A 96,555-nucleotide genomic window follows, 5' to 3' on the forward strand; every position below is an offset into this window, starting at 1 on the left:
GCGGGCGTTCTCCTCTTCAAGTGACTTAAGCCGCTTTACCTCAGGGACTTCCATGCCGCCAAACCTATTGCGCCAGGCATAGAAAGTAGCGTCTGAAATAGCATGCTTGCGGCAGAGTTCCCGGGCAGAAACCCCGGCTTCGGCCTCGCGGAGGATACTGATAATCTGTTCGTCGGAAAAACGCTTCTTCATGGGGGTGTCCTCATGTGGCTTATGAAGACATTACTAACATCACGGTGTATTAATCAACGGGGAGCAGGTCACGGAAACGCCCAGACGGTCAGATACTTCGGCGACGGAATAACCGCTGACGGACGGCTTCTTCCTTAAATTCAGGTGTAAATCGCGGTGTGCCCATACGCTCCTCCTTGTATCTCGAAAGTGGATTACTATGAACTGGCTTAGATTTGGCAAGGTCTGTGTAGTCCGATTCCTCCCGGGGTTATTGAAGCCCGCAGCATAGCGATTGACGCACAGGCTGAGCCGTTCATCTGAAGCCCGAACAGTTGTCCGAACTTCAAATCGTATTGGCAAGGAGGGGTATAGATGAGCGTGTCAAATCAACGTTGTGCAGGCATAGATGTTTCAAAAGGTACTCTGGATATTGCAATCAGCAATATTGCCAGCCAGTTCACTGTACCAAATGGAACTGATGGTTTTACTCAAGTTCTCAGGGAGTTAAAGAGAAATGAAACAAGGTTGATCCTCATGGAAGCGACAGGGGGGCTGGAGTCAGGTGTGGCTTGTTATCTTCAATCAGAAGGCTTTGACGTTGTCGTCATTAATCCCGCCAGGCTCGAGATTTTGCCCGTGCAATGGGCTATCTGGCGAAGACTGATCGTATAGATGCCAGAGTATTGCTTCAGATGTCGGAAGTTATTAACCAGCACCCGGAACGGGAAAAATACATTCGTCCCATGCCTGATGCCCACAGGCAGATTCTGGCTGCGATGGTGGCCAGACGCAGACAGCTAACAGCCATGCTTACAGCCGAACGAAACCGATTACATCCCTCGCATCCTCTGAGCCATGCAAGCATTAGATCAATTATTTCGGCCCTGAAGGGCGAGTTGGCGCGTATTGAAGGTGAAATGGCGATTCACATCAAGAAGCATTTCAGTGAATTATCCGAGCTTCTGAACGCAGTTAAAGGCGTTGGAACTGCGACAGTCGCCGTGCTACTGGCAGAAGTTCCGGAACTTGGCTCACTGTCACGACGAGAAATTAGCGCCCTTATTGGGGTTGCTCCAGTAAACAGGGATTCCGGTACGATGCGCGGTCGCCGAACAGTATTCGGAGGGCGAGCTTCAGTCCGTACAGCGCTCTATATGTCAGCCCTGGTTGGGACGAGGCACAACCCGATAATTAAAGAGTTCTATACACGCCTGGTTGCCGCAGGAAAACCCAAAAAAGTTGCACTGACGGCCTGCATAAGAAAATTGTTGACCATACTGAACGCAATGCTGAAAAAGAATGAAGCATGGGATCCAATGTATCACCAACATGCTTCGTAAACGGGCGCTAAAGACAGTTGCTATGCTCAAACTATAGGGCAGGATTGTCTACCGTGGCGGGGTCAGTCCAACTCACCTTAGTCGCGTGTCCACTAATGATGGGTAGGATCAGAGATCCTCATTGGCAGTGGTACTAAAAACTGAAGGGACTACACATCAAGTTAAAGATAAATTCTCTCTTATTTCCAATAAAATATGCGAAAAATCCTTGTAATTTAAAGCGAGTGAAATATAACCATCTATTACTATCTTTGACGCCTTATATAGTTTTTATAACTAAGTCGATGATTAATATCATAGCGATTATTCATTGATGAACTCTCCAATTAGTTTTTTGTCGGTGTTATTTAGTTTAATCCGGTACGGAAAATATTTGTAGCAGGCTTCTTCATGGTCTGCAACTATAATGGTTCTGCCATCTTTCGAAAGATTTATAAAAAAAGTGGCTAAAGTATGTATTTCTAGAGTATTCAAACCTCGGAAGGGTTCATCTATACCATATACAAGGGCTTTTGATTTTAAAGATTTTAGTATTTTTATCCGTACATTTTCACCACCAGACAAAGTAGCTATAGCTTGGCCTAGAATCAAATGTCCCAGTAAGATTTTTTTAGCATCAAGTAATATTTGACAAATATTATCGTCAAAGTCAAAATAAAAAATAGCTTCATCTAAAGTCATGTTCCATATATCAATAACACTTCTTTCCTTTATTCTAAATGTGCTTAACCTTTTATTGAACCCTGTACCATGACATTCCTTACATTCTATCTTTGAAATGGATTGAAAATCATTCCCGTGTGAAATATATCCAGAGCCATGACAATTTTGACAAACACCCTCATTACCTGTATGGTTTGAAAAGAAATTTTTATTTTTTTTGAATTTTTTTGAAAATAAATAAAAGATTTTATCTGAAAGTCCTAATGTTGTTGCTACATTTGAATTAGAGTTTCCGACTAGGGGTTTTTGGTTTATGTATATATAGTTTTTAAAATAATAAGGCAAATACTCTCTTAATAGAGTTGACTTGCCAACTCCTGAAATACCAATAACTAAATTTAGGTCTCGTTCATGAATTTTTATATCTACTCCATGATAATTATATATATCGCTATTTATCTTGATGTCAACGATGCTAGTATATTTTGGAATGTCTGATTTAAAAAAAACAGATTGTGATTTAGTGTACTCCTTGAAATCTACTCTTTCCCCTCCATATTTACCTCCACCCCACCCGAGAACAATAATATTATTTTCAGAGTTGTAAAACATGTCATGGTGATCGATCAAAATAAGTGTGTGATTTTTGGATAAAGAAATTATCTTGTCATACATAATTTCTTTTTCCTTTGTGGAAAGTCCAGCTAGAGGCTCATCGAGTACAATCAATAAATCCATTAATTGAGTATTAAAAACCTGAACTAACTTTATTCTTTGAAACTCTCCTCCTGACAAAGATGGTATCGTTCTGTTAAAAAATAAATATCCTAAATTTAATGATAAAGCCGTATTGGAAAAATCTAATAATCTTTGAAGAGAAAAAGTTAGCTTTTCACTTTCCGATGATGCCTTTACATCTTTCAACCATGGAACAATTTCGCAAAATGGAGTACACATTAACTCCCCGATGGATATGCCACTAATTTTAAAATCATGGTGTTTGTGCGAATATTTACGCCCATAACATTCAGAACATATTACTTCAGAAAAAAAACCACTACTAATTGATGCTGTTGGAAGCATTAATTTTCCGGTCATAATGCCAAAGTATCTAGTTGTCCTGCTTGATAATGAGTTTGTTTTCTTGAATCGAATGGTGTACTTATTATCACTTTCTCCATAGAGAATCGATTGTTGCTCATTTTTAGTTAATTGGAAGAATTTTTTATTGTAATCAATTCCAACATCCGAGCAATATTTTATTAATATATCAGAATAGAAATCTTTATATTTGCTCCAGCATCTGATTGGGATGTCTTTAATCTTTGAATTAAAATCAATTAATTTGAATAAATCTAATTTTTTTTCATATCCAATACCTAGGCATTTGGGACATGCATTTTCCTCTTTGTTAAGTATAAAAAATTCGTATGGCATATTTAAGAGAATAGAAAAAATTAATGCTATATGATGGTTTATATTGAAGTATGTTCCTATTGTGGAGCGTATATTATTATTTGTGTTGATTTGCTTAATAGGTACAGTCACACTCATATTTGAGTAGGACTTGACGCGGAAGTTGGGTTCAAATATTACATCAGAATACATTGAATTAAATTCATATAATCCAATTTGGGATATTGTATCATATGCAAGAGATGACTTACCGCTTCCAGATGGACCGGTAATAAGATTAACTGCCTTTTTTTTAATAATAACGTCTATGTTTTTTAAATTGTTAGTCTCAATTCCCTCAATCTTGATATATTCTGGTTTCATTATATTAATTGCTCTTTTTAATTATTCTATATAAATCCTCAATAAGAAAATTAAGTGTTTTCTTTGAATGTATACAGAACCTTTCATCTAGTGAGTTGATAGTATTCCCATTCTGGCAATGTGATGCATTAATAGGACATCCACCACCACATATGCCTAATGCCTCACATGATAAACATTCATCTTTATTTAAAGGTGTCAATTGTGACCATTCAATGAATAGCGGGTCAATATTTGCATTAAAAAATTCATCTTTAATCGAAGTCTTAAAATACTTTCTTTCGGCAATACAGCCATGACAGACTCCAACACTTCCATCAGGTGTAATCACAATTTGAGATCCAGCCGTTGCTGCGCAATCTGAGAAATAGACTTTCGATTTGGAAAAAGCTTTAAGCTTTCGCATCATGCGATCTTCATAAATGCCAGCGGCTCGCAGATCATGAAATATATCAATAATAAAATCAGAGGCTTTGTTATTATATTCATCACTAACAATATATGACTCATCTGACATTAAAATATTAAACCCAAACCCTTTTATTTCATAATCAGATATTAATTTTAGTATCTTCTCCTTATCTTTAATCGTTTCTTCCGTTAATGTAACTGAAAGAGAGATGGCTACATCAAATTTCTTAGCCAAGTCCAGTATTTCTATAACTTTGGAATAAGTTTCCCTTCCCGCAACATCTATACGTTGTGCATTTGCTTCTTCAGAGCATCCATCAATAGAAATAGCGATAGACACCCCTAACTCCTTGAGACGCTTTAATCGATGCTCATTAAGTAAAAGACCATTTGTAATAACAGATAACTCGACATTTTTAAGAGCTGGCTCTATAAGAGTCAATTCTTTTACCCGTAACGCTACATATTCTAAAACAGAGAAATTGAGGAGTGGTTCACCTCCATAAAATATTATGGCAGGTTTATTGTCCGGATTGACGTTGCCAGATAACTGTATTTGTCTAATAAAAAAAGACAGTGACTGTTCAGCCATTTCTTTGGTCATTCTGTTGGATGAGAATTTTTCTCTCCTTTCTGGAACATTGTTACCTAAGAAACAATATTTACATGCTAAATTGCACTGTTCAGTTAAAATAAAATAACAAACATTAACTGATGGGGCTGGTATTCGTGACCGAACAAATTTTAAAACATTGTCATCTTCAGCATCACTTTGCGTGATTATTTTATATTTATCAAGTTCTTCAATTAGAGGTAATAAAGATGATGGGGCGGAATTTAAAGAAATAGAAGATTGATCATTCAAAAAAACCAGCAATTCTTTATACTGTTTTTTTGACAGATAAACAGGTTTCATTCGCAATGAATGGTATAATGCAACAGCATCATTAAGTTCAAAGCAATGAGTAAAACGAGATAAAGAAATCAATTTATTCAACCCACTCCATATCATCGTCGTCTAGATAGCCCCTACAGCTACATGCACAAGTACATGAATTGCATGCCACACACGCACACCTTGCCATTGTTGTTACATCAGCTAAAATAGAACCATATAATTCATTGAATTGATTTTCAGTAGCAACCATAATCAAAAACTCTCCCACTCGAAACCAGAAATAGTACTTCCAGTACAGGAACAGCGACAATTACACATACAGCCTGTACATTGCCCAATACATTGCGCAGCAAGTTCAATAGAGTCAAAATCAGGAATTTCACCATACATTTCAGAGTATGCGGCAAGACTATATTCAATCATATATCATTCATCCTATGAAAAAATTAAAACAGGAAAGTCAATTAGCATTTTAAACATACACTTTTTACATGGTTAATCAAGTTTGTTTAATACTATGATTTTTATGGATTTTAGCCGAACTGGAGATGGTTATAATTACCATACTCATGTAATTTATTGATTTTATTATTTTTATATGCCTATATCCTTCGTTTTAGTCATTAATAAAATCAGCTAATACCTGATACAGATCAAATCTATGATCCTGATCTTACCCACCATTAGTGGACACGCGACTAAGTGAGTAAACTCTCAGCCAGCGGTGATTACTCATGACAAAACCAGCATCGACCAGCAAAACGGCCCGTAAATAGTACACACCTGAATTTCTCGATGAAGCCCTGAAACTAGCTGAGCATATTGGTATCGCTGCCGCTGCCCGTGAACTCAGCCTGTATGAATCCCTGCTCTATACCTGGCGCAGTAAACAACAGCAACAGATGACCTCGTCAGAGCGCGAGAATGAACTGGCTGCCGAAAATGCGCGCCTGAAGTGCCAACTGGTGAAGCGTGATGAAGAACTAGCTATTCTCTAAAAGGCCGCGACATACTTCGCGAAGCGCCTGAAATTAAGCATATCTTCATCGAAAACATCAGGCTGAGTTCCGTGTCAAAGCCATGTGACGGGCACTTTTTCTGGGAATTTTTCAGCACGTACGTGGGGGCGCTTAGAATGCTAACAAACGACTGCTTTCCGTCGCCTTCCAATTGCACGTTTTCACACTGTGGAAAATTAGCCTTGGTTTTTCTGGCAGACCATCCCAATGTTGGTCTCGTTTTCTGGCAGAGGTCAGATGTGGCGATAGCAATGGCGACTTTTGTCCACGGACATGTTCCAACAACGCAGCAGGATCATACAAGTGATGCATGATATTACCCGGTCTGCAAAATGCCTTTTTCTGGCTTGCTTCTTTTCGGCGTTTCCAGGTATAGTTTTCCCGCAGCCGCAAAATCGGCAGCCGGGCGTAGGAACCCGAGCGAAACAAAGGCGACACCAGACGCGCCATGCGTCTTTTTTGTGTCTGTGCTCTCGTGCACCCATTATTTGCGCACTGTTTTTTAGCCGTTGCAGCATCTTCATAATGGTGGCTCGGGCAGGGCAGCCTTCGGGCTGGCCGGTTTCCTTTGTTGCCGGTATTCCTACCCCCGTCCGGGCTACCACCCATGAGCGTAGGAACTCCGGTGGTAGCTGTATTCAGCTAACAAAGGAGGTTGCCCTTATGGCTACGACCCTCACCCTTGACGATCTCAGACATCTTGAACACCTGCGCAATATCGGCCATCTGGTCAGTGAACTGGCAGCGGAACAGGACAAGGCGACCGCCCGCCGCGATCCGGCTGAGCGTCTGCAACTTCTTTCCCTGATTTACCTGATGACGGATCAACTCGATGCCGTGATCGAGCGCTGCAATCAGCGCTGGCTCGACGGGGAGGAACAGGAATGAAGCAGCCGTTACCGCCCGTACCGCGCCCTGCGCTTCACCGACCGCAGCGGCGGTGTCTCCCGTCGCCGGGTTATCCTGCACTTCCCCGAACAGATTGCACCGGAGGAGCGCGATCCGCACCTGAAGGATAACTTCGCCTAGAACACGCTCAGCCTCAGCATGTTCGACAAGACTTGTCGAACATGCTGAAGGAGTATGGCCTGAACTATGAAAAGCGCCGGACAAATAAGGGGATGCAGACTAACCTGATGCTGAAAGAGGAAAGCAACGGCGACTGGTGAGAGTGCGCAGTACACCGCCTGGTCGCGCAATGGCCGAACAACTGAAATCAGAGGGGAAAACGCTCAACGAGTTAGTCGCTAAAAAAGCTAAATCCCTGTTTGGCTCCCAGGCAAACTTTAATAGCCTCACTGAAGTACAAAAAAATCAAATATATGCGGGTATTGTGGAATCCGCGGGCAAGTCCAACCCGCAAGTGAACATGAAAATGATGCAGCTCTCACGTTTAGGAAAAGGGCTCGTCGTTCTCTCGATTGCAATTTCTGTTTATGAAATTTATACCGCTGACGATAAGGTCTCAGAATCGGGGCGGCAAATAGCGATAAACAGCGCAGGTATTGCCGATGCTGCCGCAGGCGGCGCGATGGCGGGATTGATGTGTGGGCCAGGTGCACCTGTTTGCGTACTTATCGGCGGCTTTGTCGGCGGAGCTCTTGCCGCATGGGAAATGGGGCGTTTGTGGAATTGATTATGCAACAGGTTAATTCAATATCGCTGGTGAAGGTTCACGAAGCGACTGATTTATCTCAGGCTCAGTCTGACGTTGTGCTCAGTGGCAATAACACAGGCATTATTGTACCAGGGCAAATACTGGAAGCGGCAGTGCAGGTAAATGATCAGCGTTATATCCTTTTTCTGACGGATGACGTTATTTTTGAGGAATCACTGACAATTGCCCTTATCGATATTAACGATGGCGTTAAAGAGATCGTCCGTTTGGGTAATGAGTACGCGACAGGAAGTTTTGAGGGATTATCCGTTACAGCGGATAGCATCAATTTCAGGTTTATTGGTGATTCTCTCTGGACAATCAAAACCGTTGACTCACCACGCTTGAGGCTTCCTTTTGGTTCAGATCCGAAGGGTGTGAAACGAGAAGCTGGACTGAAAAAATACATGATCATTTCGGCCACTCCTGCACCTGAGAAAATTCGCTGACGCTATTTTCACCAAAGCGCGGAGCGTTCTAAAGGGTACTGACATTGATCTAATGTGAAGAGTCTACTATTCACTCTTCACTTACTCATCACTACTTATCTATTTGATAAATAAATAATAGAAGTCACAGTGAACAGTGTGCATAGCTAAACGAAAAAAAAGAATTTTCCCCTACCTGCTGCGTGACCGGCAACATCCTGAGATGGTCAAAAATTGGCAAATACATTATGTGACATTCGGTATGACATTCCATAATGGGTACACGTTTAGGTACACCGTATACTGTGCTCCATTAAACGTGTACCCATTATGGAATGGCTCCAGACATGGCGAGCATCACACGCCCCCTCACTAACAACGAAATCCTAAACCATCCCAAAAGCATCTACACAATTTTTAACGATAGATTAATGGTCTTTATTTATTCGCAGAAACTCATTCAATCGACTTCCTACTGCAATACACTTAGCCTCTACCATGCTGATATAATAATATGAAGGATTTGGCATATGCTCCATCATCCAGGGAAGTTCTTCTGAATATTCATTATCAGAGGTAGAGATCATCCATACAGGTTCACCACATAGTGTCATAGGACTGGCTTCGTGGTAACGCTCATCCCAGCCTCGCCCGTTTTGTTCGGCATAATCTTTTGCTATCTGTATTGCTTTCTCCTGCGTAATCATTACTGAGCTCCATACCAGACACTGTACATAATCCCCCCGACCGTCACGGGCCCCAGGAGCATTCCTGCGGCCTCCTGTCGTAGAAGGGAAAAAGTTATCTCATAGGTATTCCCCAAGGGAAATTTAAAACCCTGAACAATATATTCTGCACTCATTCCCCTTGCTCTTAGCAAACCAATAGTTTCGGCCAGGGCTTCTTCAAGATAGCGTAATATGTAAGACTTTGAATAAGCGGATTGTCTCATAAAGACCCGTAACTCACGCAGCAGATAGAACTTAGGGGCAATCGCCATATGGACTTGCTCGTGATAAAGCGTGGTGAGCATTTTAAGGTAGGCTTCATCTTTTGACATAGCTCCCGGATAGAAGTTACGACCAACCACAGCATCACCCCAGGGTTTTGTTGCCCCCTGTATGACATCCTTGTATTTGGTAATTTTTATTTTTGGTGTATAACGCCATCCACCATTCCGGGGTAGATTCATGCGCGAAGCAATCTCTCCACTATAACGGGGCATAACGACACCCCTTAGAGGTTTTTTAAAAGTATCACCAGGTTTCTTTCTGAACAGCAGTACCAGGACAGTATTAACACCGATGAGGGTGATAGCTTCTGCCAAATCTTTAGCAGCATCATCTAGGTCTGCCTCTGTTCTGGCATTGTTAGTTTTGATAGCAAAGTCATACAGCTTTTTCCCGGCTTCCAAAGCAACACCACCTATCGCAACCCACCCTACTACCAGCAGTATGACATCAGCGATCTCGCCAATACCAAAGAAGTGAGCACCAGCCCATATCACGACCACACTAGCCATGGTCGCCAGCGCTTGTGGAGTGATCATAGCCAGAAGCTGTTCCCCGACATCAGCTGGTAACAACGATGCTGCTTTGGTAAGAACTACCTGCAATTTTGACTGCAAATCCATCCGGATAACGTCCATTGATATTCCTCATGGCAAGCAATGCAATCGATTATAAGACCGTCAGAAAGTAAGGTCTTAGGGTTTTATCTGATTATGCTTCGTTGGTAATCCCCCCATTTTTAACAGTGCTGATAAGTAGAATCAGTTAGGTGCTGAATATGCCGCATCGGCATGAAGCCATTCAGTACCATATTCGGTCACTCCTGGTTATAGAACCATTGATCCTACCCGCCAATAGTTAACCCGCGTTCTTCGTTTCATGGCAACGCCCCCCTTGATTAAGGATAGCGTTACATCACCCCGTTGGATTCACAACTTTAATCGAAAGTTTTTCAATTTATTGTTGGGAGCGGCAAAAATGCCGCCCCGAGTTATATGCGAAAATCAGAGTGATACTAAGGATTAGCATACTCTAAAATTTCTTCCCCCATGAGAGTACAGTCATTGAGAAAGATTAATCTCATCCGATATTTTCCTTTATAGATATAACCCCAGGTCTGCAATACATCAAAATATTGCGATTTATTTTCCGGATTTTGCATCTTCGCTAATGCAGTTACATCTTTATCAACCTCAGCCCTGTCATCGTTGTCCCGATAAAAAGCCAGCAGTTTATTTGCTTCTGTTATTGCCTGAGCTTTACAAGTTAACGCAGACTGTTTCGCAGCAGCCAAAGACGGAAAAGTTATAGAACACAATAATAATGTTAGAATGCCAGTTGATACTTTCATATTATTCCAAGCTCTCTCTTCGCTCTTATCAACGCCCCTTTCCTTTCTTCGAGACCGTTGTAGCCACCGTTCACGAGAAGGGTTACTTTATTTACGTCATCCCTGTCTGCTACCGCATTCACATGCCTGAGATCCCAATAATAACACGCTGCCTTAACGGCAACATATGGGTTCCTTGCAACGATAGTGGGATCGGTTACATAATCTTTCTCAAACTGGCTTCCGAAATTCGTATAATTTTCTCTACCTGTCAGATGTAATAACCCACGACCTATAAATTTTGGACCATCACCTACTTCTGTATTACCTAAATTACGTCCTATCCGCGTTCCTGCATCATATTCTCTGCCACCATCTCTTGGAAACTTCGGTTAATATGGAAAAGTTTGCAGTTTCAACACAAGCTTGCGCTATAAAATGAGCGGCTCTTAATTCTGTATTTATTCCATAAACGGTAAACCATTGGTTCAAATGTGGTGCTATGGCATGAACATTGTAATGCTGTGAATTTAGCAGGCTTTCTATATGCCGATAATGCCTGGCTATATTCCAAAGCATCTCTGCTGTGATATCAACCATTTGCCTTTCCCTTTTCTTATATCCCATAATCATTTTAACTACCGCGATTGAGCATTTGGCAGGCATTTTTTGCTTTCGTTTGTAATCCAGGAAAATTCTTATTCTCTTCTTTTTCAGCGCCAGGAGGAACTAACATGCAACTGACTGATGACGATCAAGCAAACCACATCACTGTCTGGCACGCCTTATCAGAACTTTTCACCGGTCGGGAACGCCAGGCTATGACTATCGATGGATGGCTCAGGTTTTAAAGGAATCCGGGCTTAGCCGGGAGGAGATCTTTGTGATTCTGGATAATTAACTCGCGCCCGTTCAATTAACGCCTCTCCTAAATCGCATCCTGCCACATAACTGAAATAGTCTTTAAGGCGAATGCTGGAGACTCCGTTACCACAACCAATATCCAGTGCGGCATTAGTTGCGGGAGCCCGTTCTGCAAGATAACGGTACAGAGCCTGTGGATAGGTAATCTTGCTCCTGATTTTATCGTAAGCATTTGCATTCTTGTTGAACTGTTTCACGAGATATTCTCCAGTTACCCTCTTCACACCGCTTTGCCAGTATATCCCGTACCGGGAGATAACGTTCCCATGCCGGATATAACTGGCAAAAGGCCGCGCTATTGGCAATATAACGCTTCCGACAGCCTACGCTGAATACCCCCGCTTCATGCCCGAAGTGAACCGATAATACGGTTATTTTTTCAGATTCTTTCTGTGCGCCCGTAAATCATTTTTAGATGACAATCAACATGAATGCAAAGGTGCCAATAAAATATAATCAGCACGCAGATGCATTAGTTTTATACATAAACGTTGTGCCGTGTAAGGTATTTTCGGTCGACTTCGCATAACAGGGTATGACTCCGGCTATCTGCCACCCCTGGGAAAGATATAAATCGCTGGCTACATCTCCAGTGCGCGTATCCAGCACCAGTAAAGAGATGCCTTTTTTCCAGGCCATATCTTCAGCCCGATTCATTAATTCTCTGGCAATACCCTGACGACGAGCCTGTGGATGCACGAGGAGTTTGGATATTTCAGCACGATGGCGGCCATTGGGAATGCCGCAATAGTTAATGATGACGGTTGCCGCTAAAAAACCCTTATCGCGGGCGATTAATAACGCGCAATCGTGACTGGCAAGACTGTAAATTTTATCTTTCCAGAAACGGTCAATAGCCTCGCGATCATCGGGATCGGTAAAACCCACACTGGCTCCATCTTTTACACAAGACTGCAACACGTCACCTAATTCTGGTAAGCATTGATGTGCCTGTATGGCGCTGAGAAGTTCATATTCAATCATGATTTACATATCACCAAAATATAATGTGCACCGAGGCTCTGATGAGCGCTGAATGATGAAGAACCTGATAAATGAAAGCGCAAACTGTCGCCTTCTTTCAAATTCCATTTTTCAGTATTCATCGTAATCGTTAATTCACCTGCATATAACCATATATATTGCTCAAGCCCCTGAACGGGAGGGCTGGAATATTCAATGAAAGCGCCAGGGCGCAACTTTCCCTCAATCATCTCGCATCTGAACTGATTAGAAGGCGGTAATAACATGCGTCGCTCAAATCCATTAAGCTCATCCAGCCACAGGGGCTGTTGTTCTGCTCTGAAAAGATTATCTGCTGCCTGTTCAATCTCGCTAATCAACCGGGACATTGTCATACCGTATACAATACAGAGCTGGTTGAGCGCCTCCGCTGTCGGGCTGACTTCACCCCGTTCAATCCGTGATAAGGATGCCCTGCTGATGCCTGATGCAGAGGAAAGCGCGTCAAGTGACCAATTATGCTGTAAGCGCAGCGCAGCCAGACGTGCTGCCAATCTTGCCCTGTAATCCTGGTTGTTCATGTCATTTCTCTTATTTGAGATATTATTCCCATAAAAGAGAGATTACTGATTACTGAAACCCTGTCAAGCGCTATGGCAAAGCGTGAGTTTTTACTACTATGCAGGCGTGACAACCGCAAAGCGCCAGCCGCAGGCCGGGGGAATCCAGGTTCTGGCCTGTCTGAACGAACATCAGTGCGATAAGACGCTGGCGACAGCGGCTCAGGCCGCAGGGCCTGGTGTCAGGGCGCTCAGTGAATGGGATGCAGGCACACGGCTGAATCACATTACGCGTTCGCCTGGTCGCCGATCATCCCCCTCTGCGCAGCCCTTTCAGTAATGCCTGTGTCGCAGCAGACGATTTTCCGCATGGCGAACAAACCAGACCAAATTCACGCTGAACAGCAGGTGTCACCGGCACCACGCACAAACCGCGTAATTCAACCAGCAGGGCAGATTCAGGGACCAGCGCGACGCCCATACCTTCCCGTACCAGCAGGCAGGCGCTGCTCCAGTCGCGCACTTTCACACGTACGTCAGAGAGCTGCAAACCTGCCTGCTCCATCAGACTTTTTCCATTGACAACACATCCGCCGGTGGCGAGAACAAAGGGTTGGTCTGCCAGTTTTTCCAGCGTTATGCCGCTCGTACCGGCATGACGTCCCAGCGGATGACCGGCTGGCATTACTGCTACCCATACATCCTGCCCTAATATGACGTCGGCTCGTCCTGGTTGCGGGTTCATTACCACGCCCAGCTCAACGGTGTCTGCGGCAAGCCACTCCTCGACTTCCTCGTCCGTACCTTCCAGCACCACCACTTCCATGCCCGGGTGCAGGCGCTTAAAGTCGCGCAGCAGTCCAGGCAACAATGTCGATGTCACGGAAGGAAAGCTGGCAAGGCGAATGCGGCCGCCCTGTAAACCCCGGCTCTCATCCGCCAATACGCGGATCGCATTAAGCCGCGCCAGCATGCTCCTTGCATGCTCGACAACCTGTTCCCCCAGCGCGGTGACAGCGATATATCGACGCTCACGCGTAAATACCGCGAACCCAAGTGAAGCCTCTAACTGCGCGATAGCCTGGCTGGCACCGGACTGGGTCATTCCAACCTCCTCAGCGGCACGCGAGATATTGCTGGCATCTGCCACTGCGACCAGTAAGCGCCAGTGCAAAAGATTCATCATAAGTATCAGTAGTTCAGCTAATAGCTAATTTATGAAACATTAATTTTACAGCGCGAGACGCTTTAATCACAGTGTATTGAGGATCGCGCTGAATGTTACGCGACAGCTTTTCAATTTACCGGAGAGAGAGCATGAAATTGTATTACGCCCCGAACACCTGTTCGCTTTCACCACACATTGTGCTGCGTGAACTCGGGCTGGCGTTTGAACTGGTCAAAGTGGATAACAGGAGCAAACTCACTGCGGACGGACACGATTTCCGGACCATTAACCCTAAAGGCTATGTCGCTGCACTGGAACTGGATAACGGTCAGATACTCACCGAAGGCCCGGCCATTGTGCAGTACCTCGCCGACATAAAACCGGAAAGCGGGCTGGCGCCGCGAGCGGGCAGCTGGGCGCGGGTGCGTCTGCAGGAGTGGCTGAACTTTATCACCAGTGAAATACACGCAGGCTCAGCACCGCTGTTCAACACCACGCTACCGGAAGAGGTCAGAACGGTTTTTCGTGAGAAGCTCTTCCGGCGCTTCGATTTCCTTGAGTATACACTCAACGATAAACCCTATCTGACCGGTTCGTCGTTCAGCGTCGCTGATGCCTACCTTTTCACCGTGCTGGGCTGGTGTAAATTCTTCTCCTTCGAACTGAATCGCTGGCCCGCCCTGTTAGCGTATAAGAGAAAGATCAATGCGCGTCCTGCTGTACAGGCAGCATTACTTGCAGAAGCGTCGCAATAAGTTCGCAGAGACTTACGGTGAGCGCATGCGTTGTATCCTTAGCGAACCTTCATGACCAGTTTGCCGGTGACGTGCCCTTCTGCGCTCACCCGATGTGCTTCTGCCGTCTGTTCCAGAGGGTATACTCCCTGAACAGGAAGTTGAAAAAGGCCATGCGCGCAGAGATGGGCAACTTCTGCAAAGGCAATTTCCGGTTGCTCTGGCGGGCCATGGGAAAACTTTGCGCCATATTGCTCTGCTGAAAAATCCGCGACGGAAAGGACATGGGAGGGATCGCCCACGATGGCAATCAACTCAGCGATAATTCCGGATCCCGCAACGTCAATAGCAGCATCGACGCCCATGGGGGCTAACTGAGTTATTCGTGCCTTCAAGCCCGGAGCGTAAGTCGCAGGCACTGCACCTAATGAAGCGAGATAAACATGCTTAGGAGAACTTGCGGTGCCAATAACGTTAATGCCGCGCAGACGTGCCAGCTGAACTATCGCTGTGCCTACGCCCCCTGCCGCCCCGCTGACCAGCAGAGTCTGCCCTGCTTCGATGTTCACTTCATCCAGTGCCCGGGTAGCGGTATCAACAATAACAGGCAAGCCGGCCGCCACTTCAAAAGAGACGGCCGCGGGTTTGACCGCCCAGTGGGTAAGGATGGCTTTCTCCGCGACGGTACCATCGCCAAAGCCAAATACCGCAGTGCCAATAGCAACGTCACAAACGCCGTCGCCAATCTCATCCACAATGCCGCTGGCTTCCACACCGACCGTGAGCGGAAACGTAATATCTTCGAATGCCCGATACAGACCTTCTCTTCGTTTCCAGTCAGAGGGGTTCACACCCGCACAATGCACCATAATGCGGATCTCCCCGGGTCCAGGATGTGGAACCGCTATTTCCTCGACTTTCAATTCGTCAGGCCCGCCGAAAGCGTGATAACGGATTGCCTTCATCGTGTGACTGTCGCCGGAGCGCAAAGGATGAGAAAAACCCGGACGTGAACTGACAGATAAAGCGGGTGTAGAACTTGAGTTTGACATAGATGCGCTCCGTTTATCGTATCGCTACGCAAGGGTAACGATAAGTGCTCCCGCCATTTCATGGCAGTAAAGCCGTTGATTTCGAAGACGCTGGTCAAACTGTGAGGGCACAGACTCGACGTATGCGCGATCACTCCAGAATCAGAAATGATCGTTTTTCGCGACGTTGCGTAAGCCTATTCAGGCGAAAGTTTGCTGTCAAGTGTACCTGCGCGGCGGCGCTTTTCTATCGTCAATCGGAGCCATCGTTGGTAAGTCCTGACGTTTGCACTTCGCTGATAGTAACGGCCTATTTGTGTGCTGATTCTGACAACTGCCAGCGGTTCCGCGACCAGCCGGAGAAACAGGCGGGCCGCCGCAGGAAGGAACCATCAGCACAAAGATATTAATTTCCAGCTTTCAGTAAACTGCGAAGCACCTCTTCCAGTCGCGTGTCGCCGATAACCCGCACATCTTCAGCCCCTTCGAAGCAAATCCAGCCTTCGTTAAAGCCATTGATCATCTGCATACGAGGCGAAGGAAATTGGTGCCCCTGCTCACGAAATAACGTTTCCCAGGCGTGACGCGCAACGGCTTCGGCAACAACCGGGCGGCCTAAAATTTGCGAGAAAGTGCTGGCAATATCATTTGGCGAGACGCGACATGGCCCCTCCAATTCAACGACGCGTTTTCCAGTCCAGTTCTGCTGTAATAACGAGGCAGCTAACTTACCAACATCGGCTGTGGCTACCATCGGAATGGCTTTATCCAGGGGTTGTAAAAAACTTTGAATTACGCCTTTCTCGCTGGCAGAGACAACATCCAGGGCACAGTTCTCCATAAACCATCCAGGACGAAGAAACGCGACCGGCAACTCCAGGCCGTTCAGCGCCTTTTCCATCAGCGTGCGCTGAGTTAGCAGGTTAATCTGTGATGCCTGCGCGCCGATGGTAGAAAGGCAGACCACCTTCTCGGGTTCAGCGCTACGAATAGCCCGAACAAGAGCATCAATGATACGACATGCAATCGGGAACCCCGGCGCCGGGTCAAAATCTGAAGGAGGAAGGATGAACACCCCTTTCGCTCCTTTAAATGCTTCAGCCAAAGCGCCAGCATCATCCATCTCTGCAATCGCGACTTCACACCCAAGCGCCCGCCATTCTCCGGCTTTGTCGGCGTTACGCATGACGCCGCGAACAGAAAGATTCTTGCTCAGTAGCGTGCGTGCAACAACGCCGCCAACTTTGCCGGTAATTCCAGTGATAACATACATTTATTAGTTTCCTTTTTCTGAAAGAACACAGGTCAAACGTTTGCCAGTGAGCGCGAGTATAAGGAAGATAAGTTGTTGACAGAATGCTCAAACATTCACCACATTAGTGACATAAAGTCATCTATTAACCATCAGGAGAAATGATCATGAGCGTTGACGGGCGGCAATTGTCGAATATCAGCGTACTGGCGGCGATTGTGCACAGCGGTAGCTTTGCCCGGGCAGCAGAATCTCTCAACATGTCTGCTTCAGGCGTAAGCAGGGCAGTAACCAGACTGGAAACCAGTATTGGTGTAAGGCTTTTTGACAGAACCACTCGTGCAGTGAAGCTGACTGATGAAGGCAGAAGGTTGTATGAAGAGATAAGCCCGCTGCTGGCGGGTATCAGTGATGCTATCAGTCTGACTTCCGGAGCGTCTACCGCCGTTACCGGGCGCCTGCGCGTGAATGTTGATCCTTTTTTTTCACGACACACTCTGGCTCCGACTATTAATGCGTTTATGAAATCCTATCCGGGTATTTCAGTGGAAATTGTTGCACGCGATCAGCTCGGGGATCTGGTCTCAGAAGGATTTGATATTGCTGTACGGTTTGGTAACCCGCCAGTGTCTTCTTTGATCGCCCGCAGGTTGCTTGAAGTGCCCACTAAAACTGTGGCGTCTCCGGAATATATTCAACTGCATGGCAAGCCTGAAACACCGGCGGATTTAATTCACCATTCCTGCATTCAGGTCAGAAGTTCAATGACCGGGCAGCCATTAGAATGGGAATATGCATTAAATGGAAACGTTATTCCTGTCAAAATATCCAGTCGCCTGATGGTGAATGACTCCGGAACGCTAATCGCAGCCTGTGTGGCGGGCGCAGGAATTGCACGAATTAAAGCCAGCGGCATTGAAGATCTGCTGGCCGAGGGGCGTCTGGTCGAGTTGCTTACTGGCTGGGAAGGAGAAAGATTTCCGCTTTATGCGTTATATCCATCCCGGCGCCTTCCCCCCGCTAAAGTGAGAGCGTTTGTAGATTTTGTAAGTAGAGTCTTAGAGCGCGGTGTATAAGCTCAGGAACGGCTGCGACGCGCTACTCTCCATTCAGCTTCAGGATGATATGTGGCATCGGCTCGCTCCTCATGCCGCTGCGCAACATACAGAGGGCTGGCTGCGCACTGCTCGCCAGCCTTTTAAAACCATTTTCAGATGAACGTCGGCTTTGTGCTGTTTCCTGCACCTGGGTGCGTTAATCACAGCACCACGGCTAAGTGCCTGAAGAACGCCAACAGTGAATAGCGCATTATGCAGGCTGTTTTCCCGAAAGAGATGAAGTGGCACCAGCCACAGCAGCGTCCTGAAGTTGTGTTAAAGGACTCTCCCGGCGATGAAAACCATGGAACAACTGGCCCGGGCATTACTGCCTGGGTTTACCGGAGAGTGGGTTGGCAGTTCATTGCAGGAAGCGGCATTATCAGCGGCACGTTATTCACGGTTTTCTTTGTTCCTGTATTTTTTATCGTGGTAACAACTTTTTTGGCAGGCGTTTAAGGTTGTTAAAGGGACGAAAAGAGTAATGTATAAACAACCCAGCCCAGTCTGATAAGTGTTTGTTTAAAAGCCCCGGAAGGGGCTGAACAAACGTTAACTATGGTGCCGGGGGAACTGGCGGTGTGGGCACGGGCGCCAGCTCCCTCACTTCCAGCCGGACTTCATAACGCTTCCCATTTTCCAGCGCAGGAAGATTTTTAACCACATTGTTTAACGCATCGACCGGGGTGGTGGTTTGCTGGACAACACCATACACGAGTGGCGCAGGGCCCTGCATGGGCGGGCTATCCCTTTGTAAAGGCGGCGGTTTTATATCGCCCTCTGTTGCAGCATTAACGGAAAAAGTGCAAACCATAAAGGCAGTGGCAAAGAATGTCTTCGTTAATTCTCTCATGCTGTTCTCCACGTTTTGGTTAAAAAAGCTTCACCAGAGGGAAAATAGCCCGCCAATAAGAAGGGAATGTGAACGAGTTTCGCAAGAAAGGAAAATAGCCAGACAGCATCGCGATGTAATTGCCAAAAGCGGCGTTTGGCAGGCGTTGTATCACCTGCGTCACGCTTTTGGCTTCCCAAACGGTGGTGAGCGTCACATAGAGGCCGTAGTAGCTTGTTTCCGATGCGTTAATCAGCGCGTACTAATCAACGGGGAGCATGTCACAAGCCTGAAAATTACCTTTTAGCCACAATTCGCATTTCCACAAGCGCATTTTCTGGAATGAATTCTGATACACCAATGGCGGACCACGCCGGGTATGGTGCCTTTATATACTCATCTTTTACTTTAGAAAAAACGTCTATATGTTTTTTTAGATCAACATGAAAAGTGGTCATCTCAAGTATATTTTCATAGTCCAAACCGGCCGCCTTCAAATAAACACCCAGCTTATAAAACGCATCATGGAATTGTTCTTCAGGATGTTTACTTATCGGTTTGTCCTTGCGTGCTGCGGTAACACCTGAAAGATATACTGTGCCATCTGCTTCGATGATGGGAGAGAAATGCCAGTCATTGAAATAATGCTGAAACTCTTCAGGAACTATCGATTTTTTCATGTTTTTCTCAAATGGATGACTGAATAAATGCCAGCATGTACCAAACCATTATGCCTGGCCAGGACCACAGACTTACCAGATAGTTTGACATAATAAAGTGCCTGATCTCACCTGTCAGCATATCGCACATACCAGCCCTTTATACTGGCTGCGTCGTACCAAAGCGGATGGAGAAATTTATGCTTTGCAGAATGCAACAGGGTCTGGCTTATCGGCCATCAGCACATTTCTGTTCTCCGTGGCAGTAACTGCTTTATCACTTCCACAACGCTTCTTACCCGTTGAGGTATAAAACGGGTATCCCCCACAGGACATTGACCATCGATGATGAAAGCCCTTTGCCGGCTGGTGTGACAAAGGGTGACTGAAACGCTCTGCCCAGAACGCCGCTGATAACATGGGGCACGGCGTTCATAAGAAACATCCTCCAGCCAGCAGGGACAGATAATGTTACAGGTTCATTTATTCTTCCTGTTTTCCAGTTCGCTGAGGATATCGGCTGACAGGGCAGTTTCGCCAAGCCGGGGAAAGATAGTCTGTACACTCCAGTTAGCAATCGACTGCTTCATGTCAGAAGTAGACCTTGTCGCTTCTGGAAATTTCAGTGGATGTGCTTTGGCTCTTTAAAAAAGCGCTAAAAACAGCGATACCGAAAGTGATGACACGACGTCGATGGCGGGCAGTTTGTTGTTGATTGTCGCGGGCTGACAGGAAGGGTGAGTATTGAGCCAGAAACCGTGTGGCACGTGTCTAAATGCGCGATAAATCAACAAAACGGGAGGCACTGAAGCCTCCCGGCGATTTAAAAGTCGTATTGCAGGCTTAAACGGTTCTGCCAGAAATGCGAATCATACAGCGGTGATGTCTGCACCCCGGCGAAATCAGTCAGGCTCAATCCTTTCAACACGCCACTGAAACTCCAGGTGAAATACACCAGATATTCCGACTGATTAATGCTGGCCGAAGACGGGGACGGTTTCAGATCCATAAACGAATACCGCGTCCCCAGTGACAGGTTTTCATTCATCACGTAATTCAGGTTGGTCATATAAGCGTTGCCGCTTCCCAGATCCTGGGTACTGGTGAAGAACGGTTGCGCAAAATAAGGACCCGATGACGTGTTGTGCGCGTAAGGCGTCACCAGAGAACCGTTGCCCCAGCTATTGCCGCTGGCGGCGATGTGGTCATAGCCCAGTTTCCAGCTCAGGTCCGGGGTAAAGGTCAGCGCCAGTTGGGTGCCATAAGAGGTACTGTTCACTTCACCAGCCAGCGCTTTGCCCAGACTGGTGCCGCGAATAAATTGCACGCCCAAATCCGGCTGGAACAGCGTATCCTGCCATTGTAAATGGCTCTCGCCATACACCAGGCGGGTATAATCAGCATACTCCTGATACCACAACTGGCCGGTGAGTTTTTTGCCGTCCCACTGCGTACCGCGCCCCCCACCCAACGCCCACATGCCGTTAGTGCGTTCATCCACATCCGTGTAGGCCGTGGTATTCAGGAATTGATCGTCGCCCCACGGTTTATAACGCCAGACTTTGGTGGCATGCAGATAATTAGTGCTGTCGCCGTAATTCGCATCGACACCACGGAATAAAATAGGCGTAATACGCCAGTCGTAATCCCCGACGAAAGGAATATTAATTCGTTGATCGCCGGCTGTAATTTTAAAATCATCCCATTGCCAGCTTAAATAAGCCTCACCAACGTTAGTTTGATTATCACCAATATCACCGATAGTATGTGCTTCATCCGGATGATCAATTCCGCGCAGGAAAATACCGCTGACACCGGCACGGAAACCATAAAACGGCGCAGTTTCATATTTTATACTGCCACCGTAACTCACGGTATCCTGATTAAAACCTTTAGAAAAATACGCGTTGTGCGTTGAATAATACAGCGTGCGCAAACTGCCGCTCACAGTACCGCAGGTAAAAATATCGGTGAAACTATTTACACCACTCGCATCGTACTGACAATCGCTGATATTGCTCTGTGTCGCCGCCAGTGCAACGGGAGTAAACGGGAAAAACAGCGCAGCAAGACACGCAACACTTAGTGCTTTTAATTGCATAATCCCAAGCCTCGTCACTATTGAAAAGAGCAAAGCAATGCCACCCGCACAATAAATGAACGGTCGGTGGCATGCTTTACTGTAAAAAAATTTATTATGGATTAATTATTTATGCCGGTTATTTTCACATCCGCCAATGTATCGCGTATTTCCCAGCCGCGTAATTTACCAGGATTCAGTAAATTATCCGGATCGCAGGCACGTTTCATCGCCACAACATCTGCCCGCACAACGCCTTGTTTACCATCTTCAATATGAATAACGTGCGGGTTATTAATTTTCACCCCATTATCACGATAAATATTCATAATAGCGTTCAGGCGATCTTCATCGCTATATCGCACCAGCGGCAAGCCGCTACAGGTCAGGGTGCCATTAACATCGCGCAGAAACTCAATATGCGACATCACTTCATCTGACAATTGCGCTTCCATCGCCAGCACCTGCTGGTGATAATTTTCCGGCGCATAGGCCGTTTGCAGATAGGTCAGCGTTTTATCGACCTTCAGTGCCTGCAACGTGGTGTGGTTCCAGCAATATTCAATCAAAGAATGCCCGTGATTCTCACCCTCGGCAAAATGCAGCGCGCTTCGGCCATCATGCTGTGCCAGCAACGATGGCATCAGTGGGTCGCTCTCCACCCCGACCACCGAAATCACGCCATGCTGGCCCGTCGTACCCGCATCGGCAAGATCGGTGAAATAATCCAGCACCGGTGCCGCCATCACCGCCACCTCACGCTTCACCAGCCCCGGCGATTTCGCCAGCGCATCGGCAAACGCCATTGCGGCCGGGAAACTGGCAAAAGTGTCGAGACGTTCAATCCAGTCGTGGCGCGGAGCCAGCGCCAGTTCGATCTCCAGCACAATGCCGTTGCTGCCGTAAGCATGATGCAGCAGTAAGGCGTCAGGTGCCTGGAGCATCAGAATGCGTGGCGTCTTTTCCATCGTCATCAGCTTCACGGACAACACATTGCCGGGGGATGCCAGCGGGCCATAGTTGATGGAACCCACGCCACCAAAACCCCCACCAAACAGGCCGCCGAGCGTCGCCAGCTTCCAGGTGGAGGGAATGCAACGCAGCTCCCAGCCGAGTGGTCGGGTATGGGCTTCGAGGTCACTGAGACGAATCCCGGCTTGCGCGCGCACCGTACCTTGCCCCATGCTCACCACCGCGTTCAGTCTGGTCATATCGACCATTACCCCGCCCTCCAGCGGGATCAACTGACCGTAGTTGCCGGTGCCACCCCCACGCAGATTGAGCGGGATGCGACGTTCCGCACAGGCCGCCACCACTGACGCCAGTTCCTGTTCATCACGGGGGCGCACTGCCAGCTCGGCAAATTTCTCTTCCAGTTGAGGTTTCAACACCGGGCTGAACCAATGAAAATCGCGCGACAGGCGTTTAACCTTAGGCGCATCTTTAATCCAGTCCAGTTCAGGCAACGCTGCGACCAGCGCCGCCAGTGCAGACTGACGATCGGAATCAGACATCTTTCTTTCCTGTAGTTGAGGTATCAGTTCGGGCTGAGTTCACTTTCATGCCAGGCAGCCAGTACGCGGCGCGTCAGCCACGACATCAGGGCAAAGAGCAGGAACCCCGCAAGGGAAATCAGTAACAGCGCGGCAAACATTAGCGGAATATTGAGCTGATAACCGGCCTGTAAAATCTGGTAGGCCAGCCCGGTGTCGGTACCGCCGGTACCGGCGACAAACTCCGCCACCACGGCGCCAATCAGCGACAAGCCGCTGGAGATACGCAGCGCACCGAAAAAGTACGGCAATGCCGAAGGAATGCGCAGGCGCAGTAAAATCTGCAACCGCGATGCATGGTTAAGCTTGAAGTAACTCAACAGGCCCGGCGAGACGCTGCGAAGCCCCTGAGTGGTGTTGGATATGATGGGAAATACCGCCATTAGCGTGGCACACACCACCAGCGACATAGTGGTGTCTTTCACCCAGATGATGATTAGCGGGGCAATCGCCACAATTGGCGTCACCTGCAAAAACACGATGTAGGGGAACAATGCGCTTTCGATAAAGCGGTTCTGCACCAGCAAAAACGCCACGATCGAGCCAATCACGATCGCCAATACAAAGGAGATCACGGTAATTTTCAGGGTGTAGAGCAGCGACATAAACAGCGTCGGGAAGTTCTGCACCAGGCTTTGCATCATCACCAGCGGCGACGGCACCAGGAAGGCGGGCACCTTCAGCGTCGTCACCAGGAACTGCCACAGCAAGAGCAGCACAATGGCAAACAGCGCCGGGAAAAACCACTGCTGAAATTTACGCTGTGCGGCTAAGGGCTTTTTCATCATTTGCTCTCCTGACTGGCGGCAAACAAACCGCGCTGCAACTGCTGGGCATACTGGGTAAATTGCTGGCTGACGCGAAACTCATCATCCCGCGGAAACGGCGCATCAATGCTGATGTCATCCACCACGCGGCCCGGTCGTGCCGCCATCATGATCACGCGCTGCGACAGGAATACTGCTTCCTGAATCGAGTGGGTGACAAACACCACCGTCAGATTCTGCTCCTGCCACAGTTTCAGCAGATCGCTATCCAGCTTGTTGCGGGTGATCTCATCCAGTGCACCGAAGGGTTCATCCATCAACAACACTTTCGGGCGTGTCACCAGGCCGCGAGCAATCGACACACGCATCTGCATCCCCCCGGACAGCTCACGCGGCAGCACATGACCAAACTGCCCCAGGCCGACCAGTTCGAGTATTTCACGCACACGGGTATCGGCTTCAGCGCGCGGCACACCGGCCAGGTCGAGGGGCAGGCGCACATTTTTATGCACGCTGCTCCATGGCATCAGCGTCGCCTCCTGAAAAACGAACGATAACGACAGATCGTGCTGTTTTTCCCGCCTATCGCGACGGAACAGCATCAGTTTGCCATCGCTCGACTCGATCAATCCGGCGATCATTTTTAACAAGGTACTTTTGCCACAGCCGGACGGACCGAGCAGCGAGACAAATTCGCCCTGGCGAATCGTCAGGTCCACCGGCAGCAACGCACGCGTACCATTCGGGTAAATTTTCTCGGCTGAGAGCACTTCAATCGCCGGGGGTGCCACATGCCGTGGCACCACTTGCACATCATTGCTCATCAGGGTCAGTCGGCTGGTGGCATTCATGGCATGACCTTCACATCTTGAATGAATTTCAGGGTGTAGCTGCCCTCAAACGGGACTTTCGCCGGATCGATCAGCTTGTTATCCACCAGCAGTTGCCAGGTCTGCTTCAGACGCGGAACGGTCATGATGCCGATACCGCCAGTCTGCGCATCGCCACCGGTCAGCATCTGATACTTCTTCATCTGGGCGATACCGAAGGCGATCTGTTCGTCGGTCATCTGCGGGTTTTCTTTCTTAATCAGCGCATTGCCCGGTGCCGGATTCGCCAGGTAATTTTTCCAGCCCTGCATTGAAGCTTTAACAAAAGCCTCGACCGCCTGCGGACGTTTCTCGATGGTCGATTTCATGCACACAATGCTGTTGCCGTAGGGCGGGTAGCCCCAGTCGCTGATCGGATAGACATTGGCTTGCGCTCCGGCTTTCTGCACCGCAAAAGGTTCGGAGGTCACGTAGCCCTGCTGTACCAGGTTTTTATCCGCGAGGAACGGCTGCACGCTGAAGGTATACGGGCGCACGCGGGCATTTTTCAGGTTGAGCGCACTTTTCGCCCACGGCCAGTAGGAGGTATAGGCTTCGGCGGCTAACAAGAAAGTTTTACCCTGCAAATCGGCCTGGTTTTTAACATCCGGGTGGGTGATAAACACAATCGCTGAATGCTGGAAGGTGGTGGCTACCGGTACCGCTTCCACACCCTGCTGCCAGGATTCCAGCGCCTGCATGTTATCGCTGATGATGCAGTCAGCCTGCCCTGCCGCCATCAGTTGCATAGTGTTCACCTGTGGCCCGCCCATTTTGATGGTGACGTCCAGACCGGCATCACGGTACAGATTCTGTGCCTGGGCTTGATAAAAACCGCCATGCTCAGCCTGAGCATACCAGTTGGTCATAAAGGTAAATTTCTCGGCAGCCATTCCCTGGGCCGACAGTGCCACGGAAAACGCAGCGACAATGCTCAATGTTTTTTTCATAGCCGATCCCCGAATTAGCGCGGTGGTAATAATGATGCTGCGTCGTTTTGGTCTACTACTTTGCCCTGCCACTGCCCGGTGCCCCACGCCGGTTCGGCGCGTGTTACCCATTCCATTTGATGTACTTCGGTAATCACCTGCGCCCAACTGGTCGCCAGTGAATCCAGAATCGCATCACCCTGCGCTTTGGTTGCAGGACGCGGATCGCCGATCACGCCACTCGGACCAAAGTCATATGACGCCCAGGCCGCCATCGGGCGGGTGCGGGAGAGCGTCGGGCACGGGAACGCCGGTGGATAGTTGGCGACGGCTTTGTCCATCTGCACGGTATCCGGTGCCAGCGCCAGCATCAGCGCGGTTTCGGCATGACCGGCGTGCATCGCCATCTGGCGTTCCTGCTCGTCCATAAAACTTTCGGCGCAATTCGGCACTTTGAAGGTGTCCTGCATGATGATGATCATGTCGCCGTGACGCAGGCGCAGTTCGCGCGCAGCCATCTGCAACGGCTGCGGCTGACCACCGTGGCCATTAACCATCAGGAACTTGCGGAAACCGGCGCGGTACAGCGATTCGCCAATCTCCAGAATAGTGTGCAGCAGCGTTTCACCGGTCAGCGTCAGGGTGCCGGGGAAATGCAGATGCTCGTCCGATTTACCATAGGTGATGGGCGGAATGGCGTAAGCCGGGATCGTTGCCGGTAAACGTGCCAGCGCATGGCCGACCACCCCGGAGGAAATCACGCTATCCACCGCACATGGCAGATGCGGGCCATGCTGTTCAATCGCCCCGGTCGGCAACACAATCACCGTGTTGGCTTTGTCGTCCAACGTGGCGATATCGGTCCAGCTCAGATACGGCAAAAAGCGGTTTGCCGGAATATAACCATGTAACATCTTGCTTCCTCGTGTTATTGCGGCAACCACGCCGTCGCTTCAACTTCAATTAAGACATCCGGGCTGGGCAGCATTTCGCTTACCTGAACCACGGTAGAAACCGGTGGCGTACCCGGGTAAAACAACTTGCGCACCCGGCTGTAATGCGGAAAGTGATCCAGATTGCGGAAGTACTGCACCAGTTTGATCACGTCGCTCATCTGGCCACCCGCGCTCTCAATGGTGGTGCGGATGCTCTCCAGCACATACCAACTTTGTGCCAGGATCGGCCCTTCTTTGATATCGGTGGAGAACTCGCCGGTGCGCCCCAGCAGTTGCTGCGCCCCGGCAGGGATATCGTCGTAACCACGCACAATCAGCGCGGTTTGTGGGTTCACCGGGATAATGCCGGAAAGAAAGATAAAATCGCCCGCGCGTCGCCACGCGGCATACTTCGCCAGCGGTTTACCCGCCCCTGCTTCAAGCGTCATTGCTGAATTCCCCGTAACAGATCCCCTGTTTCAACCGATAGCGACTGCGGCTACGCAGTGGCCAGCTTGCCGCCTCGGCAGCAGGGAAAATGACAAAATCGTTAGCCAAAAGATTTGCGCCGTCATGCAACGCCGTGCGCTGACAAATCAGTACCGATGCCTCATCAAAAGCCATACCCAGTTGCGCACTCAGCAGGCCGCTGAACAGCGTGTCGAGCGGGTCGTAGCTGCCAACCGGACAGAACGCGTCCTGCACGTTATCTGCCCCTAACAGCAAGGGGATACCGTATGCCTGCGCCTCTTTAATCAGCGTTAATCCGCGCTGACGCGGGGTGCGTCCCGGCACTGCGTCCTGTAACAGCAGGTTGGTAAGCGGCAGCGCAATCAGGGTGACGCGATGTTGCGCCAGCACCTCAAGGATCGTCGCAAAGTCCTCCTGCTGCGCCAGGGCACACGCGTGGCTACAGGTAATGCGTCCGTTAAACGGATGTTGCTGTAAATAGTTCGCCAGCCAGCGCAAACCCTGCGCATCGTGGCTCAGTTCTTCGTCGATATGCAGATCGATATCCAGTTGCCAGCGTTCCGCCGCCTGCAATAAATGGGTAAACGCCCGGGCATCCCAGTTGCTGCTATGAATAAATCCCCCAAGCAGCGCGCCACTGGCGGCGACCTGGGCGGCGATATGATCCGCCTGAGCGGCATCGGCAAAAAAGGTCACCGGGGCCAGCGCCACACGTTCAATGGTGCACAGCGGATGCTGCAACTCCCCCACGATCTGCCATGCCAGCGGAGCATCGGCGGTAAACCAGTCGATATGGGTGCGCAGCAAACCCACACCGGCCTCCACCGCCCAGTTAAGCGCCTGGCTGGCACGCTGCCGCAGATCATCAGTACTCCAGCACGCCCGGTCTTTATGCATGGCGGCGATGGCGGCCAACAGGCCGGGCTGTTGAGCCGGGCTGCGCTGCACGGTGAAGGTTTTATCGAGATGCGCATGGGGTTCAATCAGCGCTGGCAGCACCAGCGCACTGTTGAGCGCAAGATAGCCGCTAACATGCCGATGCGGCTCGATCAGCGTGCCCTGTTCACGAAAATGCAGGGTTGCCAGCGCCGGTTGATCGCCATGCATCGGCCAGTCCTGCGGCAGCAACCAGCGGGGTAAACGTGCGCCTGTCGCGCCCGAATACACGTTCACAGGTCGAGTACCAGGAGAGGGGAACGCGCGCGCGAACAACACAGCACAATACAGTCATTGGCAGCGCGCTCTTTCTGGCTCAATACTTCATCGCGATGATCCGGCTCACCCTCCAGCACACCAGTAATGCAGGCCCCGCACATTCCCTGTTCGCAGGAGAGTTCGATGTCGATCCCGGCACGCGACAGCACCTCCGCAATGCTTTCATCGGCATTGACGGTGTAACGCGCCCCGCTGGAGGCGATTTCAACCGCGAAGGTGTCACCAGCAACCGATTGCGTAACAACACTGGCTTTGAATTTTTCACTGTGCAATTGATCAGCCCGCCAGCCGTATTGCAGCGCTAATTGATGCAGATGATCCATAAAACCCGCCGGGCCACAGCTCACCAGTGCACTGTCGTGCGGCCGTTTGAGATCGTCCGGTACACGCTGACGCAGGCTGTCACCTTCGCTGCTGTAATGCAGCACCACGCGCGCGCCAAGTTGCTCCAGCCGTGCGCTGAATGGCAGTTCATCATGGCGTTTAAGAAACAGATGCAGCGTGAAATCGGCATCCTGCGCCGCCAGTTGTTCCGCCATGACCAGTAGCGGCGTCAGGCCGATACCGGCCGCGAACAGCAGCGTGCGCGGTGCCTGCGGCAGTGGAAAATGGTTGCGTGGCGCGGAGATGGTTAAGCTCGCCCCGGTTTGCACCTGATGATGCAGCCAGCGCGAGCCGCCACCCGATCCCTCATCGAGACGGACGCAAATTTGGTAATGCGCTTCACCGGCGACGGAACACAGCGAATACTGCCGCTTGCCGCAATCGGGAATGGTCACATCAATATGGGCACCGGGAGTGAACGCCGGTAGTGGATGGCCGCTGGCAGACGCCAGGGTCAGTAATACATTGCCAGCACCGTTGAACTGCTTTGCGATGACGGTGACAGCGAGATTCTCTGCCTGCTTCATGATAATCCTGCATACCACGGACACGTCATCAGCCGGAAGGCCGCGCGTCGTCTCGTTTTTATCGTAATTGCGATTATTATGTTGCCAATGTGTAAACGTCCATCCGTTTAATTCGCACAAAGTGTTGCAAAAAAGAGAACGCCGGTGATGTTCCGCTGCTCGCAAAATCGGCTCTCTTTCACCGGCGTGGCCCGCCAGGGTTCACTGCGCAAGGCTTGTAGGACGATGCATATGTCAACGTCCTCTATTGACCAACGGTTTTAGGGGTGGAAAAGCGGCTGGATATACTGCTGTTTGAACGTCATCCATCAGGATTACGTATGACGGCGACGGGCGAAATCCCGCTGGACGCGGCGAAGTGCGCCTCATTGATTCGGTTCAATTTGTAATCCAGGAATATTCCTGGCCCCGATGCAGCCATATACGACGGCCTGAACGGTTCCAAACAGTTCCACATGCAGGTAGACTGCCTTGTATAAAATCTTTCGGCTAGGACAGGTAGGATGGGGAAAAAAAATATTACTGAAAAAGATCTGCTTGATAACGGTTTTACAGAAAAAAATATATCCCGTTTGAAAGAGGTTCTGTCCCGTCAGGAAAACACCGACGAATCGTTTACCACATTGATAAAAGATTTGAGTAAGCGATTCTACGCCGGGGTAATTTGTTTAATCTTATTGTTTGTCCTTTTTGCTGTCGCTTTCATCTTCTATCCAGCACCTGTGATTTTAAGTTACATTCCGGTTGTAATCATTGGCATGGCTATCGTTTATTACATAATACCATTGAACCTTTCATGGAAGGCCTGGAAGCTCATGAAAGGTTCAAAGTAAGCACAACTTAATTTTGGCTGTGCTGGATTTCATAAATGTTATTGCCTATCTGAAGCCCTTTCAACCCTGCACCAGTACCTTTAATCACAAGGGCTGCGCGACTCATAGTCGAAACCTTTCGGTAAAAATCAGGGGTGGTATAACGATAAAGGCGCCACACATCCGGCTTTAACGTAAATTTGAAAATACCATAATAAGAGGTCGTTAAATCAACAAGCTGGTATGCCAGAAGGCCAACCCGACGATCAAAACCGAGAAATTGTGCTGAGTTTTCATAGGTATCCCGCATCAGATTTGAAGGGTTATCTGAACCAGATAGCTTCTGGATTCCTTCTGCAACTGATGAGGTACCGTTCAGAAATAAAGTTGCGCCTGCAATCATACCGACAACATTTCCTGTAGGGAGTGAAGAGGCAAATACTCCTGCCCCAGCGGCCATTTGCAGACCGGCAACCACGACGCCAATCCCATCGATAACATAGCCAGCAATTTTACCATTCTCTTGATATATCTGAACTGATGCGGCAATTACAGACTCACCCGTTCTTAACATGCGATCCTGTATTCTGAGGTTTTCCGTTTCTTCCCTGATATTCCGAATACAACGCTGACATTCTTCATCGCTGGCGCTATTTTTGATTGCTGCAATCTGACGACGTGCAAAATCACGCACTTCATCCTGAAACCGTATACGTATGAGTGCATCACCAAGGTGAAAAGCAGATACCGCCATCGCTGTATTCATCAGACTATTAGTCTCCGCCATAGCCATGGTCGTGAAATAATTTGAGAAACGATTATTGCCAATGTATATATCCAACTCTTTCCCTCGAAGCGTTTTCTGGACGTTTTATATACGTTAGCATGATTGTTTATAATCGTGTAGGAGTAAGCTGACTGACTAAATGATGTGGATCTATCATCTTCCTCGCATTAATCGCCACGGGTTTAAAGACATCTCAGCGTCATTTATGGACAAGTGAACATCCCGCTCGCGCCATTCCCTTCCAGAGAAAAACCTACCGACAGATTCGGGTAAAACAAAACCAACACCGTCTAAATTACCCTCACTGAAAAACTCATCAAACCACCCGCGGCGAATATTCCATTTATCGAGCCTTCCCGATAAACGCCACTTCCAGCCTTGCTTCTGCTCGATGTTTGCACGTATAGTTTCCCGGCTGTCGCAAAATCGGCAGCCGGGATTTGCAGCCCGCCTAACTTCAAGGCGACACATCACGCGCTGAGCGTGTTTTTTTATGTCGCGGCTCTGGCACACCTGTTTTCTGGTTGTGGTGTTTCACCACTCCCTTTTCAGATAATGGTGGCCCGGGCGGGGCAGCCTTCGGGCTGGCCGGTTTCCTTGAAGTCCGGTACTGCAAACCCTGTCCGGGCTACCACCCATGAGATTTGCAGCTCCAGTGGTAGCATTAACCGTTACTTCAAGGAGGTTGCCACTATGGCTACGACCCTCACCCTGTCACACCCGCAATTTGCCGTTGTCTTCACCGCGCTTTATCGCGCCGGGCGCGCGCCGCGTATCCATATGCTTCGCACCATCGCCAATGATGAACGAACCGCCCTCCGCGCTCTGGTGACAAAATACATCCTTTCTCTGGCGGCGCGTCTGCCGGTTGCGGAGGTACAGATATGAAACAACCCACCATCTCCATCGACGATCTCAACTATCTGGCGCACCTGCGCAACATGGGTCATCTGTTCAGCGAACTGGCCGCAGAAAACACCACCACAATGCACTGCGGGCCGGTTCAATACTCACAGCTTATTTCTTTACTGAGCGTGATAACGGATCAGCTTGATGCCATCATTGAACGCTGCCATCAGCGCGGGCAATGCGGGGAGGAATAGCGATAAATCAACGACTGACCTGCCGCAGCGATAAAACCCATTAGCGCCAGAATGGCGTTGGGCAGATTTCGTAAACTCGCCGCCAATATAAAAACCCCGCCCGATCTTCACCCGGCGGGGTTGTTATTTCACAGCCATACACGCACAACGTCATGCCACTTTCGCGCTATTCACCCCCATAAACTGGCGGATGCGTTGCAGCTCTGGTGTCGCTTCGCCGTGGCGGATATTTTCCGGCGTGGTATCGGCCTGAATAGTGCCTTTATCCATCAGCACCACGCGGTCGGAAATCGCCAGCGCAAAATCCATTTCGTGGGTCACAATTACCATAGTCATCCCTTCCCGCGCGAGGTCGCTTATCACTTTCAGCACTTCGCCGACGCGTTCCGGATCCAGCGCCGAAGTCGGTTCATCAAACAGCATGATGTCAGGAGACAACGCCAGCGCACGGGCAATCGCGACCCGCTGCTGCTGCCCGCCGGAAAGCTGATGTGGATATTTGTTCATATGCGCCAGCAGACCCACTTTATCCAGCAGCCATAGCGCCTGAGCACGCCGTGCAGATTCCTGTTCCGGCTGCTGATGATAACGCTGCGCCAGCATCACATTCTGCAAAATGGTGTAATGGGGGAACAGGTTAAAGCCCTGAAAAACCATGCCGATGCGGCGAATGCCCTGCTTACGTAAGCGGGAGTGGCGATTGTCGCCAGCCTGAATAAAGCTCTCACCAAACAGCACAATTTCACCGCTGTCCAGCGTTTCCAGCCCGTTGATACTGCGGATAAGCGTCGTTTTCCCGGAGCCGGAAGGCCCGATCACACTGACCACTTCGCCGGGCGCAACCCGCAAATCAATATCCTTAAACACCTGGTTTTGCCCCCAGGTTTTCTGGATCTGTTTCATCAACAGTGCGTCTGGCGCGCCGTGCTGTTCGCCAGCATGACGTTTAGCCAACGGTACAGCCTGCTGGCGCAGCGCATCAAGCTGGCTATCATGCAGGGTTTGCGGGGTTTTCACCTGCACGTTCGCCCAGCGCTCCAGCACCTGGAACAGCAAACTGAAAACGGAAACGATCAACACGTAATAGACTGCCACTGCCGCCAGTGTTTCCATCACCAGAAAGTTTTCCGCGTAGAGCCCCTGGCCGGTCATCAACAGTTCCGGCAGAGAAATCACCGACACCAGCGAGGTCTGTTTAACAATGGTAATAAACTCATTCACCAGCGCCGGTAACGCAATGCGCAGCGCCTGCGGGATAACGACCTTCCGTTGAATGCCGAGGTAACTGAAACCCAGCGCGTGACCAGCTTCGTGCTGGCCCTTCGCCACCGAGATCAGGCCGCCACGGTGGATCTCCGCCATATAGGCCACTTCAACCAGAATGGTGGCAAGAAGCCCGGCAAAAAAAGCATTGCCGAGCACCACACCGCTGGCCGGGAACATTTGCGGCAGGTTATAAACAAACACCACCAGCACCAGCAACGGCACACTGCGAAACAACCAGATGTAGACCTGGCAAAGGCTTTTCAGCCAGAGAGGGCCGGATAACCTGGCGCTGGCAACCACAAACCCCAGCACCAGTCCCGCGCACCAAGCAAGCACGCTGAGTTCCACTACGGTGACGCTGGCCTGCCAGAAAGCCGCCATCGAAAACAGTGAAAAGAAATAGTCCCAGTTAAATGTCATGCTTGCCGCTCCCTTATCTGGTGAGCCCAGGCGCTATCAGCGCATCTGGGTTTCGGTGATGCCATAACGGGCGTATTTCTGCAGCAGCGCAGCGTATTTGCCGTTTTCACGCAGTGCGTTCAGCGCGGCGGTAATTTCGGTTTTCAGCGCGGTGTTGCCTTTCTTCACATAAATCCCCAGCGTCTGCGGATAAATCGTCTTCGGCGAGGTGATTTTGACCCGGCCATTACTGCGTTCGGCGAACATACTCACCGCGCCAGCAATATCCACCTGCGCCTGCACATTGCCGGAAAGCAGAGCCTGCAACGTCTCCGGCGCGGTCGGGAACTCTTTCACGGTGATACGTTCTTTACCGTTCGCTTTGCAGTAACTTTCCGACAAATCACGCAGTTTGGTTACCCAGGACGTCCCCTGCTGCAAACCCACCGTTAAGCCACACAGATCCTGCTCGGTTTTTGGCTCGACCTTGCTGTCACTGCGCACCATAATGTAGGCCCCGGTATCGGCATAAGGTATGGCGTCAGCCTGCGCGGTGCGCCCGTCGGTGATGTACAGCGCAGAAATCACCGTATCGTGACGATTGGCCCCCAGCCCGAGGATCAACCCGGCGAATTTGGTATCGACCAGTTGCAGTTTCAGACCCATTTGCTCGCTAAGGAGCTGCGCAAGCTCAGCATCAAAACCGACAATTTTATTATCCTGCCAGGATTCAAACGGAGGATAGGCCACTTCCACACCGACTTTCAGCTCACCGGGCGTCAGAATACCGTCTGCGGCGCTGGCCGCCGACATGCCTGCTATCAGTGCCGCTGCGGCGCAAAGTCCACGTAACATTTTCATTTTTTTCATTCCCCTGCTCCTGTAGAAAGCCGCCGCTGATGATGCGCATCAGCAAGCTGGCAAAGTAGTTCAAACATCATGGTGGCACCGGTCAGGCTGGTCAGATTGCCCTGATCGAATGGCGGTGAGACTTCAACCACATCGGCTCCCACCAGATTTAACCCCTGTAATAAACGGATCCCTTGCTGCCCCTGTAGCGAGGTCAGCCCGCCGATTTCCGGCGTTCCGGTTCCCGGCGCGTAAACCGGATCCAGCACATCAATATCAAAACTCACATAGGTCGGTTGCTGGCCCACGATGGCTCTGGCCCGCGCCATGACAGCCGCCATCCCCTCTTCGGCCACCTGCTCCATGCGGATCACCGTGATGCCGTTGGCCTCAGCCCAGCCATGATCCTTTTCACTGAACAACGCGCCGCGAATGCCAATCTGCACGGTACGTTTCGGATCCAGCACGCCCTCTTCTACCGCACGGCGAAACGGTGTGCCGTGGGTAAAACGCTCGCCGCCGAAATAGGTGTCATTGGTATCGGAATGTGCATCAAAATGGATCATTCCCAGCGGCTGCTCACGCCCCAGTGCCCGCAAAATGGGTAACGTTGTCAGGTGATCGCCACCGGCAGTCAACGGCATCACCTTTGACTCATGCAGCGCACGGTACCAGGCCTCGATCAGCGCCAGCGTGTCCTGCACATCCACTGGGTTGACCGGCACATCCCCCAAATCACCAACACGGGCCAGGTCATACGGCGACTGAAAGGTCACCGGGTGCATCCGGCGCACCAGGCTGGAGGCATTGCGTAATTCACGCGGTCCATGTCGGGTTCCCGCCCGGTTGGTGGTACCGCCATCCCACGGCACGCCGACCACACCGATATCGAGTGATGCAATTTGCGCGCCAAAGGGCAGGCGAAAAAAGGTCGGTAGGCCGCTGTAGCGCGGAATTTCGCCGCTTTGCGGTTGCGGGTAATCCCCTTGTATTGAATGATTCACAGATGTTTTTCCCCCTGATAATGAACACCGGGCAATACACACAACATTTCGTACAGCAGATTGGCGCCAAGCTGCGCCGTGATCCCGCTAATATCGTAAGGCGGAGAAACCTCCACCAAATCGCCGCCAATCAGGTTCAACCCCCGGCAGCCACGGACGATCTCCAGCGCCTGAATCGCGCTCAGGCCGCCGACTTCCGGCGTGCCGGTACCCGGTGCCCAGGCAGGATCGATGCTGTCAATGTCATAGGAGAGGTAGACCGGCCCGTCGCCGAGCATGTCGCGGATCTCCGCCATCAGCGGCGTCAGGCTTTTATGCCAGCACGCTTCCACCGGGATCAGGCGGAATCCCTGATCCACACCCCACTGAAAATCGCCGCTGGCATAGCCCTGCGCGCGCTGACCAATCTGCACCACACGTTTACAGTCCAGCAGCCCCTCTTCCACCGCCCGGCGGAAGGTCGTGCCGTGGGCAATCTTCTCGCCAAACATCTCGTCGTTGGTGTCGGTGTGGGCATCCACATGGATCAGCCCAACCGGGCCATGCTTTTTGGCGAGCGCGCGAAGGATCGGCAACGTCAGCGTGTGATCGCCGCCGAGCGTCAGCGGGATCACCGGCCACGCATTGAGTTCGCTATAAAATGCTTCGATAAGATCGACAGACTTCAACAGGCTGTAGGTATTGATCGGCACATCGCCAATATCGCCCACCTGTAACGACTCAAACGGCGCTGCGCCGGTCGCCATGTTGTACGGACGAATCATCACCGATTCGCTGCGGATGTGGCGTGGGCCATAACGGGTACCGGCCCGCTGGGACGTACCAACATCCAGCGGAATGCCGACAAACGCCACATCCAGCCCGGCCGGCGTATCGCAGTACGGCAAACGCATCATGGTGCTGCGCCCGGCGAAACGTGGCATCTCGTTACCGCTCTGCGGCTGGTGAAAAAGGGTTTCCATGCTGATTCGCTCCTCGCAATACAGGTGTGTTGCGGAGATAGTGCACCAGGGAGAAACGGCGAAAAAATAGCAAAATACAAAAAATTAGTTTAGAAAAGTGAAAACTAATGATGCGCTAAAAAGAGGGCAATCGACTGTCATGGCTGTAAAATTCCCCAATTTGCGGTTAATGCATATTTTCGTCACCGTAGCGAAACATCAGGGCTTTGCCAGCGCGCAACAGGATCTCAACCTGACGGTATCGGCCATCAGTAATTACATGAGTGAGCTGGAAGAGAAGCTGGGTTTTGTGCTTTGCCGCCGGGGCCGGGGAGGTTTTGCACTAACGCCGAAAGGCGAAGCCTATTTACAGCAAAGCATGACGTTACTGAATACGCTGGAAAACTTTGAGCGCTACACCGCCTCGCTGCGCGGTGAACAGGGTGGAACGCTCAACCTTGGCGTCATCGACTCGACCATTACCGACCCAATGCTGCCGATCACCGATGCGATTGGACAATTCAGCGATCTCTTTCCTCTTGTGCACCTGAATTTGCAAATCAAAAACCCGAACGCCCTGCTGCATGGCATTTTAAATAACGAACTGGATATCGCCGTCGGCACCTTTTCATTACAGGGAAACAGTGTGGTTTCGCACCCGCTGTACCGCGAGCAGCACTGGTTATATTGCAGCGATCAGCACGAATTATTCGGCGTGCGCCATCCGACCGTCGCGCATATTTCGCAGATGCGCATGGTGACCCGCAGTTACTGGAGCGCGGCAGATTTAGGTAAAAAAGGCTTTAAACAGAGCGTGGCCAGTGTGGAGAGTATGGAAGCACAGTTGATGCTGATCCTGTCCGGAAAATACATTGGTTATTTACCGGAGCACTACGCGCTGCCGTGGGTGCAGCAGCAACGCCTGCGCGCCCTGCTGCCGACCGATTACGGCTACCAGGCGCCGTTTTCACTGATCTTCCGTCGCGGGCGCAGCAAAGAGATCCTGATCCGCACGCTACGCGATTTACTGCGCAGCGCATCGAAATCCTGGAAAACGCGGCGTTAACGCCCGCAGCGGAACTGCGGGCCGGTGGTTCAGACGAGCCAGCTTAACAACACGGTTGCAAAAATGACCGTCGAGGCACCACCAATGCGGGTGGCGATTTGTGCGAAGGGCATCAATCCCATTCTGTTGGATGCTGAGAGGATAGCCACATCCCCCGTTCCCCCCAGGCCACTATGACAACTGGTCACGATAGCCGCCTCGACCGGATACATATTTAACCTTGTGGCAACGAAATAACCGCTGAGCGCCATGGCAATGACGACAGCGCCGCACACTATAACGTAGCCGACAGAGAACACCGCAACCACACTTTCCAGCGGAACATAAAGCATGCCGAGCCCAATCATCAGTGGCCAGACTAATGCCGCAGAGACAAATTTATAACAGCTGTGCGCGCCGAGCTCCATGCTGGAGGGGATCACCCTGGCGTACTTACAGAGTACGGCAAAGAGGATCATCAGAACGGGGCCCGGAATATGAACCACTTTTTCCAGTAACCCACCCACAATGAAGAAAGCGCAGATCAGGAGTAACCCGGCTCCCATCAGCTGGAAATCGGTCTGCTGCGAACCATGGGACTGGGCAAAAATATGATTATCCTGATCGCTACGAATCAGCATCCCGTTCCCGGTTAATGAGGGACGATAGAGGCCAATACGCGCCAGTACACCCGCGCAGATAATGGCAAAAATATTTCCCACCACGGCAGCAGGCACCAACTGCGCGACGTAAATATCCGGGGTTTGCCCAAGAATAGCGGAATAGGCCAGCGATAAAGGTAAAATGCCTTCGCCAATACCGCCGCCAATGATCGGCACAATGATAAAGAAAAAGGTGTGATACGGTGAGTAGCCAAATAATGCGCCGACCAACAGTCCGGTGAGTACCGCGGCTACTGTGCCGGCCACCAAGGGGACGAACATGCGGATCATGCCCTGGATCAGGATCACCCGGTTCATGCCGAGAATGCTGCCAACAACCAGACAGGCAATGACGAAATAAAGCAGGTTGGCTTCCTTCATCAGCAAATGGACGGTGGCTAACGTATGCGCTTCAAACAGGCCAAAATAAACCAGTGCTGAGGGCACCATCAGGCACAATATTGCTGGCCCACCGATGTCCTTTAGCACCGGTAATACACGGCCAATTTTGGCAAAAGCAAAACCCAGCGTCATGATCACCGCCAGGCCGCCAATCATGTTTTTCGGCAATAAACCGGCGATGGCTGAAATGGCGACAATCGAAGCAATGCCGATAAATAGCAGCAAGGGTACGGCGCCGACTTCAAGTCCGTGCAGGCGCGAAAGTTGTGCACCCGCAGGGGATGCGTTAACAGAGGAAGAGAGAGAATTATCTTTCATTATTTCACCTGATTCGCTATTAATAATTAACAGTGGGTCAGGAATAACCGTGGGTTATTCGTAATAGGATAAAATGCTTAAAAAAATAAAGCCAATAAAATAAATATTGCCACCAGCAAGTTATGATTGAATAAATATCATAATCTTCGACCTGTAAAGTGCCCCATGGTTACTGCTTATTAAATTTGTGAGTGCCGTAGTAATTCACATTTAAATAACTTAAACAGGCCATTCGTAAATAAAATAACCACACAAATACATGCATTGGATACTTCCATAAAAAATATAAACTTAGCACGCCAACCTTGCCATTTAATTAAAGTATTCTTTTTGAAACTAATTAAAACGTAAGAAGTGTGATTTTTATCACCTTTGAAAGTAAATACGATAGATAAAGTTCTGCCTGAAAACTATTTCAATTAAAACAAAGACAGGACATTTTATGCCTTCACTACTCTTACAATCTTTATTTCCTTTAGTATTTATTATGTTACTAGGGTGGCTAAGTGGAAAATTAGGCTATACGCACCGTAAGGATGCCACTGTATTAGCAACGGTGGTGATTCGCTTTGCCTTGCCCTTTCATCTTTTTATCGGAGCACTGAACACCAACCCGGACAAAATCAAAAACTTCTCGTTTATGGCTGTGCTGGTGATTGGCCTTATGGGCTCATACTTACTGACGCTGATCCTGTCGCGTTACGTTTTTCGTCATGATATCAAGACCAGTGCAATACAGTCTTTGGTTTGCGCTTTTCCTGATATGGCCTATTTTGGCGCGCCGGTACTGTCCGTGCTGATTGGGCCGGAAGGCTTTTTAGGTGTGCTCATTGGCAACTTAGTCACCAGCGTATTAATGATTCCGTTGACCATTATCTTAATCCGCATGGGCGATAAAGGTACCGACCTTGAAACGCTACATCCGGGCAAACTGATTATGCAGAATTTACTGCGGGCGGTGCGTAACCCGATTGTCTGGATCCCCGTATCCGGCGTAGTGCTGAGTCTGGCCGGTGTGCAGTTACCGCATCTGCTGAGTTCGCCGATTGAGATGGTGGGTAAAATTGCCGGTGGTCTGTCGCTGTTTGCCCTCGGTCTGCTGTTTTACGGTGAGCGCCCATCGCTGAATATCCAGACGTTTACCAATATCAGCATCAAAAATCTGATCCAACCCGCCATGATGGCCGTCGCCGGGCTGACATTTGGCCTGAGCCACACGTTAATGCAGCAGGTCGTGATTATCGGTGCGACACCGTCTGCTATCGCTGCGGGCATGTTCGCCCTGCGCAGCGACACGTATATCGAATCCGCATCCTCTTCCATTCTTATTGGCACTGCAATCGGCGTATTAACTGAAGGCGTGATGATCTATTTGATTTCATGAGCCTCTTTTCTGTTATCCCCGATACATCGGCAGCCGTGCCGTTATTATTTAGTCAGGAGCAGCAATAATGTTACGCAAAGAAACGCTTTATACGCCTTATAATGGTGCCGTATTACTGGAGAACCCGTTACTGAATAAAGGGCTGGCATTCACTGACGATGAACGTCTGGCCTTTAATCTGCATGGGCTATTGCCGCATAACGTCGAAACCATTGAAGAGCAAACAGAACGCGCATGGCAACAATTTTGTCATTTTAAAAAAGATATCTCCCGCCATGTTTATTTACGCAATATTCAGGACACCAACGAGACACTTTTTTATAATCTTCTGCGTTGTCATATGCAGGAAACCTTGCCGATTATCTACACGCCAACAGTTGGCGAAGCCTGTGAGCATTTTTCCGAGATTTATCGCCGCGCCAGAGGGTTATTTATCTCATGGCCGGACCGGCACCGCATTGATGAAATGCTGCAAAGTTTTTCACGGAATGATATTCGCGTCATTGTCGTTACCGATGGAGAACGCATTCTCGGTCTCGGCGACCAGGGCATCGGTGGGATGGGGATCCCGATTGGAAAACTGTCGTTATATACCGCTTGCGGCGGAATTGACCCGGCATCGACGCTGCCTATCATGCTGGATGTGGGCACCAATAACAGCAAACACCTTGAAAACCCGCTGTATATGGGGTGGCGTCATCCGCGAATCAGTGACGACGACTATATCGAATTTATGGATATGTTCATTGATGCCATCAAAGCGCGTTGGCCCAATGTTCTCCTGCAATTTGAAGATTTTGCCCAGAAAAATGCGACCAAACTTCTGAACCGTTACCGCCACCAACTGTGCTGTTTTAACGATGATATTCAGGGAACAGCAGCGGTCACGACCGGTACACTGATTGCCGCCTCACAGGCTGCGGGAATACGCTTACGCGATCTCCGCGTAGTCTTCCTTGGCAGCGGCTCCGCAGGATGTGGCATCGCGGAGAAAATCATTGCCCTGATGGTCGAAGACGGTCTGACCCCGGATGAAGCACACAACAACATTTTCATGATCGATCGTTTTGGCCTGTTGACAGATGACATGCCTAATTTGCTGGATTTCCAGCAAAAACTTGTCACGCCACGTCACCTTATCGCCGACTGGGATACCTATTCAGAGAATATTTCTCTGCTGGACGTGGTGCGTAATGTCCATCCCAACGTACTGATTGGCGTTTCCGGACAACCCGGTCTTTTCAGTGAAGAAATCGTGAAAGAGATGCATCGTCACTGTTCCCGTCCCATTATCATGCCGTTGTCGAACCCGACTTCGCGCGCTGAAGCCCAGCCCCGTGACGTGATTGAATGGACGCAGGGAGCCGCGCTCATTGCAACGGGAAGCCCTTTTGAGCCGGTTTTTTATCAGAACGAATCGTACGAAATAGCCCAATGCAACAATGCGTATATTTTCCCGGGGCTGGGCCTGGGCATACTGGCGGGCAAGTTAACTCGCGTCACGGACGCCATGCTGAGCGTGGCCAGCAAAACCCTTGCAGCATTCTCCCCGCTGGCGAATACAGAGAAAGGAGGGTTGCTGCCACCTGTCGATATCATTGAAAGCGTATCGAAAGCCATCGCCCTGCAGGTAGCCCACGCGGGTCAGCAGGAGGGTGTCGGCCCGGTGATGAGTGAAGAGGAATTAAAAACACGTCTCGACAATATCTACTGGGATGCGCGCTATAAAGCGTACAAACGCGCATCGTTCTGAGCATCAGCACGGCAGAGTCAGTAATATTCTGCCGTGCTTTAAGCAAGGCCTGTCCGAGATTAACTAAAACAGATGCGTTGAGGAGATAAAGCCATTACGCCCGGCATATTTTGCATGATAAAGCGCATCATCAGCGTATTCGATTAGCATTTTCTCTTTGCCTTTCACTGCCAGACCAGGGCCAGAAGCAATACCAATGCTGACGGTCACTATTCCAAACGGGCTATATTCATGAGGAATATTTTCCTGACAAATATTTTGAATTATTTTTTTAGCGTTCTTCTCTGCTGCGATCAAATCTGTTGCAGGAAGAATCACAACAAACTCTTCGCCACCATATCGGGCCACCAGTGCAGAGCCACCTTTTACTGTTTTTTTAATGGATGTTGCGACTTGTCGTAAACAGTCATCGCCAGCTAAGTGCCCGTAATTATCGTTATATGTTTTAAAGTAATCTATATCAATAAGCATCAAGGATATTGAGTGGTTATTTACGACGCATTGTAATACTTCGCGGGGCAATACCTCATCGAATTTTCGACGATTAGCCAGCCCGGTTAAACTATCTTCAGCCGCCATCGCCGTTAATTTCTTGTTCGCTGTCATAAGTGATGCCGTAGTTTTTGACAACTCACGATTGCTGTATACCCTCCGGTGAATGTCCCGCAAAATAAAATAAGCAGAAGTTATCACTCCCCCCATCAGGAAAATGACAATCACGCTCAACATTTCTGATTGTTTTTTCCAGGACGACAATCCTTCATCGACACTTATGGCGACAGTCGTCACGAAGCCATATCGTTTATTTTTTTGAAATGCATATATCCGTTGTATATTGTCAAAGCGAGAGAGGCTTCTTGCGGTACCGGAATCACTATGTTTCAGGTATGTTGTAAAAAGCGGTGAATCCGAAATAACCCGACCTATATATTTTTCATCAAAAGGATAACGTACCAGCAATATTCCGGACTCGCTTGTTAATCCAATAGCACCAGAATGCCCAATGTTAATATTGCCAAACGTTTCAAGGAAATTTTCAATGTTGAGGGTGAGAAGGGCGACACCGGCAAACCTGCCCAGATGATCATCCAGCCGGCGACTGATGGTTATCACCCATTTCCCGTTCGTCCGGCTTACTACGGGAGGACCAATAAAAATTTTTTTAGATGTATTGTTCTGATGGTAGATGAAGAAAAAACGGTCTGCACTATTGACGCGACCATTAAACTTTTCATGTAATGCGATGAGCTTATTTCCATTAACATCATAAATAACAACATTATTGATCTGCTCGAGAAATTCATTCTGCCCAGCAAGAATTTTCTTTATATTGGCAAGTTTATTTTTGTCTTCACCATAAATTTCGGTTATGTCAGAAAGATTATCTATAAACATCTCACCCTGGCGGATGACACCCTCGGAATAAAGATTGAGAGTATGGCTCAAGTTCGAAACATTGGTATTAAGATCGTTGATGGTCTGTACACGGGTAATCCAGATATTGATGGACAAAATGATCGATATCATGAAGAAGACAACAGTAAGAATTGTCAACCCAATAAAAATCTGTTTCTTCATCATGGTTTACCATTGGCCCAAATCACGTCTTAAATACCTTCATTACCGTGAACCTTTACCATTAAAAATATCACGCCTGGTAGAAATCATTGTAATCAACAAGCAAATATATTTTTCATTAAACTTTAGGCATTAACACATGAAGCATAGCCGTGCTTTGGCTAATAATAAAGTGTTATATGAAAGATTAATAAGTTCTTGTGATTGCGATTAATAGCAAGAATCAGAATAATTTCGCAAGGACATCAGGCAGAGACGTGACTGACAAGCTTGTCGCAGTGCTGACGGGCACTGATGACGCTGCGACCGGTTGCGCCAGGCATACCAGCCGCTACGGGCCACATGCAGCACCCGGCACATGGTTTTGATACTGAACTCAGCCTGATGCTTTTCAATGAAGACATACTTCATTTCAGGCGCTTCGCGAAGTATGTCGCGGCCCTCTGGAGAATGGCCGTTGTTCATCCCGTTCAGCCAGTTGCCGCTTAAGGTGGGCGATTTCAACAGACATTTCCTGCCCACGTTCGGAAGAGGAATGGGCATTCTTTAGCTTGCTGCGCCAGGCATAGAGCTGCGATTCATACAGACTGAGTTCACAAGCAGCGGCAGCGACGCCAATACGTTCTGCCAGTTTCAGGGCCTCATCGCGGAATTCAGGTGTGTACTGTTTACGGGCTGTTTTGCTGTTTGATACTGGTTTTGTCATGTGAGCTACCTCTAGTTGAGAGTTTACTCACTTAAACTTTCCAACTTCATTTATGGTATAGATCGTAACGATCTACAAATTAATTTGTGTTGCCATCAGCCTGGTCTATTAATTTAAAGTGTACGCCGAAATTGCATGTAAATTATTTTATCTCACCACACACTCAAAACCATTTTCAGCAATGAAAAGTAAATGAATAAAGTAAAATATATTATACATTCTTAATCTGAAAAAACGACACCAATTTAATCCAATAAACGAGGTCTATATTCATGAGCACACAACTTAAATTCAACCTGACAAACCATAGTGAACACCTGCAGGATTTTTACTTTTTCCAGCAACCTGCTGTATATACTGGTGGTAGTAAAGTTTATTCGAACAGTATCCAGTCTATTCCACTTGCCCCTTATTCCTACAGCGCGAGCACCTTTACTTTACTGATTAATATGCAATTTTTTGCAGGAGCACAACAGAGCTTCACACCTCCTGTAGTAGGTCAGCAATCGGGCTATTTGTCAGCTATTCGTGCCGTTGATCTGACTCCAGCTGATACCAGTGCCGCACAGAATAACTCCACGACGTTGTCGGTGAATCCATTCGGGCTGGCTGTGCCGGTAGCAGACCCGCATGCTCAGCCTGGTTCGTTCCGTTTCGTATCTCCCGTATTTGACCCGACACTGAACAACATTAATGCCGGCTCCGCATTACAACTGGCTGATGGCTCTGTCATCCTGTCTAACTTTACAACGTTACTTCCCAACCAGAACCTGGATTGCCAGCCGATCCTCAAATTTTACATCCAGACGGGGTCATATGAAGCCGGGACGGTTATGAATTTCACCAGTTCATCAATCACTGCAGCTCTTTGTGATGCAACAGAAGGTGAGAATACTTTTGACGTTACCTATAATGCCGACGGTACGTGGATTGTTGTTCCCAGCTGATCTGTTTTCCAGGAGTCAGTCATTTTAAGGTTATTTATGGTGTATTCAACACAACGTGTTTGTCATCAATTCTGGCACAGCCTTTCTGAGTCAGAATTCTTTCGGTGATTTTCCGAAAAAAAATAATGGCAAAACGTAAAGTATCGGTCATTACTATCTGGCGAGGTTACATAGTATGAATACATACAAGTCCCTTTTCTTTTTAATTATATCGACATTCTTTCTGTTTACATTCTCAGGCCAGTCAATGGCAAGAGTTTTTGTCTGTACCCAAATGGACTGTGACAATGATCATTGGGCCCCCATTACTGTGGCTCAACAACAATTGCAGTCTCCGGGCGGTGTTTACCATGTCACTGTTGCGCAGGCGCTGGCAGGATCAGAGGCCGCAATCATCCGGAATAATACTGGTAACGGTACGGCATCGGATCTCTATCTGAAAGTTGATTTGTGGCACAATGGGGGAGCAACTCCTCCTGGGGCTGGTACGAATATGCATCTGACAGCCTATGTCTATAGCGCGGCAAATAATACAATACATCAGGCAAGTTGCCATATTTTCCCGGCTGTCAGAGCCGGGCGTTATATCACCTCGTGTTAAAAATAAACACAGGAACCCGGCGGGACCGGGCGCGTTCAGTTCTGTGCTTTTTGTATCGCGGAAAGGATCTGCTGCGGTGAGGCCAGCCCGGCGAATACCGTGATGTTTTTCGGTGTCGCGTTCTGTGCTGGCATCACAATCAGGCCGGGTGTCCCGCTCAGCCCCAGCGCCTGTGCCAGTGCATCATTTTTTTCCAGCACTGCCGTGTAATTGACGGGTTTCAGCTCCGTGACACCGGCTGCTCTGGCCGCCGATTCAATATCCGCCGTGGTCAGCTCCCCTTCGGTATGGCCGGTGTGGTAGACAGCATTGTGGTATTTCAGGTACCCCTCAGCGCCTTTCTGTTTCCAGACATCGATTCCGCGCTGGGCGGCCGTTGAAGACGCTTCCCATTTTGAAGCAAAAATCGGCCACTCTTTAAAGATGTAACGGACATCCGGGCGGGATTTCATCACCTGCTCCAGTCCCGGTGCCAGCCGGCTGCAGTAAATACACTGGTAGTCAAAGAACTCGATGACCGCAACCTTTGCCTTCGCCGGTCCGACCGACGGTGTGTCCGCATCCTGCAGCAGAGCGGCCTGATTTTCCACGACGCTTGCCGTCAGAGCCGCCTGCTGGCGCTCCTGTTGTTGCTGTTGCAGTTTCTGGCTGACCTCCACCAGAATTTCTGGGTGCTGAACCAGGTAATCGGCGGCTATTTTGCCGATTTGCGCTTCCTGCTCTGGCGTGAATACCGGCGCAGGGGCGGCATGGAGAGGGCTTAACGCGGTTAAAAGGTAGGTTGTGACTACCAAAGACCATATTCTGTTCAGTTTCATGCATGTGCTCTCTGATTAACGTTCTTTCTGAATGGTACGTGTATCTGCGGGTTTCCTCCGCTGACAGTGGCTCGTTTTGTATGACATACGAGATCGGTATGAACAATCACGTTTTTCGCTACAGTACGCCACAGGCCAGTTGTGCTGTCATTCATGGTACCATCGACCAGCCAATCATCGCCCGTGACTACAGGGTCAATCAAGACAGTCAGTAAAGCCAGCCTTTCGTCCAAACGCACTCACCTGGCTTCACGCCTCCACGCCTCCTGGGTAAGAGAGTAAAGCAGGCTCGGTGGCACATTTTCAACATCATGAATTTCTTTGATATATTTCAGTCCCGTTTTCTGGAGTACCTTTTGCGAGGCCAAATGATTTTTTCTCACAACGGCCGAAATCTCCGCCAGTTTAATCTCCTCAAATCCATATTTGACGGCGCGTTGAGCAAATTCAGTCGCCAGACCGTTCCCCCATGCGACAGTGGAAAAACGATACCCTAAATTATTCATCGTGATATCGGCATAGCTGCGAATACTCAGCCCGCCAAAACCGATGATCTGTTCAGGTTGGCTAAGAAGCGATATTGCCCACTGGCCAAATCCGTGCATCTCCCGGTGCGCAATCCAGCGTTCGAGAACCGTTTCTGCATAGTGAACGTCCGGATAAGGCCCTGCCGGATTAAATCTATTTGTCGCCGGATCGCCGTAGATGTTGAACAGCGCGGCAACATCGGAGGCGATAACCGGACGAAGATACAGACGGTGCGTTTCAATGGGCAAATGTGCCTCCAGAAAAAAGGGATTGATTACCTGTTGTGGGCGCGCCCCTGGTTCACAAGGGCGCAGCACCTTATTTAAACAGTTTCTGTACAAACTCCGCATACGCCGGACGCCAGACATCCATTTCATGGTTCAGGCCGGGGTACACTTTGTAGTCAAACTTTATACCCTGTTTTTCCAGCTCGCTCTTCAGCCCGGCGATGTCTTTCCCGGTGACGGAGTCTTTTCCGCCAACAACGACGGTGAAATTATGCAGTTGCTTGTTAATTAACGCAGGTTTGCTGAACTGCGCGCTAACGCCCGCATCAGGTACCGTTGTGGTGGTAACACCGCTGAAGGTCGCCAGCCAGCCGAAGCTATCCAGATGGTTCATCCCGGAAACCAGCGCCTGATATCCCCCTTGCGACAATCCTGCCAGCGCGCGTCCGCTTGCGTCTTTGCGTACGTTAAACCGCGTATCGACCAGCGGAATAATATCGTGCATCAGTTCGCGGTCTGCCGCTTTCGCATTGAGGGAATAAAATGATTTGCGACGGTCTTTCGGTGGAAAATTTTCCGGGATCACCTGCGCGATGTCGGTTTCAGTATCCGGAACCACGACCAGTATCGGTTTGATTTTTCCTTCGGCCAGCAGGTTATCCATGATCTGCGGCAGACGTCCCTGATCGATTGCAGAAAGGCCGGTATCGCCAAAACCATGGTAGAAATAGAGCACCGGCAGCGGCTCACCTTTTCCGTTATAACCTGGCGGTGTCCAGATATAGACCCGCCGCTCGGAGCCCAGTTCTTTCGAGTGATAAGTCACCGTCAACAGATCGCCATGCGGAACGGCGCGATCGTCAAGAATACTGCCCGGAACCAGAATCAGACTGGTATTCACCTGGCGTTGAGGTTTCTGAAAACGGCTTCCCGTATCCACCGAGCGGAACCCATCGACATCGAAATAGTACTCATAGAGGTTCGGTGCCAGCGCCCCGCTCTTCCAGGACCAGACGCCACTGGCGTCTTTGCTCATATCATGCGAAACATAGCTATCCGGGGTAGAGCCCGTGATCACCGAGACCCGTTTAGCGCCCGGCGCGAAAAGGCGAAAGGTGATGCTTTTATCGGCGTTAACCTGCGTCACATATTGGCTGACCGGCACCGATAAATCAGGCGTCACCGGAAAGGGTGCAGCAAAAGCCGGAGCAGCCGCACAGCCCAGCAGGGCGGCGATGGACAGCGTCAGACAAGCGATGTTTCTCTTCATATCACTCCCTCGTTTTTCACAGTTATGCGATTTATCGACCGGGTATGACCGCCAGACCTTAGCCTGCATACCGGCGGTAAATGTTTTTTTCTCATCAGCGCCGCTGAGATTACCCTGTTCGCTGCCGGGTGCATGAATGCCGGTATCACAAAAAAACATTTCCGCATGGAATTCAGTTATCCAGCGTAAAAACGCCGCGCTGTTAACCGGAACAGCTTGTGAAATAAAACCGCAGGAAGCATGAGATGAATAAGTAAACCCCGGGTGCAGCGCAACATGTGCGGAGAAAATTTTCTGCCCGGCGAAACTTTTCCCCCGGAACCAGCGAACTGTCTACGAGCGTTAACGATCTTCACACTAATGGAGCGCAACATGACCCCGATAAAAAAACTCGTGCTTAGCCTTACTGCAGCTGCACTGCTTAACATCGCCAATGCCCACGCCGCCCTGCCCGTCGGCGCACAAGCCCCGGATTTTCAACTGCAAGGTGCGCTGGCCGGGAAACCGCTGACCTTCTCCTTGCAGCAGGCGCTGAAAAAAGGACCGGTGGTGCTTTACTTCTTCCCGGCGGCGTTCAGTAAAGGCTGCACCATTGAAGCTCATGACTTTGCCGAAGCCACTGACGATTTCAAAAAGCTCGGTGCCACGGTAATTGGCGTCACCGCCGGGAATACCGATCAAGTGGATGCGTTCTCAAAGCTGGAGTGCCGCGATAAATTTACCGTCACCGCCGATCCGGGTGCCAAAGTGGCCGCCCAGTACGACACGCTGATGCAGATGAAAGGCAAAACCCTTTCCGACCGTACCTCGTTTGTCATCGCACCGGATGGCAAGATCCTGCTGAGCTACACTGATAGAAATCCGGAAACACACATTCAGAAAACAATGGAAGCGGTGAAACAGTACGCCAACGCGCATTCCTGATGCGCTGTAACCCTCCGACTTGCAGAGAATCATCGCTATGTTGACCGCTATGCTCGCCGCCTTCGCAGGCGGCATTATTCTCAACTTTATGCCCTGCGTGTTTCCGATAATCTCGCTGAAAGCGCTGGGCTTAGTCCGTCACGCCGAGGGCCCGGCGCGAATCCGAAAGGAGGGTTTCGGCTTTCTGCTCGGCACCGTGGTAACGATGATGATACTGGCCGGGATTCTGCTTGCATTACGCGCGGGCGGAACGGCGGTTGGCTGGGGGTTTCAACTTCAGTCGCCGCTGGTGATCGCCTTTCTGGCGCTGGTGATCCTCGGCGCGGCGCTTAATTTGCTCGGCGTATTTGAGGTGGGTCTCAGCCTGCAACGCGCCGGAGAGATCGAGGTGAAACGCGGCGCATTTATCCGCGCAGCGCTAACCGGCGCGCTGGCGATCATTGTCGCCACCCCTTGTGCTGCACCGTTTATGGCGGGCGCGATTGGTTACGCATTAGTGCAGCCACCCGCCGTTGCGCTGGCGGTATTTTTCGCGCTGGCGCTCGGGTTCGCTGCGCCGTTCAGCGTGATCTCACTGTTTCCGTCGCTCGGCAAATGGCTGCCGCGCCCCGGCGCATGGATGAATACCCTCAAGCGCGGGCTGGCGTTTCCGATGTTCGGCGCTTTCGGCTGGCTGGTGTGGGTGTTGGCACAGCAGTCAGGGATGACCGCGCTGGCGGCGATCCTTGCCGCATCGGTGGTGGTGAGCTTTGCCGCCTGGCTGTACGGTATGGCGCAACAGCGCCGCTTTGCCGGACGCGGGCATAAGGTGTTGTTTGCCACCACGGCGGTACTGCTGCTTGCCGCGATTGTGCCACTGCCCTCGGTCGTGAAAAGCGGTAGCACCTTGCCTGCTGCGCACATTACCGAGGTGAAATGGTCACCGCAGGCGGTGGCGGAGAATCGCGGACATGGCAAAGCCATCTTTGTCGATTTCACCGCCTCGTGGTGCATCACCTGTCAGGTTAATGAGCGCACGTCGCTCTCCACTCAGGCCGTGAAAACCGCGCTGGCGCAGACCGGGACACTCTATATGGTGGCCGACTCCACGAAATTTAATGCGGATATTGATGACGCGCTCAATGAACTGGGCCAGGGCAGCCTGCCGCTCTATGTGGTCTACCCGGCAGACGGCAGTGCGCCGAAGATCCTGCCACAAGTACTGACACCCTCAATCGTAGTAAATGCGCTGAATCAGGCGAGTGGGAAAAAAACCTAAAGGCAGATTATGCAAAAAAGTGAGGCAGCGCGTGACGAATGGCCACGCCTGATGGCGCTTGCGCAGGCTGGCGACCAGCAGGCTTACACGCGGCTGCTGAAAGCGCTGGTGCCAGTGATCCGCACGCTTGCTCACAAGCAGATCGCCGACGAGGTGCTGGTGGATGATGTGATTCAGGATGTGCTGCTCACCGTGCACCGGGTGCGTCATACCTACGATCCCAGCGCCCCTTTCCTGCCATGGTTGATGGCAATTGCCCATGCCCGCACCGTCGATGCGCTGCGCAAGCGCGGTCGCCACTGGCAACGGGAGGTGGAAAGTGAGGAGGCATCACTGCTGATTGCCAACAGCGAGCCGTCTCAGGCACCGGAAGAGCTGTCGGCACTGCTGAATCAGCTACCGGACCGCCAGCGGCAAGTGATTGAGCATGTTCATCTGCGGGAGATGAGCCTTGCGGAAACCGCGACGCACAATAACCTGACGGTTTCCGCCGTGAAGTCATTGCTGCACCGCGCCCTGAATAATCTTCGTCGGTTGGGAGCACATCATGGCCGATCATGACCTGTTAATTGAGAAATTAAGCCGCTCCATCGCGCCGGTAAAACGCCCCTGGCAACCCGGCTGGCGCGTGATGGCCTGGCTGGCGACGGCGTTACCGTGCGGTATTGCCGCCAGTTTATTGCTGAACAGAACCCTGACCGACTGGTCGCAGAGCGGCGCGGCGTGGGTTATCGTGCAGTTGCCGCTGACCTTTGTCGCCGGAACGCTGGCGATTCGTAATGCTTTTTTGCTGAGTATTGCCGGGCAGCAGCCGCTTAGCTGGAAGTGGTTTGCGCCACTGTTCAGCATCTGGTTCGCCAGCACGCTGGTTAACCTGCATCTGCACCACTCGCTGGAACCTGCCGGTAGCGTTGAAGGGCCGAATTGCTATCTGTTTATGGTGGTGGTCAGCGCCCCAATGATGGCGATTGTGATTGGTTACCTGCACCGCACCCGCTCGCTGTTCCCGGCGCGTAGCCTGGCGGCGGCGGGCACGGGCGTGGCCTGTATGGCGCTGACGCTGTTGGCGCTTTGCCATCCGGTGCACCTCAGCGCACCGGATCTGTTAATGCATATCGCCGCTATCTTCACCATAATCACTGGCACCATTGCGCTGGGTTACCGCTGGGTGGCGTTATCCTGGTGAACCGCTTTTAGGGAAGATCCATAGCTGTTCGGCAGGCAGCACTAGGCGATAATTTTGCTCGCTGCGCGGCTGAGTACCGTAAACACGCAGCACAAAATCATCCCCTTGTGTGCGGAACAGATATTCCCAACGATCACCAAGATACATACTGGTCAGCATCGGCAACTCCATCGCGTTGTCCTGCGGTTGATCGCTTAACCGCAGGCTTTCCACGCGGATCACTGCCGTCGCCGGTTGGCCCACGGCGACGCCCGGCCCGGCGACGCCCCACAGCGCCCAGCTCGCACCCTCAATACGCGCTTTCCCATTCACCACCTCAGTGACATTGCCATGCAGGCGGTTATTGCTGCCCATAAATTCAGCAGTAAACAGCGTCGATGGCGTGCTGTACATCTCCTGCGGTGTGCCCTGCTGTTCGATAACACCGTTGTTCAGCAGCAGGATGCGGTCAGAAATCGCCATCGCTTCATTTTGATCGTGCGTTACCATTAGCGCCGATAAACCGAGTTTGACAATCAGCTCGCGCAGGAAGACCCGCGCCTCCTCGCGCAGCTTGGCGTCGAGGTTTGACAGCGGCTCATCCAGCAAAATGACCGGTGGGTTATAGACCAGCGCCCGGCCAATCGCCACACGCTGCTGCTGGCCACCGGAGAGTTGATGTGGATGGCGTTTACCCAGCCTTCCCAGCCCAAGTTGATCCAGTACCGCTTGCACCCTCTGGGCGATCTCCGCCGACGCGACTTTGCGCAGTTTCAGCGGATAAGCCACATTCTCGAATACCGTTTTATGCGGCCACAAGGCGTAAGACTGGAACACCAGCCCCAGATTGCGCTCTTCGGCGGGCACTTCACTGCGCGGATTTCCGTCGTACACCACATTGCTGCCAATGGTGATGCGCCCCTGGCTCGGTTTTTCCAGCCCGGCGACGGCACGCAGCAGCGTGGTTTTACCGCTACCGGAGGGGCCAAGCAGCGAAACAACTTCGCCCCGTTTCAGTTGCATGGAGACGCCTTTCAATACCGGATTGTCGCCATAGGTCAGATGCAGATTATCGACAGCCAGCTCAATCATGTAATTTCACTCCAAAGCGCAGGGCCACGCCAAGACCGATGACCACCAGCAGAATATTGATAAACGACAGCGCAGCGACGATATCGATCGCGCCCGCCGCCCACAGCGACACCAGCATCGAGCCGATGGTTTCCGTCCCCGGAGAAAGCAGGTAAACACCGGTTGAGTATTCACGCTCAAAAATCAGGAACATCAACAACCAGGAGCCGATCAAACCGTAGCGCGACAGCGGCACCGTGACATGACGGGTTACCTGTCCGCGCGACGCGCCGGTACTGCGTGCAGCCTCTTCCAGCTCTGGCCCAACCTGCAACAGCGTGGAGGAGATCAAACGCAGCCCGTACGCCATCCATACCACGGTGTAGGCCAGCCAGACGCTGAAGATGGTAGTACGCAACGAACGCAGCCAGACGATCAGGTTGTCGCGCAGCCACTGCGCCACCGGCAGCCCGGAGAGCCAGCCGTTTTTTAGCGACTGATCCAGCCACATCGGCAGAAAAAGGAACACCCATAAGAACGCCAGCCCCGCCAGCAACCCAGGCACGGCACGTGGCACCAGCACGCTATAGTCGAGAAAGCGTGTAACATTATCCTGCTTGCGGTGCATCGCAATACCGACGAACAGATAGCAGACCACCGCCAGCGCACCGCCAATCACGCCAATGGCCATCGAGTTGACGATAGCGCGTAGCAGGTTCGGCTGCTGCCAGATATTGCGGAACGTGGAGAGCGAAAACTCGTCCCACAGCGAAACGCCGACACCCCAGTTGGCGATAAACGCCCGCAGCACCACGCCGATCAAGGGCACGCCGATGGTAACGGTAAGCCACGCCACCACCACCATTCCCGCCACCCACCGCCATTTGCCAAGCGGCAGCGCACGTGCCTGCGAGGCTTTGCCCTTCATGGTGACGAAACGGCTGGCGGTGCGCATCAGCCTGCGCTGCAACATCACCAGCGGAATGGTGATGCAAATCAGCACCACCGCCACCGCCGCCATCAGGTGATACGACGGCGTACCCAGTTTGTTGGTCAACTTATACAGATACGTTGCCAGCACCATGTTGCCTTCAGGATCGCCAAGCACCAGCATCAGGCCGAACACTTCCAGACCGAGGAAAAAGAGCAGTACGCAGGCATACAGAATCGAGGGACGAACCATCGGCAGGCTGACGGCAGTCATCACCTGAAGCGGTGATGCGCCGACGGTACGCGCCGCCTCTTCAACGTCCGAACCGACGCTACGCAATGCCGATGAGATATAAAGATAGGCATGAGGAACATGGGTTAAACCGGCAATCACCACAATGCTGAACATTGAGTAGATGTTCCACGGCACAAAACCGATGAGCGCCTCCGCCCAACGCGAGAAAAAGCCCACCGGCCCGGCGGCGACCACATAGCCAAAACCGAGCACCATCGGCGAGACGAAAATCGGTACCAGAATCAACGGCTCAATAAACCGGCGGCCCGGCAAATCAGTGCGAACCATCAGAAAGGCAAGGATGCCACCGAGTGGAATCGCAATAATCACCAGCCCGAAAGCCAGAATGAAGCCGGATTTCAGCGCCAGATAAAAATCAGGATCGGTAAAAATAAAGGCAAAGGCTTCAAGGCTGAACGCTTTACTACGGGCGAAAAAGGGTGCGGAGAGGAAACTCTGCACCACAATAAATAACAGCGGGATATAAATAACCAGTGCGGTAATTAATACGGTTACACCACGCGGCAACCCCTGCCATTTTCTGCGCACGATATTCATAAATCATCCCTTTACGCTCTGTCATGCCAGGCAAAACGTTGTGCATCGCAGCGACACACAACAGTAATGGAGGTTATTTGGCAGCGGCTTCGCGCCACTGTTTAATAAATTCCAGACGTTTTTTCGGCTCCAGATATTCCAGCAGTGATTCATCTACCGGGATCGGCTTCAGCGCCTGCCCCAGCAATTTGGTCATGCCATCAATGTCGTTTTTGCCTTCAATATCCTGGCGCAAGGAAGGAATATCCGCCTGGTTGGCGAGAATGCTCTGCCCTTTTTCTGACAGCACATAGTCAAACCACAGTTTCGCCGCGTTGCTATGTTCCGCTTCCGCACTGATAAACGACACGCGCGATAGCACCAGCACATAATCTTTCGGATAAGCGATCCCCAGCGATTTATCCCCTTTAATGCGCGCTTCCGCGTACGAGCCAAGGATGTTGTAACCAATCAGGTTTTCACCCGACGAGACGCGCTCCATCATGGTACCGGTGGAGGACTGCACCGTCAGACCGCCTTTGGCGATATCAGCCAGATGTGCGAAATAATCTTTGTCGCTTTTGCTGTCCTGAACAGCGAGCATAAAACCGAGGCCGGACTTTTCAATATCGTAGGTGGTGACTTTATTTTTGAATTTATCGCTCTGCGCGGCGATTAATTTCGCCAACGCACTGTGGGAGTCGGGAACCTCATTTGCGGGAATCAGCCGTTTATTATAAATAAACACCACCGGTTCATAGGTGGTGCCATAGGCTTTTTGTTGCCATACCGCCCACGTTGGTAATTTCTCTTTTTCCGGTGAAACATATTCGGCTGCATAATCCGTCGCCAACTTCAGCGCGGTATCCATCGATGAACTCCAGACCACATCGCCACTGCCACCACCAGAGGCTTGCTCGCTGAGATAGCGGTTATACAGCTCGGTGCTGTTCATATCGTTATATTCAACTTTGATTCCAGGATATTGTTCCTCAAAGCCTTTAATCAGCGGGCCTGCGGCTTTGGTGTCCGTTGTCGAATAGATAACGACTTTGCCCTCTTTCGTCCCGGCATCCACAATCTTCTGGTATTCCGCTGGATAGCCCGCAGGCACTGCCGCCAGCGCAGAGCCAGCAAATACGGTGGCCAGAACAGCAGCCAACGTTGCGATCTTCCCGTTCATACAACCCCCCGGCATCATTTTTGAAACACAAAGTTAACATATAGACCGTGCGCCCACTGATGCAATAAAGTTGCTTGTTTTTTCTGACTTTTGTGACGGTGGCGTGGTTTAAAAATAGGTTGTTTCTGCGCAAAAAATAGCAGGCAGAGAAACCGTAAACATCCGCTTAATATCATGCTCTGGCTGCCATCTCGTGCAGAAAAATAGCCAGAAAGTAGAAAGCAGTGTCGTGGGAAATAACATAAAAATAATGCATTTTGCGGCTTATATCGCCCCATCAATAAGCCGATACAAGCGTATGCTGGCCGCAAATTTTCAGGAGATCATAACGCAATGGCAGCAGTGGCAACAGACGTTATCAGCGGCGCAATCATTTCCGGGATTGAGAAAGCGCATGAGGATTACCGGAAAATGTCAGGGGGATACTGGGTGTGGACAGCCGCGGAATACATGCTGACTACCTATATCGCCAAAGAGTTGAGCGAAATGGAGGGGGCGAAATTCGTTACTATCGAGAGTAATGGCAGCAGTTCGATGGAACATGCGCAGGCTATCGCGCCAGGCCCCAAGCCCCTTAAAGCGCGGCTAAATGGGCGTTTTGATATTCTGCTGTGGTGGGGAAAATACCAGCCGCGTGCGGTTATTGAAGTGAAAAACCAGCCCGGCGGTCCCTCCACCTGGTATCACGATATCGAGCGTATTACCTCGGTGCTGAAAATCAGCCGCGAAACCTCTTCCATTAAATTTGGCGTTTTCGCCTATTATTATTCCGCCGCTGACGGTGAATTACTCAGCGGTGCGGAAAAGGTGTCGCAGAAATTTGCGCGCGTGGAGGACTACGTACAAAAACAGATCGCTGACCGTTATCACGTTTATCAGGTCACTTCAGAAATTCATGACGAAGGGACAGAAGGCGCCTGGGGCGCAGCGTGTCTGATTATCCGCATGATGTAAACATCTCCTCGGTTCCCTGCCACCGCAGCCTGCGGTGGCCAGCCCAATCTTAAACGAACTTAAACGAAACCTTCGCGTTCATTATTTGTTCGCCTGTTCGTCATAAAACGATCATCTGTTGTGCCGTTAATGGACGCCAGTTGAATGACAAAAACCGGAACACTTATGAACAGCGCATTGGCAGAACTTTCTGAATACCCCAATTCGTATCAGCATCCATTAAACACCGTGCCGAAACAAAAGGTGCTGAGCGTCAGGAATTTGCGCAAATCGTATAATGAGCACCAGACCGTGCTGGAGGATATCAGTTTCGATCTGCACAGCGGGGAGATGGTCGGCGTAATTGGCCGTTCCGGCGCGGGTAAATCAACGTTATTACATGTACTGAATGGCACGCACAGCGCCAGCGCGGGCGAAATCTTAAGTTTCGCCGATGATGAAAGCGAGCCGCGTGATGTATCACGCCTGAAAGGCCGTGCACTCAATCAGTGGCGCAGCCAGTGCGGCATGATTTTCCAGGACTTCTGCCTCGTTCCACGCCTGGATGTGCTGACCAACGTGCTGCTCGGCCGTCTGAGCCAGACATCAACACTAAAATCGCTGTTTAAAGTCTTCACCGACGAAGACCGCGCCAAAGCCATCGCCCTGCTCGAATGGCTGAACATGCTGCCACATGCATTACAGCGTGCAGAAACGCTCTCCGGTGGGCAAATGCAGCGCGTGGCGATTTGCCGGGCGCTGATCCAGAACCCCTCGTTATTACTGGCGGACGAACCTGTCGCCTCGCTGGACCCCAAAAATACCCAGCGCATCATGGATGTACTGCGCGAAGTCAGCCAGCAGGGCATCAGCGTGATGGTCAACCTGCACTCTGTTGAGCTGGTGAAAGAGTACTGCACACGGGTTATCGGTGTGGCGCAGGGACGCATTATTTTTGACGACCACCCTTCCCGGCTGACACAGGATGTTCTGCACGTACTGTACGGCGATGAAATCAGCCAATTGCATTAATTATTCCTCCCAATGAGACAACACAGGCAATGACAATGAAAAACCCTATTTCTGGCGCATTACGTTTATCTGCATTGATGGCAGGCCTTCTGTTGGCATGGCAGGCTTCTGCCGCTGAGCAGCCGAAGGAATTGAATCTGGGGATTCTGGGCGGGCAGAACGCGACCCAACAAATCGGTGATAACCAGTGTGTGAAAGAATTTCTCGATAAAGAGCTGAACGTCGATACCAAACTGCGCAACTCCTCTGACTATTCCGGCGTGATCCAGGGTCTGCTGGGCGGGAAAGTTGACGTGGTGCTGAGCATGTCGCCTTCTTCTTACGCCTCGGTGTATATCAACAACCCGAAAGCGGTCGATATCGTCGGTATCGCTGTTGACGATAAAGATCAATCGCGCGGTTACCACTCTGTGGTGATCGTGAAAGCCGACAGCCCGTACAAAAAGCTGGAAGATCTGAAAGGCAAAGCGTTTGGTTTTGCGGACCCGGATTCCACCTCCGGCTACCTGATCCCGAACTACGCGTTCAAACAGAAATTCGGCGGCAATACCGACAACAAATATAACAACTACTTCTCCAGCGTCACCTTCTCTGGCGGTCATGAGCAGGACATCCTCGGCGTGCTGAACGGCCAGTTCGCTGGCGCAGTCACCTGGACCTCTTTGGTTGGCGACTACAATTCCGGCTACACCTCAGGTGCTTTTAATCGCCTGATCCGTATGGATCACCCGAATCTGATGAAAGAGATCCGCATCATCTGGGAATCGCCGCTGATCCCGAACGGCCCGATCCTGGTGAGCAACAGCCTGCCGGCGGATTTCAAAGCCAAAGTCATTACCGCCGTGAAGAAACTGGATACCGATGATCACGCCTGCTTCGTGAAAGCGATGGGCGGTACGCAGCATATCGGCCCGGGCAGCGTGGATGATTTCAAACAGATTATCGAGATGAAACGCGAGCTGGTCACTGCACGCTAATCGACACCTCGTGAAATAAGCCCCTGCGTCGAACCAGGGGCTTTTATTCGATTGTCATACAGGACGCTATTGCAACGCATGAACACGTCGAATACGCAGTTTGAGCACTATTACCAACAGGTCAGAACGCGCCAGAAGCGCGACACAGTGGCCTCTTCGTTACTGCTACTGGCGCTCTGGTTTGCCGCCGGGAACGCCGCCGAATTTAATATTTTTACCATTTGGCACTCGCTGCCCAACTTCCTCGATTACATGCTGGAAACCGTGCCAACGCTGCACTGGTCGCAGCTGTTTGCCGACAGCCACACCAAAGGCTCGCTGGCATATTGGGGTTATCGCTTGCCGATTCAGTTACCGCTGATTTGGGAAACCCTGCAACTGGCGCTGGCCTCAACGCTGCTCTCTTTTGTCATCGCTGGCGTGCTGGCTTTTCTTGCAGCGAGCAACACCTGGTCGCCGCCGCCGGTACGTTTTGCTATTCGCACGCTGGTAGCGTTTTTGCGCACCATGCCGGAGCTGGCGTGGGCAGTCATCTTCGTGATGGCATTTGGCATTGGCGCGATCCCCGGTTTCCTTGCGCTGGCGCTGCACACTGTCGGCAGCCTGACCAAACTGTTCTATGAAGCGGTGGAAAGTACACATGATCGTCCGGTACGCGGGCTGGCCGCCTGCGGGGCCACGCATCTGCAACGCATCCGTTTCGCGCTGTGGCCGCAGGTCAAACCGATATTTCTCTCCTACGGCTTTATGCGCCTGGAGATTAACTTCCGCTCCTCCACTATTCTCGGTCTGGTTGGCGCAGGTGGTATCGGCCAGGAGCTGATGACCAATATCAAACTCGACCGCTACGATCAGGTTAGCATTACGCTGCTGCTGATCATCATTGTGGTTTCAGTACTCGATACCCTCTCTGGCCGTTTGCGCCAGTGGGTGCTGGAGGGGAAAAAATGACAAACTGGCAAGCCGTACCGAATGTGACCTTAAGTCGTAAACTGCACAGTGATTTGTTCAAAGCGCAGGGGCGTTATCTGCGCCGTCTGGGCCTGATAGCCCTGGCCGCTGCGCTCTACTATCTGTGGTTTTTTATGCAGTTCGGTATTCCGCTCAATCAGGCGCTTAACGGCATACAGCAGATAGGCCACTATCTGCTGCGCATGTTTGTCTGGCACGATTTCCTCAACTGGCCGTTTGGCTACTATTTCTCGCAAATTGGCATCACGCTGGCGATTGTTTTCGCCGGTACGCTCAGCGCCACAATGCTGGCGTTGCTGCTCTCATTCCTTGCCGCACGTAACATCATGCGCGGCGGGTTCCTCGGCACAGTGGCGTTTTGTATGCGTCGCCTGTTCGACATTCTGCGTGGCGTCGATATGGCGATCTGGGGGCTGATTTTTGTGCGCGCCGTCGGCCTTGGCCCCCTGGCCGGGGTACTGGCGATTATCATGCAGGATACCGGTCTGCTTGGTCGTCTGTACGCGGAAAGCCATGAAGCGGTGGATCGTTCGCCAGGACGCGGTATGACGGCCGTCGGCGCGAGTGGCCTGCAAAAGCACCGTTTCAGTACCTTTACCCAGTCATTCCCGACCTTCCTCGCGCTGAGCCTTTATCAGATCGAGTCGAACACACGTTCGGCGGCGGTGCTGGGTTTTGTCGGCGCGGGCGGTATCGGTTTGATATATGCCGAAAATATGCGGCTGTGGAACTGGGATGTGGTGATGTTTATCACCGTGATTCTGGTCGTCGTGGTGATGCTGATGGATATGGCCTCGGCCTGGCTGCGCCAACGCTATATTATCGGTAAATCGGTGCCGCTGTTTAAGCCGGAGTAAGCTGCCAGTTAAGTTGCGGCCAGCGGCGCAGTTCTCCCTGCGCCGCCAGTTGCGGGCAAGGATTCACCATAAATACGTGGTTGGCGTATTCGCAGAGCGGCAAATCGTTAATCGAGTCGGTATAAAACGTCACAGCACCACGATGCTGCGGGTGATGGACAAGGAAGTTTTCAAGGCAGGTAATTTTGCCTTGCTGATAACTTGGCGTACCGTCAATAATCCCCGTGTAGCGCCCGTTATCAATTTTCACTTCCACACCAATCGCATGCTCAATGCCCAGCACCGGTGCAATCGCCTTCACCAGCAAACTGACCGACGCGGAGATAATCAGCATCGCTTGATTGCTGGCCTGCAATTCCCTGATTAACGCCAGCGCCTGCGGGTAGATGTGCGGCACAATCTCCGTTTCGACACACAGTGCCACCATGCTTTCCACCTGCGCCACCGGGAAATCGCGCAGCGGCGACATGGTCAGCGCCACATACTCGTGCAAGTTCATTTCGCCGTGCGCGTAAGCCTGCATCATCCGCGCTTCATCACGCAAATAATCCGCGCCATCGGCAAAACCTTCACGCACCAGATAACGGCTCCACAGCGTGCTACTGTCACCAGAAATCAAGGTGTTATCGAGATCGAAAACGTACAGCGGTTGCGGCATTGTCGCGTCCAGAGTAAGGAATCCTGCCCTGCACTTTAGCAAAAAAAGATGACAACTTAACGATGCAGTTGATTTGCTAAACCGGTTTAGTTAAGTTTTATCGATTATTTTAAAGCGGGAGAGAAGTATGTCAGCACGAGTCTGGTGTCTGGGCGATGTGGTGGTCGATTTACTGCCGGAAGGCGCAGGGCGCTTGTTGCAGTGTCCTGGCGGCGCGCCGGCGAATGTGGCAGTCGGCATCGCGCGTTTGCAGGGAAAGAGCGGTTTTATCGGCCGCGTCGGTGACGATCCTTTTGGTCGCTTTATGCGCCAAACCCTCGACGCCGAGCAGGTGCACACCGCGTTCATGTTTACCGACCCGGCGCAACGCACCTCCACGGTGGTCGTCGCGCTCGATGAAGTGGGTGAGCGCTCATTTACCTTTATGGTACGACCGGGCGCCGATCTGTTTCTCTCTGTGGATGATCTACCGCCTTTTCAGCGCAGCGAATGGCTGCACTGCTGCTCGATTGCACTCTCTGCAGAGCCGTCACGCAGCACCACGTTTACGGCGATGAGGCGCATCCGCAGCGCTGGCGGGTTTGTCAGCTTCGACCCGAATATCCGTCACGATCTGTGGGCCGATCCGCCGCAGTTACATGACGCGCTGAGTCAGGCCTTCACACTGGCAGACGTCGTAAAACTCTCGGAAGAAGAGCTGGCCTTTTTCAGCGGCCTGGCGGATATCGACGCCAGCATGCAGCAATTGGCTGAACGTTTTTCTATCCCGCTGTTGCTGGTGACACAGGGTAAAGCGGGCGTTAAAGCCTGCCTGCGAGGCGCACTCAGTACCTGGCCAACGCGGCCGGTTATCAGCGTCGATACTACCGGCGCAGGCGATGCATTTGTTGCCGGATTGCTGTGGGAACTGGCACAGCACGGGCTACCGGATAACCCGGCGCAACTTGGCGCTCGTCTTGTCACCGCGCAGCGCTGCGGGGCGCTCGCCACCACGGCGAAAGGCGCAATGACCGCCTTACCCTATCATCATCAACTGGAAGAATAACCGCCTGAGTGCCGCTTCGTTTTGCGAGCCGTCTCACAATCACTAAACCGGTTTAGCAAATTTAATTGCGTGAAGAAATTAGCCATGGGTATGATTCGTCACCTAAACCGGTTTAGCAAAAAATAACCCTGTGATGATAGCTCTTCCTTAGGGATGCAAAACGATGAAAAAAAGCACGCTTGCCGTAACCTTTGGTTTGATATTTAGCTCTGGCTCTGTACTGGCTGCCGATCCCAGCATGAGTAGCATAGAAGCCCGCCTTGCCGCACTGGAACAGCGTTTACAGGCGGCAGAACAACGCGCAAATGCCGCAGAAACCCGCGCCAACGCGGCGGAAAAACAGGCGCAGGAACTGGCCGCCGCGCAGCAGAAGACGCAAACCACCACCCGCCAGGTTGAGCAGCGCACCGCCAAACTGGAACAAAAATCCACCGATGAAGGCGGGTTTGAATTCCACGGCTACGCCCGCTCCGGGCTGCTGATGAACAACTCTGCGGCCAAAACGCAAGGCGGGCCAACAGTGACGCCAGCAGGTGAAACCGGCGGTCATGTCGGTCGCCTGGGTAATGAACCGGATACCTATGTCGAGATGAACCTCGAACATAAACAGACGCTGGCAAACGGTGCAACCACGCGCTTTAAAGTGATGCTGGCCGACGGGCAAAAAACCTATAACGACTGGACGGCCTCCAGCAGCGATCTCAACCTGCGCCAGGCGTTTACCGAAATCGGCCATCTGCCGAGCTTCACCGGTGCGTTTAAAGACTCCACCCTCTGGGCCGGTAAACGTTTCGACCGCGATAACTTCGATATCCACTGGATCGACTCTGATGTCGTATTTCTCGCCGGGACCGGTGCCGGAATCTACGACATGAAGTGGAACGATGACACACACAGCAACCTGTCAATTTACGGCCGCACCTTCGGCGACATTGAGAACAGTGAAAACACGGCGCAGAACTATATCCTGTCGTTGAACAATTTCTACGGCCCGCTACAACTGATGGTCAGCGGCATGCGCGCCAAAGATAATGACGCCCGGCTCGATCTCGACGGCAATAAAGTGAAGGGCGATGCCGCGGATACTGGCGTGCATGCGCTTCTCGGCCTGCATAACAGCAGCTTCTATGGGCTGAGGGAAGGTTCGGCGAAAACCGCCCTGCTCTACGGCCACGGCCTGGGTGCAGAGGTGAAATCGATCGGTTCCGACGGTGCGCTGTTGCCGGAAGCGAACACCTGGCGCCTTGCCAGCTACGGCATCACGCCGTTGGGCGGCGGCTGGCATATTGCGCCAGCGGTACTAGCACAAAGCAGTAAAGATCGCTACGTCAAAGGCGACAGTTACCAGTGGGCTACCGCCAACCTGCGTCTGATTCAGGGGATCACCGAGAACTTCGAAATGCAGTATGAAGGCAGTTACCAGTACATGGATCTGCGCCCGAAAGGCTACAACAGCCGTAACGCGGTGAGTGGTAGCTTCTATAAACTGACTGTTGCCCCGACGCTGAAAGCCAGCGACGTCGGCGAATTCCTCAAACGCCCGGAAATCCGCCTGTTCGCCACCTGGATGGACTGGGATCACCGCCTGGATAAATACGCTAGCGATGATGCCTTTGGCAGCAACGGCTTTAAATCCGGCGGCGAGTGGAACTTCGGCGTCCAAATGGAGACCTGGTTCTAATGAGTTCGGCCCCTGCGGGGTGCGGGGGTCGTCTCAACCGGGTTAACACCACAATAACGAGAATACAGAGGTTATTATGGATTTTGCACAAATTGCCCGCGCGCTACTGCCGCTGCTGGGTGGTAAGGATAATATCGCCAGCGCCGCACACTGCGCCACGCGTCTGCGCTTAGTGCTGGTAGAAGACGCTAAAGCCGATACCGCAGCAATCGGCAAAGTTGACGGCGTGAAAGGCTGTTTTCGTAACGCCGGGCAGTTGCAGATTATTTTCGGTACCGGCGTAGTGAATAAAGTTTACGCCGCGTTTATCGCCGAGGCCGGGATCAACGAATCGAGCAAGTCAGAAGCCGCCGATATCGCCGCGCGCAAGCTCAACCCGTTCCAGCGCATTGCCCGCCTGCTGTCGAACATTTTCGTGCCCATTATCCCGGCGATTGTTGCCTCCGGCTTGCTGATGGGGCTGCTGGGAATGGTGAAAACCTACGGCTGGGTTAACCCGGACAACGCGCTGTACATCATGCTCGACATGTTCAGTTCGGCGGCGTTTATCATTCTGCCGATCCTGATTGGCTTTACCGCTGCCCGCGAGTTTGGCGGTAATCCTTATCTTGGCGCGACGCTGGGCGGTATTCTGACACACCCGGCGCTGACCAATGCCTGGGGCGTAGCAGCTGGCTTCCATACCATGAACTTTTTCGGTATCGAAGTCGCGATGATCGGCTACCAGGGAACCGTTTTCCCGGTGCTGCTGGCAGTGTGGTTTATGAGCCTGCTGGAAAAGCAACTGCGTCGGGTGATCCCGGATGCGCTGGATCTGATCCTGACGCCGTTCCTGACGGTGATTATCTCTGGTTTTATCGCCATGCTGGTTATCGGCCCGGCGGGTCGTGCACTGGGCGACGGCATATCCTTTGTTCTCAGCACATTGATAAGCCACGCAGGCTGGCTGGCCGGTATGCTGTTTGGCGGGATCTATTCGGTGATTGTAATTACTGGCGTGCATCATAGTTTTCACGCCATTGAAGCCGGACTGCTGGGCAATCCCTCTATCGGCGTCAACTTTCTGCTGCCGATCTGGGCGATGGCTAATGTCGCGCAGGGCGGTGCTTGTCTGGCGGTGTGGTTTAAAACAAAAGATGCGAAGATCAAAGCCATCACCCTGCCTTCCGCTTTCTCGGCACTGCTCGGCATTACCGAGGCAGCGATTTTCGGTATCAACCTGCGCTTTGTAAAACCCTTTATTGCCGCACTTATCGGCGGGGCTGCAGGCGGCGCGTGGGTGGTTTCGGTGCATGTGTATATGACGGCGGTCGGTCTGACGGGCATCCCTGGTATGGCGATTGTGCAGGCCAGCTCGCTGCTCAACTATGTTATTGGAATGGTGATTGCATTTAGCGCCGCGTTTGTTATCTCTTACCTGCTGAAATACAAAACGGACTCCGAATAATGGCTTCAACCCCCCTGCTGCCTGCCATGCTGCAGGCAGTCATGAAAGGCCAGCCGAAAGCGCTGGCCGATCCACACTACCCCGCCTGGCACCTTGCCCCGGTGACCGGGCTGCTTAACGATCCGAACGGTTTTATCCAGTTCGCCGGACGTTATCACCTGTTCTACCAGTGGAATGCGCTGGGTTGTCAGCACCTGCACAAATGCTGGGCGCACTGGAGTTCGGCGGATTTAGTCCACTGGCAGCATGAACCCATCGCGCTGATGCCTGACGAAGAGTATGACCGCAATGGGTGCTACTCCGGCAGCGCCATTGATAACAGTGGCGTGTTGACACTGTGCTACACCGGCAACGTGAAGTTCGACGACAGCTCCCGCACCGCCTGGCAGTGCCTGGCGGTACAAAACAGCGACGGCGGTTTCGACAAGCTCGGCCCGGCCATTCCTTTGCCGCATGGTTATACCGGCCATGTCCGCGACCCGAAAGTATGGCGGCACGACGGGCAGTGGTACATGGTGCTCGGCGCACAGGATTTACAGTTACAGGGCAAGGTGTTGCTGCTGCGCTCAGAGAATTTGTGGAACTGGCAAAACCTCGGTGAAATCGCCGGTAGCGGCCTGAACGGGCTGGGCGATGCGGGCTACATGTGGGAGTGCCCCGACATGTTCACCCTTGGCGACCACACCTTCCTGATCTGCTGCCCGCAGGGTGTGGTGCGCGAGGAGAAACGCTATCTCAATACTTACCCGAGCGCGTATCTCAGCGGCACGCTGGATTATGCCCGTGCGCAGTATCACCATGGAGAGTTTGCCGAACTGGATGCCGGATTTGAGTTTTACGCCCCGCAAACCACACTCACCGATGATGGCCGCCGCCTGCTGGTCGGCTGGATGGGGGTACCGGACGGCGAAGAGATGTTGCAGCCAACCGTGGCGAATAGCTGGATCCACCAGATGACCTGCCTGCGCGAATTGACTGAACATAACGGTAAGCTCTACCAGCAACCGGTGGCTGAGCTACAGACACTGCGCGGTGAAGAACAGCGCTATCGCGGTATGGCAGAAGCGATGCCGGTACTGAAAGCAGAGCAACTTGAGCTGGTGCTGGAAAGCAAGGGCGAGTTAACGCTGAATTTCGCCGATACACTCACTCTCGAATGGTGCTGCGATGAGCTGCGTCTGGCCCGCCGCAGCTTGAAAACCGGCGAGTGGCAGTACCGTTACTGGCGCGGTAGCGCACAGAAGTTGCAGATCTTCTGCGATCGCTCAAGTGTGGAGATCTTTATCAACGATGGCGAAGGGGTGATGAGCAACCGCTATTTCCCCATGCATCCAACGCAATTAACCTTACGCGGAAGCGCTGAAGTACAGGCCCACTACTGGTCGTTACGTTCTTGCATGGTAGAATAATTACTTGTTTCCTTAAACGATGCAAAACCGTGCGAAAAACAAAACGCGTTACCATTAGTGATATCGCTGCGCTGGCGGGGGTGTCGAAAGCCACTGCCAGCCTGGTGCTTAACGGCCGCGGCAAAGAGCTGCGCGTGGCGCCGGAGACACGCGAACGCGTCCTGGCGCTCGCTCAGCAACATCACTACCAGCCGAGCATTTATGCCCGCATGCTGCGCGAAAACCGCAGCCACACACTGGGGCTGGTGGTGCCAGAGATCACCAACTACGGTTTTGCCGTTTTTTCTCATGAGCTGGAAAACCTCTGCCGCGAAGCCGGTCTGCAACTGCTGATCGCCTGTACCGACGAAAATGCCAGCCAGGAAACGGTGGTAGTCAATAATTTGGTCGCACGCCAGGTGGATGGCCTGATTGTCGCCTCCAGCATGCAAAGCGACAGCGACTACGTGAAGCTCAGCGAGCAGTTGCCGGTGGTGCTGTTTGACCGCCATATTAATGACACACTGTTGCCGCTGGTGATCACCGATTCGCTGACGCCGACGGCGGATTTAGTCGAACGTCTGGCGCGGGCAACCCCCGACGAAATCTATTTTCTTGGTGGCCAGCCACGTCTTTCTCCCACCAAAGATCGGCTCGCCGGGTTTATGAAGGGGCTGGAGCGTGCGGGCGTAACGCCGCGCCCGGAATGGATTATTCACGGTAACTACCACCCGAGCAGTGGTTACGAGATGTTTGCGGCGCTGTGCGCAAGACTGGGGCGCCCGCCGAAAGCGCTGTTTACCGCCGCCTGCGGGCTGCTTGAAGGGGTGCTGCGCTATATGAGCCAGCATCATTTGCTGGAAAGCGAAATCCATATCGCCAGCTTTGACGATCACTACCTGTATGATTCGCTGTCGCTGCACATTGATACCGTCGAGCAGAACGTGCCGCGTCTGGCGCAGGATTGCTTCGAGATAATCACCCAGATGATTGAAGGCAACGAACCGGCTATGCCGCAGCGCGTACTACCCGCGACATTGCGCTGGCGTCATACCCAATAATGGCTGCCCGGAATTCTGATAGTTAGCCAGGTAACCGCGATAATTAAACAAAAGCCCCATCAGGGCTTTTGTTTGAGCGACTAATTAAACGCCACGCCCTTCGTGGGCTGCTGCAATTTCCCTGGCGGCTGCAACGAACCACAGCTATTGGGCTGTGGGGCGTTTTCCATCACGCCGCGGACAAACTTCAGTTCATCGGCGAAAGCAACATTGACGGTGCCATTATGGGTAATGCCGGGATAGGTTTTCCACTCCACCGCATTGCCGCCAGCGCACAGTGCAGCCACTGCGGCGTATTGATGGTGCGGCGATAAGGTGTGATCGGCGAGGCCTGTGGCGGCAAATAGCGGTGCCGGGAAGGCTTTGACCGGCATATCGGTTACCGGCAGCAACGCCTTATTGACTTGCGCGGAACCGCCGATAAATGCCGCACTGCCGTCGAGTTTTTCGCGTCGCTCATAGCGGCCCAGCTCGCTCATACAGGCGGTTTTCGCCAATGCCAGCAGCTTCGCCCCTTTTTCTGTTACCCATTTTTCAGCAGGTGGTGCGCCATCCGGCAGTGAGCCGCCAATCAATCGTAACATTGTAAAACGTGACGGATCGCGATGGCCCGGACGTGCGTTACCGGGTTTTACCGGCCCATCCGGAAACGTTGCGACCACACCCGTGGCAAGGGTGGCGCGCAGTTTCAATTCCGGCGCGTAATCCGGCGCAATCAGGCTGGCACCAAGCGACGCGCCCGATCCCTGTGACTGGCCGCTGATCACCAGGTTATTCGCGAGCTGCTGGGGATACGTCTGTAACGCAGCGCGTACACTGTCGAGCACCGAGCGTCCTTCTGCCTCCCAGTTCATATACGGGTGTGGCCCTGGCCCACCGAGCCCCTGATAATCGGTGGCGACAACCGCAAAGCCCTGCTGGAGCCACTGGTTTATATAATGCGCATCCCGCGCTGTCGGGTTCGTCCACGACGGTGCACAGCTATCAGCAACACCCAGCGTACCGTGCGCCCAGGCAAGAACCGGCCAGCCTCCGGCGGGTGGGTTACCTTTCGGGAACCAAAGCGCGCCGCTGACCGGCACAATTCCGGCGTTCCAGCGTTTATCGCGCGAGGTATACAGAATGCGTTGCGCCTTGCTGGCTGAGGTGATTTCCGGCTGTGCGGGCAGCGGCTCTTCACGCAACATCATGCCGGGGCTCGCCGGCAAAGAACCGTCCCAGATATAAAAAGGTGAAAGGGATTGATCGCCTGCCGCAGGCCCGACGGGCAAGGCATTACTCCAGGCACTTGCGCCATTACCCCAGATACTGACAGCGCAGAGCACATATTTCAAAACCTTCACAATCTTCTCCGGAAACATAGACACCCATTGCCCTCAGTAAACGTAGGTGTTGAAGAGAATTCAACCAAAAAGTGTTAGGGATTTATTCAGTGCTTGAATTCCTGTGCCCTTTATTTTAGATTTATCTAAATTTAGAGAAAACTAAAAAGCTATGACCAAACCCGATATCCCGTTACTTCAGAAGCAGGCTGAGCAGGCATCTGGCTTGCTGAAAGCAATGAGCAATCCGCACCGGCTGCTGATCCTCTGCATGCTGTGCGACGCGCCGGGCACCTCTGCGGGTGAACTGAGCGCCGTCACGGGCCTTAGCCCTTCAGCGACGTCGCAACATCTGGCGCGAATGAAAGAGGAAGGTCTGGTTGAAAGCCTGCGCCAGGCGCAGCGGGTTAACTACTTTATTAAAGATGAAGCGGTTAGCAAAATTATCAACACACTCAAGGGGCTCTACTGCCCGCAGGAGTAAATATGTCTTATACCCTGATCTCTGCGGCTGACGCACGCGCGCAACAAACGGCAGGCGCACTGCTTATCGATATTCGCCAGCCTGATGAATTTCGCCGCGAGCACCTGCCAGGCGCCGTTTCACTGCCGCTGGAAGCACTGCTGAACGGTGCGCCGATTGTCACCGATTCCCCCACGCAAACGGTGATTTTTCATTGCCAGTCCGGTAGACGTACGCAGCAAAATGCCGATGCGCTGGTACGTGCCGCAGGGCAAGCGCAGGTGGCCATCCTCGAAGGCGGGATGAATGGCTGGAAACAGGCGCACTTGCCGACGGTGGAAGATAAACGCCAACCGCGTCCGCTGATGCAGCAGGTACAAATGGTGGCGGGCAGCCTGATCCTGCTCGGCGTGATACTCGGTTACGCGGCACATCCGGGCTTTTTCCTGCTATCTGGTTTCGTCGGCGCAGGTCTGCTGTTCGCCGGGGTCAGCGGCTGGTGCGGCATGGCGCTACTGTTGGCGAAAATGCCATGGAACAAAGTGTGAGGGAAAGGGTGTGGGATGAAAATCTGTCAGTCTAATAACGGCGTGTGGTTGACATAAAGCGTACCGGTTGCGTTTATCCGCCAATAACAGATTGTCTGTCGTTTCTCCTCTGGGTCAAATGAGTGATATATTTCACAGCGTCAATCCAAGGAGACGCCATGGCGGAATTTGATTCACTCGCGCAGGAACTGCTGGTGCAGGCAGAAACTGAACAACAGCGACAGCAGGAACGCGACCGGGCATTACTCGACCAGGTACTTGAAATCTACGGACAAAAGTACGTGGCTGAGCAACTGAAAAAGGCGGGAAAAGCGGAATGGAGCCGTGAATCACTCAATCGCTGGATAAATGGTAAAGGCAGCGCAAAAATGCTGACCGCCGCCGAAGAGGCGCAACTACGCGCTCTACTTCCCTCGCCCCCCGCTCATCATCCCAATTATCGCTTCCGTTTTATCGATCTCTTTGCCGGTATTGGCGGTATTCGCAGCGGGTTTGAAGCTATCGGCGGGCAATGTGTCTTCACCAGCGAATGGAATAAAAACGCGGTGCGCACCTATAAAGCAAACTGGTACAACGATAAGTCCATGCACACCTTTAACCAGGACATCCGCGAAGTGACGTTGAGCGGTAATCCAGCCGTTTCTGAAGCCCAGGCTTACGCCAATATCAAACAGCAGATCCCCGAGCATGACGTACTGCTGGCGGGCTTTCCCTGCCAGCCTTTTAGCCTCGCCGGGGTAAGTAAAAAGAATGCCCTCGGTCGTGCCCACGGTTTTGAGTGCGAGGCACAGGGAACGCTGTTTTTCGATGTTGCGCGCATTATCAAAGCCCGTCGTCCGGCGATCTTCGTGCTGGAGAACGTCAAGAACCTCAAAAGCCACGATAAAGGCAAAACCTTCAGCGTAATCATGAGTACGCTGGATGAACTGGGCTATGACGTAGCAGATGCCGATGTTTCCGGCAAAGACGATCCGAAAATCATTGATGGCCGCCACTTTTTACCGCAACACCGTGAACGCATTGTGCTGGTCGGTTTTCGCCGCGATTTACAGCTCAGTGAAGGCTTTACCCTGCGCGATATCGACCGCTTCTACCCCACGCAGCGCCCTACTTTCGGCCAACTGCTCGACCCGACTGTCGACAGCAAATATGTGTTGTCGACAAAGCTCTGGGAATACCTCTATCGCTATGCGCAAAAACATGCGGCAAAAGGGAATGGCTTCGGTTTCGGGCTGGTGGATCCCACTAATGCCGCAAGCGTGGCCCGCACGCTCTCGGCGCGTTATCACAAAGACGGCTCAGAGATCCTTGTCGATCGTGGCTGGAATAAAGCACTGGGTGAAGCGGATTTCGGCAATGCAGAGAACCAGGCGCGCCGTCCGCGTCGCCTGACGCCACGCGAATGCGCACGTCTGATGGGTTTTGAAAAAGTCGGCGAACAGCCGTTTCGCATCCCGGTTTCCGACACACAGGCTTACCGCCAGTTTGGTAACTCGGTGGTGGTGCCGGTATTCGCCGCCGTGGCGAAATTGCTGGAGCCGCGTATTGCGCTGGCAGTAAAAAAACGCCGCAACAACCTGTAACGCACTTCCCGGTATGTGAGATGCCGGGCACTTATTTAAATCTTAATTAAGTGTTTAAAAAGCGATTATAAAGTTACCTTTGGTCAGGCCGATATTAACAGAGCAATCCCGACTCTCTACGGACTATGGTCATGCTCAAAAATATACGGGTTATTACCGGCATCATTATCGCGCTTTCTATATTTTGCCTTCTCCAGTTGGTCACCGGGGGACTTTTCTACTCTGCGGTCAATAATGACAGGCTGAACTTCCAGAACACTGGGGTTCTTAATACACAGCAAGAAAACTTAGGCGACAGCGTTAACACTCTGGTCAAAACGCGTGTCACCGTCACTCGCGTGGCAATTCGCTTCTTGAAAAACCAACGTGATCCAGCCTCCCTTGCCAGCATCGATAAACTCCTCACCACGGCAACCGACTCGCTCGGCAAAGCCGAAGGTTATTTTAATAACTATAAAAACACGCCGCGCGTGGCGGGCCAGAACAGTGCATTAGCCGACGAGGTTTCGCAGAACATCAGCAAAATGCATGACGTTTTGCAGCAGTCGATCACTTTCCTGCGGGCCAATAATTACGAGGCTTACGGCAACCTGGACGCGCAACAAGCACAGGATGATATGGACGCCAGCTATACAAAGTGGCGGGCGGAAAATAACACCTTCCTGCAAGCGGCGGCACAGCAAAACCAGAATAGCTTTACCAGTATGCAGTGGACGCTGGGCGTCATTTTGCTGGTGGTTATTGCGGTAATGGTCGTAATCTGGCTGGGCCTGCAACACCTTCTGCTACAACCACTGCACCGCATTATGGGGCATATTCGCGCCATTGCCGTGGGCGATCTCACGCAATCGATCGCCGCCGAAGGCCGCAACGAAATGAGCCAACTGGCAACCGGCCTGCATGAGATGCAATCGGCGCTGGTGCAGACCGTCAGCGCGGTGCGTAACAGTTCTGATTCGATCTACACCGGTGCCAGCGAGATCACCACTGGCAACAACGATCTTTCTTCCCGTACCGAGCAGCAAGCGGCTTCGCTGGAAGAGACCGCAGCCAGCATGGAACAACTCACCGCCACCGTGAAGCAGAACACCGATAACGCCCGTCAGGCATCGCTACTGGCGAAAAATGCCTCCGATACGGCGGCCCGCGGAGGTACAGTGGTCAGCAATGTGGTGCGTACCATGAGCGAGATATCCGACAGCTCCCAGCAGATCGCGCATATCACCAGCGTGATTGACGGTATTGCCTTCCAGACCAATATTCTGGCACTGAACGCTGCGGTGGAAGCCGCCCGCGCAGGCGAACAGGGACGCGGCTTTGCCGTGGTGGCCGGTGAGGTGCGTACGCTGGCAAGCCGCAGCGCACAGGCAGCAAAAGAGATTAAGACGCTGATTGAAAACTCGGTGAACCGTGTAAACTCTGGTACTACGCTGGTTGCCGAAGCAGGCGATACCATGAAGGAGATCGTCAACGCTGTGACGCGCGTGACCGACATTATGGGGGAAATCGCCTCCGCTTCCGATGAGCAGAGCAAAGGGATTGAGCAGGTAAGCCTTGCGGTCTCACAGATGGACAGCGTCACTCAGCAGAACGCCTCGTTGGTCCAGGAATCCGCTGCGGCCTCTGCAGCACTGGAAGAGCAGGCTGAGCAGTTGCGTCAGGCAGTGGCAGTGTTCCGCGTGAATGGACACAACACGTTGCTGAGCAAAAAAGCGGGTACGCCAAAACCGACAGTGCTGCGCCCGGCCACACCGACGGCGACCACCAGGGACAGCAACTGGGAAACGTTCTGATGACTCCGGAAAGGCGCGATACCCGTTATCGCGCCGCTGCATTAATTGCGGGTCTGAATCCAGAAGGCGTGAATAAGGCCGGGAACGTAGCCCAGCAGAGTGAGCAGGATATTGATAATAAATGCCCAACCAAAGCCCTTGCCAAGCAGCACGCCGAGCGGCGGAAGAATAATCGTCAAGACAATGCGCCAGAAACCCATGTTGCCTCCTGTGCAGAAAATTCCAGGTAGTTGAAATAACAGACTTTCTCTTTAAGAATAGACACTCTGCAAGGTGCCGCCACTTCCACCTTGCGCTTTTACCCTCTTTTTACACTGTACCCTCTATGGTCTCCAGGCTAAGGTTAGAGGCACAACAAATGAGAAAGGAGGAAGGTATGTTTTCTGTCGGTGATATTGTGCAACCGCGCGTTGGCGGGCCAAAACTTAAAGTGCTTGAAGTTCATCAGGATCAAATCGTTGCGGTGCCCGTTCACGATGAAACGGCAGACAAAATTACGCTGAAAGCGGAAGATGTCTCGCCGTATAACGAAGACGGCGATTTCGGCGTCTGCTAATCCCTTAGCGGTGGGCGTTCCCCACCGCTCTGACTATTATTTTATGCAAAAAATAAGCATAAACAATCACATCCATTATCAGAACTAAATTCTGCAAAAACACCTTTATTAGCATAAAAAATGCTGTTAGTTATTTTATCCCCATGCCGGAAGCAGAGTACGCTAAAACGCGCCGTCTATTCTCGCCTCCGGGTGCTGCATTTTTTCTCACGCCACCCATAAGTTTTTGATATTGAATAGATTTAATAACCACTCCAGTTAAAATAATGAAATAAGCAAAAAATGCGCAAACACAGAGCACTTTATCCAACAAAGAAAATAAAATAAAAATTTATCGCTAGTTGTTTGTTTCAAACCAGATGGATACTCTATCCACATCAACCCAACCACTTCAAAACGCTAAAAGACCCGTTTATCCGCCTTTTCGTTGATTCTCAAGGAGCAGCACCATGTTCTCTTCGCAGTCTCGCCTGCGTCACGCCGTAGCAGACACCTTTGCGATGGTTGTCTATTGTTCGGTAGTGAACATGCTGATTGAAATATTTCTCTCCGGAATGAGCTTCGAACAGTCACTTTCATCGCGTCTGGTCGCCATCCCGGTGAACATTATTATTGCCTGGCCTTATGGTTTATACCGCGATGCTTTTATGCGTTATGCACGTCGTATTAGTCCTTCAGGCTGGATGAAAAATTTGGCGGATGTGCTGGCCTATGTCACCTTCCAGTCGCCGGTTTATGTGGCGATCCTCTGGTCAGTGGGTGCGGACTGGCATCAGATTGTCGCTGCGGTCAGTTCCAATATTGTGCTGTCGATGATGATGGGCGCCGTTTACGGCTATTTCCTCGATTACTGCCGTCGCCTGTTCCGGGTGAGTCGTTACCACCAGGCCAAAGCCTGATACAGGATGGCAGGCTATGCCTGCCATCGTTTAGAGCTTATCCCAGTAGGCATATATTGTTGCAGCCAGTTTGGACACGGACCGCGCGCAACAACCGGAGCGTACACGCAGTACGTGAGTAGGGTAAGCACTGCCCAGGACCAAATTGGCAAATAAAATAGCTTAATGGGATAGGCTCTTAGTGCTGTTGTTCGCCGAATAATCCTTTCAGAAAACGTTCCAGCGCGACGCGCGAACTGAATCCGTGCGGAATACCGTAATGCTCCTGGGAGTCGCCGCCTAAATAGAGCGGAAAATTCTGGTAGTGAGCGCATAACTTAATGTCCGAGGCGGGCTCCGCGAGCGACGAACTGCGTTCTTTCAGCGTGGGGTGGATCACCAGCGCCGTACGGCCCATTCGCGCTTCGCGATTCACATAAACATAATTTTCACCGCGACAATAACCATACGTTTTTGTCGTCGCCACATCCATTGTAAATCCCACGTTTTCCAGCACGCGTGCCACTTCATCGGGTCTTAAATACATAGATTTTCCTCGTCATCTCTCTGCAGCCTCGCCACCTTACATGACTAAGCATTGACCGTGATTCAGAAAATTCCACAAACGGACGTGAAAGAGTTGATTGCCGGCAGGCATGAAAAATTATGGTCTAAACTAAAATTCATATCAAAAACGAGGGAGGATCCTATGTTTAACAGACCGAATCGCCGTGATGTTGATGAAGGTGTCGAGGATATCAACAACGATGTAAACCAATTAGCCGATAGCCTCGAAGAGGTGCTTAAATCATGGGGCAGTGACGCCAAAGACGAAGCGGAAAGCGCGCGTCGTAAAGCGCAAGCTCTGTTAAAAGAGACCCGCGCACGTCTGCATGGCCACAACCGTGTGCAACAAGCGGCACGTGATGCCGTGGGTTGTGCAGATACCTTTGTGAAAGACAAACCCTGGTGCAGCGTGGGCGCTGCTGCCGCTATTGGTATTTTCGTGGGCGCATTACTCAGTCTGCGTCGTTAAACCCATGCTTTTGCAAAAACCCCTGCCCGGTTAACCCGCGCAGGGGTTTTTATTAGCCATCGCATCGCGGTATTACTGAGTAAAATACGTACAAATCACCTTTACCCATTGCGTCCATTCTTTGGACAAAGCCTATGACAATTTCCTATATATTGTGTGGTTGAATATTTAAATAACTACATCTAGTATTACTTCCGTTACACACACTAACTGACGCGAACCTTCGTGCCGTCCTTTGAGTTTAAACGGAAATACGAATTATGCTCATTACTATTTATACTAGAAATGATTGTGTTCAGTGCCACGCCACAAAACGTGCCATGGAAAACCGTGGTCTGGCGTTCGAAATGGTGAATGTTGACCATGTACCTGAAGCGGCCGATGAGCTTCGCGCAATGGGCTTTCGTCAGTTACCGGTGGTTATCGCCGGGGAAACGCGCTGGTCCGGCTTTCGCCCGGATATGATCAACCGGCTGCATAGCGCCCCCAGCGTGGCCAGCGCATGAGCCCCCTCGTCTACTTCTCCAGCAGCTCCGAAAATACGCAGCGCTTTATTATGCGTCTTGGGTTGCCGGCAGTGCGCATTCCGCTCAATGAGCGGGAACGCATCCAGGTAGATGAACCTTATATCCTTGTCGTGCCCAGTTATGGCGGCGGCGGAACGGCAGGTGCAGTTCCCCGCCAGGTGATCCGTTTTTTAAACGATCCGCACAACCGATCGTTGATTCGCGGCGTGATCGCCGCAGGTAACCGGAATTTTGGCGAAGCATATGGTCGCGCAGGTGATGTGGTATCGCAGAAATGCGGCGTGCCGTATCTCTACCGCTTTGAGCTGATGGGTACGCAGCAAGACATCAACAATGTGCGTAAAGGAGTGAGCGAATTTTGGCAACGGCAACCGCAGAGCGCGTGAAACACGATGCGCCGGATTACCATGCGCTGAATGCGATGCTGAATCTTTATGATAAAGATGGCCGTATTCAGTTTGATAAAGACCACGAGGCGGTTGACGCTTTTATCGCGAATCACGTACGCCCCAATACCGTCACCTTTAGCAGCCAGGATGAACGACTGAACTGGCTGGTGAGCGAAGGTTATTACGATGATACCGTGCTGGCACGCTATGATCGTGCTTTCATTGTTGATCTGATAACTCAGACGCACGCCAGCGGTTTTCGTTTTCAGACATTCCTTGGCGCATGGAAGTTTTACACCAGCTACACGCTAAAAACCTTCGACGGCAAACGCTATCTTGAACACTTTGAAGACCGTGTCTGCATGGTCGCGCTGACGCTGGCACAGGGCGATGAAGCGCTGGCGCGGCAGTTGGCGGAAGAGATCCTCTCTGGCCGCTTCCAGCCTGCGACGCCAACCTTCCTTAACTGCGGCAAACAGCAGCGCGGCGAACTGGTTTCCTGCTTCCTGCTACGCATTGAAGATAATATGGAATCGATTGGCCGCGCGGTGAACTCGGCGTTACAGCTTTCCAAACGCGGCGGCGGTGTGGCATTTCTGCTCTCCAACTTGCGCGAAGCGGGCGCACCGATCAAGCGTATTGAAAACCAGTCTTCCGGTGTGATCCCTGTAATGAAGATGCTGGAAGATGCCTTTTCCTACGCCAACCAGCTTGGTGCGCGTCAGGGTGCGGGCGCGGTGTATCTGCATGCGCATCACCCGGACATTCTGCGTTTCCTTGATACCAAACGTGAAAACGCCGACGAGAAGATCCGCATCAAAACCCTGTCGCTGGGTGTGGTGATCCCGGATGTCACCTTCCGACTGGCCAAAGAAAACGCGCAGATGGCGCTATTCTCACCTTATGATGTCGAGCGCCTGTACGGCAAACCGTTTGGTGATGTGGCAATTAGCGAGCTGTATGATGAATTACTGGCCGACGCACGCGTGCGCAAAAGCTACATTAACGCCCGCGACTTCTTCCAGACGCTGGCGGAGATCCAGTTTGAGTCCGGCTATCCGTACATTATGTTTGAAGACACGGTAAATCGTACGAACCCGATTGCCGGGCGCATCAATATGAGCAATCTGTGCTCGGAGATTTTGCAGGTCAACAGCGCTTCGACGTTTGATGAAAACCTCGATTATGCGACGTTCGGCCACGATATCTCCTGTAACCTGGGCTCGCTGAATATCGCGCACACCATGGATTCGTCGGACTTTGGCCGTACGGTGGAAACCGCTATTCGCGGGCTGACGGCAGTATCCGATATGAGCCATATCCGCTCCGTACCGTCTGTTGAGACCGGCAATGCCGCCTCACACGCCATTGGGCTGGGCCAGATGAATCTGCACGGTTATCTGGCGCGCGAAGGCATCGCCTATGGCAGCACGGAAGGGCTCGATTTTACCAACTTCTATTTCTACACCATCACCTGGCATGCGCTGCATACCTCGATGATGATCGCCCGTGAGCGCGGCCAGCATTTTGCCGGTTTCCCGGCGTCACGCTACGCCAGCGGCGAGTATTTCAACCAGTACCTTGAGATCGACTGGCAACCGAAAACGGAAAAAGTGCGGGCGCTGTTTGAACGTGCTGGCATCACAATCCCAACCCGTGAGATGTGGCAGCAACTGCGCAAAGATGTGATGCGTTACGGTATTTACAACCAGAACTTACAGGCGGTTCCGCCTACCGGTTCCATCTCGTACATCAATCATGCGACATCGAGTATTCACCCGATTGTGTCGAAAATTGAGATCCGCAAGGAAGGTAAAACCGGACGCGTTTACTACCCGGCACCGTTTATGACCAATGAAAACCTGGCGCTGTACGAAGATGCGTATGAGATTGGCCCGGAGAAGATCATTGATACCTACGCCGAAGCCACGCGCCATGTGGATCAGGGACTGTCGCTGACGCTGTTCTTCAAAGACACGGCCACCACACGCGATATAAATAAAGCGCAGATCTACGCCTGGAAGAAAGGCATCAAGACGCTGTACTACATTCGCCTGCGCCAGCTTGCGCTGGAAGGCACTGAAATCCAGGGCTGCGTGTCCTGCGCGTTATAAGGAGAAAGGGATGAGCCAACTAACACGTATCAGTGCGGTGAACTGGAACAAAATCCAGGATGATAAAGATCTGGAGGTGTGGAACCGGCTGACCAGCAACTTCTGGCTACCGGAGAAGGTGCCGTTGTCGAACGATATTCCCGCCTGGCAGACGTTAAGCCCGGCAGAGCAACAGCTAACTATCCGCGTTTTTACCGGCCTGACGCTGCTCGACACCATTCAGAATACCGTTGGCGCACCCGCGTTAATGAGCGACGCGCTGACGCCACATGAAGAAGCAGTATTGTCGAACGTCAGCTTTATGGAAGCAGTGCATGCCCGCTCCTACAGTTCCATTTTCTCCACGTTATGCCAGACCAAAGATGTCGATGCTGCGTATCGCTGGAGCGAAGAGAACCCGGCATTACAGCGCAAGGCGCAGATCGTCCTGCAACACTACCGTGCCGATGAACCACTGAAGAAGAAGATCGCCAGCGTTTTTTTGGAGTCTTTTCTCTTCTACTCCGGCTTCTGGCTCCCGATGTACTGGTCAAGCCGCGGCAAACTGACCAACACGGCAGACCTGATTCGGCTGATCATCCGCGATGAAGCGGTACACGGTTACTATATTGGTTATAAGTATCAGAAAGGACTGGAGAAAGTCAGCGCAGAAAAACGCGAGGCGTTGAGAAATTTCGCGCTGGATCTGCTGATGGACCTCTACGATAACGAGCTGCAATATACAGAAGATGTGTACGCGGAGAGCGGCTGGGCCGAGGAGGTGAAAGCCTTCCTCTGTTATAACGCCAACAAAGCGCTGATGAACCTCGGTTATGAAGCGCTCTTCCCGGCGGAAATGGCGGAAGTGAACCCGGCAATCCTTGCCGCGCTTTCGCCGAATGCCGACGAAAACCACGACTTTTTCTCCGGCTCTGGCTCCTCATATGTGATGGGGAAAGCCGTCGAAACCGAAGACGAGGACTGGAATTTTTAACCCCCTGCTCCTCTCCCTTTGCGGGAGAGGAATATTCCCGCCAATATTCTTTTTAAAAATTCCCGCTGCGAAAAAGGTTATGACTATTATGAGAATATCTGTGCATCTCTCCGGCACAATATTGAAACAGGCACTACACTGTAATTTCTTTGTCATTTTCACCTGAAGCACACCATTTCAGGTGCGATTTCCGACGATTCCGAAAAAAATCATCATCCGTCGTCAGCCCTTATCTCATGGGAAATAGAGACGATTCTACAAACGTCAAATTCCGCAGACCCGGAAATTCAGGGTTGTCTCAGATTCTGAGTATGTTAGGGTATAGTCAGTCAATTATTATCCCCAGGTATTATATCGACACAATAAATAACAGGAACTCTTTTATTGCATGGCAATTAAATTAGAAGTAAAGAATCTCTATAAAATATTTGGCGAGCATCCGCAGCGGGCTTTCAAATATATTGAGAAAGGACTTTCAAAAGAAGCGGTTCTGGAAAAAACGGGGCTATCGCTCGGCGTTAAAGACGCCAGTCTGGCCATTGAAGAAGGCGAGATATTTGTCATCATGGGGTTATCCGGATCGGGTAAATCCACTATGGTACGCCTTCTCAATCGCCTGATTGAACCCACCCGCGGACAGGTGCTGATTGATGGCGTAGATATCGCCAAAATATCAGATACCGAATTACGCGAGGTGCGCAGGAAAAAGATTGCGATGGTCTTCCAGTCGTTTGCGTTAATGCCCCATATGACGGTACTGGATAATACCGCATTTGGTATGGAATTAGCGGGAATTGCACCGCAGGCGCGACAGGAAAAAGCGCTCGACGCCCTGCGTCAGGTCGGGCTGGAAAATTATGCGCACGCATATCCGGATGAACTCTCCGGCGGTATGCGCCAGCGTGTTGGCCTGGCGCGCGCATTAGCTATTAATCCGGACATTCTATTAATGGATGAAGCCTTTTCGGCACTCGATCCTTTAATTCGTACGGAAATGCAGGATGAACTTGTAAAGCTGCAAGCGAAACATCAGCGTACTATCGTGTTTATTTCCCACGATCTCGATGAAGCCATGCGTATTGGCGACCGTATTGCCATTATGCAAAACGGCGAAGTGGTACAGGTCGGTACGCCGGATGAAATATTGAATAATCCGGCCAATGATTATGTGCGCACTTTCTTCCGTGGAGTGGATATTAGCCAGGTGTTTAGCGCGAAAGATATTGCGCGTCGAACACCGGTAGGTTTGATCCGTAAAACTCCGGGTTTTGGCCCGCGCTCGGCACTGAAATTGTTGCAGGATGAAGACCGTGAATACGGTTATGTAATTGAACGCGGCAATAAATTTGTCGGCATTGTCTCCATCGACTCCCTGAAAGCGGCGCTCAGCCAGAACCAGGGTATCGAGGCGGCGTTAATTGACTCCCCGCTTGCAGTAGAGGCGGAAACGCCGCTCAGCGAGTTGCTCTCCCATGTTGGACAAGCGCCCTGCGCCGTGCCGGTCATCGGTGAAGAACAACAATATGTGGGCATCATCTCGAAACGGATGCTGCTACAGGCTTTAGATCGCGAGGGGGCAAACAATGGCTGATCAAAATAACCCGTGGGATAGCGCGCCAGTAACCGATAGTGCGGCGCAATCCGCAGATGCCTGGGGCGGCGGATCTGCTACGCCCTCTGACGGCAGCGGTGCCGACTGGCTCCACAGTGCGTCAGCACCCGCGCCAGAACATTTCAATATTATGGATCCATTCCATAAGACGCTGATCCCGCTAGATAGTTGGGTAACACAGGGGATCGACTGGGTAGTAATGCACTTCCGCCCGGTATTCCAGGGGATCCGCATTCCTATCGACTATATCCTGAGCACTTTCCAGCAACTACTACTGGGGATGCCTGCGCCGGTAGCAATTATCGTGTTCTCACTGATCGCATGGCAGATGAGCAGTGCCGGAATGGGGATTGCCACGCTGGTATCGCTGATTGCCATTGGCGCAATTGGCGCCTGGTCGCAGGCGATGGTCACGCTGGCGCTGGTGCTGACCGCGCTGCTGTTCTGCGTGATGATCGGTTTGCCGTTGGGGATCTGGCTGGCACGTAGCCCACGGGCTTCGAAAATCATTCGCCCGCTGCTGGATGCCATGCAGACCACGCCAGCGTTTGTTTACCTGGTGCCGATTGTGATGCTGTTTGGTATCGGCAACGTGCCGGGCGTGGTGGTGACGATTATCTTCGCCCTGCCGCCGGTGGTGCGTTTGACAATACTCGGTATTAACCAGGTTCCGGCAGATTTGATTGAAGCTTCCCGTTCATTTGGCGCCAGCCCGCGTCAGATGTTATTCAAAGTACAGTTACCACTGGCCATGCCTACCATTATGGCGGGAATTAACCAGACGCTGATGCTTGCCCTCTCCATGGTAGTGATCGCCTCAATGATCGCCGTTGGCGGGCTTGGCCAGATGGTACTGCGCGGTATCGGCCGTCTCGATATGGGGCTGGCGACCGTCGGCGGCGTTGGGATTGTGATCCTCGCCATCATTCTCGACCGCCTGACGCAGGCTGTCGGCCGCGATTCCCGCAGCCGCGGAAATCGTCGCTGGTATCAAACCGGCCCGCTGGGTCTGCTGACCCGTCCATTCGCAAAATAAACCTGTTTCCCGGTGCCCGGCGCCGGGTCGACACGTCCTATCTGAACAATAAGGAACAACGATGCGACATAGCATACTTTTTGCCACAGCGTTTGCTACCCTTGTCTCTACCAGCACATTTGCTGCAGACCTTCCCGGCAAAGGCATCACCGTACAGCCCTTCCAGAGCACCATTTCTGAAGAAACCTTCCAGACACTGCTGGTCAGCCGTGGGTTGGAAAAACTCGGCTATACGGTGAATAAACCGAGTGAAGTGGATTACAACGTCGGTTACACCTCCCTTGCCGCAGGTGACGTCACCTTTACCGCCGTTAACTGGCAGCCGCTGCATGACGACATGTATGCCGCTGCGGGTGGTGACAGCAAATTCTACCGTTCCGGGGTGTTTGTCACCGGCGCGGCGCAGGGTTACTTGATCGATAAGAAAACCGCCGAGCAGTATCATATTAAAAGCATCGATCAGCTTAAAGATCCGAAAATAGCCAAACTGTTCGACACCAATGGCGACGGCAAAGCCGATTTGACCGGTTGCACGCCTGGCTGGGGCTGTGAAGCAGTGATTAATCACCAGATCGACGCCTACGGCCTGAGCAACACCGTGGCGCATAATCAGGGCAACTATGCAGCAATGATGGCGGACACCATTACCCGCTTCAAAGAGGGTAAACCGGTGCTCTATTACACCTGGACGCCCTACTGGGTGAGCGATGTGCTGAAACCGGGTAAAGATGTGGTCTGGTTGCAGGTACCGTTCTCTTCCCTGCCGGGCAAACAGAAAGATATCGACACCAAACTGCCGAACGGTATGAACTATGGCTTCCCGGTGAACACCATGCACATTGTTGCCAACAAAGCGTGGGCGGAGAAAAACCCGGCAGCGGCGAAATTGTTCTCGGTGATGAAGTTGCCTATCGCCGACATCAATGCGCAGAACGCGATGATGCATAACGGCAAAGCCTCTGAAGCGGATATCCAGAGTCATGTTGACGGCTGGATCAAAGCACACCAGCAGCAGTTTGACGGCTGGGTAAAAGAAGCGCTGGCCGCGCAGAAGTAATCCCTCCTGACAAAGCGCCGTTCGGTTTATGCTGGATGGCGCTTTCGCTTATCCGGCCTGCGCGCGATATACCGCCAGCGTTGAACATTCAGGCATAGCACAGCACTCAAGCCGGTTAAGGCTGTGCCGCCATTCGGCAATCAAAGCGCCATCGGCTCACCCTGAGATGACTGCACAAATAACAACATGCCCTCTCAAGCGATTGACTAAGATAGGTTTCTGAAAAAACCATTATCTGACTACGCATTCCTATGACACAAGCAAACCACATTCTTAGCCCGGCGCTGATCGCGCTGATGTCCGTTGCAACGGGCCTTGCGGTCGCCAGCAATTACTATGCGCAACCGCTGCTCGACACCATCGCTCATGCCTTTTCGCTGTCGCCCGACCAGGCGGGTTTTATTGTCACCGCCGCACAGCTTGGCTATGCCGCTGGCTTGCTGTTTCTGGTGCCGCTCGGCGACATCTTTGAGCGGCGAACGCTTATTGTGGTCATGACGCTGCTGTCAGCGGGTGGCATGTTGATTACCGCCAGCAGTTCGTCGCTGAGCTTCATGGTCCTCGGCACAGCGCTGACCGGGCTATTCTCCGTTGTCGCGCAGATCCTCGTGCCGCTGGCCGCGACATTAGCCACACCGGATAAACGCGGTAAAGTGGTCGGCACCATTATGAGCGGGCTGCTGCTGGGGATTTTACTGGCGCGCACCGTTGCCGGATTGCTCGCCAGTCTCGGCGGCTGGCGCACAGTTTATTGGGTCGCCAGCGTGCTAATGTTGCTGATGGCGCTGGCGCTGTGGCGTGGCCTGCCGAAAGTTAAACAGGAAACGCACCTCAATTACCCGCAACTACTCGGCTCTGTTTTTACGCTGTTCGCGGGTGATAGAGTGCTGCGTACCCGCGCCCTGCTCGGCTGTCTGAGTTTCGCCAACTTCAGTATTTTATGGACTTCAATGGCGTTTCTGCTGGCCTCGCCACCGTTCAACTTCTCCGAAGCGGTGATCGGTTTATTCGGGCTGGTCGGCGCGGCGGGCGCATTAGGTGCGCGTCCCGTCGGTGGCCTGGCGGATCGCGGTAAATCGCATCTCACCACCACGGGCAGTCTGATATTGTTGCTGTTTTCATGGTTCGCCATTTGGCTTGGTCACAGCTCGGTTATCGCCCTGATTATTGGCATCATTGTGCTGGATCTCACCGTGCAAGGTGTGCATATCACCAACCAGACGGTGATTTACCGCATCAAACCGGATGCGCGTAACCGCCTGACCGCCGGTTATATGACCAGCTACTTTATTGGCGGCGCGGCAGGTTCGTTGATCTCGGCCTCCGCATGGCAACATACGGGCTGGACAGGCGTCTGCGTGGCAGGCAGTACGCTGGCGCTGTTGAATCTGCTGGTCTGGTGGCGAGGATTTCATCGCCAACAAGTAGTGAAGTAAGCAAGCGCTCACATTTATACCATTCCACTAAAAACCGGGTGTTAACACGCCCCTCAGTCTGTTAAGGTTATAGGACTTGTTTATCCCGGTTATATTAACGTGGGTGATATATAACAAAGACTATGGATAGTTCAGCAATACCTCCAGACGCCGAGCCAGTGAGAGTAGCCACACTACGGGAAGGTATCATAGACAGCCTTCCCATCGTTTTAAGCTACATCCCCGTTGCATTTACCTTTGGCATGAATGCCAGCAAACTCGGTTTTTCTCCTCTTGAAAGCCTCTTTTTCTCCTGCATTATCTACGCAGGCGCCAGCCAATTTGTCATTACCACCCTGCTTGCTGCGGGCAGCACCTTGTGGGTTGCCGCGTTGACCGTTATGGCGATGGATGTTCGCCACGTGCTGTATGGCCCATCGTTACGCAGCCGTATTTTGCAACCGCTTAAAAATCCGAAAACTGCGATCTGGGCTTTTGGCCTGACGGACGAAGTGTTTGCTGCCGCAACTACCAAATTGGTACGCGATAATCGTTGCTGGAGCGAAAACTGGATGATAGGCATCGCATTATTTTCATGGCTCTCCTGGGTCGCCGGAACAGTGCTGGGCGCATTTTCCGGCAGCGGCCTGCTGGAGGGATATCCAGCTGTTGAATCAGCGTTGGGTTTTATGTTGCCCGCTCTGTTTATGAGCTTCCTGCTGGCGTCGTTCCAGCGTCGCCAGACGCCGAGCGTTACCGCCGCGCTGCTTGGCGCGCTGGCCGGTTTAACCCTGTTCTCTATCCCTGCGGCGATCCTCGCCGGGATCGTTTCTGGCTGCATTGCCGCGCTGGTGCAGGCGTTTTATCAGGGTGTTCCCGATGAGGCATGAAATTTTACTGCTCGGTCTGCTGGTAGGCTGCGTTAATTTTTTATTTCGCTATCTTCCTTTGCGCGTTCGTGTCGGGCGGCCAAACCCGACAAAACGTGGGGTTGTCGGCATCCTGCTGGACACCATCGGCATCGCCTCTATTTGTTCATTGCTGGTGGTGTCATGCGTACCAGAGATCATTCATGATGGGCGCCGCCTGTTGCCAACGCTGGTTGGCTTCGCGGTGCTGGGTCTCAGCTTCTGGAAAACACGCAGCATTATTCTCCCCACGCTACTCAGTGCACTTGCGTACGGAATCGCATGGAAACTGCTGACGGATTTATAGATAAGGCAAATTATTAGCAACAAATAATACATTTACTTTATTTGTCACTGTCGTTACTATATCGACTGCAATTAATGAGGTCATACACAAATGGATAGTTCGTTTACGCCCATAGAGCAAATGCTTAAGTTTCGCGCCAGCCGCTATGAGGATTTTCCGTTTCAGGAGATTTTGCTCACCCGTCTGTGCATGCATATGCAGGGTAAGCTGTTGGAAAACCGCAACAAAATGCTGAAAGCGCAGGGTATTAACGAGACGTTGTTTATGGCGTTGATCACGCTGGAGTCGCAAGAAAACCATAGCATTCAGCCGTCTGAATTGAGCAGCGCGCTGGGTTCTTCACGTACCAATGCCACACGTATCGCCGATGAGCTGGAAAAACGCGGCTGGATCGAACGTCGCGAAAGTGATAACGATCGCCGCTGCTTGCATCTGCAACTGACTGATAAAGGTCACGAATTCCTGCGTCAGGTTCTGCCCCCGCAGCACAACTGTCTGCATCAACTGTGGTCTTCCCTGAGCGACGCTGAGAAAGCCCAGCTTGAGCAGATCACACGTAAGTTACTTACGCGTCTCGACAAGATGGAAGAAGACGGCCTTATTCTTGAGGCGCTGCGCTAACGCGACAGACCGTTCGAATATCCAGGATAAAAGAATATAAGGGCCAGCCTGATGCTGGCCTTTCTAACGGAAGGTCGGCTGTGTCGACATCAAATAAGAAGATCGTGGAGAAAAGCATGAGCGCAAATGCGGAGAGTCATCCCCCGCAGCAACCGGTAAAAAAGAGAGGCAAACGTAAAGGTGCCCTTCTAATGCTGACCTTGCTCTTTATTGTTATTGCCGTGGCATACGGAGTTTATTGGTTTTTGGTACTGCGTCATTATGAAGAAACCGATGACGCTTATGTAGCAGGGAACCAGGTGCAAATCATGGCGCAGGTCTCCGGCAGCGTGACGAAAGTCTGGGCTGACAATACCGATTTTGTAAAACAGGGAGATGTGCTGGTTACGCTGGATACCACCGATGCGCAGCAGGCGTTTGAAAAAGCGCAGACTGCACTGGCAAGCAGCGTTCGTCAAACCCGCCAGTCGATGATCAATAGCAAGCAGTTGCTCGCGAACATCGAGGTGAAAAAAACCGCCCTCGCCCAGGCACAGAGCGATTTAAACCGCCGTATTCCACTCGGTACTGCCAATTTGATCGGCCGCGAAGAGCTGCAACACGCCCGTGATGCCGTGACCAGCGCGCAGGCCGATCTGGACGTGGCCATTCAGCAATACAACGCCAACCAGGCGATCGTGCTTGATACGCCGCTGGAAGATCAACCGGCAGTTAAACAGGCCGCAACCGAAGTCCGCAATAGCTGGCTGGCACTGCAACGTACGAAAATCGTCAGCCCTATCACCGGCTACGTTTCGCGTCGCGCGGTACAGCCTGGTGCACAAATCAGCCCAACCACCGCATTAATGGCCGTCGTTCCGGCCACCAATCTGTGGGTGGATGCTAACTTCAAAGAGACACAGCTTGCGCATATGCGTATTGGCCAGACGGCAACCGTGGTCAGCGATATCTATGGCGATGAAGTGACCTACAACGGGAAAGTGGTCGGCCTCGATATGGGCACCGGCAGCGCGTTCTCATTGTTGCCTGCGCAAAACGCGACCGGTAACTGGATCAAAGTGGTTCAGCGCCTACCGGTACGTATTGAGCTGGACGCCAAACAACTTGCCGACCATCCACTGCGTATTGGTCTCTCAACGCTGGTAAAGATCGATACGGCAGATCGTGAAGGTCAGGTGCTGGCAAGCCAGGTGCGCAGTAGCCCGGCGTATGAAAGCAACGCACGGGAGATTAGCCTTGACCCGGTCAACACGCTGATCGAAAACATCGTGAAAGCCAACGCCGGTTAATCTGAGGTGAGTGCAATGCAACAGAAACCGCTGGAAGGCGCGCAACTGGTCATTATGACCATTGCGCTGTCGCTTGCGACCTTCATGCAGGTGCTGGACTCCACCATCGCTAACGTGGCTATTCCCACAATAGCCGGCAACCTTGGCTCATCGCTGAGCCAGGGGACATGGGTGATCACCTCTTTCGGGGTGGCGAACGCCATCTCGATCCCGATCACCGGCTGGCTGGCAAAGCGCATCGGTGAAGTAAAGCTGTTCCTCTGGTCAACGGTGGCCTTCGCTATCGCCTCCTGGGCGTGCGGCGTCTCCAGCAGCCTGACGATGCTGATCTTCTTCCGTGTGATCCAGGGGATTGTCGCCGGGCCGTTGATCCCGCTCTCCCAGAGTTTGTTGCTGAGCAACTACCCGCCCGCCAAACGCTCCATCGCGCTGGCGCTGTGGTCAATGACAGTCATTGTCGCGCCGATTTGTGGTCCGATCCTTGGCGGTTATATCAGTGATAACTACCACTGGGGCTGGATCTTCTTTATCAACGTGCCGATCGGCGCGCTGGTGGTGTTGCTGACGCTGCAAACCCTGCGCGGCCGCGAGACGCGAACCGAACAGCGACGCATTGACGGTATTGGCCTGGCGCTGCTGATTCTCGGTATCGGCAGTTTGCAGGTGATGCTCGATCAAGGCAAAGAGCTGGACTGGTTTAATTCGACAGAGATCATCGTGCTGACGATTGTCGCCGTGGTGTCAATCAGTTTCCTGGTGGTCTGGGAGTTGACCGATGAGAATCCGATAGTCGATCTGTCACTGTTTAAATCGCGAAATTTTACCATCGGCTGCCTGTGCATTAGCCTCGCCTATATGCTCTACTTCGGCGCGATTGTTCTGCTGCCGCAGCTATTGCAGGAGGTGTATGGCTACACGGCAACGTGGGCGGGGCTGGCCTCCGCGCCTGTCGGGGTGATCCCGGTGCTGCTGTCGCCGATTATTGGCCGCTTCGCCCATAAGCTGGATATGCGTCGTCTGGTGACCTTCAGCTTTATTATGTATGCGGTATGCTTCTACTGGCGTGCGTATACCTTCGAACCGGGAATGGACTTTGGCGCTTCCGCCTGGCCGCAATTTATTCAGGGTTTCGCCGTGGCCTGCTTCTTTATGCCGCTCACCACTATCACGCTCTCCGGCTTGCCGCCTGAGCGACTGGCGGCGGCATCCAGCCTGTCGAACTTCACCCGTACACTGGCCGGTTCAATTGGGACCTCTATCACTACCACGCTGTGGACTAACCGGGAGTCGATGCACCATGCGCAACTCACCGAGTCGGTCAACCCGTACAACCCTAACGCGCAGGAGATGTATAACCAACTGCAAGGCATGGGGATGTCGCAACAGCAAGCGTCCGGTTGGATAGCGCAGCAGATCACCAATCAGGGGCTGATTATTTCCGCCAATGAGATCTTCTGGTTCTCGGCGGGTGTATTTCTGATCCTGCTCAGCCTGGTGTGGTTTGCCAGACCACCTTTCGGTGCCGGTGGCGGCGGCGGCGCGCACTGATCTTTGGCGCGGTTTGCCGCGCCTTGTCCAGAACGCGACAGTGGTTGTCAGTTCCGATAAAGCAGCGCTCCTGAAATCGCTTCACGATGGTGAAAAGACAACAGGAGCGCAGCATGCTAAAAAATCCCGCAGAAAAATATTCCCCGTTCACCCCTTTCGCCCTGCCCGATCGCCGCTGGCCTGAACAACGCATTACCCATGCGCCGCGCTGGCTTTCCACCGATCTGCGCGACGGCAACCAGGCGCTGGCAGAACCGATGGATAGCGCACGCAAGCTGCAATTCTGGGAACTGCTATTGGCGTGCGGCTTTAAAGAGATTGAGGTGGCTTTCCCTTCGGCCTCGCAAACGGATTTCAACTTTGTTCGCCAGTTGATTGAAGAGCAGCGCATTCCCAACGATGTGACGATTCAGGTATTAACCCAGGCGCGGGAGGATTTAATTTACCGCACCTTTGCTTCGCTACAAGGAGTCAGGCAGGCGACAATTCATTTGTACAACGCCACTGCACCACTGTTTCGCCGCCTGGTATTTGGCATGGAGAAAGCGCAGGTTGTCGAACTGGCGACGCGCTCCACACAACTGATTCGTCAACTGTGTGAAGAGAATCCGCAAACGCGCTGGCAGTATGAGTATTCACCGGAGACGTTTTGCTTTACCGAAGCCGATTTCGCGCTGGAGATTTGCGAAGCGGTGGCCGGTGTCTGGCAACCGTGCGCCGAACGTCCGATGATCATTAACCTGCCGGCGACCGTTGAAGTCAGTACGCCGAATGTTTATGCCGATCAGATTGAATATTTCTGCCGCCACTTCAGCCGCCGCAACGACGTGTGCATTAGCGTGCATCCGCATAACGATCGCGGTACCGGCGTTGCCTGCGCAGAGCTGGCGGTGATGGCCGGAGCCGATCGCGTTGAAGGCTGCCTGTTTGGTAACGGTGAACGCACCGGTAATGTCTGTCTGGTAACACTGGCGATGAATCTCTATAGCCAGGGGATCAGCCCGCAACTCGATTTCAGCGATATGCCGCGCGTGGTGGAAGTGGTGGAAATCTGTAATCAACTGCCGGTACACCCGCGTCATCCGTGGGCTGGCAGCCTGGCCTATACCGCATTTTCCGGTTCGCATCAGGACGCGATCAAAAAAGGGTTCGATGCCCGTAAAGCAGGTAGCCACTGGGAGATGCCCTATCTGCCGGTCGATCCGCAGGATATAGGCTGTAGTTATGAAGCGGTGATCCGTGTGAACAGCCAGTCCGGGAAAAGCGGTAGCGCCTGGCTGATTGAACAGAACCATGGCCTGAAACTGCCGCGTGCCCTGCAACAGGATTTTAGCCAACATGTGCAGCAGGAGACGGATAAACACGGCAAAGAGATGACGCAAAATGCGCTGTGGCAATTGTTCCGCAACCGCTACGGTCTTATACCTTCGCCGCCGCTGTCGCTGCAACATTATCGCAGCGACAGCCAGCAGGATGGTCAGTTACGACTGACGGCGACAGTCATGCGGGAAGGTAAAACGCGCGAACTGACCGGCAGCGGCAATGGCTTGCTTTCGGCGGCCGCCAACGCCATTACTCCGTGGCTTGGCAAACCCTTTGTCATTAAGGATTACCATGAGCACACGCTTGGCGTGCGCAGCGACAGCCGCTCGGTGGCGTATATTCGCTGCCTGTATCAGGATGGCAGCAGCCGCTGGGGCGTTGGGATTGATAATGATGTCGCGCGTGCTTCATTGCAGGCGTTACTAAACGCGGTGGGCTAAAGGGAAGGTTCGCGGAAGTAGTCGCTGGGTGATACACCCATCACCCGGCGAAACATCGCTGTAAAGGCGCTGTGGCTGCCATATCCCAGATCCAGCGCCACGCGCAGTACCGATTGCCCTTGAGCCAGGCGCAACAGCGCCGCCAATAAACGGGCGCGTCGCACCCATTCGCCGTAACTTACCCCCGTTTGCTGCTGAAAATGCCGGTTCAGCGTGCGCTCGCTCATGTTCGTCAGGCTGGCTGACTGCGCGCTGCTCCAGCTTAGTCCCGGTTCGGCGCGGATCTGTTCGCACAGCTGGCGCAACGCTGCGCTTTGCGGCTCCGGCAGGTGAAACGGCAGCACCGGCATGGCGCGGATCTCATCCAGAATCAGTTCATAGATGCGTTCATCGCGGCTACCGGGCATGTACTGCAGGGCCAGATCGAACGCAGCGACGATGAGTTCGCGCAGCAGCGGCGTGATCTGCACGATCTGGCAGGACGCAGGCAGATCGGCGCGGGCCAGCGGATCGATAAACAGCGTGCGGGCTGCGACGCTGCCGGTAATGCGGATGGCATGCTGTGTTCCGGCGGGTAACCACACGCCGCGACCAGGAGGAACGACCCAGCACCCAGCAGCGGTATCCACACGCACCACGCCGCTCAGGCTATGCAATAGCTGTGCACAGTCGTGCTGATGCCACGGTTCGCTGTCGCCGTGCTGATAATCATGGGCAAAGGGATGTAGAGGACGGTGCGTAAAGGAGAAGGTTAAAGTGGTCGTCATCGGGTTGCCGCTGGGTGGCGAGAAAGCAGGCCCGGTAAGCGAGCTACCGGGCGCTACAATGACAGCACTAGATGTGCAGTTCCTGCAATTTTTCTTTCGGCAGGGCCAGCTCTTCGTTGCTGTTAACGCGGACATCGCGGTCAAGAATGTGATGGGCGATTTCCTGTGCTTCTTCCAGCGAGTGCATGGTATAGGTGCCGCACTGGTAGACGTTCAGTTCCGGGATCTGGCTCTGTTCCTTCACCTTCAATACATCGGCCATCGCCGCTTTCCACGCATCCGCAACGCGCTGCTCATCCGGCGTGCCAATCAGGCTCATATAGAAGCCCGTGCGACAACCCATCGGCGAAATATCGATGATCTCAACGCCGTTGCCGTTGAGGTGGTTACGCATGAAACCAGCAAACAGATGCTCCAGCGTGTGGATCCCTTTTTCCGGCATGACCTCTTTGTTAGGCACGCAGAAACGCAGGTCGAATACGGTGATGGTATCGCCATGCGGCGTGTCCATGGTTTTGGCTACACGGACAGCAGGGGCTTCCATACGGGTATGATCGACAGTGAAGCTATCCAACAATGGCATTTAGTCACCTCCGACAGTGATTTTTTTAAATAAAAAATGAACTCTTCTTTTTCGTGCGAGTCTGAGTATGTGAAAGACGCGCATTTGTTATCATCATCCCTGATTTTCAGAGATGAAATTTTGGCCACAGTAATGTGGCCTTTTTCTTTTCTGTCAGGCGTGACGCGCGAGTAACGCTTCAAATGACTCGCTATCCCCGGCTTCAACCTCTGCCTGACGCGCCAGCGATGCTTTGCACTCGGCGATAAAATCTTCCTCATGCAGGATTTCCAGCGGCTCTTCGCGAAGCTGTGAACGATACTGATCGCCCAGCGCTTTGCCGGTGCCACCCATACCATTATCGATCATCGAACGCAGAATACGCGCCGAGAAAGTGAGCTCCGGATCGTCGAAGCTGCCGACCAGTTGTTCACACACCTGCTCGTATTCGTTGCCACCGTACACGCCATCGAGTGTCTGCGCCACTCGTTTCAAATCCTGGAACAGATCTTTGCCGACCTTCGCCAGCGGGAATTGCGCAGTTTCACAGCCAATACCCAGCGTCAGGCCCGGTTTACGCCCTTCCAGAATCACGCGATTCCAGTTTGTACGCGTACACAGCAGTTCGTCGCTGCTCATCTCCGGCGCATCAGCAAGCACGCACCAGACCATAAACAGATCGAGGAAGCGAACCTGCTGCTTGTCAACGCCAATCGCCGTGAAGGGGTTGATGTCCAGCGAGCGCACTTCAATATATTCAATGCCGCCGCGCAGCAGCGCGTCCGACGGCGTTTCACCGCTGCGGGTTACGCGTTTCGGGCGGATCGGCGCATACAACTCGTTCTCGATCTGCAAAATATTGGTATTGATTTGCAGATACTTATCGTCTTTCTTCAGACCTATTTTAGCGTACTCTTCCGAAGGCGTTTTTATCGCCCGCTTCAGCGCCACCACATAATCGTGCAGATTATTAAAGGTGATGCCCAGATTGCTCTGCGATTTATTGGTATAGCCCAGATCGCTTAAGCGCAGCGACGTGGCATACGGCAGGTAATACATACCATTCGGCGTTTTCTCAAACGGCAGAGTGGTCGGTTTCCCTTGCAGGAACGACGAACAGATCGCCGGAGACGCACCAAACAGATACGGGATTACCCAGCCGAAACGGTAATAGTTACGAATCAGGCGGAAATAGCCGTCGGAGACCGTATCTTTATCGGTACCGCCACTTTTCGCTTCCCAAAACTCCATCGGCAACGAGAAGTTGTAATGCACGCCGGAAATGGTTTGCATCAGCGCGCCATAGCGGTTTTTCAACCCTTCGCGATAGAGTGTTTTCAGGCGACCGATGTTAGAGGTGCCGTATTGCGCCAACTCAATCTGCTGGCCGTCTTTGATATAGCACGGCATACTCAGAGGCCACATCCGCTCATCGCCAATCTGGCGGGCGGTGTAGCGATGAATATCACGCATGATCGTCAACATATGGTCGATATCGCTATCGACCGGCGTAATAAACTCCAGAAGTGATTCCGCAAAATCAGTGGTGATCCACCGATGAGTTAAGGCAGAGCCGAGCGTCGCTGCATGACCAGTCGTCGCCAGCGAGCCATCTGCGTTTACGCGCAGCGTCTCACGTTCAAGACCGCGTTGGATCCCCTTAACGACCTGAGGATGTTTTTCCAGCCAGGACAATGCCTGTGATACGTCCGGGATCAAGTTGACCTCCCGCGTGTAATAATCATTTTATTAAGCATAATTGTAATGGTTGACGATTAAAGGTCACTCACTCAATCCAATTAGTGCCACCACGTCATACCCTGTAGCGTTACCAGGGCTATCGCCACATAGCGTAACGCCTTGCCAAGGCATAAAAAAAACAGCACTGGTCCCCATGAAAGGCGCATCCAGCCCGCCAGTAGACACAGCACATCGCCTATAACAGGCATCCAGCTCAGAAGCAGCGCTGCCGCGCCGTAACGCTTGAGCCAGTGAGTCGCTTTTTCCTGCCAGCGCGATGTTTTACGCTGCGGAAAGAAACGCCCAAGAATAACGTTAGTCAACCCTCCAAGGCTATTACCCATTGTTGCTATTACGACGAGCAACCAGGGCTGACTGACACCCGATAGCAGCATTGCAATCAGCACGACCTCAGAATTACCAGGCAACAGCGTGGCGCTGAGGAAGCTACTGGCAAACAATGACAAGAGCGACAGGCTGTCACTCACAATAAGCGTACATCAATTGCATCCATACCGGCGGCCTGCGCCGCCTGGATACCAAAATCTGCATCTTCAAATACCACGCATCGCGCTGGCTCCACGCCCATTTGTTGGGCGCAAAGCAGGAAGGTATCCGGTGCAGGTTTGTGATTTTTAACATGATCGGCAGCAACAACCGCATTGAAATAGTGACGCAGGCCAAGGTGCGCCAATAACGCTTCCGCAATCGCGCTTTCACTGCCGGTTCCTACCGACATAGGGCGACGGCCGTGCCACTCTTTTACAACGTCGATTAATGGCAGAGGGCGCACTGAATCCAGCAGCATCGCTTTAACCAATGCAGTTTTCTCCTGCGCCAGTGCATGCGGATCGAGATCGCCTTGGTTAGCTTCAATAATGAACTGCGCGATACGCCAGGTCGGTGCACCATTTAGCCCAACCATTGACTGCTCGTCAAAACGCATCCCGTAACGCCCCAGCACTTCATTCCAGGCTTTACGGTGGGTCGGCTCGGTGTCCAGGATGGTGCCATCCATATCAAAAATCAGACCAGCGTAACGTTCGTACATCATGTTCTCACAAAGCGGATAACAAACAGTTACTTTAACGTAAACAGTGATTTTTGTCGCTGTCAGCAAATGATAAGGACAAATGTTGGTTTTTTCGGGTGGATTGATAGATAAAGCGTAAACACGCGATAAAACGAGGAAGAGGTTTAACTAAGATGGTGCATCCGGGAGGATGACTCGTCTTTCGACTCGCCCTGCGGGCCGTTGCTGATGCAACGTTATCC

The 96,555-nt window shown here is 52.0% G+C and carries 101 protein-coding genes and 7 pseudogenes; 57 read left to right on the forward strand and 51 right to left on the reverse strand.

All coding sequences use genetic code 11. The features are described 5' to 3' along the window. Together BM427_RS08030 and BM427_RS25255 are read right to left on the reverse strand one after the other, a co-directional pair. On the reverse strand, positions 1–192 hold a 192-nt coding region (locus BM427_RS08030), incomplete at its 3' end, for a transposase (protein WP_139234393.1). A gap of 72 nt (positions 193–264) precedes the next feature. After that, positions 265–358 (reverse strand): annotated as a pseudogene (locus BM427_RS25255) (transposase); the annotation flags it as partial. Between the two features lie 188 nt (positions 359–546). On the opposite strand from BM427_RS25255, the pseudogene BM427_RS08035 reads away from it, so the two are divergent. Then, a pseudogene (locus tag BM427_RS08035) lies at positions 547–1,514 on the forward strand (IS110 family RNA-guided transposase). Positions 1,515–1,817: 303 nt separating this feature from the next. On the opposite strand, the gene BM427_RS08040 reads toward BM427_RS08035, so the two are convergent. From BM427_RS08040 to BM427_RS26320, 4 genes are read right to left on the reverse strand one after another with little or no spacing between them, the layout of a single operon-like run. Continuing rightward, entirely contained in the window at positions 1,818–3,956 is a 2,139-nt protein-coding gene (locus BM427_RS08040; protein ID WP_090120736.1) for an ATP-binding cassette domain-containing protein, read from the reverse strand. A gap of 4 nt (positions 3,957–3,960) precedes the next feature. After that, a complete protein-coding gene (locus BM427_RS08045; protein ID WP_208809135.1) occupies positions 3,961–5,364 on the reverse strand; it encodes a FibroRumin system radical SAM peptide maturase in 1,404 nt (467 codons plus the stop codon). Next, complete coding sequence (locus BM427_RS26315; protein WP_090120737.1) at positions 5,357–5,515, reverse strand: FibroRumin family radical SAM-modified Cys-rich RiPP; 159 nt, start codon at positions 5,513–5,515, stop codon at positions 5,357–5,359. Before BM427_RS26315 ends, BM427_RS08045 begins: the two co-directional genes overlap by 8 nt. A gap of 2 nt (positions 5,516–5,517) precedes the next feature. Further along, positions 5,518–5,688 (reverse strand): FibroRumin family radical SAM-modified Cys-rich RiPP, encoded by a 171-nt coding sequence (locus BM427_RS26320; RefSeq protein WP_090120739.1) that lies wholly within the window; start codon positions 5,686–5,688, stop codon positions 5,518–5,520. A gap of 311 nt (positions 5,689–5,999) precedes the next feature. Between BM427_RS26320 and BM427_RS08060 the strand changes: the two are divergent. The 7 genes and pseudogenes from BM427_RS08060 to BM427_RS08085 form a co-directional block, all read left to right on the forward strand. After that, a pseudogene (locus BM427_RS08060) lies at positions 6,000–6,348 on the forward strand (transposase); the annotation flags it as partial. Between the two features lie 268 nt (positions 6,349–6,616). Beyond that, the gene (locus BM427_RS26470; protein WP_090120740.1) at positions 6,617–6,790 is read left to right on the forward strand and encodes an ash family protein; all 174 of its coding nucleotides are present in this window, start codon (positions 6,617–6,619) and stop codon (positions 6,788–6,790) included. Then, positions 6,744–6,905, forward strand: a pseudogene (locus BM427_RS26475) (ash family protein); the annotation flags it as partial. The gene BM427_RS26470 and the pseudogene BM427_RS26475, both read left to right, overlap by 47 nt. A 42-nt stretch (positions 6,906–6,947) precedes the next feature. Next, positions 6,948–7,172, forward strand: coding sequence for a hypothetical protein (locus BM427_RS25965; RefSeq protein ID WP_244316638.1), 225 nt, complete (start codon positions 6,948–6,950; stop codon positions 7,170–7,172). A 141-nt stretch (positions 7,173–7,313) separates the two neighbouring features. Continuing rightward, positions 7,314–7,453: pseudogene (locus BM427_RS26480) on the forward strand (primase-like DNA-binding domain-containing protein); the annotation flags it as partial. A 29-nt stretch (positions 7,454–7,482) separates the two neighbouring features. Next, positions 7,483–7,920, forward strand: a complete 438-nt coding sequence (locus BM427_RS08080; RefSeq protein ID WP_175539133.1) for a hypothetical protein — start codon at positions 7,483–7,485, stop codon at positions 7,918–7,920. A 2-nt stretch (positions 7,921–7,922) separates the two neighbouring features. Further along, positions 7,923–8,390, forward strand: coding sequence for a hypothetical protein (locus BM427_RS08085; RefSeq protein ID WP_090120743.1), 468 nt, complete (start codon positions 7,923–7,925; stop codon positions 8,388–8,390). A gap of 407 nt (positions 8,391–8,797) precedes the next feature. On the opposite strand, the gene BM427_RS08090 is transcribed toward BM427_RS08085, so the two are convergent. From BM427_RS08090 to BM427_RS08110, 5 genes are all read right to left on the reverse strand, one after another. Then, entirely contained in the window at positions 8,798–9,076 is a 279-nt protein-coding gene (locus BM427_RS08090) for a hypothetical protein (protein WP_090120744.1), read from the reverse strand. After that, a complete protein-coding gene (locus BM427_RS08095; protein ID WP_090120746.1) occupies positions 9,076–10,017 on the reverse strand; it encodes a hypothetical protein in 942 nt (313 codons plus the stop codon). The genes BM427_RS08090 and BM427_RS08095 overlap by 1 nt, the downstream gene beginning before the upstream one ends. A 377-nt stretch (positions 10,018–10,394) precedes the next feature. Then, complete coding sequence (locus tag BM427_RS08100) at positions 10,395–10,730, reverse strand: hypothetical protein (RefSeq protein WP_090120748.1); 336 nt, start codon at positions 10,728–10,730, stop codon at positions 10,395–10,397. Beyond that, positions 10,727–11,053, reverse strand: coding sequence for a glycoside hydrolase family 19 protein (locus BM427_RS26325; protein WP_090120749.1), 327 nt, complete (start codon positions 11,051–11,053; stop codon positions 10,727–10,729). Before BM427_RS26325 ends, BM427_RS08100 begins: the two co-directional genes overlap by 4 nt. A gap of 13 nt (positions 11,054–11,066) precedes the next feature. Next, the gene (locus tag BM427_RS08110) at positions 11,067–11,309 is read right to left on the reverse strand and encodes a hypothetical protein (RefSeq protein WP_139234394.1); all 243 of its coding nucleotides are present in this window, start codon (positions 11,307–11,309) and stop codon (positions 11,067–11,069) included. A gap of 134 nt (positions 11,310–11,443) precedes the next feature. On the opposite strand from BM427_RS08110, the pseudogene BM427_RS26485 reads away from it, so the two are divergent. After that, positions 11,444–11,604, forward strand: a pseudogene (locus tag BM427_RS26485) (DUF7079 family protein); the annotation flags it as partial. Here BM427_RS26485 and BM427_RS26330 read toward each other — a convergent pair. The 3 genes from BM427_RS26330 to BM427_RS08130 all read right to left on the reverse strand — a co-directional run bounded on the left by BM427_RS26330 (position 11,573) and on the right by BM427_RS08130 (position 13,177). Further along, positions 11,573–11,857, reverse strand: coding sequence for a methyltransferase domain-containing protein (locus BM427_RS26330; RefSeq protein ID WP_437438205.1), 285 nt, complete (start codon positions 11,855–11,857; stop codon positions 11,573–11,575). The pseudogene BM427_RS26485 and the gene BM427_RS26330 overlap by 32 nt on opposite strands. A 232-nt stretch (positions 11,858–12,089) precedes the next feature. Then, complete coding sequence (locus tag BM427_RS08125) at positions 12,090–12,617, reverse strand: GNAT family N-acetyltransferase (protein ID WP_090120752.1); 528 nt, start codon at positions 12,615–12,617, stop codon at positions 12,090–12,092. Continuing rightward, a complete protein-coding gene (locus BM427_RS08130) occupies positions 12,614–13,177 on the reverse strand; it encodes a helix-turn-helix domain-containing protein (protein ID WP_090120753.1) in 564 nt (187 codons plus the stop codon). The genes BM427_RS08125 and BM427_RS08130 overlap by 4 nt, the downstream gene beginning before the upstream one ends. An 82-nt stretch (positions 13,178–13,259) precedes the next feature. On the opposite strand from BM427_RS08130, the gene BM427_RS08135 reads away from it, so the two are divergent. Next, positions 13,260–13,496: a hypothetical protein gene (locus BM427_RS08135; RefSeq protein WP_090120756.1), complete on the forward strand. Its 237-nt coding sequence runs from the start codon at positions 13,260–13,262 to the stop codon at positions 13,494–13,496. Here BM427_RS08135 and BM427_RS08140 read toward each other — a convergent pair. Next, entirely contained in the window at positions 13,467–14,342 is an 876-nt protein-coding gene (locus tag BM427_RS08140) for a LysR family transcriptional regulator (RefSeq protein WP_090120759.1), read from the reverse strand. The genes BM427_RS08135 and BM427_RS08140 overlap by 30 nt on opposite strands. 131 nt (positions 14,343–14,473) lie before the next feature. Here BM427_RS08140 and gstA point away from each other — a divergent pair, with 131 nt between their 5' ends. Continuing rightward, complete coding sequence (gstA, locus tag BM427_RS08145; protein ID WP_090120761.1) at positions 14,474–15,079, forward strand: glutathione transferase GstA; 606 nt, start codon at positions 14,474–14,476, stop codon at positions 15,077–15,079. A gap of 38 nt (positions 15,080–15,117) precedes the next feature. On the opposite strand, the gene BM427_RS08150 is transcribed toward gstA, so the two are convergent. Both BM427_RS08150 and BM427_RS08155 read right to left on the reverse strand, forming a co-directional pair. Then, positions 15,118–16,023: an alcohol dehydrogenase catalytic domain-containing protein gene (locus tag BM427_RS08150; RefSeq protein ID WP_090120763.1), complete on the reverse strand. Its 906-nt coding sequence runs from the start codon at positions 16,021–16,023 to the stop codon at positions 15,118–15,120. Between the two features lie 472 nt (positions 16,024–16,495). Continuing rightward, positions 16,496–17,362: an NmrA family NAD(P)-binding protein gene (locus tag BM427_RS08155; RefSeq protein ID WP_090120765.1), complete on the reverse strand. Its 867-nt coding sequence runs from the start codon at positions 17,360–17,362 to the stop codon at positions 16,496–16,498. Between the two features lie 146 nt (positions 17,363–17,508). On the opposite strand from BM427_RS08155, the gene BM427_RS08160 reads away from it, so the two are divergent. Beyond that, the gene (locus tag BM427_RS08160; protein ID WP_090120767.1) at positions 17,509–18,417 is read left to right on the forward strand and encodes a LysR family transcriptional regulator; all 909 of its coding nucleotides are present in this window, start codon (positions 17,509–17,511) and stop codon (positions 18,415–18,417) included. Positions 18,418–18,651: 234 nt separating this feature from the next. Further along, complete coding sequence (locus BM427_RS08165; protein ID WP_090120768.1) at positions 18,652–18,897, forward strand: hypothetical protein; 246 nt, start codon at positions 18,652–18,654, stop codon at positions 18,895–18,897. Positions 18,898–18,994: 97 nt separating this feature from the next. On the opposite strand, the gene BM427_RS25260 is transcribed toward BM427_RS08165, so the two are convergent. The 11 genes from BM427_RS25260 to BM427_RS08225 all read right to left on the reverse strand — a co-directional run bounded on the left by BM427_RS25260 (position 18,995) and on the right by BM427_RS08225 (position 29,659). Further along, complete coding sequence (locus BM427_RS25260; protein WP_139234395.1) at positions 18,995–19,291, reverse strand: hypothetical protein; 297 nt, start codon at positions 19,289–19,291, stop codon at positions 18,995–18,997. Between the two features lie 275 nt (positions 19,292–19,566). Then, entirely contained in the window at positions 19,567–19,950 is a 384-nt protein-coding gene (locus BM427_RS08180) for a RidA family protein (protein WP_090120773.1), read from the reverse strand. 802 nt (positions 19,951–20,752) lie between these two features. Further along, positions 20,753–22,030: a TonB-dependent receptor gene (locus tag BM427_RS08185; protein WP_090120774.1), complete on the reverse strand. Its 1,278-nt coding sequence runs from the start codon at positions 22,028–22,030 to the stop codon at positions 20,753–20,755. Positions 22,031–22,131: 101 nt separating this feature from the next. Next, complete coding sequence (locus BM427_RS08190; protein WP_090120775.1) at positions 22,132–23,523, reverse strand: FAD-binding oxidoreductase; 1,392 nt, start codon at positions 23,521–23,523, stop codon at positions 22,132–22,134. 23 nt (positions 23,524–23,546) lie between these two features. After that, the gene (locus BM427_RS08195; RefSeq protein WP_090120777.1) at positions 23,547–24,350 is read right to left on the reverse strand and encodes an ABC transporter permease; all 804 of its coding nucleotides are present in this window, start codon (positions 24,348–24,350) and stop codon (positions 23,547–23,549) included. After that, on the reverse strand, positions 24,347–25,180 hold the full coding sequence (locus BM427_RS08200) for an ABC transporter ATP-binding protein (protein ID WP_090120778.1): 834 nt from the start codon (positions 25,178–25,180) through the stop codon (positions 24,347–24,349). Before BM427_RS08200 ends, BM427_RS08195 begins: the two co-directional genes overlap by 4 nt. Continuing rightward, positions 25,177–26,148 carry an ABC transporter substrate-binding protein gene (locus BM427_RS08205; protein ID WP_090120779.1) on the reverse strand — a complete coding sequence of 324 codons (972 nt, stop codon included), beginning with the start codon at positions 26,146–26,148 and terminating at the stop codon, positions 25,177–25,179. Before BM427_RS08205 ends, BM427_RS08200 begins: the two co-directional genes overlap by 4 nt. Before the next feature lie 14 nt (positions 26,149–26,162). Continuing rightward, entirely contained in the window at positions 26,163–27,041 is an 879-nt protein-coding gene (locus BM427_RS08210; protein ID WP_090120780.1) for a creatininase family protein, read from the reverse strand. 14 nt (positions 27,042–27,055) lie between these two features. After that, positions 27,056–27,511 carry a RidA family protein gene (locus tag BM427_RS08215; RefSeq protein WP_090120782.1) on the reverse strand — a complete coding sequence of 152 codons (456 nt, stop codon included), beginning with the start codon at positions 27,509–27,511 and terminating at the stop codon, positions 27,056–27,058. Then, on the reverse strand, positions 27,501–28,706 hold the full coding sequence (locus BM427_RS08220; RefSeq protein WP_090120783.1) for an amidohydrolase family protein: 1,206 nt from the start codon (positions 28,704–28,706) through the stop codon (positions 27,501–27,503). The genes BM427_RS08215 and BM427_RS08220 overlap by 11 nt, the downstream gene beginning before the upstream one ends. Then, positions 28,703–29,659 carry a PDR/VanB family oxidoreductase gene (locus BM427_RS08225; protein ID WP_090120784.1) on the reverse strand — a complete coding sequence of 319 codons (957 nt, stop codon included), beginning with the start codon at positions 29,657–29,659 and terminating at the stop codon, positions 28,703–28,705. The genes BM427_RS08220 and BM427_RS08225 overlap by 4 nt, the downstream gene beginning before the upstream one ends. 503 nt (positions 29,660–30,162) lie before the next feature. Between BM427_RS08225 and BM427_RS08230 the strand changes: the two genes are divergently transcribed. Continuing rightward, positions 30,163–30,492, forward strand: a complete 330-nt coding sequence (locus BM427_RS08230) for a hypothetical protein (RefSeq protein ID WP_090120786.1) — start codon at positions 30,163–30,165, stop codon at positions 30,490–30,492. A gap of 7 nt (positions 30,493–30,499) precedes the next feature. On the opposite strand, the gene BM427_RS08235 is transcribed toward BM427_RS08230, so the two are convergent. Further along, the gene (locus BM427_RS08235; protein ID WP_090120787.1) at positions 30,500–31,312 is read right to left on the reverse strand and encodes a DUF4225 domain-containing protein; all 813 of its coding nucleotides are present in this window, start codon (positions 31,310–31,312) and stop codon (positions 30,500–30,502) included. 324 nt (positions 31,313–31,636) lie between these two features. On the opposite strand from BM427_RS08235, the gene BM427_RS08240 reads away from it, so the two are divergent. Together BM427_RS08240 and BM427_RS08245 are read left to right on the forward strand one after the other, a co-directional pair. After that, on the forward strand, positions 31,637–32,146 hold the full coding sequence (locus BM427_RS08240; RefSeq protein ID WP_090120788.1) for a host cell division inhibitor Icd-like protein: 510 nt from the start codon (positions 31,637–31,639) through the stop codon (positions 32,144–32,146). After that, a complete protein-coding gene (locus BM427_RS08245) occupies positions 32,143–32,361 on the forward strand; it encodes a hypothetical protein (RefSeq protein WP_090120790.1) in 219 nt (72 codons plus the stop codon). Before BM427_RS08240 ends, BM427_RS08245 begins: the two co-directional genes overlap by 4 nt. A gap of 150 nt (positions 32,362–32,511) precedes the next feature. On the opposite strand, the gene BM427_RS08250 is transcribed toward BM427_RS08245, so the two are convergent. Genes BM427_RS08250 through speB (BM427_RS08265) form a run of 4 tightly spaced genes read right to left on the reverse strand, consistent with a single transcriptional unit; the run spans position 32,512 to position 36,841 of the window. Beyond that, positions 32,512–34,047 (reverse strand): amino acid ABC transporter permease/ATP-binding protein, encoded by a 1,536-nt coding sequence (locus BM427_RS08250; protein WP_090120791.1) that lies wholly within the window; start codon positions 34,045–34,047, stop codon positions 32,512–32,514. A 36-nt stretch (positions 34,048–34,083) separates the two neighbouring features. Next, on the reverse strand, positions 34,084–34,896 hold the full coding sequence (locus BM427_RS08255; protein ID WP_090120792.1) for an ABC transporter substrate-binding protein: 813 nt from the start codon (positions 34,894–34,896) through the stop codon (positions 34,084–34,086). Then, entirely contained in the window at positions 34,893–35,879 is a 987-nt protein-coding gene (gene speB, locus BM427_RS08260) for an agmatinase (protein WP_090120794.1), read from the reverse strand. Before speB (BM427_RS08260) ends, BM427_RS08255 begins: the two co-directional genes overlap by 4 nt. Continuing rightward, entirely contained in the window at positions 35,876–36,841 is a 966-nt protein-coding gene (gene speB / locus BM427_RS08265) for an agmatinase (RefSeq protein WP_090120795.1), read from the reverse strand. The genes speB (BM427_RS08260) and speB (BM427_RS08265) overlap by 4 nt, the downstream gene beginning before the upstream one ends. A 139-nt stretch (positions 36,842–36,980) precedes the next feature. Between speB (BM427_RS08265) and BM427_RS08270 the strand changes: the two genes are divergently transcribed. Next, entirely contained in the window at positions 36,981–37,886 is a 906-nt protein-coding gene (locus tag BM427_RS08270; protein WP_090120796.1) for a LysR family transcriptional regulator, read from the forward strand. A gap of 29 nt (positions 37,887–37,915) precedes the next feature. Here BM427_RS08270 and BM427_RS08275 read toward each other — a convergent pair whose 3' ends face one another. Beyond that, positions 37,916–39,247 (reverse strand): 2-hydroxycarboxylate transporter family protein, encoded by a 1,332-nt coding sequence (locus BM427_RS08275; protein ID WP_090120799.1) that lies wholly within the window; start codon positions 39,245–39,247, stop codon positions 37,916–37,918. Between the two features lie 442 nt (positions 39,248–39,689). Between BM427_RS08275 and BM427_RS08280 the strand changes: the two genes are divergently transcribed. Together BM427_RS08280 and BM427_RS08285 are read left to right on the forward strand one after the other, a co-directional pair. Further along, complete coding sequence (locus tag BM427_RS08280; protein WP_090120801.1) at positions 39,690–40,631, forward strand: AEC family transporter; 942 nt, start codon at positions 39,690–39,692, stop codon at positions 40,629–40,631. Between the two features lie 67 nt (positions 40,632–40,698). Next, complete coding sequence (locus BM427_RS08285; protein WP_090120804.1) at positions 40,699–42,384, forward strand: NAD-dependent malic enzyme; 1,686 nt, start codon at positions 40,699–40,701, stop codon at positions 42,382–42,384. Between the two features lie 63 nt (positions 42,385–42,447). Here the strand turns inward: BM427_RS08285 and BM427_RS08290 are convergent, their stop codons facing one another. Both BM427_RS08290 and BM427_RS08295 read right to left on the reverse strand, forming a co-directional pair. After that, complete coding sequence (locus BM427_RS08290) at positions 42,448–43,965, reverse strand: sensor domain-containing diguanylate cyclase (RefSeq protein WP_341874193.1); 1,518 nt, start codon at positions 43,963–43,965, stop codon at positions 42,448–42,450. Between the two features lie 255 nt (positions 43,966–44,220). Then, positions 44,221–44,668: pseudogene (locus BM427_RS08295) on the reverse strand (transposase); the annotation flags it as partial. Positions 44,669–44,940: 272 nt separating this feature from the next. Here BM427_RS08295 and BM427_RS08300 point away from each other — a divergent pair. Together BM427_RS08300 and BM427_RS25265 are read left to right on the forward strand one after the other, a co-directional pair. Next, a complete protein-coding gene (locus BM427_RS08300; RefSeq protein ID WP_090120805.1) occupies positions 44,941–45,615 on the forward strand; it encodes a hypothetical protein in 675 nt (224 codons plus the stop codon). A gap of 175 nt (positions 45,616–45,790) precedes the next feature. Beyond that, positions 45,791–46,216 (forward strand): hypothetical protein, encoded by a 426-nt coding sequence (locus BM427_RS25265; protein WP_139234396.1) that lies wholly within the window; start codon positions 45,791–45,793, stop codon positions 46,214–46,216. A 35-nt stretch (positions 46,217–46,251) separates the two neighbouring features. On the opposite strand, the gene BM427_RS08305 is transcribed toward BM427_RS25265, so the two are convergent. Further along, positions 46,252–47,034 carry a DsbA family protein gene (locus tag BM427_RS08305; protein ID WP_090120806.1) on the reverse strand — a complete coding sequence of 261 codons (783 nt, stop codon included), beginning with the start codon at positions 47,032–47,034 and terminating at the stop codon, positions 46,252–46,254. 80 nt (positions 47,035–47,114) lie between these two features. On the opposite strand from BM427_RS08305, the gene BM427_RS26230 reads away from it, so the two are divergent. Beyond that, positions 47,115–47,249: a hypothetical protein gene (locus BM427_RS26230; protein ID WP_302848382.1), complete on the forward strand. Its 135-nt coding sequence runs from the start codon at positions 47,115–47,117 to the stop codon at positions 47,247–47,249. Positions 47,250–47,273: 24 nt separating this feature from the next. On the opposite strand, the gene BM427_RS08315 is transcribed toward BM427_RS26230, so the two are convergent. Together BM427_RS08315 and BM427_RS08320 are read right to left on the reverse strand one after the other, a co-directional pair. Further along, a complete protein-coding gene (locus BM427_RS08315) occupies positions 47,274–47,810 on the reverse strand; it encodes a GNAT family N-acetyltransferase (protein WP_090121709.1) in 537 nt (178 codons plus the stop codon). A 70-nt stretch (positions 47,811–47,880) separates the two neighbouring features. Next, a complete protein-coding gene (locus tag BM427_RS08320; protein WP_090121711.1) occupies positions 47,881–49,059 on the reverse strand; it encodes an alpha/beta hydrolase-fold protein in 1,179 nt (392 codons plus the stop codon). A gap of 372 nt (positions 49,060–49,431) precedes the next feature. Between BM427_RS08320 and BM427_RS08325 the strand changes: the two genes are divergently transcribed. The 4 genes from BM427_RS08325 to BM427_RS08340 are packed head-to-tail and all read left to right on the forward strand — an operon-like array spanning position 49,432 to position 52,427. Beyond that, a complete protein-coding gene (locus BM427_RS08325) occupies positions 49,432–49,983 on the forward strand; it encodes a peroxiredoxin (protein ID WP_090120809.1) in 552 nt (183 codons plus the stop codon). A gap of 37 nt (positions 49,984–50,020) precedes the next feature. Next, positions 50,021–51,241, forward strand: coding sequence for a protein-disulfide reductase DsbD family protein (locus BM427_RS08330; protein ID WP_090120811.1), 1,221 nt, complete (start codon positions 50,021–50,023; stop codon positions 51,239–51,241). Positions 51,242–51,250: 9 nt separating this feature from the next. Further along, a complete protein-coding gene (locus BM427_RS08335) occupies positions 51,251–51,802 on the forward strand; it encodes a sigma-70 family RNA polymerase sigma factor (RefSeq protein ID WP_090120812.1) in 552 nt (183 codons plus the stop codon). Next, positions 51,789–52,427, forward strand: a complete 639-nt coding sequence (locus tag BM427_RS08340; RefSeq protein ID WP_090120813.1) for a DUF1109 domain-containing protein — start codon at positions 51,789–51,791, stop codon at positions 52,425–52,427. The genes BM427_RS08335 and BM427_RS08340 overlap by 14 nt, the downstream gene beginning before the upstream one ends. Here BM427_RS08340 and BM427_RS08345 read toward each other — a convergent pair. From BM427_RS08345 to BM427_RS08355, 3 genes are all read right to left on the reverse strand, one after another. Then, a complete protein-coding gene (locus tag BM427_RS08345; protein WP_090120815.1) occupies positions 52,416–53,498 on the reverse strand; it encodes an ABC transporter ATP-binding protein in 1,083 nt (360 codons plus the stop codon). The two genes, BM427_RS08340 and BM427_RS08345, sit on opposite strands and share 12 nt — an antisense overlap. Next, positions 53,491–55,260, reverse strand: coding sequence for an ABC transporter permease (locus tag BM427_RS08350; protein ID WP_090120817.1), 1,770 nt, complete (start codon positions 55,258–55,260; stop codon positions 53,491–53,493). The genes BM427_RS08345 and BM427_RS08350 overlap by 8 nt, the downstream gene beginning before the upstream one ends. Before the next feature lie 73 nt (positions 55,261–55,333). Further along, entirely contained in the window at positions 55,334–56,422 is a 1,089-nt protein-coding gene (locus tag BM427_RS08355) for an ABC transporter substrate-binding protein (RefSeq protein ID WP_090120818.1), read from the reverse strand. Between the two features lie 333 nt (positions 56,423–56,755). On the opposite strand from BM427_RS08355, the gene BM427_RS08360 reads away from it, so the two are divergent. From BM427_RS08360 to phnE (BM427_RS08380), 5 genes are all read left to right on the forward strand, one after another. Further along, a complete protein-coding gene (locus tag BM427_RS08360; protein ID WP_090120819.1) occupies positions 56,756–57,376 on the forward strand; it encodes a hypothetical protein in 621 nt (206 codons plus the stop codon). A 165-nt stretch (positions 57,377–57,541) separates the two neighbouring features. Beyond that, positions 57,542–58,387 (forward strand): phosphonate ABC transporter ATP-binding protein, encoded by an 846-nt coding sequence (phnC, locus tag BM427_RS08365; protein ID WP_090120821.1) that lies wholly within the window; start codon positions 57,542–57,544, stop codon positions 58,385–58,387. Between the two features lie 35 nt (positions 58,388–58,422). Beyond that, complete coding sequence (phnD, locus tag BM427_RS08370) at positions 58,423–59,364, forward strand: phosphonate ABC transporter substrate-binding protein (RefSeq protein WP_090120822.1); 942 nt, start codon at positions 58,423–58,425, stop codon at positions 59,362–59,364. Between the two features lie 78 nt (positions 59,365–59,442). Next, positions 59,443–60,315 (forward strand): phosphonate ABC transporter, permease protein PhnE, encoded by an 873-nt coding sequence (gene phnE / locus BM427_RS08375; protein WP_090120824.1) that lies wholly within the window; start codon positions 59,443–59,445, stop codon positions 60,313–60,315. Continuing rightward, positions 60,312–61,193, forward strand: coding sequence for a phosphonate ABC transporter, permease protein PhnE (gene phnE / locus BM427_RS08380; protein WP_090120825.1), 882 nt, complete (start codon positions 60,312–60,314; stop codon positions 61,191–61,193). Before phnE (BM427_RS08375) ends, phnE (BM427_RS08380) begins: the two co-directional genes overlap by 4 nt. Here phnE (BM427_RS08380) and BM427_RS08385 read toward each other — a convergent pair. After that, entirely contained in the window at positions 61,180–61,851 is a 672-nt protein-coding gene (locus BM427_RS08385; RefSeq protein ID WP_090120826.1) for an HAD family hydrolase, read from the reverse strand. The genes phnE (BM427_RS08380) and BM427_RS08385 overlap by 14 nt on opposite strands. Before the next feature lie 127 nt (positions 61,852–61,978). On the opposite strand from BM427_RS08385, the gene cscK reads away from it, so the two are divergent. The 5 genes from cscK to BM427_RS08410 all read left to right on the forward strand — a co-directional run bounded on the left by cscK (position 61,979) and on the right by BM427_RS08410 (position 68,473). Beyond that, a complete protein-coding gene (gene cscK, locus BM427_RS08390) occupies positions 61,979–62,896 on the forward strand; it encodes a fructokinase (RefSeq protein WP_090120828.1) in 918 nt (305 codons plus the stop codon). Positions 62,897–63,059: 163 nt separating this feature from the next. Beyond that, a complete protein-coding gene (locus BM427_RS08395) occupies positions 63,060–64,577 on the forward strand; it encodes a carbohydrate porin (RefSeq protein ID WP_090120830.1) in 1,518 nt (505 codons plus the stop codon). A gap of 76 nt (positions 64,578–64,653) precedes the next feature. Continuing rightward, positions 64,654–66,024 (forward strand): sucrose-specific PTS transporter subunit IIBC, encoded by a 1,371-nt coding sequence (locus BM427_RS08400; protein WP_090120833.1) that lies wholly within the window; start codon positions 64,654–64,656, stop codon positions 66,022–66,024. After that, positions 66,024–67,433 (forward strand): sucrose-6-phosphate hydrolase, encoded by a 1,410-nt coding sequence (locus tag BM427_RS08405; protein ID WP_090120835.1) that lies wholly within the window; start codon positions 66,024–66,026, stop codon positions 67,431–67,433. The genes BM427_RS08400 and BM427_RS08405 overlap by 1 nt, the downstream gene beginning before the upstream one ends. Positions 67,434–67,462: 29 nt before the next feature. Then, positions 67,463–68,473 carry a substrate-binding domain-containing protein gene (locus BM427_RS08410; protein ID WP_090120836.1) on the forward strand — a complete coding sequence of 337 codons (1,011 nt, stop codon included), beginning with the start codon at positions 67,463–67,465 and terminating at the stop codon, positions 68,471–68,473. A gap of 80 nt (positions 68,474–68,553) precedes the next feature. Here the strand turns inward: BM427_RS08410 and BM427_RS08415 are convergent, their stop codons facing one another. Further along, entirely contained in the window at positions 68,554–69,816 is a 1,263-nt protein-coding gene (locus BM427_RS08415) for a lipase family protein (RefSeq protein WP_244316552.1), read from the reverse strand. Between the two features lie 151 nt (positions 69,817–69,967). On the opposite strand from BM427_RS08415, the gene BM427_RS08420 reads away from it, so the two are divergent. From BM427_RS08420 to tcp, 4 genes are all read left to right on the forward strand, one after another. Beyond that, positions 69,968–70,279 (forward strand): ArsR/SmtB family transcription factor, encoded by a 312-nt coding sequence (locus BM427_RS08420; RefSeq protein WP_090120840.1) that lies wholly within the window; start codon positions 69,968–69,970, stop codon positions 70,277–70,279. A gap of 2 nt (positions 70,280–70,281) precedes the next feature. Continuing rightward, a complete protein-coding gene (locus BM427_RS08425; protein WP_090120842.1) occupies positions 70,282–70,806 on the forward strand; it encodes a rhodanese family protein in 525 nt (174 codons plus the stop codon). A gap of 158 nt (positions 70,807–70,964) precedes the next feature. Then, on the forward strand, positions 70,965–72,389 hold the full coding sequence (locus BM427_RS08430; RefSeq protein WP_090120843.1) for a DNA cytosine methyltransferase: 1,425 nt from the start codon (positions 70,965–70,967) through the stop codon (positions 72,387–72,389). A gap of 131 nt (positions 72,390–72,520) precedes the next feature. Beyond that, on the forward strand, positions 72,521–74,182 hold the full coding sequence (tcp, locus tag BM427_RS08435) for a methyl-accepting chemotaxis citrate transducer (RefSeq protein ID WP_090120845.1): 1,662 nt from the start codon (positions 72,521–72,523) through the stop codon (positions 74,180–74,182). 41 nt (positions 74,183–74,223) lie between these two features. On the opposite strand, the gene BM427_RS08440 is transcribed toward tcp, so the two are convergent. Continuing rightward, complete coding sequence (locus BM427_RS08440; protein ID WP_090120846.1) at positions 74,224–74,382, reverse strand: YqaE/Pmp3 family membrane protein; 159 nt, start codon at positions 74,380–74,382, stop codon at positions 74,224–74,226. A 176-nt stretch (positions 74,383–74,558) separates the two neighbouring features. Between BM427_RS08440 and BM427_RS08445 the strand changes: the two genes are divergently transcribed. Together BM427_RS08445 and alaE are read left to right on the forward strand one after the other, a co-directional pair. Beyond that, the gene (locus BM427_RS08445) at positions 74,559–74,738 is read left to right on the forward strand and encodes a GDFGVC terminal motif YodC-like protein (protein ID WP_090120847.1); all 180 of its coding nucleotides are present in this window, start codon (positions 74,559–74,561) and stop codon (positions 74,736–74,738) included. Between the two features lie 449 nt (positions 74,739–75,187). After that, positions 75,188–75,637 (forward strand): L-alanine exporter AlaE, encoded by a 450-nt coding sequence (gene alaE / locus BM427_RS08450; RefSeq protein WP_090120849.1) that lies wholly within the window; start codon positions 75,188–75,190, stop codon positions 75,635–75,637. 178 nt (positions 75,638–75,815) lie between these two features. Here alaE and BM427_RS08455 read toward each other — a convergent pair whose 3' ends face one another. Continuing rightward, the gene (locus BM427_RS08455) at positions 75,816–76,163 is read right to left on the reverse strand and encodes a DUF2002 family protein (protein WP_090120850.1); all 348 of its coding nucleotides are present in this window, start codon (positions 76,161–76,163) and stop codon (positions 75,816–75,818) included. Between the two features lie 162 nt (positions 76,164–76,325). Here BM427_RS08455 and BM427_RS08460 point away from each other — a divergent pair, with 162 nt between their 5' ends. The 15 genes from BM427_RS08460 (at position 76,326) to leuA (ending at position 92,211) form a co-directional block, all read left to right on the forward strand. Then, positions 76,326–76,652, forward strand: a complete 327-nt coding sequence (locus BM427_RS08460; RefSeq protein WP_090120851.1) for an ElaB/YgaM/YqjD family protein — start codon at positions 76,326–76,328, stop codon at positions 76,650–76,652. Between the two features lie 260 nt (positions 76,653–76,912). Then, positions 76,913–77,158 carry a glutaredoxin-like protein NrdH gene (gene nrdH, locus BM427_RS08465; RefSeq protein ID WP_090120853.1) on the forward strand — a complete coding sequence of 82 codons (246 nt, stop codon included), beginning with the start codon at positions 76,913–76,915 and terminating at the stop codon, positions 77,156–77,158. Continuing rightward, positions 77,155–77,565 (forward strand): class Ib ribonucleoside-diphosphate reductase assembly flavoprotein NrdI, encoded by a 411-nt coding sequence (gene nrdI, locus BM427_RS08470; protein ID WP_090120854.1) that lies wholly within the window; start codon positions 77,155–77,157, stop codon positions 77,563–77,565. Before nrdH ends, nrdI begins: the two co-directional genes overlap by 4 nt. Then, positions 77,538–79,682, forward strand: coding sequence for a class 1b ribonucleoside-diphosphate reductase subunit alpha (gene nrdE / locus BM427_RS08475; protein WP_090120856.1), 2,145 nt, complete (start codon positions 77,538–77,540; stop codon positions 79,680–79,682). Before nrdI ends, nrdE begins: the two co-directional genes overlap by 28 nt. Before the next feature lie 10 nt (positions 79,683–79,692). Then, a complete protein-coding gene (gene nrdF / locus BM427_RS08480) occupies positions 79,693–80,655 on the forward strand; it encodes a class 1b ribonucleoside-diphosphate reductase subunit beta (protein WP_090120857.1) in 963 nt (320 codons plus the stop codon). A gap of 388 nt (positions 80,656–81,043) precedes the next feature. Then, a complete protein-coding gene (gene proV / locus BM427_RS08485) occupies positions 81,044–82,246 on the forward strand; it encodes a glycine betaine/L-proline ABC transporter ATP-binding protein ProV (RefSeq protein WP_090120859.1) in 1,203 nt (400 codons plus the stop codon). Then, positions 82,239–83,303: a glycine betaine/L-proline ABC transporter permease ProW gene (proW, locus tag BM427_RS08490; protein ID WP_090120860.1), complete on the forward strand. Its 1,065-nt coding sequence runs from the start codon at positions 82,239–82,241 to the stop codon at positions 83,301–83,303. Before proV ends, proW begins: the two co-directional genes overlap by 8 nt. Positions 83,304–83,364: 61 nt before the next feature. Further along, positions 83,365–84,360 carry a glycine betaine/L-proline ABC transporter substrate-binding protein ProX gene (gene proX / locus BM427_RS08495; protein WP_090120862.1) on the forward strand — a complete coding sequence of 332 codons (996 nt, stop codon included), beginning with the start codon at positions 83,365–83,367 and terminating at the stop codon, positions 84,358–84,360. A 251-nt stretch (positions 84,361–84,611) separates the two neighbouring features. Beyond that, positions 84,612–85,796: an MFS transporter gene (locus tag BM427_RS08500; protein WP_090120863.1), complete on the forward strand. Its 1,185-nt coding sequence runs from the start codon at positions 84,612–84,614 to the stop codon at positions 85,794–85,796. Between the two features lie 122 nt (positions 85,797–85,918). Continuing rightward, entirely contained in the window at positions 85,919–86,665 is a 747-nt protein-coding gene (locus tag BM427_RS08505; RefSeq protein ID WP_254779579.1) for an AzlC family ABC transporter permease, read from the forward strand. Next, positions 86,655–86,990 carry an L-valine transporter subunit YgaH gene (gene ygaH / locus BM427_RS08510; RefSeq protein WP_090120864.1) on the forward strand — a complete coding sequence of 112 codons (336 nt, stop codon included), beginning with the start codon at positions 86,655–86,657 and terminating at the stop codon, positions 86,988–86,990. Before BM427_RS08505 ends, ygaH begins: the two co-directional genes overlap by 11 nt. Before the next feature lie 90 nt (positions 86,991–87,080). Then, positions 87,081–87,611, forward strand: a complete 531-nt coding sequence (gene mprA / locus BM427_RS08515; protein ID WP_090120866.1) for a transcriptional repressor MprA — start codon at positions 87,081–87,083, stop codon at positions 87,609–87,611. A gap of 116 nt (positions 87,612–87,727) precedes the next feature. Next, complete coding sequence (gene emrA, locus BM427_RS08520) at positions 87,728–88,900, forward strand: multidrug efflux MFS transporter periplasmic adaptor subunit EmrA (RefSeq protein ID WP_090120868.1); 1,173 nt, start codon at positions 87,728–87,730, stop codon at positions 88,898–88,900. Positions 88,901–88,915: 15 nt separating this feature from the next. Further along, positions 88,916–90,448 carry a multidrug efflux MFS transporter permease subunit EmrB gene (emrB, locus tag BM427_RS08525; protein ID WP_090120870.1) on the forward strand — a complete coding sequence of 511 codons (1,533 nt, stop codon included), beginning with the start codon at positions 88,916–88,918 and terminating at the stop codon, positions 90,446–90,448. Positions 90,449–90,561: 113 nt separating this feature from the next. Continuing rightward, positions 90,562–92,211 carry a 2-isopropylmalate synthase gene (leuA, locus tag BM427_RS08530; protein WP_090120872.1) on the forward strand — a complete coding sequence of 550 codons (1,650 nt, stop codon included), beginning with the start codon at positions 90,562–90,564 and terminating at the stop codon, positions 92,209–92,211. Here the strand turns inward: leuA and BM427_RS08535 are convergent. From BM427_RS08535 to yqaB, 5 genes are all read right to left on the reverse strand, one after another. Further along, a complete protein-coding gene (locus BM427_RS08535) occupies positions 92,208–92,978 on the reverse strand; it encodes an AraC family transcriptional regulator (protein WP_090120874.1) in 771 nt (256 codons plus the stop codon). The genes leuA and BM427_RS08535 overlap by 4 nt on opposite strands. 67 nt (positions 92,979–93,045) lie before the next feature. After that, positions 93,046–93,561, reverse strand: coding sequence for an S-ribosylhomocysteine lyase (gene luxS, locus BM427_RS08540; protein ID WP_090120875.1), 516 nt, complete (start codon positions 93,559–93,561; stop codon positions 93,046–93,048). Between the two features lie 153 nt (positions 93,562–93,714). After that, a complete protein-coding gene (gshA, locus tag BM427_RS08545) occupies positions 93,715–95,259 on the reverse strand; it encodes a glutamate--cysteine ligase (protein ID WP_090120876.1) in 1,545 nt (514 codons plus the stop codon). An 80-nt stretch (positions 95,260–95,339) separates the two neighbouring features. After that, entirely contained in the window at positions 95,340–95,768 is a 429-nt protein-coding gene (locus tag BM427_RS08550) for a YqaA family protein (protein WP_090120878.1), read from the reverse strand. Beyond that, positions 95,765–96,331, reverse strand: coding sequence for a fructose-1-phosphate/6-phosphogluconate phosphatase (gene yqaB, locus BM427_RS08555; protein ID WP_090120879.1), 567 nt, complete (start codon positions 96,329–96,331; stop codon positions 95,765–95,767). The genes BM427_RS08550 and yqaB overlap by 4 nt, the downstream gene beginning before the upstream one ends. Positions 96,332–96,555 lie beyond the last annotated feature (224 nt).

The organism is Kosakonia arachidis (assembly GCF_900116535.1).
GTDB classification, from domain to species: domain Bacteria; phylum Pseudomonadota; class Gammaproteobacteria; order Enterobacterales; family Enterobacteriaceae; genus Kosakonia; species Kosakonia arachidis.

Excerpts from the sequence above, each read along its gene's own strand:
- yqaB (WP_090120879.1), bottom strand. The coding sequence starts at position 96,331 with ATGTACGAACGTTACGCTGGTCTGATTTTTGATATGGATGGCACCATC.
- proW (WP_090120860.1), top strand. The coding sequence starts at position 82,239 with ATGGCTGATCAAAATAACCCGTGGGATAGCGCGCCAGTAACCGATAGT.
- BM427_RS08395 (WP_090120830.1), top strand. The coding sequence starts at position 63,060 with ATGAAAAAAAGCACGCTTGCCGTAACCTTTGGTTTGATATTTAGCTCT.
- BM427_RS25965 (WP_244316638.1), top strand. The coding sequence starts at position 6,948 with ATGGCTACGACCCTCACCCTTGACGATCTCAGACATCTTGAACACCTG.
- BM427_RS08440 (WP_090120846.1), bottom strand. The coding sequence starts at position 74,382 with ATGGGTTTCTGGCGCATTGTCTTGACGATTATTCTTCCGCCGCTCGGC.
- BM427_RS08165 (WP_090120768.1), top strand. The coding sequence starts at position 18,652 with ATGCAGGCTGTTTTCCCGAAAGAGATGAAGTGGCACCAGCCACAGCAG.
- BM427_RS08330 (WP_090120811.1), top strand. The coding sequence starts at position 50,021 with ATGTTGACCGCTATGCTCGCCGCCTTCGCAGGCGGCATTATTCTCAAC.
- BM427_RS08350 (WP_090120817.1), bottom strand. The coding sequence starts at position 55,260 with ATGAATATCGTGCGCAGAAAATGGCAGGGGTTGCCGCGTGGTGTAACC.
- BM427_RS26470 (WP_090120740.1), top strand. The coding sequence starts at position 6,617 with ATGCCTTTTTCTGGCTTGCTTCTTTTCGGCGTTTCCAGGTATAGTTTT.
- BM427_RS08360 (WP_090120819.1), top strand. The coding sequence starts at position 56,756 with ATGGCAGCAGTGGCAACAGACGTTATCAGCGGCGCAATCATTTCCGGG.
- BM427_RS08140 (WP_090120759.1), bottom strand. The coding sequence starts at position 14,342 with ATGATGAATCTTTTGCACTGGCGCTTACTGGTCGCAGTGGCAGATGCC.
- cscK (WP_090120828.1), top strand. The coding sequence starts at position 61,979 with ATGTCAGCACGAGTCTGGTGTCTGGGCGATGTGGTGGTCGATTTACTG.
- BM427_RS08320 (WP_090121711.1), bottom strand. The coding sequence starts at position 49,059 with ATGAAGAGAAACATCGCTTGTCTGACGCTGTCCATCGCCGCCCTGCTG.
- phnE (WP_090120824.1), top strand. The coding sequence starts at position 59,443 with ATGAACACGTCGAATACGCAGTTTGAGCACTATTACCAACAGGTCAGA.
- BM427_RS08190 (WP_090120775.1), bottom strand. The coding sequence starts at position 23,523 with ATGTCTGATTCCGATCGTCAGTCTGCACTGGCGGCGCTGGTCGCAGCG.
- BM427_RS26230 (WP_302848382.1), top strand. The coding sequence starts at position 47,115 with ATGACATACGAGATCGGTATGAACAATCACGTTTTTCGCTACAGTACG.
- BM427_RS08110 (WP_139234394.1), bottom strand. The coding sequence starts at position 11,309 with ATGGTTGATATCACAGCAGAGATGCTTTGGAATATAGCCAGGCATTAT.
- BM427_RS08385 (WP_090120826.1), bottom strand. The coding sequence starts at position 61,851 with ATGCCGCAACCGCTGTACGTTTTCGATCTCGATAACACCTTGATTTCT.
- BM427_RS08225 (WP_090120784.1), bottom strand. The coding sequence starts at position 29,659 with ATGAAGCAGGCAGAGAATCTCGCTGTCACCGTCATCGCAAAGCAGTTC.
- phnD (WP_090120822.1), top strand. The coding sequence starts at position 58,423 with ATGAAAAACCCTATTTCTGGCGCATTACGTTTATCTGCATTGATGGCA.
- BM427_RS08505 (WP_254779579.1), top strand. The coding sequence starts at position 85,919 with ATGGATAGTTCAGCAATACCTCCAGACGCCGAGCCAGTGAGAGTAGCC.
- BM427_RS08200 (WP_090120778.1), bottom strand. The coding sequence starts at position 25,180 with ATGAATGCCACCAGCCGACTGACCCTGATGAGCAATGATGTGCAAGTG.
- BM427_RS08250 (WP_090120791.1), bottom strand. The coding sequence starts at position 34,047 with ATGACATTTAACTGGGACTATTTCTTTTCACTGTTTTCGATGGCGGCT.
- BM427_RS08185 (WP_090120774.1), bottom strand. The coding sequence starts at position 22,030 with ATGCAATTAAAAGCACTAAGTGTTGCGTGTCTTGCTGCGCTGTTTTTC.
- BM427_RS08535 (WP_090120874.1), bottom strand. The coding sequence starts at position 92,978 with ATGACGACCACTTTAACCTTCTCCTTTACGCACCGTCCTCTACATCCC.
- BM427_RS08085 (WP_090120743.1), top strand. The coding sequence starts at position 7,923 with ATGCAACAGGTTAATTCAATATCGCTGGTGAAGGTTCACGAAGCGACT.
- BM427_RS08405 (WP_090120835.1), top strand. The coding sequence starts at position 66,024 with ATGGCTTCAACCCCCCTGCTGCCTGCCATGCTGCAGGCAGTCATGAAA.
- BM427_RS08400 (WP_090120833.1), top strand. The coding sequence starts at position 64,654 with ATGGATTTTGCACAAATTGCCCGCGCGCTACTGCCGCTGCTGGGTGGT.
- BM427_RS08340 (WP_090120813.1), top strand. The coding sequence starts at position 51,789 with ATGGCCGATCATGACCTGTTAATTGAGAAATTAAGCCGCTCCATCGCG.
- BM427_RS08460 (WP_090120851.1), top strand. The coding sequence starts at position 76,326 with ATGTTTAACAGACCGAATCGCCGTGATGTTGATGAAGGTGTCGAGGAT.
- tcp (WP_090120845.1), top strand. The coding sequence starts at position 72,521 with ATGCTCAAAAATATACGGGTTATTACCGGCATCATTATCGCGCTTTCT.
- BM427_RS08445 (WP_090120847.1), top strand. The coding sequence starts at position 74,559 with ATGTTTTCTGTCGGTGATATTGTGCAACCGCGCGTTGGCGGGCCAAAA.
- BM427_RS08275 (WP_090120799.1), bottom strand. The coding sequence starts at position 39,247 with ATGAAAGATAATTCTCTCTCTTCCTCTGTTAACGCATCCCCTGCGGGT.
- gstA (WP_090120761.1), top strand. The coding sequence starts at position 14,474 with ATGAAATTGTATTACGCCCCGAACACCTGTTCGCTTTCACCACACATT.
- proX (WP_090120862.1), top strand. The coding sequence starts at position 83,365 with ATGCGACATAGCATACTTTTTGCCACAGCGTTTGCTACCCTTGTCTCT.
- speB (WP_090120795.1), bottom strand. The coding sequence starts at position 36,841 with ATGGAAACCCTTTTTCACCAGCCGCAGAGCGGTAACGAGATGCCACGT.
- BM427_RS08095 (WP_090120746.1), bottom strand. The coding sequence starts at position 10,017 with ATGGACGTTATCCGGATGGATTTGCAGTCAAAATTGCAGGTAGTTCTT.
- leuA (WP_090120872.1), top strand. The coding sequence starts at position 90,562 with ATGCTAAAAAATCCCGCAGAAAAATATTCCCCGTTCACCCCTTTCGCC.
- BM427_RS08255 (WP_090120792.1), bottom strand. The coding sequence starts at position 34,896 with ATGAAAAAAATGAAAATGTTACGTGGACTTTGCGCCGCAGCGGCACTG.
- BM427_RS26315 (WP_090120737.1), bottom strand. The coding sequence starts at position 5,515 with ATGGTTGCTACTGAAAATCAATTCAATGAATTATATGGTTCTATTTTA.
- BM427_RS08300 (WP_090120805.1), top strand. The coding sequence starts at position 44,941 with ATGAGCACACAACTTAAATTCAACCTGACAAACCATAGTGAACACCTG.
- BM427_RS08100 (WP_090120748.1), bottom strand. The coding sequence starts at position 10,730 with ATGAAAGTATCAACTGGCATTCTAACATTATTATTGTGTTCTATAACT.
- BM427_RS08280 (WP_090120801.1), top strand. The coding sequence starts at position 39,690 with ATGCCTTCACTACTCTTACAATCTTTATTTCCTTTAGTATTTATTATG.
- emrB (WP_090120870.1), top strand. The coding sequence starts at position 88,916 with ATGCAACAGAAACCGCTGGAAGGCGCGCAACTGGTCATTATGACCATT.
- BM427_RS08215 (WP_090120782.1), bottom strand. The coding sequence starts at position 27,511 with ATGACGCTTGAAGCAGGGGCGGGTAAACCGCTGGCGAAGTATGCCGCG.
- BM427_RS08420 (WP_090120840.1), top strand. The coding sequence starts at position 69,968 with ATGACCAAACCCGATATCCCGTTACTTCAGAAGCAGGCTGAGCAGGCA.
- BM427_RS08245 (WP_090120790.1), top strand. The coding sequence starts at position 32,143 with ATGAAACAACCCACCATCTCCATCGACGATCTCAACTATCTGGCGCAC.
- BM427_RS08425 (WP_090120842.1), top strand. The coding sequence starts at position 70,282 with ATGTCTTATACCCTGATCTCTGCGGCTGACGCACGCGCGCAACAAACG.
- BM427_RS08270 (WP_090120796.1), top strand. The coding sequence starts at position 36,981 with ATGGCTGTAAAATTCCCCAATTTGCGGTTAATGCATATTTTCGTCACC.
- BM427_RS25260 (WP_139234395.1), bottom strand. The coding sequence starts at position 19,291 with ATGAGAGAATTAACGAAGACATTCTTTGCCACTGCCTTTATGGTTTGC.
- ygaH (WP_090120864.1), top strand. The coding sequence starts at position 86,655 with ATGAGGCATGAAATTTTACTGCTCGGTCTGCTGGTAGGCTGCGTTAAT.
- BM427_RS08195 (WP_090120777.1), bottom strand. The coding sequence starts at position 24,350 with ATGATGAAAAAGCCCTTAGCCGCACAGCGTAAATTTCAGCAGTGGTTT.
- BM427_RS08285 (WP_090120804.1), top strand. The coding sequence starts at position 40,699 with ATGTTACGCAAAGAAACGCTTTATACGCCTTATAATGGTGCCGTATTA.
- alaE (WP_090120849.1), top strand. The coding sequence starts at position 75,188 with ATGTTCTCTTCGCAGTCTCGCCTGCGTCACGCCGTAGCAGACACCTTT.
- luxS (WP_090120875.1), bottom strand. The coding sequence starts at position 93,561 with ATGCCATTGTTGGATAGCTTCACTGTCGATCATACCCGTATGGAAGCC.
- nrdI (WP_090120854.1), top strand. The coding sequence starts at position 77,155 with ATGAGCCCCCTCGTCTACTTCTCCAGCAGCTCCGAAAATACGCAGCGC.
- mprA (WP_090120866.1), top strand. The coding sequence starts at position 87,081 with ATGGATAGTTCGTTTACGCCCATAGAGCAAATGCTTAAGTTTCGCGCC.
- BM427_RS08125 (WP_090120752.1), bottom strand. The coding sequence starts at position 12,617 with ATGATTGAATATGAACTTCTCAGCGCCATACAGGCACATCAATGCTTA.
- BM427_RS08355 (WP_090120818.1), bottom strand. The coding sequence starts at position 56,422 with ATGAACGGGAAGATCGCAACGTTGGCTGCTGTTCTGGCCACCGTATTT.
- BM427_RS08160 (WP_090120767.1), top strand. The coding sequence starts at position 17,509 with ATGAGCGTTGACGGGCGGCAATTGTCGAATATCAGCGTACTGGCGGCG.
- BM427_RS08210 (WP_090120780.1), bottom strand. The coding sequence starts at position 27,041 with ATGTTACATGGTTATATTCCGGCAAACCGCTTTTTGCCGTATCTGAGC.
- BM427_RS08325 (WP_090120809.1), top strand. The coding sequence starts at position 49,432 with ATGACCCCGATAAAAAAACTCGTGCTTAGCCTTACTGCAGCTGCACTG.
- BM427_RS26320 (WP_090120739.1), bottom strand. The coding sequence starts at position 5,688 with ATGATTGAATATAGTCTTGCCGCATACTCTGAAATGTATGGTGAAATT.
- BM427_RS08430 (WP_090120843.1), top strand. The coding sequence starts at position 70,965 with ATGGCGGAATTTGATTCACTCGCGCAGGAACTGCTGGTGCAGGCAGAA.
- BM427_RS08455 (WP_090120850.1), bottom strand. The coding sequence starts at position 76,163 with ATGTATTTAAGACCCGATGAAGTGGCACGCGTGCTGGAAAACGTGGGA.
- nrdF (WP_090120857.1), top strand. The coding sequence starts at position 79,693 with ATGAGCCAACTAACACGTATCAGTGCGGTGAACTGGAACAAAATCCAG.
- BM427_RS08205 (WP_090120779.1), bottom strand. The coding sequence starts at position 26,148 with ATGAAAAAAACATTGAGCATTGTCGCTGCGTTTTCCGTGGCACTGTCG.
- BM427_RS08335 (WP_090120812.1), top strand. The coding sequence starts at position 51,251 with ATGCAAAAAAGTGAGGCAGCGCGTGACGAATGGCCACGCCTGATGGCG.
- BM427_RS08080 (WP_175539133.1), top strand. The coding sequence starts at position 7,483 with ATGGCCGAACAACTGAAATCAGAGGGGAAAACGCTCAACGAGTTAGTC.
- emrA (WP_090120868.1), top strand. The coding sequence starts at position 87,728 with ATGAGCGCAAATGCGGAGAGTCATCCCCCGCAGCAACCGGTAAAAAAG.
- BM427_RS08180 (WP_090120773.1), bottom strand. The coding sequence starts at position 19,950 with ATGAAAAAATCGATAGTTCCTGAAGAGTTTCAGCATTATTTCAATGAC.
- phnC (WP_090120821.1), top strand. The coding sequence starts at position 57,542 with ATGAACAGCGCATTGGCAGAACTTTCTGAATACCCCAATTCGTATCAG.
- BM427_RS08090 (WP_090120744.1), bottom strand. The coding sequence starts at position 9,076 with ATGATTACGCAGGAGAAAGCAATACAGATAGCAAAAGATTATGCCGAA.
- BM427_RS08290 (WP_341874193.1), bottom strand. The coding sequence starts at position 43,965 with ATGATGAAGAAACAGATTTTTATTGGGTTGACAATTCTTACTGTTGTC.
- BM427_RS08150 (WP_090120763.1), bottom strand. The coding sequence starts at position 16,023 with ATGAAGGCAATCCGTTATCACGCTTTCGGCGGGCCTGACGAATTGAAA.
- BM427_RS08155 (WP_090120765.1), bottom strand. The coding sequence starts at position 17,362 with ATGTATGTTATCACTGGAATTACCGGCAAAGTTGGCGGCGTTGTTGCA.
- BM427_RS08130 (WP_090120753.1), bottom strand. The coding sequence starts at position 13,177 with ATGAACAACCAGGATTACAGGGCAAGATTGGCAGCACGTCTGGCTGCG.
- BM427_RS08305 (WP_090120806.1), bottom strand. The coding sequence starts at position 47,034 with ATGAAACTGAACAGAATATGGTCTTTGGTAGTCACAACCTACCTTTTA.
- nrdH (WP_090120853.1), top strand. The coding sequence starts at position 76,913 with ATGCTCATTACTATTTATACTAGAAATGATTGTGTTCAGTGCCACGCC.
- BM427_RS25265 (WP_139234396.1), top strand. The coding sequence starts at position 45,791 with ATGAATACATACAAGTCCCTTTTCTTTTTAATTATATCGACATTCTTT.
- BM427_RS08230 (WP_090120786.1), top strand. The coding sequence starts at position 30,163 with ATGGGGAAAAAAAATATTACTGAAAAAGATCTGCTTGATAACGGTTTT.
- BM427_RS08040 (WP_090120736.1), bottom strand. The coding sequence starts at position 3,956 with ATGAAACCAGAATATATCAAGATTGAGGGAATTGAGACTAACAATTTA.
- proV (WP_090120859.1), top strand. The coding sequence starts at position 81,044 with ATGGCAATTAAATTAGAAGTAAAGAATCTCTATAAAATATTTGGCGAG.
- BM427_RS08345 (WP_090120815.1), bottom strand. The coding sequence starts at position 53,498 with ATGATTGAGCTGGCTGTCGATAATCTGCATCTGACCTATGGCGACAAT.
- phnE (WP_090120825.1), top strand. The coding sequence starts at position 60,312 with ATGACAAACTGGCAAGCCGTACCGAATGTGACCTTAAGTCGTAAACTG.
- BM427_RS08500 (WP_090120863.1), top strand. The coding sequence starts at position 84,612 with ATGACACAAGCAAACCACATTCTTAGCCCGGCGCTGATCGCGCTGATG.